97 protein-coding genes, 8 tRNA genes and 1 pseudogene (2 of these 106 running past the window's edge) are annotated in these 114670 nt (G+C 68.3%); 74 read left to right on the top strand and 32 right to left on the bottom strand.

Features of this window, described 5'->3' with window-relative positions; all coding sequences use genetic code 11:
• Positions 1–374, bottom strand: partial view of a ketopantoate reductase family protein gene (locus tag FB600_RS25335; RefSeq protein WP_164467544.1) — the 5' end (the start) only. Its footprint begins 628 nt before the window's first position; 374 of the gene's 1002 nt are visible here — the first part of the coding sequence; the start codon lies at positions 372–374; the stop codon falls past the left edge of the window.
• 155 nt (positions 375–529) lie between these two features.
• Here FB600_RS25335 and FB600_RS25330 point away from each other — a divergent pair, with 155 nt between their 5' ends.
• A complete protein-coding gene (locus tag FB600_RS25330) occupies positions 530–1405 on the top strand; it encodes a fumarate hydratase (RefSeq protein WP_013698572.1) in 876 nt (291 codons plus the stop codon).
• On the top strand, positions 1405–2013 hold the full coding sequence (locus FB600_RS25325) for a fumarate hydratase C-terminal domain-containing protein (RefSeq protein ID WP_145757529.1): 609 nt from the start codon (positions 1405–1407) through the stop codon (positions 2011–2013). Before FB600_RS25330 ends, FB600_RS25325 begins: the two co-directional genes overlap by 1 nt.
• A 37-nt stretch (positions 2014–2050) precedes the next feature.
• Here the strand turns inward: FB600_RS25325 and FB600_RS25320 are convergent, their stop codons facing one another.
• Positions 2051–2752, bottom strand: coding sequence for a response regulator transcription factor (locus FB600_RS25320; RefSeq protein ID WP_025102116.1), 702 nt, complete (start codon positions 2750–2752; stop codon positions 2051–2053).
• Between the two features lie 216 nt (positions 2753–2968).
• Positions 2969–3430 carry an H-NS family nucleoid-associated regulatory protein gene (locus FB600_RS25315; protein WP_227742958.1) on the bottom strand — a complete coding sequence of 154 codons (462 nt, stop codon included), beginning with the start codon at positions 3428–3430 and terminating at the stop codon, positions 2969–2971.
• 522 nt (positions 3431–3952) lie between these two features.
• Between FB600_RS25315 and FB600_RS25310 the strand changes: the two genes are divergently transcribed.
• The 3 genes from FB600_RS25310 (at position 3953) to FB600_RS25300 (ending at position 10197) form a co-directional block, all read left to right on the top strand.
• Positions 3953–7255 (top strand): hybrid sensor histidine kinase/response regulator, encoded by a 3303-nt coding sequence (locus FB600_RS25310; RefSeq protein WP_145757528.1) that lies wholly within the window; start codon positions 3953–3955, stop codon positions 7253–7255.
• Between the two features lie 411 nt (positions 7256–7666).
• Entirely contained in the window at positions 7667–9328 is a 1662-nt protein-coding gene (locus FB600_RS25305; RefSeq protein WP_145757527.1) for a YadA-like family protein, read from the top strand.
• Between the two features lie 179 nt (positions 9329–9507).
• Positions 9508–10197 carry a response regulator transcription factor gene (locus tag FB600_RS25300; protein ID WP_186020931.1) on the top strand — a complete coding sequence of 230 codons (690 nt, stop codon included), beginning with the start codon at positions 9508–9510 and terminating at the stop codon, positions 10195–10197.
• Between the two features lie 60 nt (positions 10198–10257).
• Here FB600_RS25300 and FB600_RS25295 read toward each other — a convergent pair whose 3' ends face one another.
• The 3 genes from FB600_RS25295 to FB600_RS25285 form a co-directional block, all read right to left on the bottom strand.
• On the bottom strand, positions 10258–10506 hold the full coding sequence (locus tag FB600_RS25295) for a hypothetical protein (protein WP_098153880.1): 249 nt from the start codon (positions 10504–10506) through the stop codon (positions 10258–10260).
• A complete protein-coding gene (locus FB600_RS25290; RefSeq protein WP_145757526.1) occupies positions 10503–11741 on the bottom strand; it encodes an MFS transporter in 1239 nt (412 codons plus the stop codon). Before FB600_RS25290 ends, FB600_RS25295 begins: the two co-directional genes overlap by 4 nt.
• A 250-nt stretch (positions 11742–11991) precedes the next feature.
• Complete coding sequence (locus FB600_RS25285) at positions 11992–12933, bottom strand: LysR substrate-binding domain-containing protein (protein ID WP_096748605.1); 942 nt, start codon at positions 12931–12933, stop codon at positions 11992–11994.
• Between the two features lie 132 nt (positions 12934–13065).
• Here FB600_RS25285 and FB600_RS25280 point away from each other — a divergent pair, with 132 nt between their 5' ends.
• A complete protein-coding gene (locus FB600_RS25280; protein ID WP_096748606.1) occupies positions 13066–14115 on the top strand; it encodes an alpha/beta fold hydrolase in 1050 nt (349 codons plus the stop codon).
• 186 nt (positions 14116–14301) lie between these two features.
• Here the strand turns inward: FB600_RS25280 and FB600_RS25275 are convergent, their stop codons facing one another.
• The gene (locus FB600_RS25275; RefSeq protein WP_096748607.1) at positions 14302–15141 is read right to left on the bottom strand and encodes an AraC family transcriptional regulator; all 840 of its coding nucleotides are present in this window, start codon (positions 15139–15141) and stop codon (positions 14302–14304) included.
• 109 nt (positions 15142–15250) lie between these two features.
• Here FB600_RS25275 and FB600_RS25270 point away from each other — a divergent pair, with 109 nt between their 5' ends.
• The 12 genes from FB600_RS25270 (at position 15251) to FB600_RS25215 (ending at position 29090) form a co-directional block, all read left to right on the top strand.
• Complete coding sequence (locus FB600_RS25270) at positions 15251–15682, top strand: hypothetical protein (RefSeq protein WP_036050805.1); 432 nt, start codon at positions 15251–15253, stop codon at positions 15680–15682.
• A gap of 289 nt (positions 15683–15971) precedes the next feature.
• The gene (locus tag FB600_RS25265) at positions 15972–16997 is read left to right on the top strand and encodes a porin (RefSeq protein ID WP_098153882.1); all 1026 of its coding nucleotides are present in this window, start codon (positions 15972–15974) and stop codon (positions 16995–16997) included.
• 206 nt (positions 16998–17203) lie between these two features.
• The gene (locus FB600_RS25260; RefSeq protein ID WP_098153883.1) at positions 17204–17932 is read left to right on the top strand and encodes a GntR family transcriptional regulator; all 729 of its coding nucleotides are present in this window, start codon (positions 17204–17206) and stop codon (positions 17930–17932) included.
• Positions 17932–18999: an ADP-ribosylglycohydrolase family protein gene (locus FB600_RS25255; RefSeq protein WP_098181810.1), complete on the top strand. Its 1068-nt coding sequence runs from the start codon at positions 17932–17934 to the stop codon at positions 18997–18999. The genes FB600_RS25260 and FB600_RS25255 overlap by 1 nt, the downstream gene beginning before the upstream one ends.
• A 53-nt stretch (positions 19000–19052) precedes the next feature.
• Positions 19053–20504, top strand: coding sequence for a purine-cytosine permease family protein (locus FB600_RS25250; RefSeq protein WP_098153885.1), 1452 nt, complete (start codon positions 19053–19055; stop codon positions 20502–20504).
• Positions 20501–21442 carry a PfkB family carbohydrate kinase gene (locus FB600_RS25245; RefSeq protein WP_096748612.1) on the top strand — a complete coding sequence of 314 codons (942 nt, stop codon included), beginning with the start codon at positions 20501–20503 and terminating at the stop codon, positions 21440–21442. The genes FB600_RS25250 and FB600_RS25245 overlap by 4 nt, the downstream gene beginning before the upstream one ends.
• A gap of 333 nt (positions 21443–21775) precedes the next feature.
• Positions 21776–22147: a hypothetical protein gene (locus FB600_RS25240; protein ID WP_096748613.1), complete on the top strand. Its 372-nt coding sequence runs from the start codon at positions 21776–21778 to the stop codon at positions 22145–22147.
• 228 nt (positions 22148–22375) lie between these two features.
• Positions 22376–24268, top strand: a complete 1893-nt coding sequence (locus FB600_RS25235; RefSeq protein ID WP_186051711.1) for an extracellular solute-binding protein — start codon at positions 22376–22378, stop codon at positions 24266–24268.
• A gap of 124 nt (positions 24269–24392) precedes the next feature.
• On the top strand, positions 24393–25433 hold the full coding sequence (locus tag FB600_RS25230; protein ID WP_096748614.1) for a microcin C ABC transporter permease YejB: 1041 nt from the start codon (positions 24393–24395) through the stop codon (positions 25431–25433).
• Between the two features lies 1 nt (position 25434).
• Positions 25435–26532, top strand: a complete 1098-nt coding sequence (locus FB600_RS25225) for an ABC transporter permease (RefSeq protein WP_013698556.1) — start codon at positions 25435–25437, stop codon at positions 26530–26532.
• Positions 26529–28286: an ABC transporter ATP-binding protein gene (locus tag FB600_RS25220; RefSeq protein WP_244107731.1), complete on the top strand. Its 1758-nt coding sequence runs from the start codon at positions 26529–26531 to the stop codon at positions 28284–28286. The genes FB600_RS25225 and FB600_RS25220 overlap by 4 nt, the downstream gene beginning before the upstream one ends.
• Before the next feature lie 114 nt (positions 28287–28400).
• A complete protein-coding gene (locus FB600_RS25215) occupies positions 28401–29090 on the top strand; it encodes a C40 family peptidase (protein ID WP_013698554.1) in 690 nt (229 codons plus the stop codon).
• 209 nt (positions 29091–29299) lie between these two features.
• On the opposite strand, the gene FB600_RS25210 is transcribed toward FB600_RS25215, so the two are convergent.
• Positions 29300–30238: a patatin-like phospholipase family protein gene (locus FB600_RS25210; protein ID WP_036039842.1), complete on the bottom strand. Its 939-nt coding sequence runs from the start codon at positions 30236–30238 to the stop codon at positions 29300–29302.
• Between the two features lie 415 nt (positions 30239–30653).
• Here FB600_RS25210 and gltX point away from each other — a divergent pair, with 415 nt between their 5' ends.
• The 10 genes from gltX to FB600_RS25160 all read left to right on the top strand — a co-directional run bounded on the left by gltX (position 30654) and on the right by FB600_RS25160 (position 34065).
• Positions 30654–32054, top strand: coding sequence for a glutamate--tRNA ligase (gltX, locus tag FB600_RS25205; protein ID WP_096748615.1), 1401 nt, complete (start codon positions 30654–30656; stop codon positions 32052–32054).
• A 140-nt stretch (positions 32055–32194) separates the two neighbouring features.
• Positions 32195–32270: transfer RNA gene (locus FB600_RS25200), tRNA-Ala, on the top strand.
• 157 nt (positions 32271–32427) lie between these two features.
• Positions 32428–32503: transfer RNA gene (locus tag FB600_RS25195), tRNA-Glu, on the top strand.
• Positions 32504–32580: 77 nt separating this feature from the next.
• Positions 32581–32657: transfer RNA gene (locus FB600_RS25190), tRNA-Asp, on the top strand.
• A 79-nt stretch (positions 32658–32736) separates the two neighbouring features.
• Positions 32737–32812: transfer RNA gene (locus tag FB600_RS25185), tRNA-Glu, on the top strand.
• 77 nt (positions 32813–32889) lie between these two features.
• Positions 32890–32966 (top strand) — tRNA-Asp (locus FB600_RS25180).
• Between the two features lie 103 nt (positions 32967–33069).
• Positions 33070–33145, top strand: a tRNA-Ala gene (locus tag FB600_RS25175).
• Positions 33146–33181: 36 nt separating this feature from the next.
• Positions 33182–33257: transfer RNA gene (locus FB600_RS25170), tRNA-Glu, on the top strand.
• 77 nt (positions 33258–33334) lie between these two features.
• Positions 33335–33411: transfer RNA gene (locus tag FB600_RS25165), tRNA-Asp, on the top strand.
• 186 nt (positions 33412–33597) lie between these two features.
• Positions 33598–34065: a GNAT family N-acetyltransferase gene (locus tag FB600_RS25160; RefSeq protein WP_036050823.1), complete on the top strand. Its 468-nt coding sequence runs from the start codon at positions 33598–33600 to the stop codon at positions 34063–34065.
• Here the strand turns inward: FB600_RS25160 and FB600_RS25155 are convergent.
• On the bottom strand, positions 34058–34999 hold the full coding sequence (locus tag FB600_RS25155) for an AraC family transcriptional regulator (RefSeq protein WP_046580745.1): 942 nt from the start codon (positions 34997–34999) through the stop codon (positions 34058–34060). The two genes, FB600_RS25160 and FB600_RS25155, sit on opposite strands and share 8 nt — an antisense overlap.
• Before the next feature lie 280 nt (positions 35000–35279).
• On the opposite strand from FB600_RS25155, the gene FB600_RS25150 reads away from it, so the two are divergent.
• On the top strand, positions 35280–35708 hold the full coding sequence (locus FB600_RS25150) for a gamma-glutamylcyclotransferase (RefSeq protein WP_036050827.1): 429 nt from the start codon (positions 35280–35282) through the stop codon (positions 35706–35708).
• 127 nt (positions 35709–35835) lie between these two features.
• Here the strand turns inward: FB600_RS25150 and aceB are convergent, their stop codons facing one another.
• Together aceB and FB600_RS25140 are read right to left on the bottom strand one after the other, a co-directional pair.
• Positions 35836–37428 carry a malate synthase A gene (gene aceB, locus FB600_RS25145; RefSeq protein WP_046580740.1) on the bottom strand — a complete coding sequence of 531 codons (1593 nt, stop codon included), beginning with the start codon at positions 37426–37428 and terminating at the stop codon, positions 35836–35838.
• Between the two features lie 104 nt (positions 37429–37532).
• Positions 37533–38276, bottom strand: coding sequence for a haloacid dehalogenase type II (locus tag FB600_RS25140; RefSeq protein WP_017920954.1), 744 nt, complete (start codon positions 38274–38276; stop codon positions 37533–37535).
• A 136-nt stretch (positions 38277–38412) separates the two neighbouring features.
• On the opposite strand from FB600_RS25140, the gene FB600_RS25135 reads away from it, so the two are divergent.
• A complete protein-coding gene (locus FB600_RS25135) occupies positions 38413–39315 on the top strand; it encodes a LysR family transcriptional regulator (RefSeq protein ID WP_103690255.1) in 903 nt (300 codons plus the stop codon).
• A 216-nt stretch (positions 39316–39531) separates the two neighbouring features.
• Positions 39532–39969 (top strand): universal stress protein, encoded by a 438-nt coding sequence (locus FB600_RS25130; RefSeq protein WP_025099312.1) that lies wholly within the window; start codon positions 39532–39534, stop codon positions 39967–39969.
• Positions 39970–40217: 248 nt separating this feature from the next.
• On the opposite strand, the gene aceA is transcribed toward FB600_RS25130, so the two are convergent.
• The 3 genes from aceA to FB600_RS25115 all read right to left on the bottom strand — a co-directional run bounded on the left by aceA (position 40218) and on the right by FB600_RS25115 (position 44256).
• A complete protein-coding gene (gene aceA / locus FB600_RS25125) occupies positions 40218–41525 on the bottom strand; it encodes an isocitrate lyase (protein ID WP_013698544.1) in 1308 nt (435 codons plus the stop codon).
• A 373-nt stretch (positions 41526–41898) separates the two neighbouring features.
• A complete protein-coding gene (locus FB600_RS25120) occupies positions 41899–43473 on the bottom strand; it encodes a DEAD/DEAH box helicase (RefSeq protein WP_013698542.1) in 1575 nt (524 codons plus the stop codon).
• Positions 43474–43986: 513 nt separating this feature from the next.
• On the bottom strand, positions 43987–44256 hold the full coding sequence (locus FB600_RS25115; protein ID WP_096748620.1) for an acyl-CoA-binding protein: 270 nt from the start codon (positions 44254–44256) through the stop codon (positions 43987–43989).
• Positions 44257–44416: 160 nt separating this feature from the next.
• Between FB600_RS25115 and tsaB the strand changes: the two genes are divergently transcribed.
• Genes tsaB through FB600_RS25095 form a run of 4 tightly spaced genes read left to right on the top strand, consistent with a single transcriptional unit; the run spans position 44417 to position 47691 of the window.
• The gene (gene tsaB, locus FB600_RS25110) at positions 44417–45193 is read left to right on the top strand and encodes a tRNA (adenosine(37)-N6)-threonylcarbamoyltransferase complex dimerization subunit type 1 TsaB (RefSeq protein ID WP_096748621.1); all 777 of its coding nucleotides are present in this window, start codon (positions 44417–44419) and stop codon (positions 45191–45193) included.
• Complete coding sequence (gene rimI / locus FB600_RS25105) at positions 45190–45687, top strand: ribosomal protein S18-alanine N-acetyltransferase (RefSeq protein ID WP_096748622.1); 498 nt, start codon at positions 45190–45192, stop codon at positions 45685–45687. The genes tsaB and rimI overlap by 4 nt, the downstream gene beginning before the upstream one ends.
• The gene (locus FB600_RS25100; RefSeq protein WP_145757525.1) at positions 45674–46738 is read left to right on the top strand and encodes a uracil-DNA glycosylase family protein; all 1065 of its coding nucleotides are present in this window, start codon (positions 45674–45676) and stop codon (positions 46736–46738) included. Before rimI ends, FB600_RS25100 begins: the two co-directional genes overlap by 14 nt.
• On the top strand, positions 46735–47691 hold the full coding sequence (locus tag FB600_RS25095; protein ID WP_096748624.1) for a DUF1853 family protein: 957 nt from the start codon (positions 46735–46737) through the stop codon (positions 47689–47691). Before FB600_RS25100 ends, FB600_RS25095 begins: the two co-directional genes overlap by 4 nt.
• A gap of 78 nt (positions 47692–47769) precedes the next feature.
• Here FB600_RS25095 and thiD read toward each other — a convergent pair whose 3' ends face one another.
• Both thiD and lplT read right to left on the bottom strand, forming a co-directional pair.
• Positions 47770–48582, bottom strand: a complete 813-nt coding sequence (gene thiD / locus FB600_RS25090; RefSeq protein ID WP_145757524.1) for a bifunctional hydroxymethylpyrimidine kinase/phosphomethylpyrimidine kinase — start codon at positions 48580–48582, stop codon at positions 47770–47772.
• A gap of 100 nt (positions 48583–48682) precedes the next feature.
• The gene (gene lplT, locus FB600_RS25085; protein WP_060003371.1) at positions 48683–49990 is read right to left on the bottom strand and encodes a lysophospholipid transporter LplT; all 1308 of its coding nucleotides are present in this window, start codon (positions 49988–49990) and stop codon (positions 48683–48685) included.
• A gap of 211 nt (positions 49991–50201) precedes the next feature.
• On the opposite strand from lplT, the gene alr reads away from it, so the two are divergent.
• The 3 genes from alr to FB600_RS25070 all read left to right on the top strand — a co-directional run bounded on the left by alr (position 50202) and on the right by FB600_RS25070 (position 53054).
• Positions 50202–51272 carry an alanine racemase gene (gene alr / locus FB600_RS25080; protein WP_013698534.1) on the top strand — a complete coding sequence of 357 codons (1071 nt, stop codon included), beginning with the start codon at positions 50202–50204 and terminating at the stop codon, positions 51270–51272.
• A 10-nt stretch (positions 51273–51282) separates the two neighbouring features.
• On the top strand, positions 51283–52659 hold the full coding sequence (gene radA, locus FB600_RS25075) for a DNA repair protein RadA (protein ID WP_036050846.1): 1377 nt from the start codon (positions 51283–51285) through the stop codon (positions 52657–52659).
• Between the two features lie 131 nt (positions 52660–52790).
• Complete coding sequence (locus tag FB600_RS25070) at positions 52791–53054, top strand: DUF2866 domain-containing protein (RefSeq protein WP_013698532.1); 264 nt, start codon at positions 52791–52793, stop codon at positions 53052–53054.
• 139 nt (positions 53055–53193) lie between these two features.
• Here the strand turns inward: FB600_RS25070 and FB600_RS25065 are convergent, their stop codons facing one another.
• Positions 53194–55119 carry an ATP-binding cassette domain-containing protein gene (locus tag FB600_RS25065; protein ID WP_145757523.1) on the bottom strand — a complete coding sequence of 642 codons (1926 nt, stop codon included), beginning with the start codon at positions 55117–55119 and terminating at the stop codon, positions 53194–53196.
• A gap of 190 nt (positions 55120–55309) precedes the next feature.
• On the opposite strand from FB600_RS25065, the gene FB600_RS25060 reads away from it, so the two are divergent.
• Positions 55310–55795 carry a glutathione peroxidase gene (locus FB600_RS25060; protein ID WP_013698530.1) on the top strand — a complete coding sequence of 162 codons (486 nt, stop codon included), beginning with the start codon at positions 55310–55312 and terminating at the stop codon, positions 55793–55795.
• A 31-nt stretch (positions 55796–55826) separates the two neighbouring features.
• On the opposite strand, the gene cls is transcribed toward FB600_RS25060, so the two are convergent.
• The 6 genes from cls to dapC all read right to left on the bottom strand — a co-directional run bounded on the left by cls (position 55827) and on the right by dapC (position 62082).
• A complete protein-coding gene (cls, locus tag FB600_RS25055; RefSeq protein WP_096748630.1) occupies positions 55827–57266 on the bottom strand; it encodes a cardiolipin synthase in 1440 nt (479 codons plus the stop codon).
• A gap of 157 nt (positions 57267–57423) precedes the next feature.
• Entirely contained in the window at positions 57424–58362 is a 939-nt protein-coding gene (gene prmB, locus FB600_RS25050) for a 50S ribosomal protein L3 N(5)-glutamine methyltransferase (protein WP_025099323.1), read from the bottom strand.
• 11 nt (positions 58363–58373) lie between these two features.
• On the bottom strand, positions 58374–59513 hold the full coding sequence (dapE, locus tag FB600_RS25045; RefSeq protein ID WP_013698527.1) for a succinyl-diaminopimelate desuccinylase: 1140 nt from the start codon (positions 59511–59513) through the stop codon (positions 58374–58376).
• Between the two features lie 100 nt (positions 59514–59613).
• A complete protein-coding gene (locus FB600_RS25040) occupies positions 59614–59970 on the bottom strand; it encodes an arsenate reductase (RefSeq protein ID WP_013698526.1) in 357 nt (118 codons plus the stop codon).
• A complete protein-coding gene (dapD, locus tag FB600_RS25035) occupies positions 59970–60797 on the bottom strand; it encodes a 2,3,4,5-tetrahydropyridine-2,6-dicarboxylate N-succinyltransferase (protein ID WP_096748632.1) in 828 nt (275 codons plus the stop codon). The genes FB600_RS25040 and dapD overlap by 1 nt, the downstream gene beginning before the upstream one ends.
• A gap of 58 nt (positions 60798–60855) precedes the next feature.
• Positions 60856–62082, bottom strand: a complete 1227-nt coding sequence (gene dapC, locus FB600_RS25030) for a succinyldiaminopimelate transaminase (RefSeq protein ID WP_145757522.1) — start codon at positions 62080–62082, stop codon at positions 60856–60858.
• A gap of 418 nt (positions 62083–62500) precedes the next feature.
• Here dapC and FB600_RS25025 point away from each other — a divergent pair, with 418 nt between their 5' ends.
• The 5 genes from FB600_RS25025 to def all read left to right on the top strand — a co-directional run bounded on the left by FB600_RS25025 (position 62501) and on the right by def (position 71218).
• Positions 62501–63445 (top strand): DMT family transporter, encoded by a 945-nt coding sequence (locus FB600_RS25025; protein ID WP_105821437.1) that lies wholly within the window; start codon positions 62501–62503, stop codon positions 63443–63445.
• A 127-nt stretch (positions 63446–63572) separates the two neighbouring features.
• A complete protein-coding gene (smc, locus tag FB600_RS25020; protein WP_145757521.1) occupies positions 63573–67091 on the top strand; it encodes a chromosome segregation protein SMC in 3519 nt (1172 codons plus the stop codon).
• A 56-nt stretch (positions 67092–67147) separates the two neighbouring features.
• On the top strand, positions 67148–68479 hold the full coding sequence (locus FB600_RS25015; RefSeq protein WP_098153893.1) for a cell division protein ZipA C-terminal FtsZ-binding domain-containing protein: 1332 nt from the start codon (positions 67148–67150) through the stop codon (positions 68477–68479).
• A gap of 133 nt (positions 68480–68612) precedes the next feature.
• Positions 68613–70688, top strand: a complete 2076-nt coding sequence (gene ligA, locus FB600_RS25010; protein WP_096748635.1) for an NAD-dependent DNA ligase LigA — start codon at positions 68613–68615, stop codon at positions 70686–70688.
• Positions 70685–71218 carry a peptide deformylase gene (gene def, locus FB600_RS25005; RefSeq protein WP_013698519.1) on the top strand — a complete coding sequence of 178 codons (534 nt, stop codon included), beginning with the start codon at positions 70685–70687 and terminating at the stop codon, positions 71216–71218. The genes ligA and def overlap by 4 nt, the downstream gene beginning before the upstream one ends.
• Positions 71219–71329: 111 nt before the next feature.
• Here def and FB600_RS25000 read toward each other — a convergent pair whose 3' ends face one another.
• From FB600_RS25000 to map, 3 genes and pseudogenes are all read right to left on the bottom strand, one after another.
• Positions 71330–73222, bottom strand: a complete 1893-nt coding sequence (locus tag FB600_RS25000; protein WP_409995240.1) for a pseudouridine synthase — start codon at positions 73220–73222, stop codon at positions 71330–71332.
• 217 nt (positions 73223–73439) lie between these two features.
• Positions 73440–76016, bottom strand: a complete 2577-nt coding sequence (locus tag FB600_RS24995) for a [protein-PII] uridylyltransferase (RefSeq protein ID WP_017920472.1) — start codon at positions 76014–76016, stop codon at positions 73440–73442.
• A gap of 159 nt (positions 76017–76175) precedes the next feature.
• Positions 76176–76997 (bottom strand): annotated as a pseudogene (gene map / locus FB600_RS24990) (type I methionyl aminopeptidase); the annotation flags it as partial.
• Positions 76998–77456: 459 nt separating this feature from the next.
• Here map and rpsB point away from each other — a divergent pair.
• From rpsB to FB600_RS24910, 16 genes are all read left to right on the top strand, one after another.
• Entirely contained in the window at positions 77457–78197 is a 741-nt protein-coding gene (rpsB, locus tag FB600_RS24985) for a 30S ribosomal protein S2 (protein ID WP_013698515.1), read from the top strand.
• Positions 78198–78367: 170 nt separating this feature from the next.
• The gene (gene tsf / locus FB600_RS24980; protein ID WP_096750560.1) at positions 78368–79249 is read left to right on the top strand and encodes a translation elongation factor Ts; all 882 of its coding nucleotides are present in this window, start codon (positions 78368–78370) and stop codon (positions 79247–79249) included.
• Positions 79250–79418: 169 nt separating this feature from the next.
• The gene (pyrH, locus tag FB600_RS24975; RefSeq protein ID WP_025096629.1) at positions 79419–80132 is read left to right on the top strand and encodes a UMP kinase; all 714 of its coding nucleotides are present in this window, start codon (positions 79419–79421) and stop codon (positions 80130–80132) included.
• 85 nt (positions 80133–80217) lie between these two features.
• Complete coding sequence (frr, locus tag FB600_RS24970) at positions 80218–80778, top strand: ribosome recycling factor (RefSeq protein ID WP_013698512.1); 561 nt, start codon at positions 80218–80220, stop codon at positions 80776–80778.
• A 50-nt stretch (positions 80779–80828) separates the two neighbouring features.
• A complete protein-coding gene (gene uppS / locus FB600_RS24965; protein WP_013698511.1) occupies positions 80829–81611 on the top strand; it encodes a polyprenyl diphosphate synthase in 783 nt (260 codons plus the stop codon).
• Entirely contained in the window at positions 81605–82426 is an 822-nt protein-coding gene (locus tag FB600_RS24960; RefSeq protein ID WP_145757519.1) for a phosphatidate cytidylyltransferase, read from the top strand. The genes uppS and FB600_RS24960 overlap by 7 nt, the downstream gene beginning before the upstream one ends.
• A gap of 16 nt (positions 82427–82442) precedes the next feature.
• Positions 82443–83639: a 1-deoxy-D-xylulose-5-phosphate reductoisomerase gene (locus tag FB600_RS24955; protein WP_098153898.1), complete on the top strand. Its 1197-nt coding sequence runs from the start codon at positions 82443–82445 to the stop codon at positions 83637–83639.
• Between the two features lie 13 nt (positions 83640–83652).
• Complete coding sequence (gene rseP, locus FB600_RS24950; protein WP_096748638.1) at positions 83653–85035, top strand: RIP metalloprotease RseP; 1383 nt, start codon at positions 83653–83655, stop codon at positions 85033–85035.
• A 67-nt stretch (positions 85036–85102) separates the two neighbouring features.
• A complete protein-coding gene (bamA, locus tag FB600_RS24945; RefSeq protein ID WP_096748639.1) occupies positions 85103–87409 on the top strand; it encodes an outer membrane protein assembly factor BamA in 2307 nt (768 codons plus the stop codon).
• Between the two features lie 67 nt (positions 87410–87476).
• Positions 87477–87980, top strand: coding sequence for an OmpH family outer membrane protein (locus tag FB600_RS24940; RefSeq protein ID WP_029949180.1), 504 nt, complete (start codon positions 87477–87479; stop codon positions 87978–87980).
• Between the two features lie 10 nt (positions 87981–87990).
• Positions 87991–89076 (top strand): UDP-3-O-(3-hydroxymyristoyl)glucosamine N-acyltransferase, encoded by a 1086-nt coding sequence (gene lpxD, locus FB600_RS24935; RefSeq protein WP_145757518.1) that lies wholly within the window; start codon positions 87991–87993, stop codon positions 89074–89076.
• Between the two features lie 132 nt (positions 89077–89208).
• Positions 89209–89676, top strand: coding sequence for a 3-hydroxyacyl-ACP dehydratase FabZ (gene fabZ / locus FB600_RS24930; protein WP_013698504.1), 468 nt, complete (start codon positions 89209–89211; stop codon positions 89674–89676).
• Between the two features lie 53 nt (positions 89677–89729).
• Complete coding sequence (lpxA, locus tag FB600_RS24925; RefSeq protein WP_036039774.1) at positions 89730–90536, top strand: acyl-ACP--UDP-N-acetylglucosamine O-acyltransferase; 807 nt, start codon at positions 89730–89732, stop codon at positions 90534–90536.
• A gap of 4 nt (positions 90537–90540) precedes the next feature.
• Positions 90541–91710 (top strand): lipid-A-disaccharide synthase, encoded by a 1170-nt coding sequence (gene lpxB, locus FB600_RS24920; protein WP_096748640.1) that lies wholly within the window; start codon positions 90541–90543, stop codon positions 91708–91710.
• On the top strand, positions 91707–92360 hold the full coding sequence (gene rnhB, locus FB600_RS24915; RefSeq protein WP_186020922.1) for a ribonuclease HII: 654 nt from the start codon (positions 91707–91709) through the stop codon (positions 92358–92360). Before lpxB ends, rnhB begins: the two co-directional genes overlap by 4 nt.
• Positions 92357–93139, top strand: a complete 783-nt coding sequence (locus FB600_RS24910) for a TrmH family RNA methyltransferase (protein ID WP_096748641.1) — start codon at positions 92357–92359, stop codon at positions 93137–93139. Before rnhB ends, FB600_RS24910 begins: the two co-directional genes overlap by 4 nt.
• Positions 93140–93219: 80 nt before the next feature.
• Here FB600_RS24910 and FB600_RS24905 read toward each other — a convergent pair whose 3' ends face one another.
• A complete protein-coding gene (locus FB600_RS24905) occupies positions 93220–94035 on the bottom strand; it encodes a pyruvate, water dikinase regulatory protein (RefSeq protein ID WP_013698499.1) in 816 nt (271 codons plus the stop codon).
• 426 nt (positions 94036–94461) lie between these two features.
• Here FB600_RS24905 and ppsA point away from each other — a divergent pair, with 426 nt between their 5' ends.
• The 3 genes from ppsA to FB600_RS24890 all read left to right on the top strand — a co-directional run bounded on the left by ppsA (position 94462) and on the right by FB600_RS24890 (position 98395).
• A complete protein-coding gene (ppsA, locus tag FB600_RS24900) occupies positions 94462–96864 on the top strand; it encodes a phosphoenolpyruvate synthase (protein WP_096748642.1) in 2403 nt (800 codons plus the stop codon).
• A 111-nt stretch (positions 96865–96975) separates the two neighbouring features.
• Entirely contained in the window at positions 96976–97410 is a 435-nt protein-coding gene (locus FB600_RS24895) for an NfeD family protein (protein ID WP_096748643.1), read from the top strand.
• Between the two features lie 49 nt (positions 97411–97459).
• Entirely contained in the window at positions 97460–98395 is a 936-nt protein-coding gene (locus FB600_RS24890; protein WP_096748644.1) for an SPFH domain-containing protein, read from the top strand.
• A gap of 126 nt (positions 98396–98521) precedes the next feature.
• Here the strand turns inward: FB600_RS24890 and smpB are convergent, their stop codons facing one another.
• Entirely contained in the window at positions 98522–98974 is a 453-nt protein-coding gene (smpB, locus tag FB600_RS24885) for an SsrA-binding protein SmpB (protein ID WP_013698495.1), read from the bottom strand.
• Positions 98975–99068: 94 nt separating this feature from the next.
• On the opposite strand from smpB, the gene FB600_RS24880 reads away from it, so the two are divergent.
• Both FB600_RS24880 and FB600_RS24875 read left to right on the top strand, forming a co-directional pair.
• Complete coding sequence (locus tag FB600_RS24880) at positions 99069–99506, top strand: type II toxin-antitoxin system RatA family toxin (protein WP_013698494.1); 438 nt, start codon at positions 99069–99071, stop codon at positions 99504–99506.
• 2 nt (positions 99507–99508) lie between these two features.
• Positions 99509–99832, top strand: a complete 324-nt coding sequence (locus FB600_RS24875; RefSeq protein ID WP_025096643.1) for an RnfH family protein — start codon at positions 99509–99511, stop codon at positions 99830–99832.
• A 172-nt stretch (positions 99833–100004) separates the two neighbouring features.
• Here FB600_RS24875 and FB600_RS24870 read toward each other — a convergent pair whose 3' ends face one another.
• Positions 100005–101000: a DMT family transporter gene (locus FB600_RS24870; protein WP_096750562.1), complete on the bottom strand. Its 996-nt coding sequence runs from the start codon at positions 100998–101000 to the stop codon at positions 100005–100007.
• A gap of 387 nt (positions 101001–101387) precedes the next feature.
• Here FB600_RS24870 and guaB point away from each other — a divergent pair, with 387 nt between their 5' ends.
• The 5 genes from guaB (at position 101388) to FB600_RS24845 (ending at position 109055) form a co-directional block, all read left to right on the top strand.
• Entirely contained in the window at positions 101388–102848 is a 1461-nt protein-coding gene (gene guaB, locus FB600_RS24865; protein ID WP_013698491.1) for an IMP dehydrogenase, read from the top strand.
• 6 nt (positions 102849–102854) lie between these two features.
• Complete coding sequence (locus FB600_RS24860) at positions 102855–103517, top strand: hypothetical protein (RefSeq protein WP_096748646.1); 663 nt, start codon at positions 102855–102857, stop codon at positions 103515–103517.
• 136 nt (positions 103518–103653) lie between these two features.
• The gene (gene guaA, locus FB600_RS24855) at positions 103654–105273 is read left to right on the top strand and encodes a glutamine-hydrolyzing GMP synthase (RefSeq protein WP_017919223.1); all 1620 of its coding nucleotides are present in this window, start codon (positions 103654–103656) and stop codon (positions 105271–105273) included.
• A 255-nt stretch (positions 105274–105528) separates the two neighbouring features.
• Positions 105529–108288, top strand: coding sequence for an AAA domain-containing protein (locus FB600_RS24850; RefSeq protein WP_145757517.1), 2760 nt, complete (start codon positions 105529–105531; stop codon positions 108286–108288).
• A complete protein-coding gene (locus FB600_RS24845; RefSeq protein WP_145757516.1) occupies positions 108285–109055 on the top strand; it encodes a DUF72 domain-containing protein in 771 nt (256 codons plus the stop codon). The genes FB600_RS24850 and FB600_RS24845 overlap by 4 nt, the downstream gene beginning before the upstream one ends.
• Here the strand turns inward: FB600_RS24845 and FB600_RS24840 are convergent.
• Entirely contained in the window at positions 109052–110533 is a 1482-nt protein-coding gene (locus FB600_RS24840; protein ID WP_145757515.1) for a UdgX family uracil-DNA binding protein, read from the bottom strand. The genes FB600_RS24845 and FB600_RS24840 overlap by 4 nt on opposite strands.
• A 9-nt stretch (positions 110534–110542) precedes the next feature.
• On the bottom strand, positions 110543–111754 hold the full coding sequence (locus FB600_RS24835; RefSeq protein ID WP_145757514.1) for a putative DNA modification/repair radical SAM protein: 1212 nt from the start codon (positions 111752–111754) through the stop codon (positions 110543–110545).
• Between the two features lie 349 nt (positions 111755–112103).
• Here FB600_RS24835 and FB600_RS24830 point away from each other — a divergent pair, with 349 nt between their 5' ends.
• The 4 genes from FB600_RS24830 (at position 112104) to FB600_RS24815 (ending at position 114212) form a co-directional block, all read left to right on the top strand.
• Positions 112104–112736: a hypothetical protein gene (locus FB600_RS24830; protein WP_046579844.1), complete on the top strand. Its 633-nt coding sequence runs from the start codon at positions 112104–112106 to the stop codon at positions 112734–112736.
• A 74-nt stretch (positions 112737–112810) separates the two neighbouring features.
• Positions 112811–113146 carry a RebB family R body protein gene (locus tag FB600_RS24825; protein WP_025096650.1) on the top strand — a complete coding sequence of 112 codons (336 nt, stop codon included), beginning with the start codon at positions 112811–112813 and terminating at the stop codon, positions 113144–113146.
• Between the two features lie 190 nt (positions 113147–113336).
• Positions 113337–113708 (top strand): RebB family R body protein, encoded by a 372-nt coding sequence (locus FB600_RS24820; protein WP_025096651.1) that lies wholly within the window; start codon positions 113337–113339, stop codon positions 113706–113708.
• A gap of 180 nt (positions 113709–113888) precedes the next feature.
• Positions 113889–114212 (top strand): RebB family R body protein, encoded by a 324-nt coding sequence (locus tag FB600_RS24815; RefSeq protein WP_145757513.1) that lies wholly within the window; start codon positions 113889–113891, stop codon positions 114210–114212.
• A gap of 81 nt (positions 114213–114293) precedes the next feature.
• Here the strand turns inward: FB600_RS24815 and FB600_RS24810 are convergent, their stop codons facing one another.
• On the bottom strand, positions 114294–114670 hold the final stretch of the coding sequence (locus FB600_RS24810; protein WP_244102680.1) for a Crp/Fnr family transcriptional regulator. It continues 508 nt past the right edge of the window; the window shows 377 of its 885 coding nt (coding positions 509–885); its start codon lies off the right edge, out of view; the stop codon is at positions 114294–114296.

Here is a 114670-nt window from a genome sequence, read left to right as displayed (position 1 = left end):
TGGCCCGGCACCAGGCAGAACCACCAGGGCAGGCCGTTGCCGACCGGCAGCACCACGCTTTGCGCATCGAGCAGCGGCGCGAGCGAGGCGGCCAGGCCCGGCAGCGACTGCGACTTCAGCGCGATCACCACCAGCTCCTGCGCTCCGATGTCCTCGGCTCGGGCATGGGCCTCGACCGGCACCCGCTGCTCGGGCGCATCGGGGCTCTGGTAGCGCAGGCCGTCGCGGCGCAGCGCCTCGAGCGTGGCGCCGCGCGCCAGCAGCGAGACGCGATGGCCGGCGAGCGCGAGCCGGGCCGCGAAGTGGCCGCCGATCGCGCCGGCGCCGACGATGGCGATGCGGCGCGAAGGGCTGGCGGAGCGGGTGGCAGGCATCTTGAAAGCATCCATGGCGTGAGGGTTCGCGCATTGTCGCCGCGCGGCGGTGTGCGTCGAGCACTTTATGCCTGTTTTTCTCCTGGCGGAATCCTCCGCCGCGACGTGCGCGTCGAATCCGGCACGCGCGTCCTCCCGAAGAAGGAACCATGACCATGGCGATCGACAGCGCGACCCTCAGGCGGGTCACCGCGCAACTCTACGAACGCTCGCTGAAGACGATCCCCGACGATACGCGCGCCTTCCTGGCCGACGCGGCCGAACGCGAGACCAGCCCGACCGGCCGCGCCACGCTGCGGATCCTGGTGGAGAGCGCCGACGGCGCGCGCCGCGACGATTCGCTGGTGTGCAGCGATGTGGGGATTCCCACCTACAGCGTGAAGATCGGCACGCGCGTGCGTTTCGACGGCCCGGTGCGCGCCGCGATCCGCGACGGCTTCGCCGACCTGGCGGCCTCGATCTCGCCGCCGATCCTGAAGATGGTGACCAACCCGCTCACGCACGAGCGCGGCCATGCCGGCAAGGACATGCCGATCGTCAGCTTCGACGTGATCGACGATGCCGAGCACGTCGACATCGTCTGCTCGCCCAAGGCGATGGGCACCGGCCGCTGGGAGGCGATCGAGGCCTTCGTCTACCCGAGCCACGCGCAGATCGAGCGCTTCGTGCTCGACACCATGCTGCGCGCGGGCTCGCAGCCCTGCCTGCCGCTGGTGATCGGGGTCGGCATCGGCGGCACCTTCGATTACGCGGCGCGCCTGGCCAAGGAGCAGATGATGCGGCCGTTCGGGCGCGCCAACCCGGAGCCGATGCTGGCCGCGATGGAGCGGCGCCTGCTCGACGCGGTCAACGCGATGGGCTTCGGGCCGATGGGCACCGGCGGCGACACCACGGCGATGGCGGTGCATATCGACTACGCCGCCAGCCACGGCTTCGTGCCGGTGGCGGTCTGCTTCAACTGCTGGATCAACCGACGCACGGCCGCGCGGATTCATGGCGACGGCCGCGTCGAATTCCTGGAGGGCGCGTGATGAGCCGCCTGCATGAACTGAAACTGCCGCTGGCGGCCGGGCCGGTGCGGGCGCTGCAACTCGGCGACATGGTGCGGCTGTCCGGCGAGATCACGGTCAGCATCGGCCTGCCGACCCACAAGCGGCTGGCCGCGGCGATCGAGCGCGGCGCCGAGCTGCCGCTCGACCTGCGCGGCGGGGCCTTCTTCCACCTGAGCACCTATGTGAACGAGACGCCGCACGGCCCCGAGGCGCTCTACCTGAACCCGAGCACCAGCACGCGCTACGACGCCTGGATGCCCACCCTGATCCGCGGGCTCGGCCTGCGGCTGGTGGGCGGCAAGGGCGGGCTCGACGCGGCCAGCGCGGCCGCGCTGCGCGAATGCGGCTGCGCCTACCTGTCGTTTCCGGGCGGCGGGCTGAACCTGCTGTCGCGTTCGCTGCGTCGCGTGGTGGCGCAGCACTGGACCGAGTACATCTCGCAGTTCCGCTTGCTGACGCTGGAGGTGGAGCAGCTCGGGCCGGCCACGGTCGCGATCGACGCGCACGGCAACAGCCTGTATCAGCAACTGCACGAGCGCGCGACCCAGCGTATGCCGGAGATCGCGCGGCGGCTCGGGCATCCCTGAGGCGGTGGCACCGCGCCTCGCGGCGTCTGGGCCGCGATCAGGCCTCGGGCGCGGGTTGCAGGCGCTCGCCGAGATCGAGGAAGCGGATGATGAGATCGGCATCGTTGTCCACTTCCATCTTCCTCATGGCCGAACCCTTCTGGGTGCTGATGGTCTTCACGCTGCGGCCGGTCTGTCGCGCGATCTCGCTGATCTGCATGCCGCGCGCGAACAGGCGCACCACCTCGTATTCGCGCTTGCTCAGCATCACCATGCGACGGCGGCCGCTGGCCGAGGCGAGCTGCATGTCGGCCAGCCGCAGCGCCTGCGCGATGGCCGCGTCGAGGTACTGCTCGCCGCGCTCGATGGCGCGCAGGATCTCGGGCAGCTTCGAGAGCGCCGGGGTCGACTTGCTGAGGAAACCGGCCACGCCCATCGAGATCAGGCGACGCACCAGGATGATGTCGTCGTGCATGGTCAGCATGAGGATCTTCAGGTGCGGGAAGTCGTGCCGCAGGCGCTCGATCATCTGGATGCCGTCGTGCGCGCGCGTATCGCCGAACTCGTAGTCGCTGATCAGGATGTCGCAAGCCCGCGATTCCAGCGCCTGCTCGAGCGCATCGACGTCGGTGACCGATTCGACCACCTCGATGTCGGGCGTTCCCTCCAGCAGCTTCAGGATGCCGGCGACCACGATCGGGTGGTCGTCGGCCACGATCACCTTGATCTCACTTCGAAGGGACTGCGCTTCCATGGTCATGGCGGTTCGTGGTGGCGCGTATCGTGTCGACAGCGACGACGACGGCGCGCGGCTGGTTGAAGGATTCGCGATGAGGTTGGCCCGGGCCCGAACGACATCCCCGCGCATGGAAAACCTGGAACACGGCATGAGGCGGCTCGATGGAGAATCGAAGGCCCTGCCGAGCCGGTTTCCGGGTCGGTGCCGGCAAGTCGCGCCGGCCGACCGGGGCTGCCGCTATCGTCCGAGCGGCTCCGGCGCGACGGCACCGGACACTGTCGCGCCGTCCGCGTTGGCGGGCAGCAGGTACAGGGAAAAATCCTTGTCGCGAATCCAGTCGGGCGGGCGGCCCCGGCCGGTCCAGGTGGCGCCGCTGGCTGGATTGTAGTACTTCGCCCGGCGCCTGGCGGTGCAGGGCGGCGGCATCAGTTGTTCCGGACGGAAACCGAATTCGATGATGCATTCGCGTAATTCCTGCAGCACGCGCTCGGCATGTTCGCGCCGGATTTTATCGAGTTCCTGTCGAAGCGAGGCCGTGCTTTTCTGATATTCCTGATAACTCTTCATGGTCTGTCGATTTCGATAGGACTTCAATCGAAACATCGCCGATTGGCCGGCGTGGATGCGATTCGCGGGCCGGGGCGGCCCCGGAATCGAGTGCAATGTAGCAAGAATTCCTAATCGATAAAAGCGATTCATTTATAGGATTGTTCCTATTTTTAAAATCAGCTCGTTTCGATTATGTTCGGTGTGTGCTGTTTGGTGGAGTTGCGTGTATTTTTATATTCGCCATCACCGGATTTCATTTCGTCGGGCCGGCCTCCTGGCCGGCGTGCTGCGATGCACATGAGCCGGTCGCGAGGCGGGACGCGCCGACTGGCGAGGCTGGGGCGAGGCGGTGCCAATTCCGGTGGTGCTGCGCCGCAACACCGGACGATCTGGAGGAGGCAGCCACCATGGCGATCGGCCCGCGTCCGGGCGCCGGCCGCGGGCATTTGCGCCGCGATCCATCCATGTCATGCTCCGGGATTGCACGGCGACTCGCTCGCAGCGATGCTCGGGGACGTGTTCCATGAATCGCGCCCGGCGCCCGGCGCGGAAACCGGTTCGGATTGCAGAACGACGTGCTGCGCCGACCCACACCGAGGTGGCGAGCGGCGCCTCGCGCGGCGTCGCCCGGGCGGCATGTCGGTCCGACGGATCCAGGATGGAAAGACGAACATGGTCGGCGTCATCAAGCGACATATCAGGCGGTTCGGCCGTATCACGATAGGACGGCTGCATGCCCGCGATCCCGAGGACTTTCCCTCGCTGATCCTCCATACCGGCGGTGTCCTGCTGACGCTCGCGATCCTGGGCGGGGCCTATGCGGTAGCCCGGTTCGGCCTGCAGGCATACATGGCCCAGCAGGCGGCGAGGTTCGACGTTCAGGCCGATGCCGTCAACCACATCTTTCATCGCATGGGCGGCGTCTACAACCGCTCGGCCGAGTTCTACGCGGCCCTGCAGGCGGCCGAAGCCCGGCATCGCGATGCCTTCCATGACGGCCGTGCCTACGACCGGGGCGTCGGCTACCTCGCCCCGGATTGCCCGATGAACCTCTACGTGGCGGCGCCGGTGGGCGACCCGCCCGACCTGGCCTGCTCGTCGCCCTTGTCGCGGATCGCGCTCGACTGGATTCATCGCTGTCCGAACTGCCTGCGCGAGGGCACGATGATCTTCGACGTGGCGGGGCGCTACCTCGCCGTGATGCGTGAGGACCGGCAACCGGTGCAGTACGCCGCCGCCGCCTTGATCGGGCAGAAGACCCAGGCCGCGCGCGCCGCGCTGGCGGCCGCGCGCGAACGGGGCAGCCGCGGCGACGGCGGCATCTGGCTCGCGCCGCGCTTCGATGCGCGGGAACAAGGCCACGTGGTCGAGTACGTGAAGGCGTTCCGGCTGCCGAACGGCGAGCCCACGGTGCTGGTCCGGCCGGCCGTGCTGGAGGACTTCGTCAAGGAGGTGATGTCGATCGAGACCTTGCAGTCGACCGCGCTGGTCCATCCCGATGGCATCGTCGATTTCAGCCAGGGCCAGCCCGACGCCGCGCCGCGCGAGCCGGCGCGCGCCGGGCTGCGGCCGGCCGCCGGGGACCGGCGCACGATCCTCTGGCGGGACTTCGCGCTCGACTTGCGCCGCCAGGGGCCGGCCCCGGACTGGGTGTGGGTGAATCGGGTCGATCGGACCCAGGTGCTCGGCGATCTCTGGCGCCCGGCGCTGGACCTCGGAGCGGGCTTCGCGGGCCTGCTCGCCGCGCTCTGGGCGATGATCGTGTGGTTCGACCTGCGCATCCTCGCGCCGGTCAAGCGCCGCGCGCGTCGCGGGCGCGACAGCGCGGCCTTCGAGCAGACCATGGCCAATTCGCTGCGGATCGGCTTCGCGGCCTTCCATCCGGCCACGCGCCGCTTCGTGATCCGCAATACCCTGGCCGGCGAACTGTTCGATGCGCAGGCCAACCAGGCCGCGCTGGCCGGCCTGTTCGAGCGTGCCGCGGCGCACGATTTCGAGGCCGAGCCGCGGCTGGCCGTCGATCTCGAGCTCGACGGCCAGGCCGGCCCGCGCCACTACGAGTTCGCCCTGCGCGCGACCCGCTACGGCGATGCCGAGATCGTGCTGCTGGCGATCTACGACGTCAGCTCGCGCCATCAGACCGAGGCCCTGCTGCAGGACGCGAAGCTCAGCGCCGAGGCCGCCAATCGCGCCAAGGGCGATTTCCTCGCCATCATGAGCCACGAGATCAGGACGCCCCTGCACGGCGCGCTGTCCAATCTCGAGTTGATCTCCCTCGACGCCGACGATCCGGACCTGCGCAAGCGGGTGGACATCGTCTCGCGCGGCTTCACCTCCCTGATGGCCCTGCTCGACAACGCGCTGGATTTCTCCAAGCTCGACGCGCAGCTGTTCCGGCCGAAGCGCTCGAGCTTCAGCCTGCGCGGCCTGGTGGAGCAGGTGCTGCTGTCGGCGCGGCCGTCGGTGGGCGCGCATCCGGTGCGCATCAACTACGCGGTGGCCGACCTCGGCGCGCAGGCGATCGGCGACGAGCACCTGCTGCGCCAGGTCATCCTCAACCTGCTGCACAACGCGCTGAAATTCACGCATCGCGGGTGCGTCAGCGTGCAGTGCCGGCGCGGCGGCGGGCTGGAAGGCGGCGAGTGCCTCACGATCGAGGTCGCGGACACGGGCGAGGGGATTCCCGCCGAGGATCTCGATCGCATCTTCGCCCCCTATGTGCAGAGCCCGTCCTCGCGCAACGCGATGGTGCGCGGCACCGGCCTGGGCCTCGCCTTGTGCGCGAAGATCTGCGAACTGCTCGGCGGGCGCATCGAGGTTCGCAGCGAGTTGCGGGCCGGCACCACCTTCACGCTGCGCCTGCCGATCGACTGGGAGCGCCAGCCGGCGCGAGCCTATGACTGGCCGGTTTCGGACGGGCGCAAGGTGTTCGTCCTGCTGGAGCGCGAGGATGCCCCCAACGACCTGGTCGAGGTGCTGCGCGTGGCCGGCTGGCAGGTCGAGGTGGGCGCCGCGGCGGCGCTGTCCGCCGCGGCGGCGCACGAGCCGCTCGCCCTGCGCGTGCTGATGGCGCGCGAACTCGCGGCGATCCGGCATGCCGCGCCGGTGGACCTGGTGGTGGCCGACGATGGACCGTTGCGGCCGGACTGCCGCGGCGATCGCTATGTGGTGTCGTCCTATTCGCTGGATGCGATCCGCGCGGCCTGGCAGGTGCTGCTGGGCGAATTCGGCCAGGCGGCCGCCGACGACGTGCCGCGCCTGCTCGCACGCGAGTATCTGCACGAGGCGCGGGTGCTGGTGATCGACGACGACGCGGTCTGCCGGCAACTGCTGCGCCGGCAACTGGCCGTGCTCGGCATCGAGCAGGTGGACGAGGCGGCGGACGGCGACGCCGCGCTGGCATGCGCCGGCGCGGCCCGCCACGCACTGATCCTGACCGACCTGAACATGCCGCGCCTCGATGGGCCGCGCCTGATTGAAGCGCTGGCGCGCGCGGCCGTCGACACCCCCATTATCCTGACCACCGCCGACGTGAGCTGGGAGCGCACGCTCGGCGCGGCCGGCGAGCGGCTCGCCGATGTCCTGATGAAGCCCTGGTCGCTCGATGCCCTGCGCGACGCGCTCGCGTTCGTGTTTCCGGTGGCCGAGCCGCCGGCCGAGGCTCGCGAGGGGCGGCTCGACGAGGCGCTCGCATCGATGCTCGCGCAGGGCCTGCCGAGGGACTGGACTGCCGCGCGCGACGCATTCGCGGCAGGCGACCGGCAGCAGCTCCGGCGCGCCCTGCACAAGATGGCCGGCTCGCTGCTGTTCTTCAGCCAGGATCCTCTGGGGCAGGCCCTGCAGGCGCTGTCCCGGCGCTGCCTCGAGATGCCGGTCGAGACGCTGTCGGCTGAGATGGCCGCGCTGGAGCCGATGGTCGGGGCGGCCATCGCGCGTCATGCGGGGCGAGGGGGCAACCCACTGCGCCGAAACTGACGCGACGCGTGGGCGATCGGCACGGCGGCGTGACGGCCGCGGCCTGGCGTGCGAGCTCCGTGTCGCCAGGCTGCCGGCATCATGGCTCCAGTTTTGCGAGAGCGGCGGGGGGCCGCCATCGCTCGCGGATTCATCCATGGTCCGCGACGGCGCGACGGCGGATCGGTCCTCTTCACCGTTTCCCGGATCGCGTCTAGGACGGTTCCTATATCGCAAATAGGGCGTTGACGATTCGTATCGTGGTGGATCTGAACTAACTTCGATCGACGTCGCGGTCGGGCATGACATCGGTTTCGGCATCCATGCCGCGATTGATCCGAAAGACTCGCGCCGGGTATGACGTCGAGGCGATGGCTTTCTCTGCCTATGACGACGTCGAGGTTTCCAATATGAGACTGGGGGAGAGACGACATGGACAAGCACGATTCCGGAAAATGGCGGCAAGCCGCCCCGCCGCCGTCATTTCGCGGGCAGCTTGATGCGGCGACGCGAGCGCAAGCCGGCCATGCAGCGTGGCCATGGTCGGTAGGGTCCGGCCGAAGCCGTACTGTGGAGGCTGTCCTTGCGTGCTTCGTGCTGCTCGGCATCGAGTCGCTGGGTACCGCGGGCGCCGCCGGCAGGCAGGGCGAGGCAATCTGCAAATTCATCACGCGCGGCCAACCTGACGAATCATTCGACCTGAGCGGTATTCTCTCCTGCGTTTGCCGTGATGCCTGCAACCCTGGCCAGGCCCGGCTGAATCCGCGTCAGGCCACGAAGCCGGGCGATCCGCCAAGCCAGGGCGTGGATCTGTCGCTGAACGAGTCGATCATGGCCGATGGACGATCGGCATCGAGCTCGATCGTCCAACGCGCGACGCAGGCGTCGCTGCTTCCCGGGACGGAGGAACTTGCACGGGCGTCGGGCGAGACCGGTTCCCGGTCGGTCGCCTCAGGCCAGCTCGACAGCCGGGTATCGACGCTTCAGAGCCGCTTGTCGACCGGGCTGGCCTCGGCATCCCGCGAGGCGGGCGTTGTCGTGAACGGCGTGCGCGTGAACGAGCGGGATCTCGCCCTGCTTTCCACCGCGACCTCCACGCAACTGGACGCGATGACGGCGGAGATGAGTGAGCTGTCGTCGGTGGATGAGATTCACGCCAAGCGTATCGACACGGTCTCCCGACAGCTCGATTCGACCGACGTGCAGCTTCGCGCGTTGGCCGAGCGCATGTCGCCGCTGATGCGCGCGAATGACGAGGCACGACGTAATGGCAACGTCGTCGTCGCAACGGCGGCGGGAGGCGGCGAAGGTCGCATGATCGAGACACGGGGACCCGGCACGGACGCGGTGAGGCGGTCGCGAATCGACCCGGCCGGCTGCACCCTGGCCAACGGTTTCGATGCGACGGCCACCGGGCTATGCGCCGCCGCCGGGACGATCGCGGGGCGCGACGGCGCGCGCGAGAGCCGCCGCGCCGATGGCGCGACCGCCTACGGCGCCTATGCGCGGGCAAGGGAGCACCACGCCACGGCGCTCGGATTCCGCGCCCTGGCCGCGCGCGACGGTGCCGTCGCGATCGGCTATCAGGCCGGCGCGCTGGGCGGCCAGGCTGCCGCGCTCGGAGACGGGGCGCGCGCCGACGGCGATCGCTCGGTGGCGCTCGGTGCGTCCGCGCTCGCCACGGGGCGGGGCGCGGTGGCGCTGGGCGCGGGGTCGATCGCCGATCGCGATGCGACGGTCTCGATCGGCTCGCCCGGCCGCGAGCGCCGTCTCGTCAACCTCGCGCCAGGCGTTGCTCCCGGCGATGCCGTAAACCTGTCGCAACTCGCCACGCTCGGGCGTTCGCTCGAGGACGTCGCGCGTCGCGCCTACACGGGCGTGGCGATGAGCATGGCGATGTCCGGCCTCTACCTGCCGAGCCTGAATCCGGGCGAGGTGGCGGCCGGGGTCGGCGTCGGTGGCTTCTCGGGCTACCGCGCGATCGCCCTGAACCTGAAGGGGCTGGCCGGCAACGGGCGATTGGGCTGGGGCGCCGGCGTATCGACCACCGGCCGCCTGACGGGATTCAACTTCGGCGCAGGTTGGAAGTGGTAGCGCGCTCGGGCGCCAACATCACGCGATGATTTCCGGCAAGGTCCGACGGTGCCACGTCGGCCTGCCGCGATTGCCCGGTGCGCGATTCGACGGCCAGGCCGCTCGGGCGCTTCGATTTCCCGCGGCGGCCCGCCTCGACGTGCCGGCCGTCGCGCATGCCATTCACTGGAGACAATGTCATGAAACAGCAGGATCGCGATTCCGCCGGAACCATTCGCGTCGTGGTGGCCGACGACCATCCCGTCGTGATGGTGGGCATCACCAGGATCCTCGACCACGAGGCCGACATCACCGTGACGGCCAGCGCCTGTGATCCGGCGATGCTCGGCACGGTCCTCGCCAGGTCGTCCTGCGACGTGCTGATCTGCGATTACGCCTTCGACCAGACCGGCGCCTTCGACGGGCTGCCGCTCATCGAATGCATCAAGCGCAGCCATCCCGAGCTCAGGATCCTGATGCTGACCATGCACGACGACCCGGCCCTGGTGCGCAAGCTGTTCGGGATCGGCGTGCGCGGTTTCCTGTGCAAGGCGAACGCGACCTTCTCGCGGCTCGCCGCCGCGGTGCGCACCGTCGCGGCCGACCAGATGTACATCGATCCCGAGGTGGCGGTGGCCTTGTCCGGCGCGCAGCTCGGTTTCCTGTCGAAGCAGGGCGAGGGGAGGCGCGCGACGCTGACCAAGCGCGAGTACGAGGTGGTGCGGATGATCTCGCGCGGCATGCGGGTCAGCGAGATCGCGCGCCAGGTGTGCCGCAGCGTGAAGACCGTCAGCACCCAGAAGGCGTCGGCCATGAAGAAGCTGGCGGTGCGCAACGATATCGAGCTGGTGGTGCAGTTCAGGGGCCTGGAGCCGGGCAACCAGGCCTAGCCGGGCGGGCCTCGATTCGGCGAGTTCCGCGCGCGGCGCGCGAGGCCTTCTTGGCCCGCCTCATCCGCACAGGGAAAAGCCCGTCAGCAGGGCGAGCATCGACGAGGGCGTGAGCCAGGCCGCGAAGGTGACGGCCAGCAGCGCGGCCGCCAGCAGGCCCAGCAGCACGCCGCGCAGCGAGGGCCGCCCGGGCAGCCCGAGGCGGGCCGCGCCGTGCCTCGCCTGCCGGGCGGGGCCGGGCGAGACCTCATGGTCCGCCCGAGTCGCGCTCGTCGCCCAGGCGGCGCGGGGATCGTGGCGCGGCTTCATACCGGCTGCGCGGCGGGGACCGGGCTCGACAGGCGCGGCACGCTGCGGTCGTTGATCGGCAGGTGCAGCAGGCCGGCGGCCACGCCGAGCGCCATCGAGCCGTACCAGAGCGGCAGGTAGGAGTGCGTGGCGTCGTAGACGACGCCGCCGAGCCAGACGCCGAAGAAGCTGCCGAGCTGGTGGCCGAAGAACACGAAGCCGAACAGCGTCGCGATATAGCGCACGCCGAACACCTGCGAGACCAGGCCGTTGGTGAGCGGCACCGTGCCGAGCCAGATCAGGCCGGCGACGAAGGAGAACAGGTAGAGGCTGGTGGGCGTGAGCGGCAGCAGGATGAACAGCGCCATCGAGATCGCGCGCGTGAAGTAGATGCCGGCCAGCAGGTACTTGCGCCGCCAGATGCCGCCGGCATAACCGCACAGGAAGGTGCCGAGCGTGTTGGCCAGGGCGATGGTGGCCAGCGCGATGCTGGCCTGACGCGCGCTCATGCCGCGATCGAGCAGGTAGGCCGGCATGTGCGCGGCGATGAAGGCGAGCTGGAAGCCGCAGGCGAAGAAGCCGATGTTGAGCAGCCAGAAGCCGCGATGCGTGAGCGCCTCGCGTACCGCGGCGCGCATCGTCTGGTGGCTGCCGCCCTCGGCGCCGCGCGCCGGCGGCCGGTCGCGCAGCCAGGCCGCGAGCGGCGCGGTGGCCAGCATCACGGCGGCCAGCACGAAGCTGGCACGCACCCAGCCGATCGAGTCGATCATGCCCTGCGCGAGCGGCACCATCACGAACTGGCCGAGGCCGCCGATGGTGCCGGCCATGCCGAGCGCCCAGCCGCGATGCTCGGCCGGGAACAGCCGCGAGAGCGCGCCGTATACGGCCCCGAAGGCGGTGCCCGACAGCGCGATGCCGACCATCAGGCCGGTGCCGAGCGTGTAGACGCCGGGCGTGGCCGCCAGCGCCATCACCACCAGGCCGAGCGCGTAGAGCACGGCGCCGGCGAAGATCACGCGCGCCGAGCCGTAGCGGTCGGCGATCATGCCGGTGAAGGGCTGGGCGATGCCCCACAGCAGGTTCTGCAGCGCCAGCGCGAGGCCGAAGGTCTCGCGGCTCCAGCCGTGATCGAGCGTGACCGGCATCAGGAACAGGCCCTGCACGTTGCGCACGCCCAGCGCGCCGCCCATCACGATGCCGCCCATGATCACCAGCAGCCAGCGGTGGCGCCAGGCCTCCTCGGAACGAATCTGCATAGGTTTCCTTCTCATGTCGCGCGGCACGCGTCGCGAGTGCGACGCCAGCCGTCGCGGGCCGCCGGGCCTCAATTAAGCGCCTGGCGGGAGCGTGCATCAAGTGAGAATGCGGCACGCTTCGCATGCGCGAGCCGCATGAAACGGGTCGCATGCGTTGCGCATCGATGCAGGCGCCGGGCGGGAGGGAGCCAGCAGCCCGGCGATCCGCCGTATCGACATGCCTGGGCGGCCGACGGCCTCCAAGTGCGAATCAGCGCGCCTCCTGCTCGTCGAACTCCAGCTTGCGCGCGGGTTCGACCCCGGTGGCGGCCAGGATCCAGTCGATCACCGCGCGCACGTCCTCGCGCGGCTCGGGATCGACCTGGTGCAGCCAGTAGGCGTAGCCGGTGGCGCGATGCGAGTCGGACTCGCCGATCGCGGCGAGCCGGCCGTCGGCCAGCAGCGGCGCGACCAGGGCCACGCGTCCCAGCGCGATGCCGCGCCCGGCCAGCGCGGCCTGGATCACTTGGTCGTATTGATTGAAGCGCAGCACGCCGCGCCGCTGCGCGGCCTCCAGGCCGAGCGCGCCGAGATGATCGGCCCATTGCAGCAGCGGGCGGCGCGGGCCGTCGAATTCGAGCAGCGCGTGGCGCGCCAGCGTGTCGGCATCCAGCGCGGTGACGCCCAGCGAGGGATGCGCCACCGGCACGATGGTCTCGTCGAACAGCCGCACCGAGCTGGCCGGCGCGTGGTCGGCCGCCGCGTAGCGGATCGCCAGGTCGATGCCCTCGGCGCGCAGGTCGAGCAGCTTGTCGGTGGCGGCCACCCGCAGGTCGACGCCGGGATGCGCCTGCTGCAACTCGCCGAGCCGCGGCAGCAGCCACAGGCCCGCCACGCCGATGCTGGCGGTGATGGTCACGGGCTGGGGCGCCTTGGGATGGGTCAGGGCCTCCACGCTGTCCTGCAACTGGCGCACGGCTTCGTCGGCGACGCGGAACAGGCGCTCGCCCTCGGGCGTAAACGAGATCGAGCGGTAGCCGCGGTGGAACAGGCGCGTGCCGAGCGCCTCCTCGAGTGCATTCACCTGGCGGCTCACGGCCGATTGCGTGAGGCACAGGTCCTGGGCGGCGAGCGTGATGCTCATGCGCCGGCCGACGGCCACGTAACCGCGCAGGAGATCGAGCGAGGGGAGTTTGATGAGCGGGACTGTCATGCGCGAGCCTCATGCGATCAATGCAAGAAGATTGATTGAGTCGAGCGGGGCGGTCAAGTGCAATAGCGCTCGGAGCCTGCCCTGCGATCAAGCGGAATGGGCATGGCATGCGCCGTGGGTATGTGAGGGAACATGGCTGATACGACTGGAAAGACGCGCGACATGGACCACGCGGCCGACGCCGGGCCCGAGCCGGTCACCATCGTCGCCGGGGACGGTTATCCGATCGGCGGCTTCGTCTGGCGTCAGGCCGCGCCGCCCGATCCGCTCGCGCCGCGCCCGGTGGTGGTGGTCAACGCGGCCACCTCGGTGCGCTGCCGCTACTACTTCCGCTTCGCGGCCTGGCTGCATCGCCACGGCTGCGATGCGATCGTCTACGACTATCGCGGCATCGGCGAATCGCGCCCGCCGGTGCTGGCGCGGTTCGAGGCGAGCTGGCTCGACTGGGGCGAGCGCGATGCCGAGGCGGTGCTGCGTTACGCCTCGACGGCCTTTCCCGGCCAGCCGATCGACGTGGTCGCGCACAGCATCGGCGGGGTCGCGCTGGGCCTGGCGCCCTCGAACCACCTGGTGCGCCGCGTCTTCACGATGGGCGCGCAATACGCGCACTGGCGCGATTACGCGCCGCGCAGCCGGGTATCGATGCTGTGGAAGTGGCACCTGGTGATGCCGCTGGTGAGCGCGCTGTGCGGTTATTTCCCGGCGCGGCGGCTCGGCTGGATGGAGGACACGCCGCGCGGCGTGGCGCTGTCCTGGAGCCGCAGCCGCGCCGAGTTCGAGCACACCTACCGGCGCGCGCCGATCCGGCGCGGCGAGCGCGAACGCCACGCGCTGGTGCAGCGCTTCGCGGCCCTGCGCGCGCCGATCCTGGCGCTCAGCGTGAGCGACGACCCGTTCGGCACGGTCGCCGCGATCGAGCGGCTGCTGCGCTACTTCACCCGCAGCCGCGTCACCCATCTGCGCCTGAACCCTGAGCAGGTGGGCGAAACCGCGATCGGCCATTTCGCCTTCTTCCACAGCCGCTTCGAGGGCAGGCTCTGGCCGATGGTGCTGGACTGGCTCCTGAGCGGCCGGATCGCGGATGAGGTGCCGGGGCGCATCGTCTCCGAGCGCGAGGCGGCCGAGGCCGGCGGCAGCGAGGACGAGCCCGGCGCGATCGAGCAGGAGGCGGTGCTGCTCTAGCGCGGGCTCCACGGTTTCGTCGCGTGCGCGATGCTTGGCAGATCCCGCACGCGCCGCGCGCCGCGCGCGAGGATCGCGCGCGGCCCTTTTTCTTCCTGGCTGCTTGCCCGCGGTGGGCGAGGCTGCCGCTGCGCGCTGCGCCGGCTTCGTCCCTGGCGGCGCGCCGCCGCCAGCGCCAGCCCGAACTCAGCCTTCGCGCCGACGCGCGAAGTAATGTGCGGGCGAATCGCCGAACGCGCGCCGGAACATCGCGATGAAATTGCTCGGCGTGGCGTAGCCGAGCGCATCGGCCACGTTGGCGACCGGTGCGCCGCCGGCCAGGCGCTCCAGCGCCAGCGTCAGGCGCGCCTGCTGCCGCCACTGCGCGAAGCTGGTGCCGGTCTCGGCCTGGAACAGGCGGCTCAGCGTGCGCGCCGACAAGCCGCCCCATTGCGCCCAGTCCTCCAGCGTGCGGCCCTCGTGCGGCTGCGCGAGGATTCGCCGGGCGATCTTCAGCAGGCGCCGGTCGGCCGGCATCGGCAGGTGCAGCGGTTCGTGCGGCGCGCGGCGGATCTCGTCGAGCAGCACGCGGCTGATGCGCGTTTGCTCGGCGCTCAGCGTGTCGCGCCCGTACCAGCTCACGGCGCGGCGCACCAGGGCCGCCATCAGCTCGGTGGTCGCGATCACGCAGGGTTCGGCCGGCAGGGTGCGGCTCGCCGCGGGCGCGATCGCCACGCTCCAGCCGCTCAGCGCGCCGCTGATGCTGACCTTGTGCGGCACCCCGGGCGGAATCCAGCCGGCCCGGTGCGGCGGCAGCAGCCAGGAGCCGTGCGGGGTGCGCACGTGCACGCAGCCGCTCTCGATGCAGAACACCTGGCCGCGCCGGTGCTGGTGCCAGTCGATCTCGCGCGTGCCGAGGCGATAGGCGTGCGGCCCGTGGCGCTCGCCGCCGGGCAGGGCGATCAGGATCGGGCCGTCGAGCCGCTCGATGGCGTCGTGGCGTATCGAGTTGCCGTCGGGCGGGGAAGAAGCCGGGTTGGCGGTCATGGCCGGAATTCATTATTTTTTGACCAAACGACATTATCAGCTTTATCCGCCGCCGGCCAACAATGCTCCTCGTGTGGTTGCCAAACCCGAATTCGATGGAGCGTTCACCATGACTACCCGAACCACCAGCACCCCGGCGCTGCGCATCTTCGACCTGCGCGAATTTCCCTTTGTCCTGATGCGCAACGAGACGATCGAGGACGGTTACGCGGCGCGCTGGGAGGACGAGATGCAGACCCTGTTGCGGATCGGCATGCCGTTCGTGATGATCTTCCCGGCCGGCCGCCCGGAGGAGGGGCACGAGGACCGCAAGCAGCGCGGCCTCTGGCTCAAGCAGAATCGCGAGGCACTGGCCGCGATCTGCCGCGCGCTGATCTCGATCGAGCCGGAGCCGCTCGAGCGCGAGGCCGCGCTCGAGCGCGCGCCGGGCATCGAGCGGGCCTTCGGGGTGCCGGTGGAGGTGGCCGCCACGCTCGACGAGGCGCGCCGGATCGCCTTGAATCGCATGACCGGCGCCGCCGAGGGCTCGCTGGTAGTCTGATCCCGCGCTTGCTCGGGCGGTTCGAATCGCCGGCGCGCGCGCGCCGGCGGTTTCCCGCCTGATCCGTTTCGTTCTCCCGCCTTCCTTTCCCCGCAATTTCCCGCCTCGTCGCCTGCCAGGGTTCCGCTTTCCTCCGAGGAAAGCGGGGCGGGCCCCTGCGGTTTTCCCCTAGCGATGCCTGCTTGACTTGTTCAAATTGGAACCTTAATTTTGCGCCTGTTCCTACATGTACTTTTTAGAGGAACAGGCCGGTCGAAACGACCGCATCCCATCCGACCAGGGTTCCACGATGTCCTTCCGTCTGTCGCGTCTGACGTTCGCGCTCGCCGCCGGCCTGCTGCCGCTCGTCGCCCATGCCGATTCGAGCGTCACGCTGTACGGCATCATCGACGAGTTCTTCCAGTACGTGAACACCGGCAATGGCTACACCGCGGCGATCGGTTCGTCGGGGCAGTGGGCCAGCCGGATCGGGCTGCGCGGCCACGAGGACATCGGCGGCGGCAACTACGTCAGCTTCGACCTGCAGAACGGCTTCAACCCGAACGACGGCAGCTTCGCCACGCCGGGCTCGATGTTCAGCCGCCAGGCCTGGGTCGGGCTGGGCGGCAACTGGGGCGAGGTGCACGTGGGCCGCCAGAACTCGCCGCTGTTCAACGACCAGGGCGGGCTCGACGCGTTTGGCGCGGCCACCCAGGCTTCCGGTTTCAGCAACATGGAAACCTACGCGGTGCGCACCAGCAATACGGCCTCCTACACGTCGCCCTCGCTGTCGGGGCTGCAGTTCAGCGTCTATGTCGGCTTCGGCGACGCGGGCGGGCTGCGCTCGGGCGGCGCCAGCTACCAGGCCGACGTGACCTACGCGCGCGGCCCGTTCTCGGCGATCGCGGCGGCCCAGGCGGTGCGCAGCGCCGACAACGGCACGCTCGACCGCACCGCCGAGGTGGGCGCCGGCTACCAGATCGGCAAGACCACCGTTTATCTCGGCTGGAGCGGCGCGAAGTGGGCCGACATCGGCCTCGACGTGAATATCTACGGCATCTCGGCGCTCTACCAGGTGACGCCCGCGCAGGCCTTGTCGCTGGGCGGCACCTACCTGCACGACGAGACGGGACAGGGCGCCAACGCCCGGCAGATCGCCGCGCTCTACACCTACACGTTCTCCAAGCGCACCTCGCTGTACGGCGCACTGTCCTTCCTGCAGAACCGCGGCGACGCCTCGTACCGGCTGGCCGGCTCGGCCAACGCGGGCCTGCCGCTGGCCTATCCGGGCGCGGACGCGCGCGGCTTCCAGCTCGGCATGGTGCATCGCTTCTGAGCCCGCCGCCCGAGTTTTCCCGATCCCTTCATCGATCGCTTCAGCGAGTGAGCCGAGCTTCCGTCATCACCATGCGTCCGTCCCGATCCACCTTCCGGCGCCGCCCGTCGTCAAACCTGTGCATACTTGTACCTTTTGCGACGCGCGAACGGCTTTCCGCTACCGGAAACCGGGGCCGCGCGGCACTTGCTGACAGGAGACAGAAGATGGTGCGTAAATCGGCCAGGACGTCCGAAGTCGGGCGTTCCAAGGCACACCGGGTGGCGGCGGAGCTCGAGCGGGACATCCTGAGCGGGCGGCTGCCCTATGGCCAGCAGCTCGAGAGCGAGAGCGAGCTGGTCGAGCGTTTCGCGGTGAGCCGCAACACGGTCCGCAAGGGCCTCGACCTGCTCACCAGCAGCGGCCTGATCACGCGGCGCGGCGGGATCGGCTCCTTCGTGACCTTCCACGGCCAGGCCATCGACGGCTCGCTGGGCTGGACCACCGCGCTGGAGCGCGCCGGCGGCAGCGCACAGACCAGGCTGCTGCAGATCGCGATCATCGACGACGAGGCGCTGGCGGCCGAGCTGGGCCTGGCCGTCGCGCGCTTCGTGGCGATCGACCGGATGCGCGTGATCGGCGACACGGCCGCGCATATCTCGTTGGAACGCAGCCGCCTGCCGTTCTCCGACGAACTGGCCGCGCTGCCGCTCGAAGGGCTGGTGGGCGGCTCGCTGAACCGCACGCTGGCCGAGCACGGCATGGTGGCCGACCACGGCGAGCAATGGGCCGAGGTGGTCGGCCTGGAGGCCGAGGACGCGCGGCTGCTCAAGCGCCGCGCCGGCACGCCCTTCCTGCGCTCGCGGCGCCTCACGCGCGACCGCGAGAACCGCGTGATCGAGTACGTGGTGAGCCTGCTCGACCCTGCCCACTTTGCCCTGCACCTGGAATTCTGATGTCGATCGACCGTACTGATTCGTTTCCTCACGCCGACCAGGCCGATGCCGCGCGCCTGGACCGCGCGCGCGGCGCCTTCTACGGCCTCGCGCTGGGCGATGCCTTCGGCATGCCGACCCAGGCCCTGAGTCGCGAGACGATCCGCGAACGCTTCGGCCGCGTCACGGGCCTGCTCGACGCGGGCCCCGACCAGCCGATCGCGCCGAACATGCGCGCCGGCGCGATCACCGACGACACCGAGCAGGCGGTGCTGGTGGCGCAGTTGCTGGTGGACGGGCAGGGTGCGATCGCGCCGCTCGAGTTCGCGCGGCGCCTGATCGCCTGGGAAGCGGACATGAAGGCGCGCGGCTCGCTGGACCTGCTCGGCCCCTCCACGCGGCGGGCCACGCAGGCCATCGTCGACGGCGAGGACGTCTCGCTGGCGGGCCGCTTCGGCACCACCAACGGCGCCGCGATGCGCGTCACGCCGGTGGGCATCGCCACCTCGCTGGCCGATCCCGAGGCCTTCGTGGAGGCGGTGGTCGGTTCCTGCCTGGTGACCCATCACACCACGCTCGGCATCGCCAGCGCGGCCGCGGTGGCGGCCGTCGTGTCGGCCGGCATCGAGGGCGCCTCGCTGGGCGAGGCGCTGGAGGCCGGCGAACGTTTCGCCGAGCTCGGCCAGACGCGCGGCAACTGGATCGCCGGCGCGCGCATCGGCGCGCGGCTGCGCTGGGTGGCGGGCGAGAGCGCCGCGCGCAGCGGCGAGGCGCTGGCCGACTGGCTGTACGAAGTGGTCGGCACCTCGGTGGCCTCGCAGGAATCGGTGGTGGCGGCCTTCGCGCTGGCCCACGACGCGCGACGCCACGGCACCGCGATCGAGGCCTCGCTGGCCAGCGCGGCCAGCCTCGGCGGCGACACCGACACCATCGCCGCGATGCTCGGCGCGATGCTCGGCGCCTGCGCCGGCTACCGGGCACTGCCCCAGTCACTCGTCGAGACCGTGCGCCGCGTCAGCGCGCTCGATCTCGATGCGCTCAGCGCGCAACTGCTCGCCTTGCGCGGCGCACGGGGCCCGCGCGGCTAGCGCGAGCCCCGCGCATCCCGCGCGTTCCCCACCCAGCTTCAGGAGACAGACAGATGGCTTCGTCCCGCAACCCCGCGCACGCCGGCAAGATCGAGGCGCGCGGCATCGAACCGGTACCCGACGACGAGTGTCGCGGCCATCCGCTGCAACTGTTCTGGGTCTGGTTCGCCGCCAACATCAGCATCCTGGCGCTGCCGCTGGGCGCCACCCTGGTGGCCTTCCAGCACCTGGCGATCTGGCAGGCGATGCTGGTGGCGGTGGTCGGCGCGGCCGGCTCGTTCGCGCTGGTCGGGGTGATCTCGATCGCCGGGCGGCGCGGCCATGCGCCGAGCCTGACGCTCTCGCGCGCGGTGTTCGGCGTGCGCGGCAACATCGGGCCGACCATCGTCTCGCTGCTCTCGCGGCTCGGCTGGGAAACCGTCAACACCACCACCGGCGCCTACGTGCTGCTCTCGCTGTTCTCGATCGTGTTCGGCGGCTCGGCCGAGGCCAAGGCGCATCCGCTGCTCACGCTGCTGTTCATCGCGATCTTCGTGGCGGCCACCCTGGTGGTGTCGGGCCTCGGCCATGCCACCCTGCTGGTGATCCAGAAGTGGTCGACCTGGATCTTCGGCGCGCTGAACCTGGTGGTGGCCGGCTTCCTGGCCCAGGCGATCGACTGGCACGCGGTGTTCGCGGCGGCCCCGGCGCCGGCCAGCGCGGTGATCATCGGCATCGGCACCATCGCGGGCGGCACCGGCATCGGCTGGGCCAACGCCGGCGCGGACATGTCGCGCTACCAGGCGCGCGAGGTGAAGGCCGGCTCGCTGGTCGCCTCGGCCGCGTTCGGCGCGGGCATCCCGCTGATCCTGCTGATCACGCTCGGCGCGCTGCTCGCGGTGGGCAACGACAAGCTCGCCTCGGCCACCGACCCGATCGCCGCGATCCGCGATCTGCTGCCCCACTGGATGGCGATTCCCTACCTGATCGCCGCCTTCGGCGGGCTGCTGCTGTCGAACTACCTGTCGGTCTATTCGGCCGGGCTCACCACGCTCACGCTGGGCCTGAAGGTCAAGCGCGTGCAGGCGGTGGTGGTCGACGTCGTGGTGATCTCCACCGGCTCGATCTACTTCATGCTGATCGAGGGCAGCTTCTACGGCCCCTTCATCGGTTTCATCTCGCTGCTGGCGGTGCCGATCACGGCCTGGGTCGGCATCTTCATCGTCGACCTGGCCGGCCGCGACGGCTACCGGCCCGAGGCCCTGCTCGACGTCAGCCCGGCCAGCGCCTACTGGTATCGTGGCGGCGTGCAATGGCGCGCGTTCGGCGCCTGGGCGCTGGCCATCGTGCTGGGCTTCAGCTTCCTGTCGATCGGCGGCGAGCACGGCTTCCACGGGCCCTTCGCCGGCAGCTGGCTGGGCCGCAACGGCCTGGGCTGGATCGTCACCTTCATCGTCGCGGGCGGCCTCTATGCGCTGCTCGGCGGCGCGCGGCGCAATCGTGGTCTGCAGGAGCGTATGTCATGAGTCTGGCAGTTCCCCGTCTGATTCATACGGGACAGGTATTGGTGGACCTGATCATGCGCGTGGGCGCGCTGCCGCCGCCCGGCGGCGACGTGCTGGCTTCCGAGGCGCGCTTCGAGGTGGGCGGCGGTTTCAACGTGATCGCGGCCGCGCGGCGCAGCGGCATGGCCTGCGTCTATGCCGGCGGCCACGGCACCGGGCGCTTCGGCGAGCTGGCGCGCCAGGCGCTGGCCGCCGAGGGCGCCGAGCTGGCCGCGCCGCGCGTGCTCGATCGCGATACCGGCATCTGCGTGGCGATCGTCGACGCCAGCACCGAGCGCACCTTCGTCACCCATCTCGGCGCCGAGGCGGTGCTGGAGCGTGACGTGCTCGACGCGCTGGCGGTGACGCCGCGCGACATCGTCTATGTGACGGGCTACGGCTTGTGCGTGCCCGACAAGGGCGCGCTGCTGGCGGACTGGCTCGAGACGCTGCCCGAATCGGTGGTGGTGGCCTTCGATCCCGGCCCGCTGGTCGACAGCATCGAGTCGGCGCTGCTCTCGCGCGTGATGCGGCGCACGCGGATCTGGACCGGCAACCGCGAGGAGGCGCTGCGCCACACCGGCCGCGCGAGCGTCGAGGCGGCGCTGGACGAGCTCGCCGCGCGGCTGCCGGCCGGCGCGCTGGCGATCGTGCGCGATGCCGAGCAGGGCTGCGTGGTGTCGATCGACGGCGTGCCCGCGCGGGTGGCGGCCTTCGAGGTCGAGGCGATCGACAGCAACGGCGCCGGCGACGCGCATACCGGCGTGCTGCTCGCCGCGCTCGCCGAGGGCCATGCGCCGCTGGTCGCGGCGCGGCGCGCGAATGCGGCGGCCGCGCTGGCGGTCACGCGCTTCGGGCCGGCCACCGCGCCGACGCGCGAGGAGATCGACGCGCTGCTCGACGGCGCCTGGTTGCGCTGAGTCGCGCTGAGTCGCGCGCCGGGCCACACTGAATGACCATCGCGCCGGCTTTGCGCCGGCTTTGCGCCGGCGCCCCCGGCGCGCGTTCGCACGCTCGCCGCTACAATACGCGCGCCGTCTATGGCGCTCGACACCCCCCGCGATCCTCCATCGACCCGCATCCTCGCGCATTCGCCGCCCCGGCCGGGGCCGGGTCCGGCGAAATGTAACAAGACGTTAGGGATGCGCATGTCACGCGATGCCGCGCATCAGTTCTTACAAAGTGGAAATATGCGGGCGGGGCCCGAGTCGCTATAGTCGAATCACTCAATGAAACCACCGGAAGGGGACTCCATGAAAAGCTTGCGTGTTGCTTCGCTCGTGACCGGTCTGGCTGCGCTGTTCGTGTCGGGCGCGGCAATGGCGGGCGTCAGTGTCGGCATCAACCTCGGCGCTCCGGCCTATGTCGCACCGGCACCCGTCTATGCGCCGCCGCCGCCCGTCTACTATCAGCCGGCGCCCGTTTATGCGCCGCCGCCCGCGATCGTGATCGGCTGGCACGGTGACCGCTACTGGGATGGCCGCCGCTACTGGGGCCGCGACGAGTGGTATCGCCATCACGGCGGCGGCTGGCGCGGCGGCCCGGGCTGGCATGGCGGCGGCCCCGGCTGGCACGGCGGCCCCGGCTGGCACGGCGGCCACGATGGCCCGGGCTGGCGTCATTGAACGATCGCCGGGCCGCGGCCTGGTGCAAGGCGCTTCTATGGAGAGGTTTGCCGAGCCGTCGAGCTGCCCGCTGATGACAAACCGCCCTCGCGAGGGCGGTTTTCTTTTGCGCGCCCGACGACGCAACGGGCAGGGCGCCCCGGCCCGGCACGGCGAATGCCCCACCTGGCGGAGCGGACTCGGTAGAATGCGCGACACCGCCAACGAACCACGAGCGATTCCGCCTTCATGCCGATTCCGTCGTTCCGGGCCGCCGCGCTCAGCCGCGCCCCGCGTGCCGCCATCGCCGCCTTGCTGGCCGTGTTCGCCGTGGCGGCCGCGCCTTGCGCCCATGCCGTCTATGCGATCGCGCAATACGGCGAGCCGAAGTATCCGCCCGGCTTCAAGCATTTCGACTACGTGAACCCGGACGCGCCCAAGGGCGGCACCCTGGTGCTGGCCAATCCGAACCGGCTCACCACCTTCGACAAGTTCAACCCCTTCACGCTGCGCGGCAACCCCGCGCCCGGCATCGGCCTGCTGTTCGAGAGCCTGATGACGGGCAGCGCCGACGAGCCGGCCAGCGTCTATGGCCTGCTGGCCGACGACGTGGCGATCGCCCCGGACCGGCTCTCGGCCACCTTCCATCTCAATGCGCGCGCGCGCTTCTCGAACGGCGACCCGGTCACGGCCGACGACGTGAAGTATTCGTTCGACACGCTCAAGAGCCCGCAGGCCGCGCCTCAGTACGCGGCCTATTTCGCCGAGATCAAGCGCGCGGTGGTGGTCGACGCGGCCACCATCCGCTTCGAGTTCGCGCGCGCGGACCGCGAGCTGCCGCTCACCGCCGGCGCGATTCCCGTGTTCTCGCGCAAGTGGGGCGCCAGGCCCGACGGCAGCCACGTGGCGTTCGACCAGTTGGCCTTCGAGCCGCCGATCGGCAGCGGCCCCTACCTGATCGAGCGCTACGACACCGGCCGCAACATCACCTACCGGCGCGATCCGCATTACTGGGGCGCCGACCTGCCGGTGCGGGTGGGCACCAACAATTTCGCGCATATCGTCTACAAGCTCTACGGCGACGGGGTGGCGCGCCTGGAGGCCTTCAAGGCCGGCGAATACGACGTGCTGGTCGAGTACATCGCGCGCAACTGGGTGCGGCGCGACATCGGCAAGCGCTTCGACAACGGCGAGCTGATCAAGCACGAGTTCCGCCAGCACAACGGCGCGGGCATGCAGGGTTTCATGATGAACCTGCGCCGGCCGCTGTTCCAGGACGTGCGCGTGCGCCAGGCGCTGGACCTGGCCTTCGACTTCGAATGGCTGAACCGCCAGTTGTTCTACGGCGGCTACACGCGCCTGAACAGCTATTTCGCCGATACCGAGCTGCAGGCCACCGGCACGCCGGGCGAGGGCGAGCTGGCGATCCTGGAACCGTTGCGCAAGCAACTGGATCCGGCCGTGTTCGGGCCGATGCCCGAGCAGCCCTCGACCAATCCGCCGGGTTCGCTGCGCGCCAACCTGCTCCAGGCGCGCGCGCTGCTGGCCCAGGCCGGCTGGACCTATCGCGACGGCGCGCTGCGCAACGCGCGCGGCGAGCCGTTCCGCTTCGAGATCCTCGACGATTCGGGCGGCTCGATGGAGCCGGTGGCGGCCGTCTACCAGCGCAATCTCGCCAAGCTCGGCATCGAGGCGCGCTTTCGCACCGCCGACTTCGCCCTGCTGCAGAAGCGCCTCGACGCCTTCGACTACGACATGACCACGATCCGCTACCCGGGCGTGCAGGTGCCGGGCAGCGAGCAGGTGCTGCGCTACGCCAGCCGCTACGCCGACCAGACCGGCTCGGACAACCTGATCGGCCTGAAATCGCCGGCCGTCGACACGATCCTGAAGACCCTGGTGCAGGCGCAGACGCGCGAGCAACTGCTCGACGCCACCCACGCGCTCGACCGCGTGCTGATGCACGGCTACTATGCCGTGCCGCAGTGGTACAGCACCATGCACCGGGTCGCCTACCAGCGACGGCTGGCCTATCCCGCGACGCTGCCGCTGTACTATTCGGCGGAGGACTGGGTGGTGTCGATGTGGTGGGAGAAACCCGCCGCGAATGCCGCGAATGCCGCCTCGGCGGCGGGGCACTGAGCCGTGGGCATGCATCCGGCCGGCTCGCCTCGCCATCGCGCCACCCTTCGCGCACGGCCCGCGCGGCCGTCGCGCCCGTTGTTTCCCTAACCGCGCCGCGCGCGCCGCCTGGTCGATCCCGCCTATGTGGAGCTACATCCTCAAACGTCTGCTGCTGATGATCCCGACCCTGCTCGGCGTGCTGACCATCACCTTCGCGGTGATCCAGTTCGTGCCGGGCGGCCCGGTCGAACAGGCGATGCAGGAACTGCGCCGCGGCGCCGAGCAGGGCCACGTGCCGTTCGGCATGCGCGCCTACTCGGGCGTGGACCCGCAGCAGCTCGCCCAGCTCAAGGCGCTGTACGGCTTCGACAAGCCGCCCATCGAGCGCTACGGCCTGATGCTGGAACGCTTCGCGCATTTCGACCTGGGCCAGAGCTACTTCCATCACCAGAGCGTCTGGTCGCTGGTGGTCTCGAAGCTGCCGGTGTCGATCAGCATCGGCATCTGGACCTTCCTGCTGACCTACCTGATCTCGGTGCCGCTGGGCATCGCCAAGGCGGTCTACAACGGCACGCCCTTCGACGTGGCCTCGAGCCTGGCGGTGCTGGTCGGCTACGCGATCCCCGGCTTCGTGCTCGGCGTGCTGCTGCTGGTGCTGTTCGGCGGCGGCTCGTTCTGGCAGTTGTTCCCGCTGCGCGGCCTGACCTCGGACAACTTCGCCCAGCTGAGCCTGGCCGCCAAGATCACCGACTACCTCTGGCACCTGGTGCTGCCGATCACGGCCTCGGTGGTGGGCAGCTTCGCGGTGATCACCATGCTCACCAAGAACGCCTTCCTCGACGAGATCCGCAAGCAGTACGTGCTGACCGCGCGCGCCAAGGGCCTGTCGGAGCGGCGCGTGCTCTGGAAGCACGTGTTCCGCAACGCGCTGCTGCCGCTGATCGTGGGCTTCCCGGCCGCCTTCATCGGCGCCTTCTTCTCGGGCAGCCTGCTGATCGAGACGCTGTTCTCGCTCGACGGCCTGGGCCTGCTGTCCTACGAGTCGGTGATCCGCCGCGACTACCCGGTGGTGCTCGGCACGCTCTACCTGTTCACGCTGATCGGCCTGGTCACCAAGCTGGTGTCCGATCTCTGCTACGTCTGGGTCGACCCCCGGATCCAATTCGACCAACTGGAGCGCTGAGTTGAGCCGAACCGCCGTTTCCTCCCGCGTCGACGCCGCCCGCGCGCGCGTCTCGCCGTCTCCCGCGCGCCGCGTCTGGCAGCGCTTTCGCCGCCAGCGCCTGGGCTACTGGAGCTTCGTGGTGTTCCTGGTCGCCTTCGCGATCAGCCTGGCCGCGCCGCTGTGGTCCAACGACAAGCCGCTGGTGGTGCGCTACGACGGCCACTGGTACTTCCCGATCGCCAGGGACTATGCCGAAACCACCTTCGGCGGCGACTTCCCGACCCCGGCCGACTACCTCGACCCTTACGTGCGCAAGCGGATCGACGCGCCGGGCAACTTCGCGATCTATCCGCCGAACCGCTATTCCTACACGACGCTGAACTATTTCTCGGCGCTGCCGAACCCGGCACCGCCCTCGCGCGACAACTGGCTGGGCACCGACGCGCAAGGGCGCGACCTGCTCGCGCGGCTGGTCTACGGCTTCTGCGTGTCGGTCGAGTTCGCGCTGGTGCTGACCCTGATCGGCACCGTGCTGGGGATCCTGGCCGGCGCGGTGCAGGGCTTCTACGGCGGGCGCATCGACATCGTCGGGCAGCGCCTGATCGAGATCTGGAGCTCGATGCCCGAGCTCTACCTGCTGATCATCTTCGCCTCGATCTTCGAGCCCAGCTTCCTGCTGCTGATCGTGCTGCTCTCGCTGTTCGGCTGGATCGGCCTGGCCGACTACGTGCGCGCCGAGTTCCTGCGCAACCGCACCCAGGACTACGTGCGCGCCGCGCGCGCGATGGGCCTGTCGAACTGGCAGATCATCTGGCGCCACGTGCTGCCCAACAGCCTCACGCCCGTCATCACCTTCCTGCCGTTTCGCATGAGCGGCTCGATCCTGGCGCTGACCAGCCTCGACTTCCTCGGCCTGGGCGTGCCGCCGCCCACGCCGAGCCTGGGCGAGCTGCTTTCGCAGGGCAAGGCCAATCTCGACGCCTGGTGGATCTCGCTGGCGACCTTCATCGTGCTGGTGTTCACGCTGCTGCTGCTGACCTTCATGGGCGATGCGCTGCGCAACGCGCTCGATTCGCGCGTGGCCGATACCTCGCGCGCGGCCGGAGGTGCGCGATGAAGCCGGCGCTGGGAGCGAAGCGCCCGGTGCTGCAGGCGCAGGCGGATCAACCGGAACGAGCGGGCCTGACAGGCCCGGGGAGCGCCCCGCAAGCGCCGGGGCAGGGCGCGGGTGCAAGCGATCGGGCCGGCGGCGCGGCGGCGCCGGGCGAGCCGCTGCTGTCGATCGAACACCTGCGCGTGAGCTTCGGCGACACGCTGGCCGTCGACGACGTCTCGCTGACGATCGGCCGCGGCGAGCGCGTGGCCCTGGTGGGCGAGTCGGGCTCCGGCAAGAGCGTGACCGCGCTGGCGATCCTGCGCCTGCTGCGCGACGCCGAGCAGGGCGGGCGCATCCGCTTCGACGGACGCGAGCTCGGCGCGGCCAGCGAGCGCGCCATGCGCGGCCTGCGCGGCGCGCAGATCGCGATGATCTTCCAGGAGCCGATGACGGCGCTCAATCCGCTCTACACGGTAGGCGACCAGATCGTCGAGACCATCGTGCTGCACGATGGGGTTTCCAGGCGCGAGGCGCGCGCGCGTGCCATCGCGCTGCTGGGGCGCACCGGCATCGCCGAGCCCGAGCGGCGCGTCGACAGCTATCCGCACCAGCTTTCCGGCGGCCAGCGCCAGCGCGCCATGATCGCGATGGCGCTGGCCTGCCGGCCGCGCCTGTTGCTGGCCGACGAGCCGACCACCGCGCTCGACGTGACGATCCGCGCGCAGATCGTCGAGCTGCTGCTGGACCTGCAGCGCGACGCCGAGCTCACGCGCGGCATGTCGATCCTGCTGATCACGCACGACCTGAACCTGGTGCGCCGCTTCGCGCAGCGCGTGGCGGTGATGGAGAAGGGCAGGCTGGTGGAGAGCGGCGAGGTGGAGCGGATCTTCGCCGAGCCCGAGCATCCCTACACGCGCAAGCTGCTGAACAGCCGGCCGCAGCGCACCGCCGCGCCGGTGCTGCCGATCGCGCCGGTGATGCTCGACGCGCGCGAGGTGACGGTCGGCTTTCGGCAGAAGTTGCCGGGCCTGGCGGGGTGGTTCCGCAGCGGGCGCTTCACGGCGGTGAAACAGGTCAGCGTGTCGGTGCGGCAGGGCGAGACGCTCGGGGTGGTGGGCGAATCGGGCTCGGGCAAGTCGACCCTGGCGATGGCCCTGCTCGGCCTGCAGCGCATCGAGGCCGGCCGGATCGAATTCGACGGCCGCCCGCTGGCGAGCTGGCGCGGCGCCGACGCGCGGCGCCTGCGCGCGCGCATGCAGGTGGTGTTCCAGGATCCGTTCGGCTCGCTCTCGCCGCGCCATACCATCGAGCGCATCGTCGGCGAGGGGCTGGCCCTGCACCGGCCCGAGCTGTCCGCCGAGGCGTTGCGCGAGCGCGTGACGGCGGTGCTGCGCGAGGTCGGGCTCGATCGCACGGTGCTGCATCGCTACCCGCACGAGTTCTCGGGCGGCCAGCGCCAGCGCATCGCGATCGCCCGCGCGCTGGTGCTGGAGCCCAGCATCCTGGTGCTCGACGAGCCCACCAGCGCGCTCGACGTGTCGATCCAGCAGCAGGTGCTGAAGCTGCTCGCCAACCTGCAGCGCAAGTACAACCTCGGCTACGTGTTCATCAGCCACGACCTGGAAGTGATCGGCGCGATGGCGCACCGGGTGGCGGTGATGCAGGGCGGGGAAATCGTCGAGAGCGGGGAAGTCGGTAAAATTTTCACGCAACCGTCACATCCGTATACGCGCAAACTCCTGGCCGCGGTCGGCCAGCCGGGGCTGCCCCAATGATGTGCAGATATTGATTGAATTTTTCAATTCATTTTGACAAACAAATACCGTCTGGCTAGTATCGACCGAAATTTCCGGCAATCACCTGATTTTTAAGCACAAAATTACCGACCGATGCAGCACCGCTCCCTCACCCAGGTATGTACGCGCGCCGTCGCCGGGCTGTTTGTCGGCGTCCTGATTGCTGCGGCTCCCGGCGCGTTCGCCGACGAAGCCGGCAGTTTTAATCAGAATGTCGCATTCTCGACCCAGTCCGGGTCGAATTCCTCCACCCAGAATCCGCAAGCCAGCGCCCCGGCAGCCAGCACGGGCGGCGCCAAGTCGTTCCTCTCCGGCATGGCCGGCAAGGCCGGCGACGTGGTGGTCGGCGCGCTGAACATGATCGGCGTGCGCTACCGCTGGGGCGGCAATTCCCCCGATTCGGGTCTCGATTGCAGCGGCTTCGTGCGCTACGTGTTCCAGGACACGCTCGGCATGTCGCTGCCGCGCCGCGCCGAGGAAATGAGCCGCGTCGGCGAGAAGGTCCGCATGAGCGAGCTCAAGCCGGGCGACCTGGTGTTCTTTAACACCATGCGCCGCACCTTCTCGCACGTGGGCATCTATATCGGCGACAACAAGTTCGTGCACTCGCCCTCGACGGGCAGCACGATCCGCGTCGACGATCTCGACAGCAGCTACTGGGAAAAGCGCTTCACCGGCGCGCGCCGGCTCGAGTCGGAATTCCCGACCAAGCCCGACGACCTGCGCCAGCGCGTGAGCGCGACGATCGGCGGCAACGCGGCGGATTTCACGCCGGGCAACTGATCGCCTCACCGCGGCAGGCAAGCATGGCCGACCCCGGCTTCCGCAAGGAGCCGGGGTTTTTGCTTTGGGGCTTCCGAAAGGGGATGGCGGCGGGCCGGGCGGGGTGAGCGCCGCGTGCCGGGCCGCGAGGCGCCCTGGAGGGCGCTGGTGGCGGCAGGCGAGGTCCGAGGCGAGGTCCGAGGCGGCCCGGGGCGCCCCGACAGGCGCCCTCAGGCGCTCGCGCGTGCCTGCGCGGCCGCCAGCTTGCCCTGCAGCTCCGGCATGATCTTCGCGGCCGCTTCCTCGCCGGCCAGGATCGCCGCGTTGCGCTGCGTGAAGTCGCTCGCGCTCATCGCCGCCAGGTTCGGGCGGATCACCACGTCGGCGTACTTGTCGAGCTCGTAGGCCTTGATGGTCTGGCCCATGATCGTGAAGGTCTGCAGCAGCAGCTCGATCGGGTTGCCGGTGGCGGCGCCCTCGGGGCGCGCCGAGATGTCGACGGCGATCACGAAGTCGGCGCCCATCTTGCGCGCGAACGAGGCCGGCACCGGGCTCACCAGGCCGCCGTCGACGTACTCGCGGCTGCCGATGCGCACCGGCTCGAACACCGAGGGCACGCTGCTCGAGGCGCGCACCGCCAGGCCCGTGTTGCCGCGCTGGAACAGGATCGGCTGGCCGCTCTGCAGGTCGGTGGCGACGATGCCCAGCGGACGCGTCATCTTCTCGATCGGCCGGTTGTTGAGCGTCTTGTTGATGTAGTTCTGCAGCGCCACGCCCATCAGCAGGCCGCGCGAGCGCCAGGGCAGGGCCCAGTCGCTGATCGAGGCCTCGTCCATGGTGAGCGCCAGCTTGTTGAGGTCGAAGGCGTTCAGCCCCGAGGCGTACAGCGAGCCGACCACCGAACCCGCGCTGGTGCCGGCCACCAGGTCGATCGGGATGCTGCGTGCCTCCAGCGCCTTGAGCACGCCGATATGCGCGAAGCCGCGCGCGGCACCGCCGCCCAGCGCGATGCCGACCTTCAGCGGCCGGCGCGGTTGGGTGGCCGCCACCGGCGGCGGGGGCGTCTTGCCGGCATCGGACTTGCCGCCGAACGAGGTGCACGCGGCCAGCGACGCGGACATCGCGGCCAGGGAAAACTGGCGACGGGACAGGCGGGGGGACGACGACATCGGGGCTTTCTCCGGCAGACTGGGGCGGCCGCGCGCGAGGGCGCGGCGAAGGGCGAGGCGGCGCGTGCCGAGCGGGCGCGCGGGCGGCCTTGCGCGCGGCGGACCTGCCGCGGCGCGCACATCATAAAGCAAGCGGCCGGGCGGCGGCACAAGCGGGCGGCGAAGACGCGCGAAGCTTGTGCGAAGGGGCCCGGGGCGGGGCCGCGAGCGCCTGTCATGTCGCACGGCGGGCCTGCGTGCAGGGCGCCGCGGCCTGGCCGAACGGCCGGGGGCATGCCCGGAAGCGCGTCGTCGGCGGTTATAATTCCCGATCTTTCTTCCCGCCGCCGACCGCGTCCGGCCGTATCGCCCGCCGCGCGCCGTCGCCGCGTCGTTTGCCATCCGGGCCGCGCGAGCGGCCATCGAGTTACCGTCCATGACCCGTCCTGTCCGTACCCGCTTCGCTCCGAGCCCGACCGGCTTCATCCACCTCGGCAACATCCGTTCGGCCCTCTATCCCTGGGCCTTCGCGCGCAGCACCCAGGGCGCCTTCGTGCTGCGCATCGAGGACACGGATCTCGAACGTTCGTCGGAGGCTTCGGTCGACGCGATCCTCGAGGGCATGAAGTGGCTCGATCTCGATTTCGACGAGGGCCCGTTCTACCAGATGCAGCGCATGGACCGCTATCGCGAGGTGCTCGCGCAGATGCTCGAGAAGGGCCTGGTCTATCCCTGCTACATGTCGACCGAGGAGCTGGATGCGCTGCGCGAGCGCCAGCGCGAGGCCGGCGAGAAGCCGCGCTACGACGGCACCTGGCGCCCGGAGCCGGGCAAGGTGCTGCCCGAGCCGCCGGCCGGCGTGCAGCCGGTGCTGCGCTTTCGCAATCCGCTGACGGGCTCGGTGGTGTGGGACGACGCGGTGAAGGGCAGGATCGAGATCTCCAACGAGGAGCTCGACGACCTGGTGATCGCGCGTCCCGACGGCACGCCGACCTACAACTTCTGCGTGGTGGTGGACGACCTCGACATGCGGATCACCCACGTGATCCGCGGTGACGACCACGTCAACAACACGCCGCGCCAGATCAACATCCTGCGCGCGCTGGGCGGCGAGGTGCCGGTCTACGCGCACCTGCCGACCGTGCTGAACGAGCAGGGCGAGAAGATGAGCAAGCGCCACGGCGCGATGAGCGTGATGGGCTATCGCGACGCGGGCTACCTGCCCGAGGCGGTGCTCAACTACCTGGCGCGGCTGGGCTGGTCGCACGGTGATGCCGAGATCTTCTCGCGCGAGCAGTTCGTGTCCTGGTTCGACCTCGAGCACCTGGGCAAGTCGCCGGCGCAGTATGACCACAACAAGCTCAACTGGCTCAACAACCACTACATCAAGGAAGCCGACAACGCACGCCTGGCCGAACTGGCCAAGCCCTTCTTCGCCGCGCTCGGCATCGACGAGGCGACGCTCGCGAACGGCGCGGACCTGCCCGCGGTGATCGGCCTGATGAAGGATCGCGCTTCCACCGTGAAGGAGATCGTCGACGGCGCGGCGATGTTCTATCGCGTGCCGACGCCGGATGCGGAAGAACTCGCGCAGCGCGTCACCGATGCGGTCAAGCCGGCGCTCGCGGGTCTTGCCGAGGCGTTGAAGACGGCCGAGTGGAGCAAGGAAGGCATCGCGGCCGCGCTGAAGGCCACCCTCGCCGAGCATGGCCTGAAGATGCCGCAACTGGCGATGCCGGTGCGCCTGCTGGTGGTGGGCACCACGCATACGCCCTCGCTCGACGCGGTGCTTGCCCTGCTGGATCGAAATGTCGTAATCTCGCGCCTCGCTGTTTGAGGTGAGGGAGCGCCTCGGAGCGGGCCGGTATTTCCGGCCGGCTTTCGAGGGAGTCGCGGGATGAAAATTTTTGCGATTCCGATAAAAAGGGTATTTACAAACTCTGGGGTGCTCTCTATAATCTCGTTTCTGTTCTGCAAGGGGGTATAGCTCAGCTGGGAGAGCGCTTGCATGGCATGCAAGAGGTCAGCGGTTCGATCCCGCTTACCTCCACCAACAGAACGGTTTTTGCAGTGGTCTGGTTGAAGTGTCGGCGGTGAAGCGGTTTGAAAAAAATCCTTCACAAATCGCTGAAAACCAGTAAGAATCTCGGTCTTTGCTGGATGCGCAAAACAGCAAGGGCCAGCAGCAAGACAGAGTCTGAGAAGATTTTGTCCCCTTCGTCTAGAGGCCTAGGACATCACCCTTTCACGGTGAGTACAGGGGTTCGAATCCCCTAGGGGACGCCAGTCATCGCGTCGTGCCCGATTGGTGCGAAGCAGGCAGGCCGAGCGCGATCAGCGCAGGTTTGTCGTGACGAATGTGTGGAGCGGTAGTTCAGTTGGTTAGAATACCGGCCTGTCACGCCGGGGGTCGCGGGTTCGAGTCCCGTCCGCTCCGCCACCAAACGCAAAGCCCGTTCGGCTGTTCGATGAACGGGCTTTATCGTTAAAGGTGCAAGCAGTAGAAGTCGCAGTACGCAGTCCCCTTCGTCTAGAGGCCTAGGACATCACCCTTTCACGGTGAGTACAGGGGTTCGAATCCCCTAGGGGACGCCAAGATTCGGCGTCGTTCGAGATTCGATCGATGTGCCGGCGGGAATCGACCAACGCCTGCCGGTGAGCTGTAAAAGACTGGAGCGGTAGTTCAGTTGGTTAGAATACCGGCCTGTCACGCCGGGGGTCGCGGGTTCGAGTCCCGTCCGCTCCGCCAGATACGCAAGGCCCGTTCGGCTGACATTTGAACGGGCTTTATTGTTGAAGGGCAAGGGTAGTAAAGGGGTTGGCAGTCAGCAGCTCCTGCGTTCATGGTGCAAGGGGGTATAGCTCAGCTGGGAGAGCGCTTGCATGGCATGCAAGAGGTCAGCGGTTCGATCCCGCTTACCTCCACCATCCGAACGTTGAGGTAATGAGTCGTAGCGGTACGCAGTCCCCTTCGTCTAGAGGCCTAGGACATCACCCTTTCACGGTGAGTACAGGGGTTCGAATCCCCTAGGGGACGCCAAGATTCGGCGTCGTTCGAGATTCGATCGATGTGCCGGCAGGAATTAACCGACGCCTGCCGGTGAGCTGTAAAAGACTGGAGCGGTAGTTCAGTCGGTTAGAATACCGGCCTGTCACGCCGGGGGTCGCGGGTTCGAGTCCCGTCCGCTCCGCCAGATATGCAAAGCCCGTTCAGGCATTCCTGAACGGGCTTTTTGCTTTTCATAGGCTTTGCCGGCCTTCGTCTTCGGCGGTGTCCCGCCCGGGGTTTCGTCTTCTTCTCGCCGTCATCGGGCAATTCGCCATTGCATCGGCCGCGCGCTGCGCTATCGTGACGAGGATCCGGGATTTTCCTCGACGCCATGCTCGATCCCACCGACCTGAGACTGCTGTTCCAGCTCCGCCCGGCCGAGGCGGACGACTTCGAGTTCGCCGAAGCGCTCACGCACGCCAACATGGGCGACTACTATCGCCGCCATGGCCTGCAGTGGCGCGCTGACCTGTTCTACCTGAGCTGGTGCGAATCGGAGAACTTCATCCTCGAGCGCGATGGCGAGCGCGTCGGCGTGATGCGGATCACGGAGGAGGGCGACTCGCTGCATATCCGCGACGTGCAGATCCGCGACGGCCATCGCGGCCTCGGCGCCGGCAGCTACCTGCTCGACACCGCGCATCGCTGGGCGCAGGCGCGCGGCCTGCGCGAGACGCAGTTGCGCGTGTTCGTCGACAATCCCGCCGCCAAGCTCTACCTGCGCATGGGCTACCGGCTCGCCGGGCCGCGACTCGCGCAGCTCGGCTCGATCCGGCACATGGTGCGGCTGGTCAACTGAGCTTGCGCGGGGCTTCGGCGCGCTGCGTGCCGGGCGCGGCGACTGTTTCGGAGAACGTCGTCGCGGCCGCATCGGCGGCGGCCGCGGCTTCGCTGGCCGCGGCCGGATCGTCAGGGTCGGCCGTCGGAGCACCGGCATCGCCGAGCATGAAGGCGCGCGGGCTCTTGCCGAAGGCGCGCCGGAACATCGCCGAGAACGCGCTCTGGCTCTGGTAGCCGAGCTCCTGGGCCACATGCGACATCGGCCGTCCCTGGTTCAGCAGCGGAATCGCGCGCGCCAGCAGCGCCTGCTGCTGCCATTGCGTGAAGCTCACCCCCAGTTCCTGGCGAAACAGCCGCGCGATGGTGCGCGTGCTCGCGCCCACGCTGGCGGCCCAGTGATCGAGCGATTCGGCCTGGGCCGGATGCGCGAGCACGGCCTCGCACAGTGCGCGCAGGCGCTTCTCGGACGGCATCGGCACGGCCAGCGGCAGCGGCTCGCTGCGCGTCAGCTCGTCGAGGATCAGGGCGGTGAGCAGGCGCTCGCGCGTCTGCGCCAGGGTGCGCACGTCGAGCGCGGTGATCAGCTCGCGCAGCAGGCCCGAGACTTCCACCACGCGGCAATCGTCGAGGCCGCCGGGCAGCGCCGTCTCGTCGATGTAGAGCGTGCGCAGGAAGGCATCCTCGACCACCACGATCTCGTGCGCCACGCGCGGCGGCACCCAGATCGCGCGCGAGGGCGGCACCATCCAGGTGGTGCCGGCCGTGGTCACGCGCAGCACGCCGCGCGAGGCGTAGGCGAGCTGCCCCCAGGCATGCGTGTGCTGCGGGATGCGCGTGCTGGCCGCCATCGGGCGCGGACGCACGCGCAAGGGGTGCTCGGGCGTCGGCGCGAATTCGGGCGGGATGTCGATCGTGATCGGCGCGGAGAGGGAGAGGGCAGGGGCGGGTTTCATCGGACGCGCGGCGGCTGGACCAAGCGATATTGTATGAGCGGCGGCGCCTTGCCGCTGCCGCGCGGGTCGCGGCGCCGGCAGCGCGCTGTCCCGGTTTTGCCGGCCGCATGCGATTCAATGCGAGGCAGGGGGTGACAGCGCGGCCCGGCTGCGCGATGATCGCCTCGCGCCGGAAACTCGCGGCGGTCACGGCGGTCGACGTCGGGATGTGCCCCCGGTATGCGCCCCGGCGCCCGCGCCCGCTCGTTACCGCGATGCCTCGACAGGAGAAGGAATCAGGATGCGCCACGTATTCGTCTACGGCACGCTGCGTGCCGGCGAGATCAACGACATCGGCCGCGCCGCCGCGCGGCATGGCATCGGCGCGCCGCGGCTGCTCGGTTCGGCCACGCTGCGCGGCCGGCTCTACGACTTCGGCGATTATCCGGGCATGGTGCCCGGCGCGGGCGAGGATCACGTGCACGGCGACGTCTACGCGATCGACGAGCGTCTGGTGCCGGTGCTCGACGAGATCGAGGAGGTCTATCCCGGCGTCGACGGCCTGTTCCTGTCGCGGCAGGTCACGGTCGAACTGGCCGGCCGGCGCTACGACTGCCTCTATTACCCGGTGGGCGAGCATTCGGTGGCCGAGCGGCCGCGCATCGCCTCGGGCGACTGGGTGGCCCACCGGCTCGCGCGCCAGATGCCGGCCGAGCTGCAAGCCGGCTGAGACGGCCCCTTCGCGGGCCCACCGCGGCCAATAGGAAAACGGGCGTGCCGTTCGACAAACATCGAACGGCACGCCCGTTTTTCGTTCCGGTGCGGGCCGGTTGTCGCCGGTCCGCGTCACGCCAGGCTCAGATCTCCTCGTAGAGCGGCAGCGTCAGGAATTCGGTGAAGGATTCCGAGGTGGACATGCTCTCGAAGATCGCGGCGGCGCGCTCATAGGGCTGGGTATCGCCCGCCACCACCTGCTTGACCTTGTCGAGCTCGACCTTCGCGTACTCGCGCACCATCTCGGCCGTGACCTTGCGGCCGTCGTCGAGCACGCCCTTCGGCGAGCGGATCCATTGCCAGACCTGCGAGCGCGAGATCTCGGCGGTGGCCGCATCCTCCATCAGGTTGTGGATCGGCACGCAGCCGTTGCCGGCCAGCCAGGAGCCCAGGTAGTGGATCCCGACGTTGATGTTGTTGCGCAGGCCCGCCTCGGTGATCGGCGCTTCCGGCTGGAAGTCGAGCAGGTTGCGGCCTTCGATCTGCACGTCGTCGCGCTGCTTGTCGATCTGGTTCGGGCGATCGCCCAGCACCTTGACGAATTCCTCCATCGCGATCGGCACCAGGCCCGGGTGCGCGACCCAGCCGCCGTCGTAACCGTCGCCGGCATCGCGCGCCTTGTCCGAGCGCACGCCGCCCATCGCCTTGTCGTTCGCTTCCGGATCGTTCTTGATCGGGATCAGCGCGCTCATGCCGCCGATCGCCGGCGCGCTGCGCTTGTGGCAGGTCTTCAGCAGCAGCAGCGCGTAGGCGCGCATGAAGGGCACCGTCATGGTGATCTTCGAGCGGTCGGCCAGGCAGAACTCGCGGTCGTTCTTGAACTTCTTGATGGCCGAGAAGATGTAGTCCCAGCGGCCGGCGTTGAGGCCCGAGCTGTGCTCGCGCAGCTCGTACAGGATCTCGTCCATCTCGAAGGCGGCCAGGATGGTCTCGATCAGCACGGTGGCGCGGATCGTGCCGCGCGGCACGCCGATCGCCTCCTGGGCGGTCACGAAGATGTCGTTCCAGAGGCGCGCCTCCAAGTGGCTTTCCATCTTCGGCAGGTAGAAGTAGGGGCCCGAGCCGCGCGAGAGCAGTTCCTTCGCGTTGTGGAACAGGTAGAGCGCGAAGTCGAACACGCCGCCCGAGACGCGCTGGCCGTCCACCGTGACGTGCTTCTCGTCGAGGTGCCAGCCGCGCGGGCGCACGATCAGCGTGGCCACGCGCTCGTTGAGCCGGTACGACTTGCCGTTCTGCTCCAGCGAGATGGTCTTGCGCACCGCGTCGAACAGGTTGATCTGGCCGTCGAGCTGGTTGGTCCACACCGGCGCGTTCGAATCCTCGAAGTCCGTCATGTAGGAGTCCGCGCCGGAGTTCAGCGCGTTGATGATCATCTTGCGCTCGACCGGCCCGGTGATCTCGACGCGGCGGCATTGCAGGTCGGCCGGCAGCGGCGCGACCTTCCAGTCGCCGTCGCGGACCGCCTGGGTGTCCGCGAGGAAGTCCGGGCGCTCGCCGGCGTCCAGGCGCCGCGTGCGCTCGGCGCGCAGCTTCAGCAGTTCCTGGCGGCGCGGCTCGAAGGCACGGTGCAGCCGGGCGACGAGTTCGAGCGCCTCGGGCGTCAGGATCGCGTCGTAGCCGGGGCGGATCTCGCCCGTGATCGCCATGCCTTGCGGCAGCTTCAGCGTGGTCGTCATGTGTTTCTCCTTGGTCGGTCAGTGCGAATTGCGTAAAGCGAATTGCGGAAAACGGATTACGAGAATCGAGATGCGCGAGGCGAAATCGACAACGGAAAACGACGTCAGGCGCCCGGGCCGGGGCGTGACGGCGGGGTGGCGGCGCCGGCCACGAAGGCCAGCAGGTCATCCATGCGCGCGCCGGTGCCGGCCGGCGCGACGCCGAGTTCCTCGCGCGGCGCGCCGCCGCGGTTCAGCCAGAAGGTGGTGTAGCCGAACCAGCCGGCGCCGGCTGCGTCCCAGCCGTTCGAGGAGACGAACAGGATCTCGCGCGGCGCCGCGCCGAAGGCCTCGGTGCCGAGCCGGTAGGCGGCCGCGGCCGGCTTGTAGGCGCGCACCGTTTCCACCGACAGCACGCGGTCGAACAGGCCTGCCATGCCGGCGCTCTTCACGGCGATGTCGAGCATGCGCGAATCGCCGTTCGAGAGGATCGCCAGGCGCGGCGCGCCGGGCAGCTCGCGCAGCCGGCGCAGGGCCGGCACGGTATCGGGATAGGTGGACAGGCAGGCGTATTCGTCCATCAGCCGCTTCTCGGCGGCCGCGCCGAGTTCGAGGCCGAGCGAGCGGCCGGCATGGCGCAGCGCGTCGAGCGTGATGTCCCAGAACGGGCGGTAACGCGCCCCCTCGGGATCGGACAGCGTGCGCAACTGGGTGTATTCGATCTGCTTGCGGCGCCACAGCTGGGACAGGGCATCGCCGCGCCCCGGAAACAGTTGCTCGGCCGCGGCGACCACCGCGTGCACGTCGAACAGCGTGCCGTAGGCGTCGAACAGGATGGCTTTGGGGGAGAGTGTCGTTATGGCCGACATAGCCGTGCGCTCCAGGTAGAGGTCGGAATCGATTCTATTCGTGATTCGGGAGGTTGGAAAAGACGCTTTCCATCACTTGATCTTTTACTTTTACCAACCTAATCTGGCCGGCATCATCGATTTCCCCGCGTGAGACATGGACCGCTTCAAGCAGATCGAGACCTTTATCGCGGTGGCCGGCAAGGGCAGCCTGTCGGCCGCCGCCCATGCCGAGGGCGTGGCGCCCGCCATCATCGGCCGGCGGCTCGACGCGCTGGAGGAGCGGCTCGGCGTGAAGCTGCTGTTGCGCACCACCCGCAAGCTGACCCTGACCTTCGAGGGCTCGGCCTTCCTGGAGGACTGCCAGCGCATCGTGCACGACATGCAGAACGCCGAGGCCAGCGTCTCGGCCGGCGGCGTGAAGGCCAGCGGGCACCTGCGCGTGTCGGGGCCGGCCGGCTTCGGGCGCCGCCATGTCGCGCCGCTGGTGCCGGCCTTCACCGCGGCGCATCCCGACGTGACGATCACGCTCGATCTGTCCGATCGCATGGTCGACCTCGTCAACGAGGGGTTCGACTGCGCGGTGCGGCTGGGCGAGCTGCCCGATTCCTCGCTGGTCTCGCTGAAGCTGGGCGAGAACCGGCGCGTGTGCGTCGCCGCGCCCGCCTACCTGGCGCGCGCCGGCACGCCGCGCACGCTGGAGGAACTGGCGCGCCACCACTGCCTCGCGCTGGCCGCGAACGCCAACCAGCAGCGCGGCTGGGCCTTCCAGCAGGACGGGCAGATCGTCTCGATCCGCGTGGCCGGCCCGATGGAATGCTCGGACGGCGCGGTGCTGCACGAGTGGTGCCTCGAGGGCCATGGCCTGGCCTGGCGTTCCTGGTGGGAGGTGGGCGCCGATATCGCGGCCGGGCGCCTGGTGAGCGTGCTCGACGAGTTCGCCGCGCCGCCGATCGGGATCCACGCGGTGTTCCCGCAGCGCCGGCATCTGCCCTTGCGCGTGCGCTTGTTCCTCGACTTTCTCAAGCACACCTACGAGCGGCCCGGTTACTGGGGTTGAGGGGCGTGCAAGGCGCGATGCCGCCGAATCCGGGGTTGGATCGGGGACTAAATCCAAAGCGCGGCGCCTGTCGATGCCCCGCGTTTCCGATATCAGGACGAACCCTCTGCCACGGCGGCGCGGCCGCCACCGCGACCTACAATCCATCGGATGGAGGCCGCCACGGCGCCCCCGCGGGTCGTGCGGGCTGCCGCGGCTTGATCGACGGAGGGCGCCATGTTCAAGCACATCCTGGTTCCGACCGACGGGTCCGAGTTGTCGCGCAAGGCGATCGACGGCGCGATCGATCTCGCGCAGACGGTCGGCGCGCGCGTGACCGCCTATGCGTGTCTGCCGCAATATCCGTATTCCCCGTTCGCGGCCGAGGCGATGGTCGAGCCGCCGGCCGAATTCCGCGAGCGCAGCGAACGCGAGGCGCACGCGCATCTGGAGGAAGTCGAGGGCTGCGCGCGTCGCGCCGGCGTCGCCTGCGACAGTTGCACCAGCCTGCATCCGTCGCCCTACCTCGGCATCATCGAGGCGGCGGAGCGCGGCGGCTGCGACGTGATCTTCATGGCCTCGCACGGCCGACGCGGGCTCGGCAGCCTGCTGATCGGCAGCGAGACGCAGCGCGTGCTCACGCATACGAAAATCCCGGTGATCGTCTATCGGTGACGGGCGCCCCGGCAAGCCGGGCTGCCCCTGAATGAAAGACCGCGCGCCAGGGCCGGCGCGCGGTTCGTAACGGCCTGGCGATACCGTGCCCGGTGTCGCCGGTGCCGGGCGCGTGCATGGCACGCCCGGCTTGTGGTCTGTCGCGGCGCGGTGGACCGCGCCTTTGTCGTCATCGCTCCCTGATCGCTGCCCGGGCGGGGCGGGACGAATCGTCCGGCCCCGCCTTCCTGCTGAACACGAAAACCGGCTCAGGCGACCTTCTTGCCGTCGAAGAACTGTTCGTCCTCGGTCGAGCCGTGCAGCGCCGTGGTCGAGGCTTCGCGCTCGACCGTCTGGGTCACCGCGTCGAAGTAGCCGGTGCCCACCTCGCGTTGGTGCTTGACGGCCGTGAAGCCCTTGTCGGCGGCGGCGAACTCGGCCTGCTGCAGCTCCACGAAGGCGCTCATCTGGGTGCGGGCATAACCGTGCGCGAGGTTGAACATCGAGTAGTTCAGCGAGTGGAAGCCGGCCAGCGTGATGAACTGGAACTTGTAGCCCATCGCGCCGAGCTCCTTCTGGAACTTGGCGATGGTCGCGTCGTCGAGGTTCTTCTTCCAGTTGAAGGACGGCGAGCAGTTGTACGAGAGCATCTTGCCCGGGAACTGCTTGTGGATCGCCTCGGCGAACTTCTTCGCGTACTCGAGATCGGGCTTGCCGGTTTCGCACCAGACCAGGTCGGCGTAGGGCGCATAGGCCAGGCCGCGCGAGATCGCCTGCTCGATGCCGGGGCGCGTGCGGAAGAAGCCTTCGACGGTGCGCTCGCCGGTCAGGAAAGGCTTGTCGTTCTCGTCGATGTCGGACGTGATCAGGTCGGCGGCTTCCGCGTCGGTGCGCGCGATCAGCACGGTCGGCACGCCCATCACGTCGGCGGCCAGGCGCGCGGCGCTGAGCTTGGCGACGTTCTCGCGGGTCGGCACCAGCACCTTGCCGCCCATGTGGCCGCACTTCTTGACCGAGGCGAGCTGGTCCTCGAAGTGCACGCCCGAGGCGCCGGCCTCGATCATCGCCTTCATCAGCTCGAATGCATTGAGCACGCCGCCGAAACCGGCTTCCGCATCGGCCACGATCGGCGCGAAGTAGTCGACGTAGCCTTCCTCGCCGGGGTTCTTGCCTTCCGACCACTGGATCTGGTCGGCGCGCGTGAGCGTGTTGTTGATGCGCTTGACCACCAGCGGCACCGAGTTGGCCGGGTAGAGCGACTGGTCGGGGTACATCTCGCCGGCCACGTTGGCGTCGCCCGCCACCTGCCAGCCCGACAGGTAGATGGCCTTGAGGCCCGCCTTGACCTGCTGCATGGCCTGGTTGCCGGTCAGCGCGCCGAGCGCGTTGACGAAGGGCTCCTCGTTGATGAGGCTCCAGAGCTTTTCCGCGCCGCGCTGGGCGATGGTGTGCTGGACCTCGATCGAGCCGCGCAGGCGGATCACGTCCTCGGCGGTGTAGCCGCGCTTGATGCCCTTCCAGCGCGGATCGCTTTCCCACTTCTGCTGCAGTGCCTTGGCCTGTTGTTGACGCGACATGATGAGTCTCCTTGAGAACATGAATCGGTGAGGGATACGAGTCCTGGGTTCGCGATCGGGAGGCAGGCGGTGCATCCGGCGCTTCGTTTCGTGAACTCTTGTATAAGAGTCTAGGGAAGCGTCCGGCGCGGCGACAGCGGCTTTGGTGGGCTCCTCTAAAATATTTACTTGTTTTTAATCAATGGCTTGAATGAGTCGTTTCGCGATGAGAAACGTCTTTTTCCATCTCGCAATCCCCCGGCTTGTGCCACGCAGCATGATTTTTTACGAGACAAAAAAATTTTCCGCATCGTGAAATGTCAACGGCGGGCGAAAAAAAACCGGTGCCGAAGCACCGGTTTTGTCTTGCCTGGGGCGCGCGAGGCGCCCGGGCTCAGGCTGCCGAGCCGCGACGCGGGCCGCGCGGGGCGTCGCTGCGACGGTTGCCGCCGTAGCCGCCTTCGCGGTTGCCGCCGCCGTTCGAGGGCTTGCCGCTCCAGCCGCCGCCATTGCCGCTGCCGTAGCTGCGGCCGCCTTCGCGATTGCCGCCGCCGTAGCCGCCTTCACGGCTGCCGCCCGGCTTGCCGCCGAAACGGCGACCGCCGTTGCCGCCGCCCGGACGGCCACGGCTCGGGCCGTTGCGCGGGGGAGCCTTGCGCGGCTCGAAGCCTTCGATCACGTTGACCGGCAGCGGCGAACGCACGAAGCGCTCGATGCGCTTGAGGGCGCCCTGTTCGGCGTGGTGCACCAGGCTCACCGCGATACCCGAGCGGCCCGCGCGGCCGGTACGGCCGATGCGGTGCACGTAGTCCTCGGCGAACTTCGGCAGGTCGTAGTTGAAAACGTGCGTGATGCCGGGGATGTCGATCCCGCGCGCGGCCACGTCGGTGGCCACCAGCACGCGCACGCGGCGCTCGCGCAGCGCGCGGATGGTGCGATTGCGCGCGCCTTGCGGCAGGTCGCCGTGCAGCGCGGCCGATTCGAACCCGGCATCGGCCAGGCGGCCGGCCAGTTGGTCGGCGTCGATCTTGGTGGCGGTGAAGATGATCGCCTGATCCAGCGCGTCGTCGCGCAGCAGGTGGTCGAGCAGGCGATCCTTGTGGTCGCGGTCGTCGACGTAGTGGACCGTCTGGGCGATGTTGGTGCGCGCCTCCATCTTCTGGACGATCTCGATGCGCTCCGGATCCTTCAGCAGGCGGCTGGTCAGCGAGCCGATCTTGCCGTCCAGGGTGGCCGAGAACAGCATGGTCTGGCGCGAGGCCGGGGTGGCCGCGACGATGGTCTCGATGTCGTCGATGAAGCCCATGTCGAGCATGCGGTCGGCTTCGTCGAGCACCAGCATCTTCAGCTCGGACAGGTCGATGCGGCCGCGCTCGAGGTGGTCGAGCAGGCGGCCCGGCGTGGCGACCAGGATTTCCGGGTTCTTCGCCAGCAGCATCAGTTGCTGGCCATAGGCCACGCCGCCGAGGATGCTGACCGTGCGCAGGCGGCGCAGGTGCTTGCCGTAGGTCGAGGCGGCGGTGGTGACCTGCATCGCCAGTTCACGCGTGGGGGTCAGCACCAGCAGGCCCGGGCGGGCCACCGGCTGCGGGCGACGCTGGCGGCGGTCGGCCGATTGCGGCTCGCGCGGCGCGCGCGGTTGTTGCGCCTGGGTCTTCTGCAGCTGCGCGAATCGCTCGATCGCGGGCAGCATGAAGGCGGCCGTCTTGCCGGAGCCGGTCGGGCTCGACACCAGGAGGTCGCGGCCCGCGATGCCGGCGGGGATCGCGCGCTGCTGGACCGGGGTCGGCTTCACGTAGCCGGCGGCCTCCAGGGCGGAGACGATCTCCGGCGACAGCCCGAGCGACGCGAAGCTCGGTTCGCCGTCGTCGGGCTGCGCAGCCTCGATGGGCGCGGCAGCGGCGTCGGTCAGACCGAGTGCCTGGTCGGCAATCGCGTTGAGCGGGCTTTGGGGTTGGCTCGAAGTCATATCAATCCTTGAAACACGGTGGGTGAAACGTCGGCGCCAATCGTGCATGCCCAAGTCGACAATGCATCGAGCAAATCGGGAACGTGACAGACGTCCGCGTTCGAGGAACGCAGACTCACTCACGGGTGCGTTAGAAGCTGTTTCGGGTGCGGCACGCGGCGGAAATCCGGAAGTCGGAATTCGCCGAACACGCCGCCAGCCTGATACTTTGATGGCCGCGAAGGGCCCAGAGAGGCAGGAGGGGACAGGTTCTAAACTGGATTGGAGCGAAACGTACGAGGCGTCAAAACGGGGCTGGATGACCAGCCCATACGTGACGCGAAGCGGATTATAGAGGGATTTGCTGCAGCGCGCCACTGCTATCGTGGCGTATTTGTGAAATGCCGGCGCGATGCCGGCGAATTCGATACGTTTCGTTACACGTTTGTCCCGCTTCGGCGGCGGTTCGGCAGCCGCCCGGGGCCACGGGCAAGGCGGCACCAGCCGCGAGGCGGCGGGCGCCGGCGACGCACCTCAGGAGGCGGCGCCGCTCTTCAGGTCCTCGACCAGTTGCACGTACTGCTGCTGGGCCTCTTCCTGCGAAGTACCCTTCAGCGCGGCCCAGGCGTCGTACTTGTACTTGCCGACGATGTCGGTGAAGCCGGGCTTCTCGCCGTTGACATCGCCTTCGCTGCCTTGCTTGTACAGCGCGTACAGACGCAGCAGGGTCATGTTGCCGGGCTTCTCGCTCAGTTGCTTGACGTCCACCAGCGCTTGCTCGAACTGGGCTTGGATATCGCTCATCGGGTGTCTCCGAGGGGTTTTCAGGTCGGCAGATGGTAGCAAGCCGCGCCGCCGGGCGGGTCGAGCGATCCTTCCAAACCGGCTGGCCGCCGCCCTGGCCGATCGTGATGTGCCGGCCGCCGGTTTCGAAACGCCCGTGCCGGCGGGGTGCCGCATTACAATGTCGGCCATGACGCAAACCGTGCTCCTCGCCATCGATACCTCGACCGAATTCTGCTCGGTCGCCCTGATCGCCGCCTCCGACGCGGCGCCTGCCTCCACCGCCCCGCGCATCTGGTTCCGCCACGACGAGACGGGCGCCGTCTCCAGCACGCGCGTGCTGCCTGCCGTGCGCGAACTGCTCGACGAGGCCGGCTTCACGCTGGCCGATTGCAACGCGATCGCCTTCGGCGCGGGCCCGGGCTCGTTCACGGGCCTGCGCACCGCGACCGGCGTGGCGCAGGGCCTGGCTTTCGGCCGCGGCCTGCCGGTGGTGCCGATCGGCACGCTGGCCGCCTGTGCCGAGCACGCGCGGCTCAACGCGCTGGCCGCTGGCGCACCGGCGCCGACGCGCGTGCTGGCCGCGCTCGACGCGCGCATGGACGAGGTCTACTGGGCCGACTATGCCTGGGACGAAGCCGCCGGCGATTGGCGCACGCTGCAGCCGGCCGCGCTCGACGCGCCGGGCCTGCTCGCCGCGCCTGCCGAACCCTTTACGCTGGCCGGCAACGCGGCCGCGGCCTTCGGCGAACGCCTGCCGCTGGCGGCGCTGGCCGCCCATGTCGACGGCGCGGCGCTGCCGCACGCGGTGCCGGTCGCGCAGCTCGCGCTGCGCGCGTTTCGCGCCGGCCGCGTGGTGCCGGCCGACCAGGCCGCGCCCGAATACGTGCGCAACAAGGTCGCGCAGACCACCGCCGAGCGGCTCGCCGAGCGTGCCGCCCGGGAGAGCGGCCGATGAGCGGCGTGCTGATGACCGACCGTTATCTGGCGCCGATGACGGACGCCGACCTCGACGAGGTGGTCGAGATCGAGAAGGCCGCCTATGAATTCCCGTGGTCGCGCGGCAACTTCGAGGATTCGCTGCGCAACGGCTATTTCGGCGTCTGCATGCGGCACGTGACGGGCACCCTGGTCGGCTATTGCGTGCTGATGCCGGTGGTCGACGAGATGCACCTGCTCAATCTGTGCGTGGCGCCCGCCGCGCAGCATGCCGGCTGCGGGCTCGCGCTGCTGCGCGAGGCGACGCGCATCGCGCGCGCCGAGCGGCTCGACGGCATGCTGCTCGAGGTGCGACCGTCCAATCCGCGCGCGATCCGGCTCTACGAACGCTTCGGCTTCGAGGTGGTCGGACGCCGCAAGAACTATTACCCGGCGAAGCACCGCACGCGCGAGGACGCGATCGTGATGCGGCTGCCGCTCGATATTCAGGGAGGCACGCATGAGCTGGCTTGACTCGGCGCTCGACGAGATGGGGCTCGGGCCGCGCTGGGTGCGGCGCGGGCAGGGGACGGCGCCGGCCGCGGCAGGCGAGGGCGAGGTGCAGGCCGGCGCCGCCGTGGCGGCGCGCCCGGAGGCGGTCGGCGATCGGCCCATCCTGGCCGGCTCGCCGATGGCGAGCGCCGATGAGAGGCTGCCTCAGGCGGCCGCGCGCGAGGAGCGCGCCGCGCCCGGGCTCGTCAGCGAGCCGCTTCGCCCGGCGCCCGGCGCGAAGCGTCCTTCCGATTCCGCCGTGTCCGACATGGTTGCGCGCGCACCCGATGCGGCGCCGGCCGCTCGCGGCGAGCCGCCCGCGCCCGCCATGAAGGCGCCGGCCGAGGAAGCCCCGCCGTTCGACGATCCGTCCTGGTTCGACCTCGCACCCGCACCCGACGCGCCGCCGCCTGGCCTTGCGCCGCTGCCCTCGGCGCCGCCGGCCGCGGCGCTCGCTTCGGTCGCCGATCTCGGCTGGGACGAACTCGAGGCACGCGTGGCCGACTGCCAGCGCTGCCGGCTCTGCGAGAAGCGCACCCAGACCGTGTTCGGGGTCGGCGATCGCGAGGCCGACTGGATGCTGGTCGGCGAGGCGCCGGGCGAGAACGAGGACAAGCAGGGCGAGCCCTTCGTCGGCCAGGCCGGCAAGCTGCTCGACAGCATGCTGCATGCGCTCTCGCTGGAGCGCAGCAACAACGTCTACATCGCCAACGTGATCAAGTGCCGCCCGCCCGGCAACCGCAATCCCGAGCCCGACGAGGTCGCGCGCTGCGAGCCCTACCTGCAGCGGCAGGTCGCGCTGGTCAAGCCGAAGCTGATCGTGGCGCTGGGCCGCTTCGCCGCGCAGACGCTGCTGAAGTCCGACGGCAGCATCGCCTCGATGCGCGGGCGCGTCCATCAGTACGAGGGCGTGCCGGTGATCGTCTCCTACCATCCCGCCTACCTGCTGCGCAGCCTGCCGGACAAGTCGAAGGCCTGGGCCGATCTGTGCCTGGCCCGCGATACCTTCGGCAAGGCCACGGGCGGCGCATGACCGACGCCGCGCGGTCCGCACCGTGGGTGGGGGGGCTGCGCGACGCGGCGGTGCGCGATCTGGGCTGGCTGCTGGCCAGCGCCGACCTGCTCGCCGCCTCCGCCGAGGCACCGCTCGCGCGGCCCTGGGCGGATCGCGAGGAAGCCGCGCGCGTGCTGGCCTGGCTGGCCGCGCTCGACGCCGACCCGGCGCCGCTGCGGCAGGCCGTGGAAGCGGCGCGGCCCACCCGCCTGGGCCGGTATGCCGAAACCCTGCTGGCCTTCTTCGCCGCGCATGCGCCGCGCTGGCGCCTGGTCGCCGCCAACCTGCCGGTGCGCGTGAGCGGGCGCACGCTCGGCGAATGCGATTTCCTGCTGGTGTCCCCGCAAGGCGAGCGGCTGCACTGGGAACTGGCCGTCAAGTGCTACCTGTGCGCGGCCACGGCCGGCGAGGCGGCGTTGAGCGACTATGTCGGGCCCAACCTGGCCGATCGTTTCGACCTGAAGTACCGGCGCCTGGTCGACCACCAACTGCCGCTCACCGAACGCGAGGAATTCGCCTTCACCGGGCAGGCCGGCCCCTGGGCCGCGAGCATGTTCGTGAAGGGCTGGCTGTTCTATCGCGACGGCGCGCAGCCGTTGGCGCCGGCCGCGCTCGACGCGGCGCATTCGCGTGGCTTCTGGGCCGCGCGCGGCGACTGGCCGGCGCTGATCGCGCGCCAGCCGGCCGGCACGCGCTGGGTGGTGCTGCCGCGGCTGGCCTGGCTCGCGCCGCGTCGGCTCGAGGCGGGCGACCCGCTGCAGCCGGTCGAGGCGCCGGCGCTGTTCGAGGCGGTCCTGGCACGCGAGGCGCCGTCGCTGGTGGCGGCCCTGACGCAAGGCGAGGACGGCGCCTGGCACGAGATCTCGCGCGGCTTCCTGGTCGACGACGCGTGGCCGTCGCGAGCCTTGGCCTTCGCCGGCGCGGGACGATAAAAAACGCCGCGATCGACGCGGCGTTTTTTTGATTCGGCCGATCGCGGCAGCGACCATCGCCAAGCGGGCCCCGGCCGCTCACCACCACCGATGGAAATGATGGACCGGCCCGACGCCGTGCCCGACCTCGAGCCGCGTGCTGGCGGCGATCGCCTTGGCCAGATAGTGCTTGGCGTCGATCACCGCGTCGGCCAGCCCGGCGCGTTGCGGGCGCAGCGCGGCGATCGCGGCCGACAGCGTGCAGCCGGTGCCGTGCGTATGGCGCACGGGGATCCGCGCGCCGTCGATGCGCAATTCGCCCTCGGCGCGGATCAGCCAGTCGGGGCTTTGCGCCGCGTCGGGCAGGTGGCCGCCCTTCATCAGCACCGCGCGCGCGCCGCGAGCCAGCAGCGCGCGGCCCTGCTCGACCATCCGCGCCTCGTCGGCGGCTTCCTCGCAGCCGAGCAGGGCGGCGGCCTCGGGCAGGTTCGGCGTGACCAGGTCGGCCAGCGGCAGCAGCCTGTCGCGCAGCGCGGCCACCGCCTCGGGCGCCAGCAGCGCGTGGCGGCTCTTGGAGATCATCACCGTGTCGAGCACCACGAAGGGCGGCGCGTGGCGCGCGAGCGCCGCGGCCACCGCCTCGACGATGGCCGCGTTGGCGAGCATGCCGATCTTCACCGCGTCGATGCGGATGTCCTCGAACACGGCGTCGAGCTGGGCCGTCACGAAGGCCGCCTCGGGCGCGTGCACGGCGCTCACGCCGCGGGTGTTCTGCGCGGTCAGCGCGGTGATCGCGCTGGCGCCGTAGGCGCCCAGCGCGGAGAAGGCCTTCAGGTCGGCCTGGATGCCGGCGCCGCCGCCGGAATCGGAGCCGGCGATGGTCAGGGCGTGCGGGATCGGGGAGAGGGTCATCGCGTCGGGGCCGGCCGGGCCGGCATGGCGGAGGGAGCGGCGATCGCGGCCGCCCCGGCGCGCGGCGGGTGCCGCCGCGCGAGGCGCCGCATCCGGGAATTCAGTGCCGGCTCTCGCCGATCAGCGCGACCGAGTCGAACTGGCGCTGGTTGGCGAGATGGCGGCGCATCACCAGCCACATGGTCAGGCAGACGAAGGTGCCGAACAGCACGATCACCACGCCGACCGGCACGTCGAGCCAGACCAGCACGGCGTACAGGCAGAGCATCACCAGCACCGACAGGTTCTCGTTGAAGTTCTGCACCGCGATCGAGTGGCCGGCCGACATCAGCACGTGGCCGCGATGCTGGAGCAGGGCGTTCATCGGCACCACGAAGAAGCCCGACAGCGCGCCGACCAGCATCAGGAACAGGTAGGCGACCACCAGGTAGCCGGGCACGTGCATGCGCCCGACATGCAGCACCCAATGATGGGGCAGCAGGTCGCGCGTGTAGAAGGCCATCATCATCACGGCCACGCCCATCATGATGCCGACCGGCAGCACCTTCAGCGATTTCTTGAGCGGGATCTTGCTGGCCGCGGCCATCGCGCCGCCGGCCACGCCCAGCGCCACCACCGCCTGCAGGATCGCGCCCTCGGACAGCGACATGCCGAGCGAGACCTCGGCCCACTTCAGCACGATGAACTGCAGGGTCGCGCCGGCGCCCCAGAACAGGGTGGTGACGGCCAGCGAGATCTGGCCGAGCTTGTCGCGCCAGAGCACCACGAAGCAGTCGGCGAAATCGGTGACCAGGCGCCAGGGGCCGTGCTGCTGCTGCGGGTAGCGCGCGCCGGTATCGGGGATGCGCAGGTTGAACAGCGCGGCGACCACGTAGATCGCCATGATCACCAGCATCGCGGCCTCGGCCGGGGTGTTGATGGCCGCCGGCGTGTAGGCGATCACGTGGGCGGCGATGTGCGGGCTGATCAGCGCGCCGCCCAGCACGGTGCCGAGGATGATCGAGCTGACCGTGGTGCCCTCGATCCAGCCGTTGGCGGCCACCAGCCGGTCGGGCGGCAGCAGCTCGGTGAGGATGCCGTACTTGGCGGGGGAATACGCGGCGGCGCCGAAGCCGACGATGCCGTAGGCGATCAGCGGATGGGCGCCGAACAGCATGATCAGGCAGCCGATCACCTTGATCGAGTTGGTGATGAACATCACGCGGCCCTTGGGCCGGGAATCAGCGAAGGCGCCGACGAAGGCGGCCAGTACCACGTAGGACAGGACGAAGAACAGCTTGAGCAGCGGAATCATCCAGTTCGGCGCGTGCAGATCTTTCAGCAGGGCGATGGCGGCGATGAGAAGCGCACTGTCGGCCAGCGAAGAGAAAAACTGCGCGGCCATGATCGAGTAAAAACCTTTTTTCATCTGAAGCGATGCTTTCCTCGCTGCGGCTCGGCCGCAGGGGCCGTGCAATCGGACTATCCCGTGCAAAATAGGTTGTGCGCACGGCTTTATATCATGAAAATACGGCAAATCCGACTAGCAAGAATCCCCGATCGTTCCGGCTTTGTCGCGGCACCGAGCCCACAAGGTGCGGTAAGCTGCTGATTCGCCTGCGTGTTTATGAAATTTCCTTATGCCGCGCCCGATTTCCGCCACGATTCACACCGCCGCACTTGTTAACAATCTCGCGGCCGCGCGCCGCTTCGCCCCCCGCTCGAAGGTCTGGGCGGTGGTCAAGGCCAATGCCTACGGGCATGGCCTGGCGCGCGCGTTCCCGGGCCTGAGGAGCACCGACGGCTTCGGCCTGCTCGACCTCGAGGAGGCGGTGAAGCTGCGCGAGCTGGGCTGGGCGGGGCCGATCCTGCTGCTCGAAGGCTTCTTCCGCTCGACCGACGTCGACGTGATCGACCGCTACAGCCTGACCACCACGGTCCACAACGACGATCAGCTGCGCATGCTCGAGACGGCCCGCCTGTCCAAGCCGATCAACATCCAGCTCAAGATGAACAGCGGCATGAACCGGCTCGGCTACGCGCCGGACAAGTATCGTGCCGCCTGGGAGCGCGCCCGCACCTGCCCGGGCATCGGCCAGATCACCCTGATGACGCATTTCGCCGACGCCGACGGCGAACGCGGCGTGGCCGACCAGATGGCGGCCTTCGAGCGCGGCGCCGAGGGCATCGCCGGCGCGCGCAGCCTGGCCAATTCGGCCGCCGTGATGTGGCATCCCGACACCCATGGCGACTGGGTCCGCCCCGGCATCCTGCTGTACGGCGCCTCGCCCTCGGGGCGCGCCGCCGATATCGCCGGCGCCGGCCTGCAGGCCGCCATGACGCTCGGCTCCGAGCTGATCGCGGTGCAGAACATCGCCAAGGGCCAGGCGGTCGGCTACGGCGGCGCCTTCGTCGCGCCGGCGCAGATGCGCATCGGCGTGGTGGCCTGCGGTTACGCCGACGGTTATCCGCGCATCGCCCCGGAAGGCACGCCGATCGTGGTCGACGGCGTGCGCACGCGGATCGTCGGCCGGGTCTCGATGGACATGATCACGGTCGACCTCACGCCGGTGCCGGGCGCCGGCATCGGCGCGCGCGTCGAGCTGTGGGGCCAGGCGCTGCCGATCGACGACGTCGCCGCGTCGTGCTCGACGGTCGGCTACGAGCTGATGTGCGCGATCGCATCGCGCGTGCCCGTGCGCGCGGAATAAGGGCGGGCTCGTGGCGAAACAGAAAACGGTCTATATCTGCACCGAATGCGGCGGCCAGTCGCTGAAATGGCAGGGCCAGTGCCCGTCCTGCCATGCCTGGAACACGCTGGTCGAATCGGCCGCCGAAACCCCTTCGCAGCACCGCTTCCAGGCGCTCGCCAAGAGCGCGCCGGTGCAGCGCCTGGCCGATATCGACGCGGCCGACGTGCCGCGCTTTTCCACCGGCATCGGCGAGTTCGACCGCGTGCTCGGCGGCGGCCTGGTGGCCGGCGGCGTGGTGCTGATCGGCGGCGACCCCGGCATCGGCAAATCCACCCTGTTGCTGCAGTCGCTGGCCCAGCTGGCCAGCCAGCGCCGCGCGCTCTATATCAGCGGCGAGGAATCGGCCGCCCAGATCGCCCTGCGCGCCCAGCGCCTGGCCCTGCTCGATCACGGCGGCGACGCCGCCGATCTCAAGCTGCTGGCGGAAATCCAGCTCGAGAAGATCCAGGCCACGATCGCCGCCGAGCGGCCCGACGTGGCCGTGATCGACTCGATCCAGACCGTCTATTCGGAAGCGCTCACCTCGGCGCCCGGCTCGGTGGCCCAGGTGCGCGAATGCGCGGCCCAGCTCACGCGCATCGCCAAGCAGTCGGGCACCGCGATCATCATGGTCGGCCACGTCACCAAGGAGGGCGCGCTGGCGGGCCCGCGCGTGCTGGAGCACATCGTTGACACGGTGCTGTACTTCGAAGGCGACACGCATTCTTCCTACCGGCTGGTGCGCGCCTTCAAGAACCGCTTCGGCGCGGTCAACGAGCTCGGGGTGTTCGCGATGACCGAGCGCGGCCTGCGCGGCGTGTCCAACCCGTCCGCGCTGTTCCTCTCGCAGCACGAGGAGGTGGTGCCGGGTTCCTGCGTGCTGGTCACGCAGGAGGGCTCGCGGCCGCTGCTGGTGGAGGTGCAGGCGCTGGTCGACACCGCCAACGTGCCGAATCCGCGGCGCCTGGCGGTGGGCCTGGAGCAGAACCGGCTGGCCATGCTGCTGGCCGTGCTGCACCGCCATGCGGGCATCGCCTGCTTCGACCAGGACGTGTTCCTGAACGCGGTGGGGGGCGTCAAGATTACCGAGCCGGCCGCCGACCTGGCGGTGCTGCTGGCGATCCATTCGTCGATGCGTAACAAAGCGTTGCCGAAGGGCCTGGTGGTGTTCGGCGAGGTCGGGCTGGCCGGCGAGATCCGGCCTTCGCCGCGCGGCCAGGAGCGTCTGCGCGAGGCGGCCAAGCTGGGTTTCACGATGGCGCTGATTCCCAAGGCCAATGCGCCCAAGCAGCCGATCGAGGGCCTCACCGTGATGGCCGTCGAGCGCATCGAGCAGGCCATCGACCGCGTGCGCGGCCTCGAATGAGGGCCCGCCGGGCCGCTCGCGCACGGTAACTCCATGTAACGTTTCAGGGCGCGGCTGTAACTCGTCGCGCGGGTGTTTTCCCCTATGCTTGGCCGCAATGCGTCCCGCAGGTGTGAAAGGAAGGACCCACCTTGAAACCGTCCCAGCAAGCCATCGACCAGCGCCTCTACAACCTGCGCGGCTGCCGCGTCTCGGAGCCGATCCGGCCACCCTTCGGGGGCGGCTGCCGGATCGTCGAGTGGGTCGACGACGAGGGGAGGATCGCGCGGCGCGTGGTGGCCGAGCACGTGACCGAGGCCGAGGTGGCCGCCACGATTCGCCAGCCGCTCGCCGGCCGCCGCTACCTGATGCACGACGACGAGCAGATGCCGCGCGAGACCCTGCCGCGGCGTTGAGGGCAGGGCGCCGCGCCCGCCGGTGGCGCGGCCGGGATGCTTCGGTATCCGATCGATCGGCGCGGCTGCGGGCGCGACGCGGGCCGCATGCGCCACGTTCGTCATATCGGCCGGGGCGTCCACCGTGGTCGCGCGGCCTTCAGCCGATCTGCTCGAGCTGTTCCTGCACGTCGAGCCAGTCGAGCTCGAGCGCTTCGAGCCGGCCGCTCACCTCGCCGAGCTTGCGGATCGCCTCGGTCAGCTCGCTCTTCTTCTCGGCCGCGTAGCTGCCGGGGTCGGCCACGAAGCCGTCGAGCCGCGCCTTCTCGGCGTTGAGCGCCTCCATTTCCTTCTCGAGCTTGTTGATCCGCGATTGCAGCGGCTTTTTCAGCTGCGACAGACGCTGGCGCGCCTCGGCTTCCTGGCGCTTCTGGTCGCGGCGGTTGGCGCCGCCGGCGCCGTCGGCCGAGGCTTCGCCGCGTGCCGCCGCGCGCTGCTCGGCCGCGTGCTGCAGCAGCCAGTCGCGATAGTCGTCGAGATCGCCGTCGAAGGGCTGGATGCGGTGCCGGGTGACCAGCATGAACTGGTCGGTGGTGGCGCGCAGCAGGTGCCGGTCGTGCGAGACCAGGATCAGGGTGCCGTCGAACTGCGCGAGCGCCATGGTCAGCGCGTCGCGCGTTTCGAGGTCGAGGTGGTTGGTCGGCTCGTCGAGCAGCAGCAGGTTCGGCTTGAGCCAGATGATCAGCGCCAGCGCCAGGCGCGCCTTCTCGCCGCCGGAGAACGGCGCGATCGGCGAGGAGGCCATGTCGCCCGAGAAATTGAAACCGCCGAGGAAGTCGCGCAGCTCCTGCTCGCGCGTGTCGGGCGCGAGGCGCGCCAGGTGCGCGAGCGGCGAATCGTCGGGGCGCAGCGTCTCCAGTTGATGCTGGGCGAAATAGCCGATCGTCAGGCCCTTGCCGCCGCGCACCTCGCCCGCCAGCGGCGCGAGCGTGCCGGCCAGGGTCTTGATCAGGGTCGACTTGCCCTGGCCGTTGGCACCGAGCAGGCCGATGCGCTGGCCGTTCTGGATCGACAGCGTGACGCGCTCGACGATCGGCAGCGCGCCGCCGTCCTCGCCCCGGTAGCCGCATTGCACGTCCTCCATCACCAGCATCGGATTGGGTGCCGAATCGGGCGTGCGGAACTCGAAGCTGAAGGCCGAGGCCGCGTGGGTGGGCGCGAGACGCTCCATCTTCTCGAGCGCCTTGACGCGGCTTTGCGCCTGCTTGGCCTTGGAGGCCTTGGCCTTGAAGCGGTCGATGAAGCTCTGCAGGTGCTCGATGGTCTTCTGCTGCTTCTCGTAGGCGCTCTGCTGCAGCGCAAGGTGCTGCGCGCGCAGCACCTCGAACTGCGTGTAGTTGCCGCCGTAGCGCTTCACCTGGCGGTTCTCCAGGTGCAGCGTGACGTTGCAGATCGCATCGAGGAACTCGCGGTCGTGCGAGATCACCACCAGGGTGCCGGCGTAGCGGTGCAGCCAGTCCTCCAGCCAGACGATCGCGTCGAGATCCAGGTGGTTGGTGGGTTCGTCGAGCAGCAGCAGGTCGGAGCGGCACATCAGCGCCTGCGCGAGATTCAGGCGCATGCGCCAGCCGCCCGAGAAATTGGCGACGCTCTCGCGGGTCTGCGCCAGCGTGAAGCCGAGCCCGAGCAGCAGCGCCTCGGCGCGCGCCGGCGCGGTGTAGCCGTCGGCGTCGGCGAACGCCACGTGCGCCTCGGCCTCGGCCGCGCCGTCATGCGCGGCGGCCGCCGCGGCGATGCGCGCCTCGATGCGGCGCAGCGCGACGTCGCCGTCGAGCGTGTAGTCGAGCGCGTTGCGATCGACCGCCGGGGTTTCCTGCGAGACGTGCGCGATCTGCCAGGACGGCGGCATCGAGACGTCGCCGCCGTCGGCATGCAGCTCGCCGCGCAGCACCGAGAACAGGGTGGACTTGCCCGCGCCGTTCGCGCCGACGAGGCCGGCCTTCTCGCCGGGGTTGAGGGCGAAGGTGGTGCCCTCGAACAGCGGCTTGGTACCGCGCGAGAGGCTGAACTGGTTGAAACGGATCACGACGGGAAGGGCTGGAGAAAACCGCTATTCTAGACTGCCCGCCGGGCGCGGGGGCCGCCGCGCCCTTGAGGCGGCGCCGGGGGGCTGTCCGTTCGGACGATTCACGCGCCGCGCCGGTTTCGCATAGACTGCCGCGATGGCGTCGAGCACGCCCGATCCAATCCACCGAAACCGAGCCTGGGAGCAAGCCATGTCGACCGATACCGTCTATTCATTCAACGCGAAAGCGCTCGGCGGCGAGGACGTGTCGCTCGATAGCTATCGCGACCGCGTCCTGCTGATCGTCAATACCGCCAGCGAATGCGGGTTCACGCCGCAGTACGCGGGCCTGCAGCAACTGCACGAGCGCTTCGGCAGCCGCGGCCTGGCGGTGCTGGGCTTTCCCTGCAACCAGTTCGGCGGCCAGGAGCCCGGTGACGCGGCGCAGATCGGCGCGTTCTGCGAGCAGCGCTTCGGCGTCAGCTTCCCGCTGTTCGAGAAGATCGACGTGAAGGGCGAGCAGGCGCATCCGCTGTTCCGCTGGCTGACCGAGGAGGCGCCGGGCCTGCTCGGCACCAAGGCGATCAAGTGGAACTTCACCAAGTTCCTGGTCGGCCGCGACGGCAAGGTGGTCAAGCGCTACGCGCCGCAGACCAAGCCCGAGGAGATCGCCGCCGATATCGAGGCGCTGCTCTGATCATCGTGCCGCGGCGCTTCGCGCGCCGCGTTCAGAGGATCGGCGCGAACAGCCGCGCCACGTGCATCAGCACGCGCCGCCAGGCGCCGGCGCGCCGCACCTCGCCCAGGTCGACCTCGTCGGCCGCGGCGAAATCCTGGCTCAGCATCGCGTCGACGTCGGCCGCGAAACCGGCGTCGACGGTCAGCACCATGATCTCGAAGTTCAGGCGGAACGAGCGGTTGTCGAGGTTCGCGCTGCCCACCGCGGCGGCCGAGCCGTCGATCAGCACCACCTTCTGGTGCAGGAAACCCTGGCGGTAGCGGAAGATCCGCACGCCGGCGTCGATCAGGTCGCGCGCGTAGAGCTTCGAGGCCTCGAACACCACGTAGTGGTCGCGCCGGCTCGGGATCAGGATGCGCACGTCCACGCCGCGCATCACCGCCAGCTTCAGCGCCGCGATCACCGCCTCGTCGGGCACCAGGTAGGGCGTGGTGATCCAGAGCCGCTCGCGCGCGGCGTGGATCGCCTCGACGAAGAACAGCGAGCCGGTCTCCTGCTTGTCGGCGGGGCCCATCGGCACCACCAGGCAGTGCATGTCCTCCTCGTCCAGCGGCGCCGGAGGCGGCGAGTCGACCGGCAGCGACTGCGTGGCCCAGTGCCAGTCCTCGGCGAACACATAGCGGATATTGGCCACCACCGGCCCGCGCAGCTCGATGTGGGTGTCGCGCCAGGGCGAGAGCCGCGGGTTCGCGCCCAGGTATTCGACGCCCACGTTGTGGCCGCCCACGAAGGCACGCTCGCCGTCCACCACCACGATCTTGCGGTGGTTGCGGAAGTTCAGCTGGAAGCGGTTGACGAACTGCTGGTTGGTCGCGAACGGATGGACCTCGACGCCGCCGGCGCGCAGCGCGTTCACGTAGCGATGCGGCAGGTCGAAGCTGCCGATGCTGTCGTAGAGCAGGTAGCAGCGCACGCCGCGCCCGGCGCAGGCGATCAGCGCGTCGCGCAGCATGTCGCCGAGCGTGTCGTCGCGCACGATGAAGAATTGCACGATCACGCAGTGGCGCGCGGCCTCGATCGCGCCGAGGATCGCCGCGAAGGTCGCCTCGCCGTTCACCAGCAGCCGAACCGCGTTGCCGCCCACGAAGGGCATCCCGCCCAGGTGGGTCAGCGCGCGCACCGGCGCCAGGCCCAGCGCGTCGGCCGGCACGCCCAGCGAGCTGCCGTGCGTGTCCCAGCTGGAGGGGCGCGAGCGCGTGCGCAGCGCGGCCGTCTCGCTGCGGCGCGCGTCGACATAGCCCGAGAACTTGCTGCGGCCGAGGAACAGGTAGGGGATCAGCGTCAGGTAGGGCATCGCGGTCAGCGAGACCGCCCAGGCGATCGCGCCCTGCGAGGTGCGGGTATTGAGGATCGCGTGGCAGGCCGCGATCACCCCGAGGATGTGGGCGATCGCGATGAGGGTGCCGAGATGGAGCCAGTCGAGTTGCATCGGTGCTTGGAGTTCCGGGTGGTGCGTGGCGGCGGGTTTGCCGCGTGACGCATCTTGGCGATCGACCCGAGCGGCCCGCGATACGGCGGCAGGCTCGCCCGGGCCGTTCGGCTGGTCCCCCGGGCCGCCGTGCCGGGCCGGGGGACCAGCGCGGGATTCAGGCCGCGTGCGGCAGGTCGGCGGCGTGGATCAGGAACACGCAGTCGTCGCCGGCGCTGGTCGGCAGCCAGATCAGGTCCAGGCCGCCGAAGGCCGCCTCGACGTTGTGACGCTCGTTGCCGATTTCCACCACCAGCACGCCGTCCTCCTTGAGCCACTTCTTCGCCTCGCGCAGGATGCGGCGCACGATGTCCATGCCGTCGTCGCCGCCGGCCAGCGCCATTTCGGGCTCGTGGCGGTATTCGTCGGGCAGCGCGGCCATCGAGTCGGCGTTCACGTAGGGCGGATTGCTCAGGATCACGTCGTAGCGCAGCTCCGGGTCGGCGAGCCGCTCGGTGGGCAGCGGCGCGTAGAGATCGCCGTGATGCAGTGCGATGCGATGGTCGAGCCCGTAGTCGCTGATGTTGATCTCGGCGACTTCCAGCGCGTCTTCCGACAGGTCCACCGCGTCGATCTCGGCATGCGGGAAGGCCTCGGCGGCGAGCACCGCCAGGCAGCCCGAGCCGGTGCAGAGCTCGAGCACCGCGCCCACCTGTTCCGGGTCGGCCACGTAGGGCTGCAGGCCGTCGTCGAGCAGCTCGCCGATGAAGGAGCGCGGCACGATCACGCGTTCGTCGACGTAGAAGCGATGGCCGTGCATCCAGGCCTCGTTGGTCAGGTAGGCGGCCGGCAGGCGCTCCTCGACGCGCCGCTCGAGCTGGGCGAGCACCGCCTCGATCTCCTCGGGCAGCAGGCGCGCGTCGAGGAAGGGGTCGAGCGTGTCGAGCGGCAGGTGCAGCGTGTGCAGCACCAGGTAGACGGCCTCGTCGTAGGCGTTCTCCGAGCCGTGGCCGAACGTCAGGCCGGCGGCGGAAAAGCGCGAGACGCCGTAGCGGATCAGGTCGCGGGGCGTGCCGAACACGGCGGCGGGCGTGGCAGGGGTGGCGGGCGTGGTCATGGCGGCCTCCGTCAGGCGATCAGTTGTTCGAGCACGCGGCGGTAGACGTTCTTCAGCGGATCGATGAAGCGCAGCTCGACGTGCTCGTCGATCTTGTGGATCGAGGCGTTGGGCGGCCCGAACTCGATCACCTGCGGGCAGATCCGCGCGATGAAGCGGCCGTCCGAGGTGCCGCCGGTGGTCGACAGCTCGGTCTCGACGCCGGTTTCGTCGTGGATCGCCTTCGCCAGCGCGATCGAGAGGTCGCCGCGCGGCGTGAGGAACGGCAGGCCGCTGATCGACCACTTCAGCTCGTAGTCGAAGCCGTGCTTGTCGAGGATCGCGTGGACCCGCGCCTGCAGGCCCTCCACCGTGCTGGCGGTCGAGAAGCGGAAGTTGAACAGCAGGGTGACGTGGCCCGGGATCACGTTGGTCGCGCCGGTGCCGCCGTGCAGGTTCGAGACCTGCCAGGTGGTGGGCGGGAAGTATTCGTTGCCCTCGTCCCAGCGCTCGGCGGCGAGCTCGGCCAGCGCCGGCGCGAGCAGGTGGATCGGGTTCCTGGCCAGGTGCGGGTAGGCGATATGCCCCTGCACGCCCTTGACGATCAGTTCGCCCGACATCGAGCCGCGCCGGCCGTTCTTGACCATGTCGCCGAGCGTGGCCGAGGAGGTCGGCTCGCCGACGATGCAGTAGTCGAGGCGTTCGCCGCGCTCGCCGAGCGCCTCCACCACCTTGACGGTGCCGTCGGTGGCCGGGCCTTCCTCGTCGCTGGTGATCAGCATCGCGATCGAGCCGCGGTGCCGCGGATGCGCGGCCACGAATTCCTCGCTGGCCACCACGAAGCCGGCCAGCGAGGTCTTCATGTCGGCCGCGCCGCGGCCGTACAGCTTGCCGTCGCGATGCGCGGGGATGAAGGGCGGCGAGGTCCATTGCTCGAGCGGGCCGGTCGGCACCACGTCGGTGTGGCCCGCGAACGCGAGCAGCTTGCCGTCGCGGCCCTCGGTGCCGCGCTTGACGGCCCACAGGTTGGTCACGCCGTGCGAGGCGATGGTTTCGCACTCGAAGCCGATCGCCGCGAGGCGCTCGATCATGATCTGCTGGCAGTGTTGATCGTCGGGCGTCACGGACGGGCGCGCGATCAACTGTTCGGTAAGGGCTAGGGTGGCTGACATGGTTCGGACCACTTTCGATGAAAAATGCCGGCGCGACGGCCGGCAGGTCGGGGCGCGCAAGCCGCGTGGCCGGCGCGCCCGGTGCTTCGTGATGCGTGCCTCAGGCGGCGAACAGCGCGGCGTACTGGTCGGAGACGAAGCCGACCGCCTTCACGCGGCCGTCGACCTCCACCACCGGCCGCTTGATCACCGAGGGCTTGTCGAGCATCAGCGCGATCGCGCCGGCCTCGGTCTCCGCACTCGCCTTGACCTCGTCGGGCAGGGCGCGCCAGGTGGTGCCGCGGCGGTTGACGAGGGTCTCCAGCGGCACGTCCTTCAGCCAGCCCTTCACGATGGCGGCGGTCAGGCCCGCCTTCTTGAAGTCGTGGAAGTCGAACGCGACGCCGTGTTCGTCCAGCCACACGCGGGCCTTCTTCACGGTGTCGCAGTTCGGGATGCCGTAGACGACGGTCGTCATCAGTCGCCTCGCAGCAGTTCGTTCAGGCCGACCTTGGCGCGCGTCTTGGCGTCGACCTTCTTGACGATCACGGCGCAGTACAGGCTGTGCGAGCCGTCCTTCGAGGGCAGGTTGCCGGCCACCACCACCGAGCCGGCGGGGATGCGGCCGTAGCTGATCTCGCCCGTCTCGCGGTCATAGATCTTGGTGCTCTGGCCGAGGTAGACGCCCATCGAGATCACCGAGTTCTCCTCGACGATCACGCCTTCCACCACTTCCGAGCGCGCGCCGATGAAGCAGTTGTCCTCGATGATGACCGGGTTGGCCTGCAGCGGTTCGAGCACGCCGCCGATGCCGACGCCGCCCGACAGGTGGACGTTCTTGCCGATCTGCGCGCAGGAGCCGACGGTGGCCCAGGTGTCGACCATGGTGCCTTCGTCGACGTAGGCGCCGATGTTGGTGTACGAGGGCATCAGCACCACGTTCTTCGCGATGAAGGCGCCGCGGCGCGCGACGGCCGGCGGCACCACGCGGAAGCCGCCCGCGGCGAAGTCTTCCGCCGTGTAGTTGGCGAACTTCGAGGGCACCTTGTCGAAGAACTGCGAGTAGCCGCCGGCGGCCATCGGCGCGTTGTCTTCCAGGCGGAACGACAGCAGCACGGCCTTCTTCAGCCACTGGTGCACGATCCATTCGCCGTTCTGCTTCTCGGCGACGCGCAGCGAACCGCGGTCGAGTTGCTCGATGGCGTGCGCGACGGCCTCGCGGACCTCGGCGGGCGCGGCCTTGGGCGAGAGCTCGGCACGGTTTTCCCAGGCGGTATCGATGATTTGCTGAAGTTGTTGCGACATGTTGGTTGCTTCGCTGGAAGTTGGAAGAGGAATCGGGACGGTCAATACGGGAGCGGGCTCAGCGAGCCTGGCTGGCGAGAGCGCGGCAGAACTCGACGATGCGCCGGGCGCCTTCGAGGCATTCGGCGCTTTCGGCGACCAGCGCGATCCGCACGAAATCGCGGCCCGGATTCGTGCCGTGCGCGTCGCGCGCGAGATACGAGCCGGGCAGAACCGTCACATTATAGTCGGCGTGGAGACGCCGGGCGAACTCGGTATCCGACAGGCCGGTGCGCGCCACGTTCGCCCACAGGTAGAAGGCCGCGTCGGGCAGCGCCACGTCGAGCACCTCGGCCAGCAGCGGCGTGACGGCCGCGAATTTTTGCGCATAGAGTGCGCGGTTCTCGCGCACATGTTCCTCGTCGCCCCAGGCCGCGATGCTGGCCTGCTGCCAGACCGGCGAGAGCGCGGCGCCGTGGTAGGTGCGGTACAGCAGGAAGCGCTTGAGGATCGCGGCGTCGCCGGCCACGAAGCCCGAGCGCATGCCCGGCACGTTGGAGCGCTTGGACAGGCTCGACAGCATCACCAGCCGCTCGAAGCTGCGGCCGAGGCGGCGCGCCGCGTCCAGGCCGCCCAGCGGCGGCGCGGCTTCGTCGAAATAGATCTCCGAATAGCATTCGTCGGAGGCGATCACGAAGCCGTGGCGGTCCGACAGCGCGAACAGCTCGCGCCAGTCCTCCAGCGTGAGCACCGCGCCGGTCGGGTTGCCCGGCGAGCAGACGAACAGCAGCTGGGTGCGGGCCCAGACCTCGTCGGGCACGCTCGAATAATCGGGGGCGAAATTGCGCGCCGGATCGCTGTTGACGAACACCGGCTCGGCGCCCGCCAGCAGGGCCGCGCCCTCGTAGATTTGATAGAACGGATTCGGACAGAGTACGATCGCTGACTTGCCGTCGGCGCGCGGCGTGGCGTCGATCACGGCTTGCGCGAGCGAGAACAGCGCCTCGCGCGAGCCCGAGACGGGCAGCACCTGGCTGGCCGCATCGACGGATTCGATGTCGTAGCGGCGCTCGACCCAGCGCGCGATCGTCGTGCGCAACGCGTCCGAGCCCGCCGTGGCCGGGTACGAGGCCAGGCCGTCGAGCGAGGCCACCACCGCGTCGCGGATCAGCGCCGGCGTCGCATGCTTGGGCTCGCCGATGCCGAAGCTGATCGGGGCGTGCGCGGCGGACGGCTTGACGTCCTTGAACAGCGCGCGGAGCTTTTCGAACGGATAGGGCTGGAGCGTATCGAGTCGTGGATTCACGGGCTTGGGCTTCGGAGGCGGTTGGGGCCCGTCGGGGACGGGCTGGAACGAATCGGGCGGCGGCGCGGCGGCCGAGGGCCGGGCGACCGGCGGCGCGGGATGCGCGTCGCCTGGCTGGCGGGGCGCGAGGCGCACGCCGCGGGCCGGCCTGGTGGGCCGGAGCGGTCGATTATAGCTTGCCGCCGCGCGCCTTTCGGGCGGGCGGCGCGGTGCCGGGGCCGGATCGGCGCGATGGCTGGCGGGATCGATAACCGGAAGCGCCGGCAACCGGGCGGCCCGATAACCAGGAGGGACAATAACCGGGCGGCTCGATGACTCGCCGCGCCGATGGTCAGGTGGGCCGGCGGGCAGCAGCGCTGACCACGGGCCGCGCGCCGCGAGACGGTGCAACAACGCAAACGAGGGCAGGTGGGCGGAAATGAAGGGACATGAACGGTCGGCGCTGCCGACCCTGGCGATCCTGGTGGGCGCGTCGGTCTGGGGGCTGGTCTGGTATCCGCTGCGGATGCTGGCCGGGCTCGGCCTGACGGGCACCGCGGCCAGCGCGCTGACCTGCTTCTGCGCCTGCCTGTTCGTGGTGGTCTGGCGCCGCCGCGCGCTCGCCACGCTGCGCTGGCACTGGCTGCTGGCCGCGCTCGGGGTGGCCGCCGGCATCACCAACCTGGGCTTCGTCTGGGGCACGATCCACGGCGAGGTGCTGCGCGTGATGCTGCTGTTCTACCTGACCCCGGCCTGGACCGCGATCTATTCCCATTTCCTGCTGCGCGAGCGCCTGACCTGGGCCAGCGCCGCGCTGGCGGCGCTGTCGATCACCGGCGCCATGCTGATGCTCTGGTCGCCGCGCCTGGGCCTGCCGCTGCCCTCGAACCCGGCCGAATGGGCGGGGCTGGCCGCCGGCCTGAGCTTCGCGATGAGCAACGTGCTGGTGGTGCGGATCTCGCGCGACCTGCCGGAGCTCAAGCCCGAGATGCGCACCGCCACGCTGTTCGCGGGCGGCGCGGCCTTCGGGCTGGCGGCGATGTTCGTGGAAGGCGTGCCGCCGCTGCCCGCGCCGCATGCCGTGACGCTGGCGCTGCTGCTGGCCGCCGCGATCGGCGTGGTCACCGCGCTCAACAACCTGCTGGTTCAATACGGGCTTGCCCGGGTACCGGCCAATCGCGCCTCGATCATCATGCTGTTCGAGATCGTCGTCACCGCGCTGTCGGCGTGGCTGTTCGCCGACGAGCTGCCGGGCGCGCGCGAGTGGCTCGGCGGCGCCTGCATCGTGCTCGCCACGCTGCTGTCGAGCCGCGTGCACAAGGCTCCGACCCAGGCGCCGGCCGGCGACGCCGATCGCCGGGACGAGGCCCGCGCGATGGTATGATGGACCCGCTTCACGGGGCGGTCCGGCACATGGCCGGGGCCCTTTGTCCGAATTCCGGGACGGGCGGCGCGAGCGATGCGCCGCCGGTTGCCGTCCGTTTCAATCCATATTCAATACCGATACCGACGTGCGACTGAGCTCGATCAAACTCGCAGGCTTCAAATCCTTCGTCGATCCCACGCATTTCCAGGTTCCGGGCCAGCTCGTCGGCGTGGTCGGACCGAACGGTTGCGGCAAGTCCAACATCATCGATGCCGTGCGCTGGGTGCTCGGCGAATCGCGCGCCTCCGAGCTGCGCGGCGAGTCGATGCAGGACGTGATCTTCAACGGCTCCACCACGCGCAAGCCCGGCAGCCGGGCCAGCGTCGAGCTGATCTTCGATAACTCCGACGGCCGCGCCGCCGGCCAGTGGGGCCAGTACGGCGAGATCGCGGTCAAGCGCGTGCTCACGCGCGACGGCACCTCCAGCTACTACATCAACAATCTTCCGGCGCGCCGCCGCGACATCCAGGACATCTTCCTCGGCACCGGCCTCGGGCCGCGCGCCTACGCGATCATCGGGCAGGGCATGATCGCGCGGATCATCGAGGCCAAGCCCGAGGAGCTGCGCGTGTTCCTGGAGGAAGCCGCCGGCGTGTCGAAGTACAAGGAGCGCCGCCGCGAGACCGAGAACCGCCTGCACGACACGCGTGAGAACCTGACGCGCGTCGAGGACATCGTGCGCGAACTCGGTGCCAACCTCGAGAAGCTCGAGGCGCAGGCGGTGGTGGCCACCAAGTACAAGGAACTGCTGGCCGACGGCGAGGAAAAGCAGCGCCTGCTGTGGCTGCTGCGCAAGAGCGAGGCGCAGGGCGAGCAGCAGAAGCAGCAGCGCGCCATCGAGCAGGCCCAGATCGACCTGGAGGCGCAGACCGCGAAGTTGCGCGAGGTCGAGGCGCAGCTCGAGACGCTGCGGGTGGCCCATTACGCGGCCAGCGACGCGATGCAGGGCGCCCAGGGTTCGCTCTACGAGGCGAATGCCGAGGTCAGCCGGCTCGAGGCCGAGATCAAGTTCATCGTCGAGTCGCGCAACCGCGTGCAGGCGCAGATCGCCGCGCTGACGGCCCAGCGCGAGCAGTGGCAGGCGCAGGCGCAGAAGGCGCAGGACGATCTCGAGGAGGCCGAGGAAGCGCGCGCGATGGCCGACGAGAAGGCCGCGATGGCCGAGGACGAGGCGGCCGCCAAGCACGACGCGCTGCCGGCGCTGGAATCGCGCTGGCGCGATGCGCAGGCGCAGCTCAACGACGAGCGTGGCCGGATCGCCCAGACCGAGCAGTCGCTGAAGCTGGAGGCCGCGCACCAGCGCAACGCCGACCAGCAACTGATGCAGTTGCAGCAGCGCCACGAGCGCCTGAAGTCGGAGGCGGGCGGGCTCGACGCGCCCGACGAGGCGCAGCTCGAGGAGCAGCGCATGCAGTTGGCCGAGCAGGAGGAGGTCCTGCACGACGCGCAGGCGCGCCTGGCCGATGCCCAGGAAACGCTGCCGCGGCTCGACGCCGAGCGCCGCGTCGCGCAGGAGCGCGTGCAGGCCGAAAGCGCCCAGATCCACCAGCTCGAGGCGCGCCTGGCCGCGCTCAAGCAACTGCAGGAAAACGTCCAGACCGAGGGCAAGATCCAGCCCTGGCTCGACAAGCACGAGCTCGGCGCGCTGCCGCGTCTCTGGAAGAAGCTGCATGTCGAGCCGGGCTGGGAAAACGCCCTGGAGGCGGTGCTGCGCGAGCGGCTGGCCGCGCTGGAAATCTCCAATCTCGACTGGGTCAAGGCCTTCGCGACCGACGCGCCGCCCGCCAAGCTGGCCTTCTTCTCGCCGCCGCCGGCGGGCGAGCCGCTGGCCACGCCGGACGGCATGCGCGCGGTGCTGTCGCTGGTGCGCATCGACGATGCCGGCTTGCGCGCCGTGCTCAACGACTGGCTCGGCTCGGTGTTCGTGGCCGACGACCTGGCCCAGGCGCTGGCCGCGCGCGCGCAACTGCCGGCCGGCGGCGCCTACGTGGTGAAGGCCGGTCACCTGGTGACGCGCTCGGGCGTGCAGCTCTACGCGGCCGATTCCGAGCAGGCCGGCATGCTGGCGCGCCAGCAGGAGATCGAGAACCTCGGGCGCCAGGTGCGCGCGCAGGCGCTGCTCGCCGACGAGGCGAAGACGGCCTCGATCCGCGCCGAGGCGGCCCACACGCAGGCCGCGCAGGCGCTCGGCGAGGTGCGGGCCCAGGTCGAGCGCGCCCAGCAGCGCGTGCACGCGCTGCAGATGGAAGTGCTGAAGCTGGCGCAGGCGCACGAGCGCTACACGCAGCGCAGCACGCAGATCCGCGAGGAACTCGAGGAGATCGGCGCGCAGATCGACGAGCAGCGCGCGCTGCGGGCCGAATCCGAGGCGAACTTCGAACGCTACGACGGCGAGCTGGCCGAGCTGCAGGCGAAGTTCGAGGACAACCAGCTCGCCTTCGAGGCGCTCGACGAGGAACTGAGCAACGCTCGCCAGCAGGCCCGCGATCTCGAACGCGCGGCCAACGACGCGCGCTTCGCGGCGCGCAATTCGGCCAACCGCATCGACGAGCTCAAGCGCAGCATCCAGGTCGCGCACGACCAGATCGAGCGCGTCGCCGCCTCGCTGGAGGATGCCCGCGCCGAACTCGAGACCATCAACGAGCAGACCGCCCACACCGGCCTGCAGGACGCGCTGGAAATCCGCTCGGCCAAGGAGCAGGCGCTGGGCGCCGCGCGACTCGAGCTCGACGACCTGACCGCCAAGCTGCGCGTGCTCGACGAGTCGCGCCTGGCCGCCGAGCGTGCCCAGCAGCCGCTGCGCGATCGCATCACCGAGCTGCAACTGAAGGAGCAGGCCGCGCGCCTGTCGGCCGAGCAGTTCAGCGAGCAACTGGCCGCGGCCGGCGTCGACGAGGCGGCCCTGCTGCCCAAGCTGACGCCGGAGCTGCGGCCCTCCTACCTGCAGGGCGAGGTCACGCGCATCAACAACGCGATCGCCGCGCTCGGCCCGGTCAACATGGCCGCGCTCGAGGAACTGGCGGCCGCCAGCGAGCGCAAGATCTTCCTCGACGCGCAATCGGCCGACCTGCTGGCCGCGATCACCACGCTCGAGGACGCGATCCACAAGATCGACCAGGAAACCCGCACCTTGCTGCAGGGCACCTTCGACCAGGTCAACCATCACTTCAGCGACCTGTTCCCGAAGCTGTTCGGCGGCGGCCAGGCCAAGCTGATCATGACCGGCGACGAGATCCTCGATGCCGGCGTGCAGGTGATGGCGCAGCCGCCGGGCAAGAAGAACGCGACCATCCACCTGCTGTCGGGCGGCGAGAAGGCGCTGACCGCCACCGCCCTGGTGTTCGCGATGTTCCAGCTCAACCCCGCGCCGTTCTGCCTGCTCGACGAGGTGGACGCGCCGCTCGACGACGCCAATACCGAGCGTTTCGCGAACCTGGTGCGCGCCATGTCGAGCAAGACGCAGTTCCTGTTCATCTCGCACAACAAGATCGCGATGGAAATGGCGCAGCAGCTGATCGGCGTGACCATGCAGGAGCAGGGCGTGTCGCGGATCGTGGCGGTCGACATGGAAACGGCCGCCGGTTTTGCCCAGAATATTGGCTGAATGCGCGCGCCGCCTCGAAGCGGCGCGCCGGAAAAAGAATTCCTGATGGAGCATGCATGGACGAGTTGACACTCGGGTTGATTGGCGTAGGCGTGGTGGTGGTTGGCGGCATCGTGGTCTACAACGCCTGGCAGGGCGCCAAGGTGCGCCGCCGGATGCCGCGGCCGATGCCGCCCGAGGCCGCCGATACGCTGGCGCGCCAGGAGCGCGACGAGGATGCGCCCTTCATCGAGCCGGTGCGGCAGCCTTCGCCGGCGCCCGCGGCGGCGCGGCGCGAGCCGACGGTGGCGGCGCCGGCCTCGGCCGCCGATCACGAGGCCCGCGTCGAGCCGACTTTCGGCGGCGCGCCGGAAACCGCGGCCGCCCCGGGCGCTCCGGCCGATACGCCGGCCGACCTGCAGGCCGATGAAACGCTCACCGCCGCCGGCGAGGGCGCGGATCACGCAGCCGGCCAGGCCGAGTCCGCCGAAGCCGGCGCCGCGGCGCAGCCTGCCACCGCGGCAACCGCCGTGCCGATCGACGACGGCGAGCCGGTGCTGCCGGCCGCCACCACGATCTCCTCGGCACCGCCCACCATCGTCGATCGCCGCATCGACTGCATCGTGCCGATCCGGCTCGGCGCGTCGCTGCCCGGCGAGCGCATCCTGCCGGCCGCGCAGCGACTGCGCCGCGCCGGCAGCAAGCCGGTCCACATCGAGGGCAAGCCCGAGGGCGGCGGCAACTGGGAGCTGCTGCAGAACGGCGTGCGCTACGAGGAACTGCGCGCGGCCGCGCAATTGGCGAACCGCAACGGCCCGCTCAACGAGCTCGAATTCTCCGAATTCGTCTCGGGCGTCGGCCAGTTCGCCGACGCGATCGACGGCGCGCCCGAATTTCCCGACATGCTGGAGACGGTCTCGATGGCGCGCGAGCTCGACGGCTTCGCCGCGCAATGCGACGCGCAACTGTCGATCAACGTGATGTCGGACGGCGCGCCCTGGTCGGCCAACTACGTGCAGGCGGTGGCCTCGCAGGACGGCCTGCTGCTGTCGCGCGACGGCACGCGCTTCGTCAAGCTCGACGCGAAGCAGAACCCGGTGTTCATGCTGCAGTTCGGCGACACCAACTTCCTGCGCGACGACCTGACCTACAAGGGCGGGAACATGATCACCCTGGTGCTCGACGTGCCGGTGGCCGACGAGGACATCCTGCCCTTCAAGCTGATGTGCGACTACGCGAAGTCGCTCTCCGACCGGATCGGCGCGCGGGTAGTCGACGATTCGCGCCGGCCGCTGCCCGAATCCACCCTGGTGGCGATCGAGCAGCAACTGATGAAGCTCTATGCGAAGCTCGAGGAAGCCGGCATCCCGGCCGGCTCGCCCGTCACGCGGCGCCTGTTCAGCCAGTAAGCCGAAGCCGGCCCCCGGGGCGCGGGTTTTCCCATCCCGGCGGCAGGCGATCCGGTGCTTGCAGGAAGGTGCGCAAGCGCGCGCCGCCTGAGATAATCCTGCCTTGATTGTCACCAGAGCAAGTGCCGCCAGCATGGCCCGATCCCCAGTTGAACCGCCAGCCAGCCAGCCGTCCGAACGGGCGGCCTGGCTGCGCAATGAACTCGAGCGCGCGAATCACGCCTATTACGTGCTCGACCAGCCCGACCTGCCCGACGCCGAATACGACCGGCTGTTCCGCGAGCTGCAGCAAATCGAGGCCGAGCATCCCGACCTGATCACGCCCGATTCGCCGACCCAGCGCGTGGGCGGCGAGGCCGCCACCGGCTTCACCCCGGTGGTGCACGACGCGCCGATGCTGTCGCTGAACAATGGTTTCTCCGACGAGGACATCGCCGCCTTCGACAAGCGCGTGGCCGATGCGCTCGACAAGGCGCCGGCCGACCTGGCCGGCACCGCCACCGATCCGGTCGAATACGCCTGCGAGCTCAAGTTCGACGGCCTGGCGATCTCGCTGCGCTACGAACATGGCCGCTTCGTGCAGGCCGCCACGCGCGGCGACGGCACCACCGGCGAGGACGTCACCGAGAACGTGCGCACCATCCGCTCGATCCCGCTGACGCTGAAGGGCAAGAACCCGCCGGCCCTGCTCGACGTGCGCGGCGAGGTGCTGATGTACAAGCGCGATTTCGCGCGCCTGAACCAGCGCCAGCGCGAGGCCGAGCAGCGCGAGTTCGCCAATCCGCGCAACGCGGCGGCCGGCAGCCTGCGCCAGCTCGATTCGAAGATCACCGCGCAGCGGCCGCTGTCCTTCTTCGCCTACGGCATCGGCGTGCTCGAGGGCGCGGCCATGCCCGACACGCACAGCGGCCTGCTCGACTGGTACGCCGGCTTCGGGCTGCCGGTCAATCGCGAGCGCGCGGTGGTGAAGGGTGCCGAGGGGCTGCTGGCCTTCTTCCACAAGGTCGGCGAGCAGCGCGAGGCGCTGCCCTACGACATCGATGGCGTGGTCTACAAGGTCAACCGGCGCGACGAGCAGGAGCGGCTCGGTTTCGTCTCGCGCGCGCCGCGCTTCGCGCTGGCCCACAAGTTCCCGGCCCAGGAGGCGCTCACCCGGCTGCTGGCGATCGAGGTGCAGGTCGGCCGCACCGGCGCGATCACGCCGGTGGCGCGGCTCGAGCCGGTGTTCGTGGGCGGCGCGACGGTGACCAACGCGACCCTGCACAACGAGGACGAGGTGCGCCGCAAGGACATCCGGATCGGCGACACCGTGATCGTGCGGCGCGCCGGCGACGTGATTCCCGAGGTGGTGTCGGCCCTGCTCGACCGGCGCCCGGCCGACGCGGCCGAATTCGTGATGCCGACCGAATGCCCGGTCTGCGGCTCGCGCATCGAGCGGCTGCCCGAGGAGGCGATCGCGCGCTGCACGGGCGGGCTGTTCTGCCCGGCGCAGCGCAAGCAGGCGCTGTGGCACTTCGCACAGCGCCGCGCGCTCGACATCGATGGCCTCGGCGAGAAGATCATCGACCAGCTGGTCGAGCAGAACCTGGTGCGCACGCCGGCCGACCTGTTCCACCTCGGTTTCGCGACGCTGGCGGCGCTCGACCGCTTCGCCGACAAGTCCGCGCAGAACCTGCTCGACTCGCTGGAGAAGGCGCGCCACACCACGCTCGGCCGCTTCATCTACGCGCTGGGGATCCGCCACGTCGGCGAATCGACGGCCAAGGACCTGGCCAAGCACTTCGGCTCGCTGCAGCCGATCATGGACGCCACCACCGAGCAACTGCTCGAAGTCAACGACGTCGGCCCGGTGGTGGCCGAGTCGCTGCACCAGTTCTTCGCCGAAGAGCACAATCGCACCGTGATCGCGCAACTGCGCGAGAAGGTCGACTGGCCGGAGGGACCGCCCGCGCCGCGCGAGCCGCAGGGCGCGCTGGCCGGCAAGACCGTGGTGCTGACGGGCACGCTGCCGACGCTGGGCCGCGACGAGGCGAAGGCGCTGCTCGAGGCCGCCGGCGCCAAGGTGACGGGCTCGGTGTCGAAGAAGACCGATTACGTGGTCGCCGGTGCCGAGGCGGGCAGCAAGCTCGCCAAGGCCGAGGAACTCGGCATCCCCGTGCTCGACGAGGACGGGATGCATCTACTGCTCAAGGGAGAACTGCCATCATGATTCGCGAGATCCTCAGGATGGGCGACCCGCGCCTGCTCGAAGTCGCGAAGCCGGTCGAGGCTTTCGATACGCCGGAACTGCACGAGCTGGTCGCCGACATGTTCGAGACCATGCACCACGCCAACGGCGCGGGGCTGGCCGCGCCGCAGATCGGCGTGGGCCTGCAACTGATCATCTTCGGTTTCGGCAACAACGCGCGCTACCCGGACGCGCCGCCGGTGCCGGAGACGGTGCTGATCAATCCGAGCGTGGAATACCTGCCGCCGGACATGGAGGAGGGCTGGGAAGGCTGCCTGTCGGTGCCGGGCATGCGCGGCGTGGTGAGCCGCTACAGCAAGGTCCACTACTCGGGCTTCGACCAGTACGGCAAGCGCATCGACCGCATCGCCGAGGGCTTCCATGCGCGCGTGGTCCAGCACGAATACGACCACCTGATCGGCAAGCTCTATCCGATGCGGATCACCGACTTCTCGAAGTTCGGCTTCGCCGAGGTGCTGTTCCCCGGGCTCGATCCGAACGCGGACGACTGAGCGTCCGCTGCAATGAAAACGGCGCCGGGAACCCTCGCGGGTTCGCCGGCGCCGTATCTTTTGCGCGGGCCGCACGCCGGGCCGTTCAGGCGGCCGTTCGTGCTGCCGCGATCAGAAGTTCTCGTCGGGCGACAGGTAGCGCCACTCGCCTTGCGGCAGCGCACCCAGCATCACGTGGCCCATCCGCACGCGCTTCAGGCCGATCACCTCCAGCCCGACCAGCTCGCACATGCGACGGATCTGGCGCTTCTTGCCCTCGCGCAGCACGAAACGCAACTGCTCGCCGTTCTGCCAGCTCACCATCGCGGGCTTGAGCGGCGCGCCGTCGAGTTCCAGGCCGTGGCGCAGCTTGGCCAGCGACTCGGCCGGGAAATGCTGGTCGATGTCGGTCAGGCGCTCGCCGAAGCGCACGCGCACCAGGTATTCCTTGTCGATGTCGGATTGCTCGCCGATCAGCTGCTTGGCGATGCGGCCGTCCTGCGTCAGCACCAGCAGGCCGGTCGAGTCGATGTCGAGGCGGCCTGCCGGCGCCAGCGTGCGCAGGTGCTGCGGCGAGAAACGCAGCGCGGAATGATCGCCGCTCCAGTGATTCTCGCGCGTGATCAGGGTGACGGCCGGCTCGTAGCCGTCCTCGGCCTGGCCCGATACGTAGCCGACCGGCTTGTGCAGCAGGATCGTCACCTGGGCGGCCTGGGCAGCCTGGGCGCGCTGGTCGATCTCGATGTTCTGCTCCGGGCGCACCTTGGTGCCGAGCGTGTCGATCCGCTCGCCGTCGACCAGCACCCAGCCCTTCTCGATCCATTCGTCGGCCTCGCGGCGCGAGCAGAGGCCGAGCTCGGACATCCGCTTCGAGAGACGGACCATGCCGGTTTCGTCGGCGTCATCGAAGGATGCAGCGCGCGACTTGACGGGCTGGGCGACCTTCAGGCGCGAGGGGGCGGCGCGTTCGGCGGCGTCGCGCACGGGGCGGGCGCCGCCGCGGGCGGGACGATCGCCGCTATCACGGGCAGGGCGGCCTTCGCCACGGAACGAACCGCGATCGCCATCGCGAGCGAGGCGTGCCGGGCGATCGCCATCGCGGGAGAAGCGGGCGCCATCGCGCGGCGGCCGTTCACCATCGCGCGTGGGGCGGCCTTCGCCACGGAACGAACCGCGCTCGCCATCGCGAGCGGGGCGCGCCGGGCGATCCCCGTCGCGGGAGAAGCGAGCGCCGTCACGCGGCGGCCGTTCACCATCGCGCGTGGGGCGGCCTTCGCCGCGGAACGAACCGCGCTCGCCATCGCGAGCGGGGCGTGCCGGACGATCGCCATCGCGGGAGAAGCGCGCGCCGTCACGCGGGGGGCGTTCACCATCACGGGCAGGGCGGCCTTCGCCACGGAACGAGCCGCGCTCGCCGTCGCGAGCGGGGCGCGCCGGGCGATCGCCATCGCGGGAGAAGCGTGCGCCGTCACGCGGTAGCCGTTCACCATCACGGGCAGGGCGGCCTTCGCCGCGGAACGAACCGCGCTCGCCATCGCGAGCGGGGCGCGCCGGACGATCCCCGTCGCGGGAGAAGCGAGCGCCGTCACGCGGTGGCCGTTCACCATCACGTGCAGGGCGGCCTTCGCCGCGGAACGAGCCACGTTCGCCATCGCGAGCGGGGCGCGCCGGACGATCGCCATCACGAGAGAAACGCGCGCCGTCACGCGGCGGGCGGTCGCCGCCTTCTCGAGCAGGGCGGCCTTCGCCACGGAACGAACCGCGCTCGCCATCGCGAGCGGGGCGTGCCGGACGATCACCATCACGGGAGAAACGCGCGCCGTCGCGCGGGGGACGATCACCGCCGGTGCGAGCAGGGCGGTCTTCGCCGCGGAACGAACCGCGCTCGCCATCGCGAGCGGGGCGCGCCGGACGATCCCCGTCGCGGGAGAAGCGAGCGCCGTCACGCGCCGGGCGATCGCCGCCCTCGCGCGGCGGCCGGCCGAAGCCGCCGCGCTCGCCGTCACGCGGCGCACGCGGTTTCACCGCGCCGGCGCCGGCCGGCTTGGCCGCGCGCGGCGCCGCCGACTTCGCGCCGGCCGGCCGCTTGGCGGACGGTTTCGGTTTCGTCGCGGGATCGAGCGGCGCGGGGCGCGTCGGTTTGCGGCCGGCCAGGCTGCCTGAGCGGACCGGGGCGCGGGACGGCGATGCCGGGCGGGGATTCTTGATTGTCAGTTTGGTGCGCATAAACGCTGGATTTCACTCAGGCTGCGATCGCGCGCAGCAATTCAGTTTCGACCTGGATCTGCAAACGGTTGTCGGACAGGCCGGCGCCGTCGAGCAGGAACACGTCCTCGACGCGCTCGCCGAGCGTATTGATCCGCGCCGCATGGACGCCGACCCGGTGCTCGGCCAGCACGCGCGCGATCGAATAGAGAAGGCCCGGCCGGTCGTTGGCGGACACGGACAGGATGTAGTACTGACCACGCTCGTCGGCGCGCAGGTCGACGCGGGGCGTGATCGGGAAGGTGCGCGACAGGCGCGACAGGCGGCCCTTCGACGGTTCGGGCAGCGGCGCCGGGCTGGACAGCCGGTCGGCGAGCTGCTGTTCGACGAGGTTGGCGATATCGCGATACTGCACGTCGTGCTCGGAGCGCGTGACGATGAAATTGTCGAGCGCGTAGCCGTGGCGGGTGGTGCTGATGCGCGCATCGAGCACCGACAGGCCGTTGCGGTCGAAGTAGGCGCAGATGCCCGCGAACAGGTCCGAACGGTCCTTGACGTAGACCAGCACCTGCAGCGCGTCGCCCACCGGCGAGGGTCGCGCACGCACGATCGCCGTCTCGGCATGCACGTGCCGGTACAGCACGCGGGTCTGCCAGGCGATGTCGGCCGCATCGTGGCGCAGGAAGTAGCCGACGTCGAGCTGGTCCCACAGCGGCTGGTGCACGTCGTCGGGCACGGTCTCCAGCCGCAGCAGCGCGAGCGCCTCGTCGCGGCGCGTCTGCAGCTCGGAATGCGTGTCGGGCCGCGCGCCGCCGAGCACCGCGCTGGTGGCGCGGTACAGGTCCTCCAGCAGCTTGCCCTTCCAGGTGTTCCAGACCTTCGGGCTGGTGCCGCGGATATCGGCCACGGTCAGCAGGTAGAGCGCGGTCAGCCAGCGCTCGTTGCCGACCAGGCCGGCAAAGCGCTTGACCACCTCGGGATCGCTGATGTCCTGCTTCTGCGCGACCTGGCTCATGGTCAGGTGATGCTCGACCAGCCAGACCACCAGCGCGGCATCGTCGCCGGTGATGCCGTGCTCGCGGCAGAAGCGCCGCGCGTCGGCCATGCCGAGCTTGGAGTGGTCGCCGCCGCGGCCCTTGGCGATGTCGTGGAACAGCGCCGCCACGTAGAGCACCCAGGGGCGCTCGAAGTTCGCGATCAGCTGGCTGCAGAACGGATATTCGTGCGCGTGCTCGGCCACCGCGAAGCGGCGGATATTGCGCAGCACCATCAGGATGTGCTGGTCGACCGTGTACACGTGGTAGAGATCGTGCTGCATCTGCCCGACGATGCGGCGGAAGTTGAGCAGGTAGCGGCCCAGCACGCTGGTCTGGTTCAGCAGCCGGAACGCATGCGTGATGCCTTCGTTCTGCTGCAGGATCTTCATGAAGGTCTCGCGGTTGCGCGGATCGCGGCGCCAGGCGCCGTTCATCACGTCGCGCGAGTTGTAGAGCGCGCGCAGCGTGCGCGCCGACAAGCCCTTCACGCCGCGGGTGGTCTCGTAGAGCAGGAAGGCCTCGAGGATCGCGTCGGGATGCTGCTCGAACACGTCGTCGGAGACGGTCTCCAGCATGCCCTGCTTCTCGACGAAGCGGCCCGGCGACAACACCCGCGTGATGCCGCTGGTGGCCGGGAACAATTGCGCCTCGATGTTCTGGATCAGGATCGTGGCGAGCTGGGTGACGGCCTTGGCGGCCCAGTAGTAGCGGCGCATCAGCTGTTCGCTGGCGCGCTTGGCCGGGGTCGGCACGTAGCCGAAGCTCTCGGCCGCCTGGGTCTGCAGGTCGAACACCAGGATGTCCTGGCGGCGCCCGGTGATCACGTGCAGGCGTGCGCGCAGCGCCTTCAGGAAGGCCTCGTTGCGGCGCAGCTCGCGCGCCTCGCGCGCGCTGATCAGCCCGCGCGTGTCGAGCTCGCGCCAACTCTTGCCGAAGCCGGCCGCGCGGGCGATCCAGAGGATCGTCTGCAGGTCGCGCAGGCCGCCCGGGCTTTCCTTCACATTCGGCTCGAGGCTGTAGGGCGTGTCCTGGAACTTGGCGTGGCGCTGACGCATCTCCAGCACCTTGGCCTGGAAGAAGGCGCGCGGGTCGAGCGCCTCGCGATAGCGCGCCACCGCGCGCTTGAACAGCGTCAGGCTGCCGGTGATGCGGCGCGCCTCCAGCAGGGAGGTCTGCACCGTGACGTCCTGCGCGGCCTCGTCGATGCACTCGCCGACCGTGCGCACGCTGCTGCCGATCTCGAGCCCGAGATCCCAGGCCATGCCGATGAAGCGCTCGATGCGCGCGTCGAACTCGCCGCCGTGCGCATCGGGTAGCAGCACCAGGATGTCGACGTCCGAATGCGGCGAGAGCTCGCCGCGCCCGAAGCCGCCGACGGCGACCAGGGCCAGCGAGCCGGGCAGGTCGCAATCGGTCCAGAGCTGGCGCAGCGCTTCGTCGGTGGCCCGCGAGAGCGCGCGCATCAGCGCCTCGACCTGGGTCGCGGCGCGAAAGCGCGCGATCAGCTCGGCCTTGATGGCGCGGAATTCGGCCTTGTGCGACGGCGCTTCGGTGGCGGTGAGGGCAGGAACGCTCATGAGTGGCGGGGCGGGTGTGACGGGTGAACCGGGGCGCGCTGGCGTGGGCCCGGCCAGTGGCGGGCGACTCGCGCCGGCGCGCGGGACGAATCGGGTCGGGCAAGCCGGGTCAGACCAACGGCAAGGCGGGCGCGGCGAGCCGCGCCCGGTAATCGATCCTCAGGCCGCCACCGCGTCGAGCGCGGGGCGGGCCGGCGTGCCGGCCGAGACGGTCAGCACCTCGTGGCCGGTCGGCGTGACCAGCACGGTATGTTCCCACTGCGCCGACAGGCTGCGGTCGCGCGTCTTCACGGTCCACTGGTCCGGCATGGTGCGGATGTCGCGCTTGCCGGCGTTGATCATCGGCTCGATCGTGAAGATCATGCCGGGCACCAGCTCGATGCCGGTGCCGGGGCGGCCGTAGTGCACCACCTGCGGATCCTCGTGGAACACCGTGCCGATGCCGTGCCCGCAGTATTCGCGCACCACGCTGTAGCCGCGCCCCTCGGCGTGCTTCTGGATGGCGTGGCCGATATCGCCCAGGTGCGCGCCCGGCCTGACCTGCTCGATGCCGAGCCACATGCATTCGTAGGTGGTCTGGATCAGGCGCTTGGCGAGGATCGAACCCTCGCCGACCAGGAACATCCGGCTGGTATCGCCGAAATAGCCGTTCTTGATCACGGTGATGTCGATATTGAGCGCGTCGCCGTTCTTGAGCACCTTGTCGCCGGGAATGCCGTGGCAGATCACGTCGTTGACCGAGGTGCAGATCGCCTTCGGATAGGGCGGGTAGCCGGGCGGCTGGTAGTTCAGCGGCGCCGGCACGGTGCCCTGCACGTTGGTCATGTACTCGTGGCAGAGCCGGTCGATCTCGCCGGTGGTGGTGCCCGCGACGACGAACGGCGTGATGTAGTCGAGCACCTCGCTCGCCAGCCGGCAGGCGACGCGCATCTGCTCGATATCGTGTTCGGTCTTGATCGTGATGGCCATGAGTCTTGCCTGCGAGGAATGCGTGGAATTGCGGGATTATCGCACCTTCTGGAGGTGGTCGCAGCCCTTGTTGGGCTTGTCCGGCTTGGGTTTCGCGGTGGTGCGGGGATTCCGGGGCGTCGCTCGGGGCTGGGGCGCCGGCGACGGAATCGGTGCCTGAACGTCGTCGATCCCGAGTGGGCGGGCTGGCCGGTCCGCAGGGTTTCCCCGAATGGCGATCCCGGCAGCAAAGTATTGGGCAAACACATGGGTGGCTTGAGAGCGGTCATTCTGGCGTGCTATACTCGCTGGCTAAGTCGGGCTCCACTTTCAATTCATGCGATGCAGCATGGGAGAGCGGGGCCTGGCTGACCGGTACGCGCGGTTGTTCGCACGTGCCGAATCGCAAGCCGGCGCACCCTGGGTGTCGCGTGCCATTCGCCGCGATACGGCAGCCGGCTTAAGACCCAACCCTAGCGGAGAATCACTCTCATGGCAGTCACGATGCGCCAAATGCTGGAAGCCGGTGTCCACTTCGGTCACCAAACGCGCTTCTGGAACCCGAAGATGGCCCCGTTCATTTTCGGTCATCGCAACAAGATTCACATCATCAACCTCGAAAAGACGCTGCCGATGTTCACGGACGCACAGAAGTACGTGCGCCAGCTGTCGGCAAATCGGGGCACGATCCTGTTCGTCGGCACCAAGCGTCAGTCGCGCGACACGATCGCTCAGGAAGCGCAGCGCGCCGGCATGCCGTTCGTCAACGCGCGCTGGCTCGGCGGCATGCTGACCAACTTCAAGACGCTGAAGGTATCGATCAAGCGCCTGAAGGACATGGAAGCGGCCGTCGAATCGGGTGAAACCGAGAAGATGAGCAAGAAGGAAGCGCTGCTGTTCGAACGCGAAATCGCCAAGCTGCAGAAGTCGATCGGCGGCGTGAAGGACATGGGCGGCATTCCGGACGCGATCTTCGTGGTCGACGTCGGCTACCACAAGATTGCCATCACCGAAGCGAACAAGCTGGGCGTGCCGGTCATCGCCGTGGTCGATACGAACCACTCGCCGGAAGGCGTGGACTACGTGATCCCGGGTAACGACGACTCGAGCAAGGCTGTCGCGCTGTACGCCGAAGGCGTGGCCGACGCGATCCTCGAAGGCCGTGCCAACGCGGTCAACGAAGTGGTCCAGGCGGTGCGCGGCGACGACGAGTACGTCGAAGAGAACGCGTAACCGGTCCCGAGCCGGCGCAAAAAGGGGGCTCTCAACAGGCCCCCTTTTTTTAAGTCGCGTTGCCGGGGCGAGCATCGGGAGCCGCGGCATCCGATGCGAATCGCCGGAAACGAATCCCCGCCGCCCATGTCGAAGGGCGGCGTCGTGAATACAGACCCAAGGAGCGAATGATGGCGGCAATTACCGCAAGCATGGTGGCAGAACTGCGCGCGAAGACCGACGCGCCGATGATGGAATGCAAGAAGGCGCTGACGGAAGCCGACGGCGACCTGGGCAAGGCCGAGGAACTGCTGCGCGTGAAGCTCGGCAACAAGGCCAGCAAGGCAGCATCGCGCGTGACGGCCGAGGGCGTGGTCTCGTCCTTCGTCGGCAACGGCGCCGGCGCCCTGGTCGAGCTGAACTGCGAAACCGACTTCGTCGCCAAGAACGACGACTTCCTGGCCTTCGCCAAGACCGTCGCGGAACTCGTCGCGACCCAGAACCCGGCTGACGTGGCTGCCCTGTCGGCCCTGCCGCTGGACGGCAAGACGGTCGACGAAGTGCGTCTGGCCCTGGTCGGCAAGATCGGCGAAAACATCTCGATCCGCCGCTTCGTGCGCTTCGAGACCGCCAACCAGATCGCCACCTACCTGCACGGCAGCCGCATCGGCGTGATCGTCGAGTACACCGGCGCGGACGAGCAGGTCGGCAAGGACGTCGCGATGCACGTCGCGGCCATGAAGCCGGTTTCGCTGTCGGCCGACGAAGTGCCGGCCGAGCTGATCGAGAAGGAACGCCGCGTGGCCGAGCAGAAGGCCGCCGAATCGGGCAAGCCGGCCGAGATCGTCGCCAAGATGGTCGACGGCAGCGTCCAGAAGTACCTGAAGGAAGTCTCGCTGCTGAACCAGCCGTTCGTGAAGAACGACAAGCAGACGATCGAACAGATGCTCAAGGCAGCCAATGCTGCAGTGCAAAAGTTCTCGTTGTTCGTGGTCGGCGAAGGCATCGAGAAGCGCCAGGACGACTTCGCGGCCGAAGTGGCGGCGCAAGTCGCGGCAGCCAAGCAGCAGTAAGCCGTATCGCAGCATCGTTGGACCCGCGGCGGGCGCCCGCTCCGCCGCGCTTCGGCAGCGCCGCGGATTGGCGCCCGGTTTCCGGGCGGCAATTTGGCGGCGCTTGCCCGAATCAGTATTTCGCCCCTACAGTTCGTGCTTGTCATCCTCTCGTCGCTTGGAAGCCCCTATGCCCAATGCCTATAAACGCGTCCTCCTCAAACTTTCCGGCGAAGCGCTGATGGGCGACGATGCCTTCGGCATCAATCGCGCGACGATCGAGCGGATGGTGGCGGACGTCGCCGAGGTGGTGCGCCTCGGCACGCAGCTGGCCGTCGTGATCGGCGGCGGCAACATCTTCCGCGGCGTGGCGGGTGGCGCGGCCGGCATGGACCGCGCCACGGCCGACTACATGGGGATGCTGGCGACGATGATGAACGCGCTGGCGCTGCAGGACGCGATGCGCCACGCCGGCATCGAGGCGCGCGTGCAGTCGGCGCTGCGCATGGACCAGGTGGTGGAGCCGTACATCCGGCCCCGCGCGATCCGCCAGCTCGAGGAAGGCCGCGTGGTGATCTTCGCGGCCGGTACCGGCAACCCGTTCTTCACGACCGACACGGCCGCCGCGCTGCGCGGCTCGGAAGTGGGCGCGGAAGTGGTGCTGAAGGCCACCAAGGTGGACGGCGTCTACACCGCCGATCCGAAGAAGGATCCGTCGGCCACGCGCTACACCTCGATCAGCTTCGACGAGGCGATCGGCCGCAATCTGCAGGTGATGGACGCCACCGCCTTCGCGCTGTGCCGCGACCAGAAGCTGCCGATCCGGGTGTTCTCGATCAACAAGCCCGGTGCGCTCAAGCGTATCGTGCAGGGCGAGGACGAGGGTACGCTTGTCCACGTGTAAACTCACGCCGATACAGGCCTGGCATGACGCCGCGGCGGGATGCCGGCCTGTGTCGTTTTGAAGGTTCGAAGGTTCGGAGGTTGAAATGAGTCACGCTGAAGTGAAGAAGGGCGTCGAGCAGAAGATGCAACGCTCGATCGAAGCGTTCAAGAACGATCTGGCAAAGATCCGTACCGGCCGCGCGCATACCGGCCTGCTCGATCACGTGCAGGTCGACTACTACGGCTCGATGGTGCCGATCTCGCAGGTCGCCAACCTGACGCTGGCCGATGCGCGCACGATCAGCGTGCAGCCCTGGGAAAAGCCGATGGTGGCGAAGGTCGAGAAGGCCATCCGCGAATCGGACCTGGGGCTGAACCCGGCAACCTCGGGCGACGCCATCCGCGTGCCGATGCCGGCGCTGACGGAAGAGCGCCGCCGCGAGCTGGCCAAGGTGGTCAAGAGCGAAGCCGAGACGGCCAAGGTGGCGGTACGCAACCTGCGTCGCGATGCCAACGAGCAGCTCAAGAAGCTGGTCAAGGACAAGGAAATCTCGGAAGACGACGAGCGCCGCGCCAGCGACGACGTCCAGAAGCTGACGGACAAGTACGTCGCCGAGATCGACAAGCTCGCGCAGACCAAAGAAGCCGAGATCATGACGGTCTGACGCGCGATGCGCGCGTCGCACTTTTTCCCTCGGTTACTGTCTCAGCGGCCATGACTTATACCAGCTCTACCGTTCGCGTGCCCGACGTCGCCGCCGTGCCACGTCATATCGCGATCATCATGGACGGCAACGGCCGTTGGGCCACCGAGCGCCGGCTGCCGCGCGTCGCGGGGCATACCCGCGGCGTCGACGCGGTGCGCTCGGTCGTGGAAGGGTGCGCGCGCGCCGGCGTCGAATACCTGACGCTGTTCGCCTTCAGCTCCGAGAACTGGCGCAGGCCGAACGACGAGGTGTCGTTCCTGATGCGCCTGTTCATCACCGCGCTCGAGCGCGAGGTCGGCAAGCTGCATGCGAACGGCATCCGCCTGCGCGTGGTCGGCGAGCTCGATCGCTTCGAACCCCGCATCCGCGAACTGATCCGCCGCGCGGAAACCAAGACCGCGCGCAATACGCGCCTGACGCTGACCATCGCTGCGAACTACGGCGGCCGCTGGGACATCCTGCAGGCCACCAAGAAGCTGATCGCCGAGGCAGTGCGCGAGGGGCGCGAGGTCGAGGTCGACGAAACCGCCTTCGCGCAGCACCTGGCGATGGCTTACGCGCCCGAGCCGGACCTGTTCATCCGCACCGGCGGCGAGCAGCGCGTCAGCAATTTCCTGCTCTGGCAGCTCGCCTACACCGAATTCTATTTCACGGGCAAGTTCTGGCCCGATTTCGACGCCGCCGCGCTCGCCGATGCGCTGGCGTCGTACACCGATCGCGAACGCCGGTTCGGCCGGACGAGCGCGCAGCTCGAACCCCAGTCCCAGGACGTCGACTCCCTTTCATGCTGAAGACCCGTGTCATCACGGCGGTCGTGCTGCTGGCCATCCTGCTGCCGGTGACGCTGTTCGCGCCGCTCCCGGCATTCGGCGCGCTGATCGCCCTCGTGCTGGTATTCGCCGCCTGGGAATGGGCGCGCCTGCTCAAGCTCGGCGCGGCCGGCTCGGTAGTCTACGCGCTGGTGGCCGCGCTGGTGCTGGCCGCCAGCATGGGCCTGGGCGTCGGTTTCGCCCCCTCGCGCCCGCTGGTCGAGGCGGCCGGCGTGTTCTGGCTGCTGGCCGGCCCGTTCGCGCTGTGGCGCAAGCCCACGCTGGCCGCCGGCGCCTGGAAACCCTTCCTGCTGGCGGCGGGCCTGCTGGTCTTCGCGGCCTGCTGGCACGCCGTGGTGGCCGCGCGCGCGGCCGGCATCCCCTTCGTGCTGTCGATGCTGCTGGTCGTCTGGCTGGCCGATATAGGCGCATACTTCGCGGGCAAGGCTTTCGGCAGGCACAAGCTGGCCCCGTCGGTGAGCCCGGGCAAGACCTGGGAGGGCGCGGCGGGCGGCTGGCTGGCGGTGATGATCGTCGCGGGCCTGGCGATCGGCCTGCACGCGTTCGAGCCGACCCTGTTTTCAGCGCTCGCGCAGCGCTTCGGCGCGCCTGGCGCGTTCGCGGCACTGAGCCTGCTGGTCGCCTACAGCGTGATTGGCGACCTGTTCGAGTCCCTGCTCAAGCGGCAGGCCGGCGTGAAGGATTCGAGCGGACTGCTGCCGGGCCACGGCGGCGTGCTCGACCGGGTCGACGCGCTGCTGCCGGTGCTGCCGCTCGCGGTGCTGCTGCTCGGTTAATCACTAGATCTTCATCATGCAAAAACGCCTGACTATCCTGGGCTCGACGGGCTCGATCGGAGACAGCACGCTCGACGTCGTCGCGCGTCACCCGGACCGCTTCTCGATCTATGCGCTGAGCGCGCACCGCAACGGCGACAAGCTCGTCGAGCAGTGCCTGAAGTTCCGGCCCGAAGTGGCCGTGGTCGGCTCGGCGGAAACCGCCGCCGCGGTCGAGGCCAAGCTGCGCGCGGCCGGTTGCCGTACCCAGGTCGCCCACGGCCCGGACGCGCTGGTCGAGATCGCCCGGGCCGACGGCTGCGATACGGTGGTCGCCGCGATCGTTGGCGCCGCCGGCCTGGCCTCGAGCCTGGCCGCCGCGCGCGCCGGCAAGCGCATCCTGCTTGCCAACAAGGAATCGCTGGTGATGTCGGGCTCGATCTTCATGGACGCGGTGCGCGACCATGGTGCGATCCTGCTGCCGGTCGACAGCGAGCACAACGCGATCTTCCAGTGCATGCCGCGCGACATCGCCGAGCACGGCGGCATCGCCAAGATCATCGTGACCGCCTCGGGCGGCCCGTTCCGCACCCGCGAGCCGGCCACCCTGGTCGACGTCACGCCGGACGAGGCCTGCAAGCACCCGAACTGGTCGATGGGCCGCAAGATCTCGGTGGATTCGGCCACCATGATGAACAAGGGCCTGGAGGTGATCGAGGCGCACTGGATCTTCGGCTTGCCGAGCCAGCGCATCGAGGTGCTGATCCATCCGCAGAGCGTGATCCATTCGCTGGTCTCGTACAAGGACGGCTCGGTGCTCGCGCAACTGGGCAACCCCGACATGCGCACGCCGATCGCGCATGCGCTGGCCTTCCCGGAGCGCGTCGATGCCGGCGTCGCCCAGCTCGACCTGGCCCAGGTCGCCACCCTGAACTTCGAGAAGCCTGACTTCCAGCGCTTCCCCTGCCTGGCCCTGGCGATCCAGGCGCTCGATGCGGGCGGGGTGGCCAGCACGGTGCTCAACGCCGCCAATGAGCTGGCAGTGGAGGCCTTCCTGGAGCGCCGGATCGGCTTCATGGATATCGCGAGCACGGTCGATGCGGTGCTCAATCATCTGATGAATCGCGAGCCGGACGGTCTCGACGACGTGCTGGCGGCCGATGCCGAGGCGCGCCGCGAGGCCGCCGCGGTGATCGCGAAACTGCCTGTTCCGCGCGCGGAGCGCGTAGCCTGAGCGAGAGGGGCGCATGAACGTGCTGATCGAGCTGGTAGCGTTTGCAGTGGCGATCGGCGTGCTGGTCGTCGTCCACGAATACGGGCATTACAGCATCGCGCGCCTGTGCGGCGTGAAGGTGCTGCGTTTCTCGATCGGCTTCGGCACGGTGCTGATGCGGCACACCAGTCGTCGCACCGGCACCGAATGGACGCTGTCGGCGCTGCCGCTGGGCGGCTACGTGAAGATGCTCGACGAGCGCGATCCGGGCCCCGGGGGCATCGCGCCGGCCGACCTGCCCCAGGCCTTCAACCGCCAGTCGGTGTGGAAGCGCATCGCGATCGTCGCGGCCGGGCCGATCGCCAACTTCCTGCTCGCGATCCTGCTGTTCTCCACGGTGTTCGCCACCGGCGTGACCGAGCCGGCGGCGGTGGTCGCGGCGCCGGCCGCCGACACGGTGGCCGCGCGCGCCGGCTTCGACGGCGGCGAAACCATCGTCTCGATCCGCGACGCGCAGGGCGGCGCGGCCGAGCCGGTGCGCTCCTGGTCGGACCTGCGCTGGAAGCTGCTCGGCGCGACCATCGACCATCGCCAGGTGATCCTGGGCGGCCGCACCGGCGGGGCGACCTACGATTTCCGCGTCGACCTGAGCGGCTTCGACCAACGCTCGGCCGACGACGACTACATGTCGAAGCTCGGCTTCGAGCCCGGCGGCGGGGCGCTGTCGATCTCGGCGGTCACGCCGGGCAGCGCGGCCGAGCAGGCCGGGCTGCAGCCGGGCGACCGCATCGTTGCGCTCGACGGCAAGCCGGTGATCGGCTCGGGCCGCTTCATCGACACCATCAAGTCGCATGCGGGCCGTCCGCTCGCGCTGCGGATCTCGCGCGGCGGCGTCGAGCGCACGCTGAGCATCGTGCCGCATGCCGAGCGCGATGCCACGCCCGGCGCGAACGGCGCGCAGGTCGGCCGGATCGGCGCGGCGCTGGCGATGCACACGCCCACCGTGGACGTGCGCTACGGCCTGCTCGAGAGCGCCGAGCTGGGCGTGCGCCGTACCTGGGGCATTTCGGTGTACTCGCTGAAGATGTTCGGGCGGATGCTGACCGGGGAGGCGTCGCTGAAGAACCTGTCGGGGCCGGTGACGATCGCCGACTACGCAGGCAAGAGCGCGCGGCTCGGATTATCAGCCTTCCTGTCCTTTCTGGCGCTGGTCAGCATCAGTCTCGGTGTGCTGAACTTGCTGCCGATTCCGGTTTTGGATGGGGGGCATCTGTTATATTATCTGGTTGAAGCCGCGACCGGGAAGGCCGTTTCGGAGCGCTGGCAACTGATTCTGCAAAGAGCGGGGTTGATCTGCATCGTCGCGCTGTCGGCGATCGCGCTGTTCAACGATCTGTCTCGTTTAATCCATTCTTGAAGCGTCGGGCGATGGCTGCGAGGGCCGTCGCCGGATCTGATGCAAGCTTAAATACTGGGGATGCACGTTGTTCAAACCTCATCGCTTCGTACCCAAGACTGTAGCCGCCGCGGCGCTCGCCGTGCACGGACTCGCAGCCCACGCGACGTCGCCGTTCGTCGTGCAGGATATCAAGATCGAGGGCTTGCAGCGTGTCGAAGCCGGTTCCGTGTTCGCCTACCTGCCGATCAAGCAGGGCGACACCTTCACGGACGACAAGGCATCCGAAGCAATCCGCGCGCTCTACGCGACGGGCTTCTTCAATGACGTGAAGATCGCCACCGAAGGCAACGTGGTGATCGTGCAGGTGCAGGAGCGTCCGGCGATCTCGTCGATCGACTTCACCGGCATCAAGGAATTCGACAAGGACAACCTGACCAAGGCGCTGCGCGCGGTCGGCCTGTCGCAAGGCCGCTACTACGACAAGTCGCTGGTCGACAAGGCCGAGCAGGAACTGAAGCGCCAGTACCTCACGCGCGGCTACTACGCCGCCGAGGTCACCACTACCGTCACGCCGGTCGACGCCAATCGCGTCTCGATCCTGTTCTCGGTGGCCGAAGGCCCGAGCGCCAAGATCCGCCAGATCAACTTCATCGGCAACAAGACCTTCAGCACCAGCACGCTGCGCAACGAGATGCAGCTGTCGACGCCGAACTGGTTCTCCTGGTACACCAAGAACGACCTGTACTCGAAGGAAAAGCTCACCGGCGACCTGGAAAACGTCCGTTCGTACTATCTGAATCGCGGCTACCTCGAATTCAACATCGATTCGACCCAGGTCTCGATCTCTCCCGACAAGAAGGACATGTACCTGACGCTCACCCTGCACGAAGGTGAGCCGTACACGATCTCGAGCATCCAGCTGTCGGGCAACCTGCTGGATCGCCAGGCCGAGCTGCAGAAGCTGGTCAAGATCAAGGCCGGCGAGCGGTTCTCGGCCGAGAAGCTGCAGGCCACCACCAAGGCGATCGTCGACAAGCTCGGCGAATACGGCTACGCCTTCGCGACCGTCAACGCCCAGCCGAACATCGACCAGGCCTCGCACAAGGTGGCCTTGACGCTGGTGGTCGATCCGAGCCGCCGCGTCTACGTGCGCCGCATCAACGTGGTCGGCAATACCCGCACGCGCGACGAGGTGGTGCGCCGTGAAATGCGCCAACTCGAGAGCTCGTGGTTCGATTCGAGCCGCCTCGCGCTGTCCAAGGATCGCGTCAACCGCCTGGGCTACTTCACCGACGTGGACGTCACCACGGTGCCGGTGGAAGGCACCAGCGACCAGGTCGACGTGAACGTGAAGGTCACCGAGAAGCCGACCGGCGCGATCACGCTGGGCGCGGGTTTCTCCTCGACCGACAAGGTGGTGCTGTCGGCCGGTATCTCGCAGGACAACGTGTTCGGTTCCGGCACCAGCCTGTCGGTGAACGTCAACACGGCGCGCAGCTACCGCACGCTGACGGTCACGCAGGTCGACCCGTATTTCACGGTGGACGGCATCAAGCGGATCACCGACGTGTTCTACCGCACCTACCAGCCGCTGTACTACTCGACCAATTCGAGCTTCCGGATCATCACGGCCGGCGGTGACATGAAGTTCGGCATTCCGTTCTCGGAAGTCGACACGGTGTTCTTCGGCGTGGGCTTCGAGCAGAACCGCCTCGATGTCGACGCGGATACGCCGCAGAGCTACCAGGATTACGTGCAGCAGTTCGGCCGCGTGTCGAACTCGGTGCCGCTGACCATCGGCTGGTCGCGCGACGCGCGTGACAGCGCGCTGATCCCGAGCCGCGGCTACTTCACCCAGGCCAATGCCGAATACGGCGCGCCGGTGGACAAGATCCAGTACTACAAGATGGACGTGCAGGCGCAGTACTACTACTCGTTCGCGCGCGGCTTCATCCTGGGCCTGAACTTCCAGGGCGGCTACGGCAACGGTATCGGCAATGCCTACCCGATCTTCAAGAACTACTACGCGGGCGGTATCGGCTCGGTGCGTGGCTATGAACCGAGCTCGCTCGGCCCGCGCGACTCGAAGACCAACGATCCGATCGGCGGTTCGAAGATGGTGGTCGGCAACATCGAGCTGACCTTCCCGCTGCCGGGCACCGGCTACGACCGTACGCTGCGCGTGTTCACATTCTTCGACGGCGGTAACGTCTGGGGCAACGCGCCGGGCGGCACCAGCACCGGCGCGAACGGCCTGCGCTACGGCTACGGCGTGGGTCTGGCCTGGATCTCGCCGATCGGCCCGCTCAAGCTGAGCCTCGGTTTCCCGCTGCAGAAGCACGAAGGCGACCAGTACCAGAAATTCCAGTTCCAGATCGGGACCGCGTTCTGATCGGAACCGCAACACCAAACGCATCGAGAGGGTAATTTTGCTAACCGGTAAGTTTTCGAAACGAGTGATGTGCGCGTTGGCGCTGTCCGCCGCGCTCGGCGCGACGGCCGCCCAGGCACAGGACGTCGCTCGGATCGCGGCGGTCAATTCCGACCGGATCCTCCGCGAGTCCGCGCCGGCCAAGGCCGCGCAGACCAAACTCGAAGCCGAGTTCGCGAAGCGCGACAAGGACCTGCAGGACATGGCCGCGCGCCTCAAGTCGATGTCGGATTCGCTCGACAAGAACGGCCAGTCGCTGTCGGCCGCCGATCGTGCGCAAAAGCAGCGCGACCTGGCCCAGCTCGACACCGACTTCCAGCGCAAGCAGCGCGAGTTCCGCGAGGACCTCAACCAGCGCCGCAACGAGGAGCTCGCCGCGGTGCTGGACAAGGCCAACAAGGTGATCAAGCAGATCGCCGAGCAGCAGAACTACGACCTGATCGTGCAGGAAGCGGTGTATGTCAGCCCGCGCATCGATATCACCGACAAGGTGCTGAAGGCGCTGGCCTCGCCCACCGGTTCGCTGAACTGAGGGAGCGCGCATGGCATTGACGCTAGACGAACTCGCCAAACGATTCGGCGGGGATATCGCCGGGGATCCGCAGTGCCAGGTTGGCGGCCTCGCGCCGCTGGACCAGGCCGGCCCGAATCAGCTCGCCTTCCTCGCCAATCCCAAGTACCTGTCCCAGGTCGAGACCACCCGCGCCGGCGCCGTGCTGATCGCGCCGCGCGACCTGGAGAAGCTCGGCGCGGCCGCCGAGGGCCGCAACTTCATCCTCACCCCGAATCCCTACGCCTATTTCGCGCGCGTCGCGCAGATGTTCATCGACCTGGCCGCGCCCAGGCGGCCTTCGGGCGTGCATCCTAGCGCGACCGTCGATCCTTCGGCGCAGGTCGCGGCCAGCGCCGTGATCGGCCCGAACGTGACGGTCGAGGCCGGCGCGGTGATCGGCGAGGGCGTGCGCCTGGACGCCAACGTGTTCGTGGGCGCCGGCACGAAGATCGGCGAAGGCTCCCGCCTGTACCCGAACGTGGTCGTCTATCACGGCTGCGATATCGGCGTGCGCGCGATCGTGCATTCGGGCGCCGTGATCGGCTCCGACGGCTTCGGCTTCGCCCCCGACTTCGTCGGCGAGGGCGAGGCGCGTACCGGCACCTGGGTCAAGATTCCGCAGGTCGGCGGCGTGAAGATCGGCCCCGACGTCGAGATCGGCGCGAACACCACGATCGATCGCGGCGCGATGGCCGATACGGTCATCGAGGAGTGCGTGAAGATCGACAACCTGGTGCAGATCGCCCACAACTGCCGGATCGGCGCCTATACCGTGATCGCCGGTTGCGCCGGCATCGCGGGCAGCACCAACATCGGCCGCCATTGCATGATCGGCGGCGCGGTCGGCGTCGCCGGCCACGTCACGCTCGGCGACTACGTGATCGTCACGGCGCAGTCGGGCGTGTCGAAGTCGCTGCCGAAGGCCGGCATGTACACGAGCGCGTTCCCGGCCGTCGAGCACGGCGACTGGAACCGCAGCGCGGCGCTCGTGCGCAATCTCGACAAGCTGCGCGACCGCATCCGTTCGCTCGAGACCGCGCTGGCCGCGCGCAACGACGGACCCGCGCAGGACTGAAGGTCGAATCGGGCGCGACGGGCGGCTGAGGCCAGCAGCCCGCGCGCGAGTCAGAGAGGGCCGCGCCGCCTGGGGCGGCCCCTATCAGCATTTGCAGTCACCACCGCGCAGCATTGCGTGAGACGAACCATCATGAGCATCGAACAAATCAATTTCGACATCCACAAGATCCTCACGCTGCTGCCGCATCGTTATCCGATTCTGCTCGTCGACCGCGTGCTCGAACTCACCCCGCACGAAAGCATCAAAGCCCTGAAGAACGTGACCATCAACGAGCCGTTCTTCCAGGGGCATTTCCCGCAGCGCCCGGTGATGCCGGGCGTGCTGATCATCGAGGCGCTGGCGCAGGCCGCGGCGCTCTTGACCTTCAGCGAGGAACAGCCGAAGGATCCGGGCAAGTCGCTGTACTACTTCGTCGGCATCGACGGCGCGCGCTTCAAGCGCGTGGTCGAGCCGGGCGACCAGTTGATCCTGAACGTGAAGTTCGAGCGCTACATCCGCGGCATCTGGAAGTTCAAGGCGACCGCCGAGGTCGACGGCAAGGTGGCCGCCGAGGCCGAACTGATGTGCACGGTGAAGTCGGCTGACGCCGCGCCCTGAGCGCCGCGCGCCATCACCACCGAGGCAGGACTGACCAAGAGAGGCAACCGCGCATGAGCAGGATCCATTCCACGGCCGTGATCGAGCCGGGCGCGCAGATCGACGAGAGCGTCGAGATCGGCCCGTACGCGATCGTCGGCCCGCACGTCACGATCGGCGCGCGCACCACCATCGGTTCGCACAGCGTGATCGAGGGACACACCACGATCGGCGAGGACAATCGCATCGGCCATTACGCGTCGGTCGGCGGCCGTCCGCAGGACATGAAGTACAAGGACGAGCCCACCCGGCTCGTGATCGGCGATCGCAACACGATCCGCGAATTCACCACGATCCACACCGGCACCGTGCAGGACGCCGGCGTGACCACGCTTGGCGACGACAACTGGATCATGGCCTATGTCCACATCGGCCACGACTGCCGGGTCGGCAATCACGTGATCCTGTCGAGCAACGCGCAGATGGCGGGGCACGTCGAGATCGGCGACTGGGCCATCGTCGGCGGCATGTCGGGCGTGCACCAGTTCGTGCGGATCGGCGCGCACTCGATGCTGGGTGGCGCCTCGGCGCTGGTCCAGGACGTGCCGCCGTTCGTGATCTCGGCCGGCAACAAGGCCGTGCCGCATGGCATCAACGTCGAGGGCCTGCGTCGCCGCGGCTTCTCGGCCGAGGCGATCAGCGTGCTGCGCAGCGCCTACCGCGTGGTCTACAAGAGCGGCAAGACGCTCGACGAGGCCAAGGCGGAGCTGCGCGAGATGGTCGAGGCGGGCGCGCAAGACGGGAAGGGCGGTGATGGCGTGGCCGAGCTCCAGCAGTTCCTCGCCTTCATCGACGCCTCGCAACGCGGCATCATCCGCTGACGCGATGGCGCTGACCTCGACTCCGCTGCGGCTCGCGCTGGTTGCCGGCGAGCCGTCGGGCGATCTGCTCGGCGCCTCGCTGCTGGGCGGGCTGAATGCGCGCCTGCCCGGTTCGGCGCATTACTACGGCATCGGCGGGCCGCGCATGATCGCCGCCGGCTTCGACTCGCACTGGCCGATGGACCGGCTGACCGTGCGCGGCTATGTCGAGGCGCTCAAGGAAATCCCCGGCATCCTGCGCATCCGCGGCGAGCTGAAACGGCAATTGCTGGCCGAGCGGCCCGACGTGTTCGTCGGCATCGACGCGCCCGACTTCAATTTCGGCGTCGAGCACGCGCTGCGCGAAGCCGGCATCCCGACCGTGCATTTCGTCTGCCCCTCGATCTGGGCCTGGCGCGGCGGCCGGATCAAGAAGATCGTCAAGTCGGTCGACCACATGCTGTGCCTGTTCCCGTTCGAACCGGCCCTGCTCGAGAAATCGGGCCTGGCCTCGACCTACGTGGGACATCCGCTGGCCGACGACATCCCGCTCGAACCCGATACGCGCGGCGCGCGCATCGCCCTCGGCCTGCCCGAGAACGGACCCGTGATCGCGGTGCTGCCGGGTAGCCGGCGTTCCGAGATCGGGCTGATCGGGCCGACCTTCTTCGCGGCGATGGCGCTGATGCACAAGCGCGAGCCCGGCGTGCGCTTCGTGATGCCGGCTGCCACGCCGGCGTTGCGCGAGCTGCTGCAGCCGCTGGTGGATGCCCATCCGCAGTTGCCGCTGACGCTGACCGAAGGCCGCTCGCAGGTGGCCATGACGGCCGCCGACGCGATTCTCGTCAAGAGCGGCACCGTCACGCTGGAAGCCGCGCTGCTGAAGAAGCCGATGGTGATCTCGTACAAGGTGCCCTGGCTGACCGGGCAGGTGATGCGCCGCCAGGGTTATCTGCCCTATGTCGGCCTGCCGAACATCCTGGCCGGACGTTTCGTGGTGCCCGAGCTGCTGCAGCATTTCGCGACGCCCGAGGCGCTGGCCGACGCGACGCTCACGCAGCTGCGCGACGAAGCGAACCGCCGCACGCTGACCGAGATCTTCACCGAGATGCACCTGTCGCTGCGGCAGAACACGGCGGCGCGCGCCGCCGAGGCCATCGAGCGCGTGGTGGCGAGCCGGAAGCCGCGCGCATGAAGGCCGTCCGCACGCCGCGCGGCGCGGCGGCAACCGTGATCGCGATCGACCAGCCGGGCTTCGACTTCGACGCGCCGGGCGAGATCGTCTGCGGCGTCGACGAAGCCGGGCGCGGGCCGCTGGCCGGCCCGGTGGTGGCGGCCGCGGTGATCCTCGATCCGGCACGGCCGATCCTCGGTCTCGACGATTCCAAGGCGCTCAGCGCGAAGAAGCGCGAGCTTCTCTATCACGAGATCGTCGCGCATTCGCGCGCCTGGTGCGTCGCCTCGGCCAGCGTCGAGGAAATCGACACGCTCAACATCCTCCACGCGACCATGCTGGCGATGCGCCGTGCCGTGGAAGGCCTGTCGCTGCTGCCGACGCTGGCCAAGATCGACGGCAACCGCTGCCCGACGCTCGGCATCCGCAGCGAGGCGATCATCGGTGGCGATGCGCTGGTGCCGAGCATCTCGGCCGCCTCGATCATCGCCAAGGTCACGCGCGACCGCCTGCTGGTGGACCTGCACGCGAACTTCCCGCATTACGGCTTCGACGTCCACGCCGGCTACGGCACGCCCAAGCACCTGGCCGCGCTGCGCGAGCACGGCCCCTGCGAGCATCATCGGCGCTCCTTCGCGCCGGTGCGCGAAGCGCTCCGAATCGAACGATGAAACTGATTACCTCGCGCGACAACCCGCTCTACAAACGCCTCAAGGCGCTGGCGGGCTCGACGCAGCAGCAACGCCGCGGCGCCCAGGCGCTGCTCGAAGGTCTCCATCTCGCCTCGGCCTATCTCGATGCGCGCGGCCAGCCCGAACTCTGCGTGGTCACCGACGGCGCGCTCTCGCATGACGAGACGCAGGCGATCGTGGCGCGCGTCGAGCCGCAGCGCGTGGTGTCCCTGCCCGATGCGCTGTTCGGCCAGTTGTCGAGCGTGGTCAACGGCATCGGCATGCTGCTGCTGGTCGAGCGGCCGGCCGCCGAGCTGCCGCCGCGCGTCGCGCGCACGGCCGTGGTGCTCGACGGCGTGCAGGATGCCGGCAATGTCGGCTCGATCCTGCGCAGCGCGGCCGCGGCCGGCGTGAGCCAGGTGTTCTGCATGCGCGGCACCGCCTATGCCTGGTCCTCGAAGGTGCTGCGCTCGGGCATGGGCGCGCATTTCCTGCTCGATATCCATGAAGACGTCGAGGCCGAGGCGCTGATCCCGCGCCTGGACGTGCCGGTCGCGCTGACCGATTCGCACGGCGCGCAGGCGATCGACGACTGCGACCTGAAGGGGCCGGTGGCCTGGGTATTCGGCAACGAAGGGGCGGGCGTGTCGGCTGCCTGGCGCGAGGCGGCGCGCTTGCGCGTGACGATCCCGCAGCCCGGCGGCATGGAGTCGCTGAACGTGGCGGCCGCGGCGGCGGTCTGCCTGTTCGAGCAGTGCCGGCAGCAACGCAAGCGTTGATGCGCTGAACGGGAAGGCCGGAAGGGAATCACCAAGACGGCGGCGCGATGCGAATCGCGTCGCCGCTTTCTTATGCGCGCTCAGTAGGAGAGCCGATCGAGCTTGATTTCCTGCAGGATGGTGGTGGCGATTTCCTCGATCGACTTGTGCGTCGACGACAGCCAACTGATCCCTTCGCGGCGCATCATCGCCTCGGCCTCGTTGATCTCGTAGCGGCAGTTCTCGGGCGAGGCGTACTTGCTGCCCGGGCGCCGCTCGTTGCGGATCTCGGACAACCGCTGCGGGTCGATCGACAGCCCGAACAGCTTTTCGCGATGCTTGGAGAGCTCGCCCGGCAGCTTGCCGCGCTCGAAATCCTCGGGGATCAGCGGATAGTTCGCCGCCTTCACGCCGTACTGCATCGCCAGGTAGAGGCTGGTCGGCGTCTTGCCGCTGCGCGACACGCCCACCAGGATCACGTCGGCCTCGGCCAGGTTGCGGTCGGACTGGCCGTCGTCGTGCGCGAGCGAGAAGTTGATGGCCTCGATCCGTGTCTTGTATTCCTCGGTATCGGCGTTCTGGTGGCCGCGGCCCATCGCATGGGTCGACTTCAGTTGCAGTTCCTGCTCGAGCGGCTCGACGAAGCGCTGGAACATGTCGAGCACCAGCGCGTTCGAGCGCTTGACGATTTCATTGGACTCGCTGTCGACCAGGGTGGTGAACACGATCGGCCGGCGGCCCTCGAGCTGCGCCGCGTCGTTGATCTTCTGCACCGTCAGGTAGGCCTTGTCAGGCGAGTCGACGAAGGGCACGCGCACGTGCCGGAATTTCTGGTCGAACTGGGACAGGATCGAATGCGCGAAGGTTTCGGCGGTGATCCCGGTGCCGTCGGAGACGATGAAAACGGTAGGAAGCATGAAGAATCGGGGCAGACGTGCGTGGCGCGGTGGCGGCCTCGAGCGGGCCGGAAGCGGCCATTCTAGCAGGGCGTCCGCGCCGCGCCTGCGCCCCGGCGCGGCCTCGCCGGCCGGCTTCGAGGCGGTGATCGACGCTGGTTCGTCACAGTGGCGGGCCGGCAGGGTAGAATAGCGGCCAACCTGTTGGATAAGCCGTTGCGAAAAGACGTCATGTTCCCGTCTTTTTTACCGAGACTGGCTTGAGTTCCCGGCAAATAGGGCGATTTGTCTGCTATTTCGTCTTTCTGCCGGGATTTTTACAAGCTGCGCCGGTGATGGCGACTGCTTATCCAACAGGTCGTGCGATGCGCGCCACCGCTTCTTACAGGCGGCCGCGCCCGAGCCCAATCGCCCGATCGTGAATTTTTTTCACACTTAGGGGCTTGTATGACTAACGCAGCAAACGTCGCAAAGGACCAGGCGTATGTAATCCCGTTCGAGCAGTTGCGGATGACCGATGTCGAGATCGTCGGGGGCAAGAATGCTTCCCTTGGCGAGATGATCAGCCAGCTTTCCGAGGCTGGCGTTCGCGTACCCACGGGTTTCGCGACCACGGCGCTGGCTTTCCGCGACTTCCTCGCCCACAACGATCTCACCGAACGCATCGCGAAACGCCTCGAGTCGCTCGATATCGACGACGTGAAGGCGCTCGCCGTCGCGGGCGCGGAGATCCGCAAGTGGATCGTCGACGCGCCGCTGCAGCCGCGTCTCGAAGCCGAAATCCGTGAACAGTTCGTGGTGCTCTGCCAGAGCTCGCCCGAGGAACTGTCGTTCGCGGTCCGCTCCTCGGCCACCGCGGAAGACCTTCCCGACGCTTCGTTCGCCGGCCAGCAGGAGTCCTACCTCAACGTGGTGGGCATCGAGGACGTGCTCGACCGCATGAAGCACGTGTTCGCCTCGCTCTACAACGATCGCGCCATTTCCTATCGCGTCCACAAGGGCTTCACGCACGCCGAGGTCGCGCTGTCGGCCGGCGTGCAGCGCATGGTCCGCTCCGACGTGGGCGCGGCCGGCGTGATGTTCACGATCGACACCGAATCGGGCTTCAAGGACGCGGTGTTCGTCACCTCGAGCTACGGCCTGGGCGAGACCGTGGTGCAGGGCGCCGTGAATCCGGACGAGTTCTACGTCTTCAAGACCACGCTCGCGCAGGACAAGTACCCGATCATCCGCCGCTCGATCGGCTCCAAGCTGATCAAGATGGAGTTCACGCAGCCGGGCGAGCCGGGCCGCGTCAAGACGGTCGACGTGCCGGGCGAGCAGCGCAACCGTTACTCGATCACCGACGAGGATGTGATCGAGCTGGCGCGTTACGCCGTGATCATCGAGAAGCACTACCAGCGCCCGATGGACATCGAGTGGGGCAAGGACGGCCGCGACGGCAAGATCTTCATCCTGCAGGCGCGCCCGGAAACCGTGAAGAGCCAGGCCAGCGGCAAGGCCGAGCAGCGCTTCAAGCTCAAGGGGCAGTCGCAGGTGCTGGCCACCGGCCGCGCGATCGGCCAGAAGATCGGCGCCGGCCCGGTGCGCGTGATCCAGGATCCGTCCGAGATGGAACGTGTGCAGCCCGGCGACGTGCTGGTGGCCGACATGACCGACCCGAACTGGGAACCGGTGATGAAGCGCGCCTCGGCGATCGTCACGAATCGCGGCGGACGGACCTGCCACGCGGCGATCATCGCGCGCGAGCTGGGCGTGCCGGCCGTGGTCGGCTGCGGCGACGCCACCGAGATTCTCAAGGACGGTGCGCTGGTCACGGTGTCCTGCGCCGAGGGCGACGAAGGCAAGATCTACGACGGCCTGCTCGAAACCGAGGTGACCGAGGTTCAGCGCGGCGAACTGCCGTCGATCCCGGTCAAGATCATGATGAACGTGGGCAACCCGCAGCTCGCCTTCGACTTCTCGCAGTTGCCGAACGCCGGTGTCGGCCTGGCGCGCCTGGAGTTCATCATCAACAACAACATCGGCGTGCACCCGAAGGCGATCCTCGAGTACCCGAACATCGATTCGGACCTCAAGAAGGCGGTCGAGAGCGTCGCGCGCGGCCATGCCTCGCCGCGTGCGTTCTACGTCGACAAGCTGACCGAGGGTATCGCCACGATCGGCGCGGCCTTCTATCCGAAGCCCGTGATCGTGCGCCTGTCCGACTTCAAGTCGAACGAGTACAAGAAGCTGATCGGCGGTTCGCGCTACGAGCCGGACGAGGAAAACCCGATGCTGGGCTTCCGCGGCGCCTCGCGCTACATCGCCGACGACTTCGCCCAGGCCTTCGAGATGGAATGCCTCGCGCTCAAGCGCGTGCGCGACGAGATGGGCCTGACCAACGTCGAGATCATGGTGCCCTTCGTGCGTACCGTGAAGCAGGCGGAGCGCGTGGTCGGCCTGCTGGCCAAGTACGGCCTGAAGCGCGGCGAGAACGGCCTGCGCCTGATCATGATGTGCGAGGTGCCCTCGAACGCGATCCTGGCCGAGCAGTTCCTGGAGCACTTCGACGGCTTCTCGATCGGCTCGAACGACCTGACCCAGCTCACGCTGGGCCTGGACCGCGACTCGGGCATGGAGCTGCTGGCGGTGGACTTCGACGAGCGCGACCCGGCCGTCAAGTTCATGCTCAAGCGCGCGATCGACACCTGCCGCAAGCTCGACAAGTACGTCGGCATCTGCGGCCAGGGCCCGTCCGATCACCCGGACTTCGCGCAATGGCTGACCGAGGAAGGCATCCTGTCGATCTCGCTGAACCCCGACACGGTGATCGACACCTGGCAGGCGCTGGCCAACACGCAGAAGTAAGCCGTCGTTGAGATCGGTGGCGCGACATCGTCGCCGCTCACCGATTCGGGCACGTCTCTGTGCTATAAACACCCCGGTAGCTACCGGGGTGTTTTCGTTTGGGAGATCGCGATGCTGTCAGGCCAACTGATCTGGTGGATCGGCGTGGGAGTGCTGGTGGTCGCCGAGCTGATGACGGGCACGTTCTACCTGCTGATGGTGGCGATCGGCTTCGTCGCCGGCGGCCTGGTGCATCTGGCGGGCGGCGCGCCGCATGCGCAGCTCGCCGCGGCCGCGGTGGTCGCGGTAGCCCTGCTGGTGGTGCTGCGGCGCTCGCGCCTGGGCAGCCGGCAAAAGCGCGACGCCTCGGCCAATCCCGATATCAATCTCGACATCGGCGCGACGCTGACGGTCGAGCATTGGCAGGACGGCCGGGCCCGCGTGTCGTATCGCGGGGCCGACTGGGATGTCGAACTCGCCGCCGGCGAGCGCGACGATGCGCAGCTTTACGAGGTGCGCGCATTACGGGGAAATTGTCTGGTCGTGGTCGCGAAGTCCCGGGGCTGAGAGCCGGGTGCGATACTTCGATCTGCCAACAAAACAAGGAGGCTGGTTCATGGATGCGCTGATTTTCTGGGCGGTATTGCTCGTCATCGTGTTCGTCGTGCTGTCGAAGACGGTCAAGATCGTGCCGCAACAACATGCCTGGGTGCTGGAGCGCTTCGGCCGCTACCACGCCACGCTGTCGCCGGGCCTCAACATCGTGCTGCCCTTCGTCGACCGTATCGCCTACCGGCACGTGCTGAAGGAAATCCCGCTCGACGTGCCGAGCCAGATCTGCATCACGCGCGACAACACGCAGCTGCAGGTGGACGGCGTGCTGTACTTCCAGGTGACCGATCCGATGAAGGCGTCCTACGGATCCAGCAACTTCATCCTGGCGATCACGCAGCTCTCGCAGACCATGCTGCGTTCGGTGATCGGCAAGCTCGAACTCGACAAGACCTTCGAGGAGCGCGACTTCATCAACCACAGCATCGTCTCGGCGCTCGACGAGGCGGCCTCGAACTGGGGCGTCAAGGTGCTGCGCTACGAGATCAAGGACTTGACGCCGCCCAAGGAGATTCTCCACGCGATGCAGGCCCAGATCACGGCCGAGCGCGAGAAGCGCGCCCTGATCGCCGCCTCGGAAGGGCGCAAGCAGGAGCAGATCAATATCGCGGTGGGCGCGCGCGAATCGGCGATCCAGAAGTCGGAAGGTGAGCGCCAGGCCGCCATCAACCAGGCGCAGGGCGAGGCCGCCGCGATCCTGGCGGTGGCCGAGGCCAATGCGCAGGCGATCCAGAAGATCGCGCAGGCGATCCAGTCGCAGGGCGGCATGGATGCCGTGAACCTGAAGGTGGCCGAGCAGTACGTGAGCGCTTTCGGCAATCTCGCCAAGCAGGGCAATACGCTGATCGTGCCGTCGAACCTGTCCGACCTGAGCACGGCGATTGCTTCGGCGCTCAGCATCGTCAAGCGCGGCGGCGCGACGCCGGCTCCCAAGGTTTAAGCCGCGGCGCCTGCCGGCGGTAATTCGGGCGGCCTCGGCCGCCCGATTCGTCTGATCCAAGAAAATGGCCCGCATGCGCGGGCCATTTGTCGTTGCGGGGCTGATGGAGCGGGTGGCGCGGGGCGTTCAGCTGCGGGCGCCGTCGCGCATGATGCGCGCCTTCTCGCGTTCCCAGTCGCGCTTTTTCTCGGTTTCGCGCTTGTCGTGCAGCTTCTTGCCCTTGGCCAGGCCGATCTCGCATTTGACGCGGCCGCCCTTGTAGTGGAAGTTCAGCGGCACCAGCGTGTAGCCGCGCTGCTCGACCTTGCCGATCAGCTTCTTGATCTCCTCACGGTGCAGCAGTAATTTGCGCGTGCGTACCGGATCGGGCTTGATGTGGGTCGAAGCCTCGGGCAGCGGGCTGATGTGGGTGCCGATCAGGAAGATCTCGGCGTTCTTGACGATCACATAGCCTTCCTTGATCTGGCCGCGGCCGGCGCGCAGGGCCTTGACCTCCCATCCCTCCAGCACGAGCCCGGCTTCGTAGCGTTCCTCGATGTGGTAATCGAAGAATGCCTTTCTGTTGTCTATGATGCTCATGAAAGGAATTGGCCAACTCGTTTAAAATCGCGATTTTAGCAAAGCGGGGCGCAGTTGGCCCGGCTCGGCCCCCACTCTTGATGCCGCGAGATTTATGGCAGATGTCCACAAAACCGTATTGATCCGCCATTCGGCGGAACAGATGTTCGACCTCGTGACCGACGTGGCCGACTACCCGAACTTCCTGCCCTGGTGCGGCGGCATCGAGATCCGGCGTCAGGACGAGACCGGCATGGAGGCGCGGATCGACATCAACTTCAAGGGCATCCGGCAGCACTTCGCGACCCGCAACACCCAGGAGCGGCCGCACCGGATCGACATGGAGTTCGCCGACGGCCCGTTCAAGAAGTTCACGGGCTACTGGCGCTTCACGCCGCTGCGCGCCGATGCCTGCAAGATCGAGTTCGCGCTGCACTACGAATTCACCAGCGTGATCCTCGAAAAGATCATCGGCCCGGTGTTCAGCCATATCGCCAACACCTTCGTCGATTCGTTCGTGAAGCGCGCGGACCAGCGCTACGGCAAGGGCTGATCATGCTGCGTGTCCAGGTGTGTTACGCGCTTTCGTCCTGCCAGACGCTGCTCGACGTGGAATTGCCGGACAGCGCCACGGTGCGCGACGCGATCGAGGCGAGCGGGATCGTCGGGCTGCATCCCGACATCGACATCTCGGTGGCCAAGACGGGCGTGTTCGGCAAGCTCGCGCCGCTCGACGCGCCGCTGCACGAGGGCGATCGCGTCGAGATCTACCGGCCGCTGATCGTCGACCCGAAGGCGGCGCGCCAGCGCCGCGTCGACAAGACCCGCCGCGAAGGCTCGGTCGAGGGCCGCAAGTGGCTGCCCAAGGATTCGCGCTGAGCTGAGCTGAGCGACGCGCGCGCCTTGGGCACGACGCACGGTGGCCGCGCGGCGTTTGGCGACTGCGCGGCGCGATCCCGTCCGGCGGGAGCCGGTTCGCGCATGGGCGCGGCACCGTCCTTCCGCCGCCATCATCCTGTCCCGATTTCTTGACCTGGCTGCCGCCGGCGTTTTAATGCGCCGGCCGGCGTGCTACGTCCGGCTGCTGCTCCAGATCCGGGCTGCCCGGACCGGCCGGCGGCGGCGCGGTATCGCCATGCTGGCGCACCGCGCCATAAACGCCGGCCAGCAGCAGCGCCAGCGCGGCGATTTCCAGCCCGCGCGGCAGGCGCGCCTCGAACACGAAGCCATACAGCATCGCGAAGACCGTCTCGAACACGATCAACTGGCCCGTCAGCGTGAGCGGCAAGCGCTTGGAGGCCGCATTCCACAGACCATTGCCGAGCCAGGACGCGCCGATCGCCAGGCCGAGATTGAGCAGCCAGAACAGCGGCCAGCCGCCCGCGGCGGGCATCGAGACGCTGCCGGCCGGCAGCACGGCCAGCACCAGCCAGGCCAGCGCGCCGACCAGCCCCGTCACGATCCCCCACAGCGCCGACCATTCGTTGCCGTCGAAATGATGATGGCGCCGCAGGTAGCGCGCGTTCGCCACCGCGTACCAGGTCCAGCTCGCCAGCGCGCCGGTGGCGCAGGCGATGCCGGCCAGCTTGTCGAAGGCGGAGGTGGCCTGGGCCGCGCTCGAGGTGAACAGGTCGATATTGATCGCGGCGATGCCGGCGGCGACCAGGGCGAGCGGCAGCGCGAGCCGGCGCAGCGGCACCGCGTCGGCGTCGCGCAGGCCGGCGAAGGTGACCGTGACGGGCAGCACGCCGACGATCAGCGAGGTGGGGGCGATGCCGATCAGGTGCACGGCGCTGGACAGCAGCATGTAGTAGCCGAGGTTGCCGACGATCGCGAGCTGCACCAGGGCGACCAGGTCGGCGCGCGTGAGCCGGGCCAGCAGCGAGCGCGCCGTTGGCAGCGCCACCAGCGCCGAAACCAGCCCGTACATGGTGTAGCGCCCGGCGCTGAGCACCAGCGGCGAGATATCGGCCAGCAGCCTGGGCACCAGGAACACCATGCCCCACAGGGCGCCGGCCAGAACGCCGTACAGGACTCCGCGCTGCATCATCACTTCCTTCCTTGTCTTGCCGAATCGGCTGAAATCAGAACGAGGCGCATCGTAGCTGCCGGGCAGGGCCTCTGTCTTGTCGAATCCTGCATACCGGGGCGGGCCGGGCGGCAGAAACTCTATGCAGATACATCAATACCCTTAGGCGACGACGGGTTTTTCGGGCCTCGTTTCGGCCCTTTGCGGCCGACTGTTTCGGTGCCGAACCTGCGGAATGTCCTGGATTTTCGTATCCGAACATCGCGGCCCGGCGGCGAAATCCGGACGAACGCGCGGCGAAGCCGAAAGCGAACGCACGGCCGGAAAGGCGCTAAGCCGTTGTTCGTGTTGTGAAAATTCGCCGCGTATCGCGTATAATTCGGCTTTGCGCCCATAGGATCTGCCATGCGTCTTATCCAAAAAGCACTCACGTTCGATGACGTGCTCCTCGTCCCGGCGTTCTCCGACGTCCTGCCGCGCGACACCAGCCTCAAGACCCAACTCACCCGCAACATCGCTCTGAACATGCCGCTCGTGTCCGCCGCCATGGACACGGTGACGGAAGGCCGTCTCGCCATCGCGATGGCGCAGCAGGGCGGCGTCGGCATCGTCCACAAGAACCTCACGCCCGCCGAACAGGCGCGCGAAGTCGCCAAGGTCAAGCGTTTCGAGTCCGGCGTGGTGCGCGACCCGATCACCGTGCCGCCGTCGATGAAGGTTCGCGACGTGATCGCGCTGTCGCGCCAGCATGGCATTTCCGGTTTCCCGGTGGTGGAAGGCGCGCAACTGGTGGGCATCGTCACCAACCGCGACCTGCGCTTCGAAAGCCGTCTCGACGAGCCGGTCAAGTCGATCATGACGCCGCGCGAGCGCCTGGTCACCGTCAAGGAAGGCACGCCGCTGGCCGAGGCCAAGGCGCTGATGCACAGCCACCGCCTGGAGCGCGTGCTGGTCGTCAACGATACCTTCGAGTTGCGCGGCCTGATGACGGTGAAGGACATCACCAAGCAGACCGAGCACCCGGATGCCTGCAAGGACGAGCACGGCAAGCTGCGCGTGGGCGCGGCCGTCGGCGTCGGCGCCGACAATGAAGAGCGCGTCGAACTGCTGGTGCAGGCCGGCGTCGACGTGATCGTGGTCGACACGGCGCACGGCCACAGCAAGGGCGTGCTCGAGCGCGTGCGCTGGGTCAAGCAGAACTTCCCGCGGGTCGAGGTGATCGGCGGCAATATCGCCACCGCCGCTGCCGCCAAGGCGCTGGTCGAGTACGGCGCGGACGCGGTCAAGGTCGGCATTGGCCCGGGTTCGATCTGCACCACGCGGATCGTGGCCGGCGTGGGCGTGCCGCAGATCAGCGCGATCGCCAATGTCTCCGAAGCGCTGCGCGGCTCGGGCGTGCCCTGCATCGCCGACGGCGGCGTGCGCTTCTCGGGCGACGTGTCGAAGGCCCTGGCCGCCGGCGCGAATGCCGTGATGATGGGCAGCATGCTGGCCGGCACCGAGGAAGCGCCGGGCGACGTGTTCCTGTACCAGGGCCGCCAGTACAAGTCGTATCGCGGCATGGGCTCGGTCGGCGCGATGAAGGACGGCGCCGCCGATCGCTACTTCCAGGACAACTCCGCGAACATCGACAAGCTGGTGCCGGAAGGCATCGAAGGCCGTGTCGCCTACAAGGGTTCGGTCAACGCGATCCTGTTCCAGCTGGTGGGCGGTGTGCGCGCCAGCATGGGCTATTGCGGTTGCCGCACCATCGCCGAGCTGCACGACAAGGCCGAGTTCGTCCAGATCACGGCGGCCGGCATGCGCGAATCGCACGTCCATGACGTGCAGATCACCAAGGAAGCCCCCAACTACCACGTGGACTGATCGCCGATGAAGCCATTGCTGCGCGTCGTACTCGTCATCGATGCCCTGCTGCTGCTCGCAGGTGGCCTGCTGTTCGTGCTGACGCCCTGGAAGGGGCTGTACGACGCGCTGCAACTGGTGCCGGTCGATCCGGCGATGGTCGGCCAGGCCTTCGGCATCGCGCTGCTCGGGCTGGCCTGGCTGTCCTTCCACGCGTCCGTCAACGGCGGCATGACCTCCGGCGTCGCGCGCGCCGTCGGCCATGTGAACTGGCTGATCGGCGTGCTGATGGTGGTCTGGCTGATCGGCCTGCATCGGCCCGAGCTGACCGCCTTCGGGCAGCTCGTGTCGGTGGTCACCGCGGTGGTGCTGTTCGTGATCGGGCTGGGCGGCGTGAGGCTGTCCTCGGCGGTGCGTCGGCGCGAGCGGGTGCAAGTGGTCGAGGCCAAGGCTTCGGCGGCGCAGCCCGCGCCGGTGGTGGTGCCGCCGCAGCCGCATCCGGCGCCGCTCGAACCCGCCGCCACGCGCGTGGAGCCGGGCATCGGTACCAAGCCGGTGGTTCAGTCCGGCAGCATCGACGCGGCGCCTTCGTATGCGCCGCCGGCCGCGCCTGGCGCCGCCACGGATTCCCGCCTGCACGGCTCGTCCGGCAGCTCGACGGGCCGCGGCGATCCGCCGGTTCACGGTTGATCTCGCTGCGCCGCCCGGCGGCGTTCGCCGGGCCATTCGGGCCATTCGGGCATATTGCCCGGCCCGTTCCTGATTCAGATGCAGCGCCTCGCGCGCTGTTTTTCTTACCTGTTTGTTTTTCATCCCGTCCGCAGCCATGCACGACAAAATCCTGATTCTCGACTTCGGTTCGCAAGTCACCCAACTGATCGCGCGGCGCGTTCGCGAAGCCCACGTCTACTGCGAAATCCATCCGAACGACGTCACCGACGAATTCGTCCGCTCGTTCGCGCCGAAGGCCGTGATCCTGTCCGGCAGCCATGCCAGCACCTACGAGGATCAGCAACTGCGCGCGCCGCAGGCGGTCTGGGATCTCGGCGTGCCGGTGCTTGGCATCTGCTACGGGATGCAGACCATGGCAGTCCAGCTCGGCGGCAAGGTCGAGTGGAGCGACCACCGCGAATTCGGTTACGCGGAAGTGCGCGCGCACGGCCATACGCGCCTGCTGAACGGCATCGAGGACTTCGCCACGGCCGAAGGCCACGGCATGCTGAAGGTCTGGATGAGCCATGGCGACAAGGTCGGCGAGCTGCCGCCGGGCTTCAAGCTGATGGCCTCGACGCCGAGCTGCCCGATCGCGGCCATGGCCGACGAGGAGCGCGGTTATTACGCCGTGCAGTTCCACCCGGAAGTCACGCACACCGTGAAGGGCCGCCAGATTCTCGAGCGCTTCGTGCTCGAGATCGCCGGCGCGCAGCCCGACTGGGTGATGCGCGATCACATCGAGGAAGCCGTCGCGCTGATCCGCGAGCAGGTGGGCGACGAGGAAGTGATCCTCGGCCTGTCGGGCGGCGTCGATTCGAGCGTGGCCGCCGCGCTGATCCATCGTGCGATCGGCGACCAGCTGACCTGCGTGTTCGTCGACCACGGCCTGCTGCGCCTGAACGAAGGGCAGATGGTGCTCGACATGTTCCAGGGGCGCCTGCATGCGAAGGTGGTGCACGTCGATGCCTCGGAGCAGTTCCTCGGTCACCTGGCCGGCGTGACCGATCCGGAAGCGAAGCGCAAGATCATCGGCCGCGAGTTCGTCGAGGTGTTCCAGGCCGAGGCGAAGAAGCTGTCGAACGCGAAGTGGCTGGCGCAGGGCACGATCTATCCGGACGTGATCGAATCGGGCGGCGCGAAGACCAAGAAGGCGACCACCATCAAGAGCCACCACAACGTGGGCGGCCTGCCGGAGACGCTGGGGCTGAAGCTGCTGGAACCGTTGCGCGACCTGTTCAAGGACGAGGTGCGCGAGTTGGGCGTGGCGCTGGGGCTGCCGCCGGAGATGGTCTATCGCCATCCGTTCCCGGGCCCGGGCCTGGGCGTGCGGATCCTGGGCGAGGTGAAGCGCGAGTACGCGGAGCTGCTGCGTCGCGCCGATGCGATCTTCATCGAGGAACTGCGTTCGACGATCGCCAACGAGCAGGACGTGGCGGCGGGGATCTGCGAGGCTTCGCAGGTGGGCAAGTCCTGGTACGACCTCACGAGCCAGGCGTTCGCGGTGTTCCTGCCGGTGAAGTCGGTGGGCGTGATGGGCGACGGGCGTACCTACGATTACGTGGCCGCGCTGCGCGCGGTGCAGACCACCGACTTCATGACGGCGCATTGGGCGCATCTGCCTTATGCGTTGCTGGGGCGGGCTTCGAATCGAATCATCAATGAAGTGCGCGGGATCAATCGCGTGGTGTATGACGTGTCGGGGAAGCCGCCGGCGACAATCGAGTGGGAGTGAGCCGTGAGTTGAGACGTTGATCGTCTCATGCCTAAAAAGCAGTAGAAGGTATATAAGCCCGCGTAAATGCGGGCTTTTTCTTTTTTATATGGCGAGTCGGAGCATCTGTTGCCGCTGCAAATTTGGACGACGCAAGGTTTTCGACTCCTGAATGTATAAAATGATGGCAAGATAACTCCCCGTTGGAAAATAACGGCATTTGATAATCGTCGAGAGAACGAATTTGGATGTTGTTGGCGAACGAATAAGGGGCGTATGGTTTCTATCCATGTGGGCGGCGAGGACAAGACCGCGGAGATCAAAAGTTGGTCGATCCGGAATGATAAGAAAGACGGCTTGCAACTGAGGTGTCTCTACTTGAACAAGAGGCAGGAAACACATTCATTCAGTGACTGCCACATCTCCCCTGTTCGTGAGCTGGGAGAGACGTTGTTGATCAAGCCCGGTAGTGCGATCGTCACGCATGTTGTCAAGGTAACAATTTATGGCGAGCGGTATGCGGTCGTGCTCTATCCAGGTTCCGATCGGCCCTATCTCCATAAGATGGAGAGCATCAGCTTCATCGCGCCGACGGCGATGAAGGACGGGCCGATTTTTCATTATTTTATGGACGTAGCGAATGCCCGAGTGGATCGTGCGAATTCGGATAGTGATCGTAAAATCGCCGCTAACGTGGTCCGCCAATTAAAAAAACTGCCCGCCAGTGCGGATGCCGCCTTACATGCATATTGCACGGGACAGAACGGAGCGCTGGCAGCGGGCAAAGGCCTGATTTATCCATTCGGAGTGAACGAGAGCCAACTCGCGGCGGTCGAGCGGGCCTTCAACGCTCAGGTGAGCGTGATCGAAGGTCCGCCTGGAACCGGCAAGACCCAAACCATTCTCAACATCATCGCTAATGTTCTGCTGCGTGGGCAGACTGTGGCTGTGCTGTCCAACAACAATGCGGCCGTCGAAAACGTCTACGAGAAGCTGGAGAAGTGCAGCCTCGTCCATCTGGTCGCCAAACTCGGCAACCAGAATAACCGCGACGAGTTTTTCGCCAACCTGCCGCCTTGGCCATCGGGCGAGCCTGAGCCCGCGCCGACGCTGGACGAAATTCAAACCCTTCTGGCTGGTTTGAAGCAACATTTGCGCGATCACAATCGGGCGGCGCAACTGCAGGTCGAACTTGATGAACTGCAGGTCGAACGGCGTTACTTGCAGCAGTGGCAGGCAGACAGCGGGGTGCAGACTGCCACTGCTGCCTCGCTTGAAAAGTACGGACTATCGACGAGCAAGGGGGTGGACCTGATGGCCTACCTCGCTCATCTCGGCGAGCAGCGCATCCGCCTCAAGGATCGCATCGAGCTGTTGTTGAACTTCAGGATTTTTCGCACCAAGCCTCTCATCCAGGGGGATGCGCGTTTATCTGTTTTCCATGCCTTGCAAATGCGCTACTACGACAAGGCGCTGCATGACAAGGAAGTGGAGCTGCAGGCGTGTCGGGCATCGCTGGTACGCGGGAATTTCACAGTCTTGTTGGAGGAGTTGAAGACGGCGTCGATGCGTTATCTGAAGCAGCATCTGCATGGTTTGCCGCGGATTTCAGACGACTTCAGTACCTCGACTTATCTCAAGCAGTTCGATGCTTTCTTGAAGCGTTTCCCGATCCTGGGCAGTGGCACGCACTCCATCGTCAATTCGATCCCGCCAGGAACGATCCTCGACTACGTGATCATTGACGAAGCTTCATTACAGGACATAGTTCCGGGCATTCTGGCGCTGGGCTGTGCGAAGAATCTCATCGTGGTTGGCGACAACCGCCAGTTGGCGTATATACCCGTGAAGCTGGGTCTGCCGGCACCCGCCGACGCTTACGATTGCGAGCGCTACAGCCTGCTCGATTCGTGCATCGGCGTGTTCAAGGAAGCATTGCCCAGAACCCTGTTGAAGGAGCATTACCGCTGCCATCCCAGGATCATCCAATTCTGCAATCAGCAGTTTTACGACAACTTGCTGGTGCCCATGACCGAGGACAAGGGCGAAGCGCCGCTGCGTCTGGTGGTGACCGGCAAGGGCAACCACACTCGCCAGAACACCAACCTGCGGGAACTGGACTCCCTGCTCAAGCTGCTTGCTGAAGAGGGTGAGTCGGTCGGGCTGGACGACGACGGGCGCGGTTTCATCGCGCCGTTTCGCGCACAGGTCAACCTATCGGGCAAGCACTTGCCGGCAGATTTCGTCAAGGACACGGTGCACAAGTTCCAGGGTCGGGAGTGCGACGAGATCGTCTTTTCCACGGTGTTGGACAAGAAACGCTATAACCAGATGCGCGAGCGCCTGGATTTCGTCGATAACCCGAACATGATCAACGTGGCGGTGTCGCGGGCCAAGTGCCGTTTCACCCTGGTGACGGGCGATGACGTGTTCAATGGCAACAACGGCCACGTTGCAGCGCTGATGCGCTATATGACGTATTACGCGCAAGACGAGCACATCGTACGTGCGCCCGTGGTATCTGCCTTCGATCTACTGTACCGCGAGTATGACCAATCCCTGGCGCGCTTGAACGCCCGCCTGCAGTCCGACGATTCACGCTACAAATCCGAGCAGATCGCGGCTCAACTGCTGCGCGAGGCGCTGTCGGATCCGTCGTGCCGAGCGTTGATGTACCACGGCCAGGTCAAACTGGATCAAGTCGTATCGTCGAGCAATCCGGATTTGACGCAACGCGAGCGGGTTTTCATGGCGCGTGCCAGTTGCGATTTCGTCATTTATTTCAGGGTGGGCAAGACCCCACTGGGGGTGATCGAAGTCGATGGTGGCTCCCATGATCGACCCGATCAGGTGGCGCGGGACGCGTTGAAGAACAGCATCCTGGCGAAAAGCAGCATTCCCATCCTGCGTCTGCGCACCGTCGAGAGTCGCATCGAAGAGAGAATCACCGAGTTTATTGCCCAGTGGGCGACTCCCCCGCATGCTAGTCTGACCACCTCACGCGTCAATCCAGCCGATGCGCTCCCAACCCCATGACCTCCAGCCCGCGCTCCGCGACTCATTCGAACGCCTATCCGATCCATGTCGGATGTGCCGGATGGGCGCTGTCATCGCGGCTAGCCGAGCTATTTCCCACGCAAGGCACCCATCTGGAGCGTTACGCACGAGTTTTCTCCTCGGTGGAGATCAACTCCTCGTTCTATCGTCCTCATCAGCCGAAGACCTATGCGCGGTGGGCCGCGAGTGTACGCGACGAATTCCGGTTCTCGGTCAAGCTGCCACGTCGAATCTCGCATGAACTGAGGTTGCGCGACACCGACGCCGCCCTCGGCGAATTCCTGGCTCAGGTCGAGCCGCTGAAGGAAAAGCTGGGCTGCCTGTTGCTTCAATTGCCGCCCAGTCTGGCCTTGGACGAGGCCACGGCCCTCGGCTTTTTCTCGTTGCTGCGAAGCGGCACGGCAACCCCGGTGGTTTGCGAACCGCGCCATGCGAGCTGGTTCACCGAGGCGGGGGCGGCGATCATGAAACGTGCCGGGGTCGGCTGCGTGCGGGCGGACCCGCCGCCCGTCGCCGATATCGAGCCAAGGGGCGATTCACGCGTCCTGTACGTCCGCTTGCACGGTTCGCCGGAAATCTATCATTCGGCATACGACGAGCCGTTCATCGACGCCGTGGCGGCTCGGGCGATCGAGGCCAGCCGCTCCGGCTCCGAGGTCTGGTGCGTTTTCGACAATACCGCGCGCGGCGAGGCCATTCCCAATGCGTTGACGCTGACGGAGAAATTGGCGAAGGCAGGCGGTTAAGCGGAATCGTTCCGGACGGGACCATCGAGCGGCGCATCGGCATCCGCCATTTCGCGCGCAAGAACGAGTGCCCGGGTCATGTCGTCGAGCACCTTGTCGCGCGAGTTGTCATCCTGCTGGCGTAATGCGAACGACGGGTGATAGGTGGCGATGGCCCATCCACCATCGATCTCGAAAGGCGCATTCACGTAATCACGAAGCTTGGTTTTCCTGCGCAACAGCGCGGTGAGCGCCGTGGCACCGAGCGCCACGATCACGGCAGGTCGAACCGTGTCCAGTTCATGCTCGAGCCAGTGATGGCAGGCTTCGATTTCACGTTGCATCGGCGTTTTGTGCAAACGGCGCTTGCCGCGCGGCTCCCACTTGAAATGCTTCACTGCATTGGTCAGATAAACCTGGTCGCGCAACAGACCCGCGCGCTCGATGGCAAGGTCGAGCAGTTGTCCCGCCGGCCCGACGAACGGTTGTCCGCTCAGGTCTTCCTGATCGCCCGGTTGCTCGCCGATCAACATGATTCGAGCGCTGCGCGGCCCCGCGCTGCCTACCGCCTGCGTGGCGTTACGCCACAAGTCGCAACGTCGGCAAGCATCCAGCGAAGAGGCTTGCTCTCGAACCGGTTGCGCCACCTCGGCTTCGACGGCAATCGCCTTGCCGTTCAGCGTGCCGATACCGCTGGCTTGAGCGAGCCGCCGCGCACCGCTCCTGGCCTCGCTGATCATGCCGGGAATCAAACGGGCCTCGGGCAAGCCCTTCCAGAAACGTACCGGCATATGCTGCTCCAGCGCGTTTTCGTTCAGTCGCGCCGGGTTGAACGTGCTCCGGTAATACGCGATCCACAATGCCTCGGCTTCATCCTCGGTGTCATGACGATGATCGCCCGGCAACGCGCGCCGCGCGTCCAGATGCAACTGGCTGCCGTCCCAGAAGGCCGCGCCGCGAGGGGTGGTGATGAGCCACGAGGATCGACCCATGCGCTGCGCGAAATGTTTCGCCGCCCACTCGAGCACGTCGTGCTCGGGTTCGTACCATGCGAGGTATTCGGGAACGGCCTGGGCATCCGCCTGCTTGCGAAATCGCACATAGGCGATCATGTCGTGCTGCGCGCGGCGCACGCTCTTGGCCATGCGGTAAAGGCGTGAGCCGTCGGCATCGGCGGGCGATGCCGCCGAGCGATCGCCGTGATGCCAGCGCCACAGCACCTTGTACAAGAAGGCCCAGCGCTGGGGATCGCGAAACGATGCGGCGTCTCTCAGCAGCGCGGCGAATTCCTTCGACACCTGAACATCGGCCAGGCGAGGCGATATGGCGGCCGTGCCTGGCGAATCCGGTGCGTAGTCGATCAAGGCTTGCTGCTGCGGCATCTCGATAGCGTCCGCGAGACGCCAGTGGATCGACGCCGGCGGAAGGTCTTCCGCGAGTGCCGCGAGCGAGGCCGCGCGCCACGCGGCAAAGCGATCCTCGATCACGATGGTGCGCATCGGCCGTCCTCACAACAGCGCGAGTTGCACCGGCGGTGGCGCGAGTACGCGGCGCAGTGTCTGCGACGACGCATCATGCAGGGCGGCGCGATAATCCTGCGTCACCACGAACGGCCGGATCTTCTCCATCGGACAGCGCAGCCGCACCAGATCCTCGTAACGGACGCGACGCGTGCGCCGCAGCTCGACAATGCGTTTTGCGTTACGCATGCCGATGCCGGGCACGCGCGCGATCGCGCGAAGCGGCGCGCGGTTGAGGTCGACAGGAAACTGTTCGCGATGAGCGAGCGCCCAGGCGAGCTTCGGATCGATGTCAAGCGCCAGGTCCGCGCTGTTCCCGAACAGCTCGTCCGCATGGAAGCCGTAGCCACGCAGCAGAAAGTCGGCTTGATAAAGCCGATGTTCGCGCAGCAGCGGCGGCGCCTGCGCGGGCAAGGCGGACGGGCTGTCTGGAATGGGACTGAAGGCCGAGTAGTAAACGCGCTTGAGCTTGAACGAGCCGTAGAGCGATTCGGCCGTCTGCAGGATGGTGCGATCGTTCGTCTGGTCGGCCCCGACGATCATTTGCGTGCTTTGCCCGGCCGGCGTGAACGTCGGCGCTTTCGTCTCGGCCTGCGCCTCTTCCTGCGCGAGCCGGATCGATCCCATCGCCAGTTTGATGGTTCGCACGTTCTTTTCCGGCGCGAGGCGCGCGAGACTGCCGTCCGTCGGCAGTTCGATATTCACGCTCAGACGATCGGCATAGCGACCGGCTTTCGCGATGAGTTCCGGGTCCGCGTCCGGAATGGTCTTGAGATGCAGATAACCGCGGAACTGGTGGTCCTCCCGCAGCGACTGCGCCACGCGCACCAATTGTTCCATCGTGTAGTTGGACGAGCGGATGATGCCCGAACTCAGGAACAGGCCGTCGATATAGTTGCGCCGGTAGAAATCGAGCGTGAGATCGACGACTTCCTCGGGCGTGAAGCGCGCGCGGGGCACGTTGCTGGAGCGGCGGTTCACGCAGTACTGGCAGTCGTACAGGCAAAAGTTGGTGAGCAGGATCTTGAGGAGCGACACGCAGCGCCCGTCCGGCGTGAAGCTGTGGCAGATGCCCGCGCCGGTGCTGGCGCCGAGCCCGGAAATACCGCGCGAACCGCGCTTGGGTGCGCCGCTGCTGGCGCAGGAAGCGTCGTACTTCGCCGCGTCGGCCAACACCTCGAGCTTCTTTTGCAGTTCCACGTCGCCACCAATACTGTATATGCGTACAGTATTTTACGTGGGTGAATGACGAGCGCAAGCGAAAAATGAACGAGCTTTTGGGGCGGAATCATTGCCGTCGTGCAGCGTAAGCAGGACGGGGAAACGTGGCTGCATGACCGCAAGCCGCGCATGACTTTCCGGCCCGCACAGCCGGAAAACGCTCCCCTTGATTTCACGATCTCCCACACGATGCGTCCTTGCAACGGTCCCGCCGATTCCGGTGCGGCCCTCGCACGTCCATTTCCGGGAGAACACCATGCGATATCCACTGCAGCAAGCCGACCGAAATACGCCAGCGCCGCAAACGCACGTCGAGGAGGCCTGACCCATGAGCACCGAAGCCCTCGACCCCTTGCTGCGCCAGTTCGCGGAGAAGCGCCTGGGCCGCCCTCTCCAGCCGGGCGAAGAACACGCGCTGCTGGAGCTGTTGCCGAGCCGCCAGGGAAAGCCGGCAGCACCAACCTCCACCACACCTGCCACACAAGCCCCCACCGCCCACCCACCCTTGCAGCAACTGAAAACCCGCAAGGAAGCCCGCGAGCAGATCAAGCACTTCCTGCAACTGAACCAGCAGAAAGCCTACGAGAAGATGCAGGGCATCCTGCAGACGATCGACACGCAGAACGAGACGACGCTCGGCATGCTGGCCTCGGAACAGCAAAAAGTCTCCGGCGTGCTCGACGAGCACGAGCCGCCGGGCGACGCCCAGGCATCCTCCACTGGCGAGATCCAGGACAGCACCCGCCAGGCACTGGCGATGATCGGCGAACAACTGACGGGCCTGATCCGCCAGGAAATCGAATCGTGCTTCCGGCAATACGTCGATCCGCTCGCCAGACGGCTCGACGCGATAGGCGAGCTGCTGCAGGACATCGCAGCCATCCCATCCGAACCCGCCACGCCGGAAGCCGCCGCAACCATTCCGATTCACGACACCCCCGGCCCGGCGTCCATGGAGTAGCACACGGGCCACGCGGCTGACCTCAACCGCTCCCGCGGTGCGATTCCTCAACTACGCGACTCAAGGAGCAAAAAATGGCTGATACGTGTCAAGTGTGCCAGGTCAATCCTGCGATCACCGATGCCGTCACGCAGGTCAACGTCAAGGTGGTCGGCGAAGCGCCGGCCATGGCGATGGGCTCGCTGTACCAGGCCCAGAGCCATTCGCTGAGCATCCTGTTCGAGAACGCGGTGCAGCAGCAATCGCAGGCCGCGATCCAGTCGCAAACCTCGACCAACGTGGGGACGATGCAGCTCTACACGATCGGGCCGGAAAGCGCGGGCGCGGCCGCCACGGAAATCGGCGCGAACGGGATCATCTCCGTGCTGGCCGACGTGATCGCGATCGGCAAGGCGGTGGGCGGCCCGTAAGGCGTCGTCGCAGGGCCGCGGCCGGGCGGCGGCGAAAGCGGCGTGAGCCGCCGCCGCTTCCGCCGCGCCGCGGATTGGCAGCATGGCCGCCGGCGCCTGAACGGCGGGGCCGCGCGGTGTTCCGGAGCAAGCGACAGGACGGGCAGGGCCGATTCGATGCGGCGCCTGCTCGCGAACCAGGAGAAATACGATGGCAGCAAACGATGCAGGGACGGGCACCAACGACCCGAAGGACGCATGCAACTGCAAGGCGTGCTCGGTCAATTCCGCGATCACCGACGCGGTCACGCAGACCAACGTCAAGGTGGTGGGCGAAGCGCCCGCGATGGCCACGGGCTCGCTGTACCAGGCCCAGAGCCATTCGCTGAGCGTGTTGTTCGAGAACGCCGTGCAGCAGCAGTCGCAATCCGCGGTGCAACTGCCGACCTCGACGAACGTGGGCATCATGCAGCTCTACACGCTGGGGCCGGCGAGCGCCGGCGCCGCGGCGACCGAAATCGGCTCGAACGGCGTGCTTTCCGTTCTGGCTGATGTGCTGGCGCTCGGCAAGGCGCTGGCCTGACGCGTGATGCGGCGTCGGCGCCGGGCGGCGGATCGAGCTTCGCTGCTTGCCGCCCGGCGCGCGACGCCGCCTCGACGTCCGCGCCGCATCGACGAGGCCGCGCACCGCGTGTCGTGGCCCGTTCCACTCATGCCTTCGCCGTGACCGCGCCACCGCGGCGAGCAATCCAGGAGCAACACTATGACGGAGCAGGTTTCCCCCGCGATCACCGATGCAGTCACGCAAGCCAACGTCAAGGTAGTGGGCGAGGCGCCCGCCGTGGCCTTGGGCACGCTGATGCAGTCCAACAGCCATGCCTCGGCGATCCTGCTTCACAACGCGGTCCAGATGCAGGCCAACCAGGCCGCCTCCAACATGGCCGCCACGACGGTCGGCATCATGCAGCTGTACGCCAACTCCCCGGCCGCGGCGGCCAACGCGGCGCGCGCGGCCGACAACAATTTCGTCTCGCAACTGTCCGCAATCGCCCAGCTGATGAACGCCATCGGCCACTGGCGCGGCTGAGCGTCCTCACGCGTCGCGCCAGGCGGCGCGCGCCATTCTTCCCTGCCGCGGCACGGCACGCCCTGCGTGCTTGCCGAGGCCTCAATTGGCGTCGGCGATATTGCGCAGCCGCTCCGGCTTCTCGATCGTCACGCCGTGCTCGTGGAGCCGGATCAGGCCGTCGCGCTGCATCTTCTGCAGGCTGCTGTTCAGCCGCGGCCGGCTCACGTTGAGCATCGCGGCCAGGATGCTCTGGCTTTCCGGCAGCGCCACCTCGAGATCCTTCCCCTGCACGCGATTCAGCAGATGGCGCGCGAGCCTCGCCTCGAGCCGGTACAGGCACGCCGATTCGGTGAAATCGCTCAGTTGCTGGATATGCCGGCACAGCTGCTCGTAGATGCGCTCCATGAAATCCGCGTTGGCGCGCAAGGGCGCGAAGTGCTGGCGATGCAGCAGCGAAATGCGGCAGTCGTGGCTCA

Origin of the sequence: Burkholderia sp. SJZ089 (assembly GCF_007828315.1) — a bacterium.
Lineage (GTDB): Bacteria > Pseudomonadota > Gammaproteobacteria > Burkholderiales > Burkholderiaceae > Burkholderia > Burkholderia gladioli.
This window is presented reverse-complemented; position numbering and strand designations above follow the sequence as displayed.

Bases quoted from the DNA above. Each gene is read 5' to 3' on its own strand.
- FB600_RS25330 (WP_013698572.1), top strand. From the start codon at position 530: ATGGCGATCGACAGCGCGACCCTCAGGCGGGTCACCGCGCAACTCTAC.
- FB600_RS25325 (WP_145757529.1), top strand. From the start codon at position 1,405: ATGAGCCGCCTGCATGAACTGAAACTGCCGCTGGCGGCCGGGCCGGTG.
- FB600_RS25320 (WP_025102116.1), bottom strand. From the start codon at position 2,752: ATGACCATGGAAGCGCAGTCCCTTCGAAGTGAGATCAAGGTGATCGTG.
- FB600_RS25315 (WP_227742958.1), bottom strand. From the start codon at position 3,430: ATGAATCGCTTTTATCGATTAGGAATTCTTGCTACATTGCACTCGATT.
- FB600_RS25310 (WP_145757528.1), top strand. From the start codon at position 3,953: ATGGTCGGCGTCATCAAGCGACATATCAGGCGGTTCGGCCGTATCACG.
- FB600_RS25305 (WP_145757527.1), top strand. From the start codon at position 7,667: ATGGACAAGCACGATTCCGGAAAATGGCGGCAAGCCGCCCCGCCGCCG.
- FB600_RS25300 (WP_186020931.1), top strand. From the start codon at position 9,508: ATGAAACAGCAGGATCGCGATTCCGCCGGAACCATTCGCGTCGTGGTG.
- FB600_RS25295 (WP_098153880.1), bottom strand. From the start codon at position 10,506: ATGAAGCCGCGCCACGATCCCCGCGCCGCCTGGGCGACGAGCGCGACT.
- FB600_RS25290 (WP_145757526.1), bottom strand. From the start codon at position 11,741: ATGCAGATTCGTTCCGAGGAGGCCTGGCGCCACCGCTGGCTGCTGGTG.
- FB600_RS25285 (WP_096748605.1), bottom strand. From the start codon at position 12,933: ATGACAGTCCCGCTCATCAAACTCCCCTCGCTCGATCTCCTGCGCGGT.
- FB600_RS25280 (WP_096748606.1), top strand. From the start codon at position 13,066: ATGGCTGATACGACTGGAAAGACGCGCGACATGGACCACGCGGCCGAC.
- FB600_RS25275 (WP_096748607.1), bottom strand. From the start codon at position 15,141: ATGACCGCCAACCCGGCTTCTTCCCCGCCCGACGGCAACTCGATACGC.
- FB600_RS25270 (WP_036050805.1), top strand. From the start codon at position 15,251: ATGACTACCCGAACCACCAGCACCCCGGCGCTGCGCATCTTCGACCTG.
- FB600_RS25265 (WP_098153882.1), top strand. From the start codon at position 15,972: ATGTCCTTCCGTCTGTCGCGTCTGACGTTCGCGCTCGCCGCCGGCCTG.
- FB600_RS25260 (WP_098153883.1), top strand. From the start codon at position 17,204: ATGGTGCGTAAATCGGCCAGGACGTCCGAAGTCGGGCGTTCCAAGGCA.
- FB600_RS25255 (WP_098181810.1), top strand. From the start codon at position 17,932: ATGTCGATCGACCGTACTGATTCGTTTCCTCACGCCGACCAGGCCGAT.
- FB600_RS25250 (WP_098153885.1), top strand. From the start codon at position 19,053: ATGGCTTCGTCCCGCAACCCCGCGCACGCCGGCAAGATCGAGGCGCGC.
- FB600_RS25245 (WP_096748612.1), top strand. From the start codon at position 20,501: ATGAGTCTGGCAGTTCCCCGTCTGATTCATACGGGACAGGTATTGGTG.
- FB600_RS25240 (WP_096748613.1), top strand. From the start codon at position 21,776: ATGAAAAGCTTGCGTGTTGCTTCGCTCGTGACCGGTCTGGCTGCGCTG.
- FB600_RS25235 (WP_186051711.1), top strand. From the start codon at position 22,376: ATGCCGATTCCGTCGTTCCGGGCCGCCGCGCTCAGCCGCGCCCCGCGT.
- FB600_RS25230 (WP_096748614.1), top strand. From the start codon at position 24,393: ATGTGGAGCTACATCCTCAAACGTCTGCTGCTGATGATCCCGACCCTG.
- FB600_RS25220 (WP_244107731.1), top strand. From the start codon at position 26,529: ATGAAGCCGGCGCTGGGAGCGAAGCGCCCGGTGCTGCAGGCGCAGGCG.
- FB600_RS25215 (WP_013698554.1), top strand. From the start codon at position 28,401: ATGCAGCACCGCTCCCTCACCCAGGTATGTACGCGCGCCGTCGCCGGG.
- FB600_RS25210 (WP_036039842.1), bottom strand. From the start codon at position 30,238: ATGTCGTCGTCCCCCCGCCTGTCCCGTCGCCAGTTTTCCCTGGCCGCG.
- gltX (WP_096748615.1), top strand. From the start codon at position 30,654: ATGACCCGTCCTGTCCGTACCCGCTTCGCTCCGAGCCCGACCGGCTTC.
- FB600_RS25160 (WP_036050823.1), top strand. From the start codon at position 33,598: ATGCTCGATCCCACCGACCTGAGACTGCTGTTCCAGCTCCGCCCGGCC.
- FB600_RS25155 (WP_046580745.1), bottom strand. From the start codon at position 34,999: ATGAAACCCGCCCCTGCCCTCTCCCTCTCCGCGCCGATCACGATCGAC.
- FB600_RS25150 (WP_036050827.1), top strand. From the start codon at position 35,280: ATGCGCCACGTATTCGTCTACGGCACGCTGCGTGCCGGCGAGATCAAC.
- aceB (WP_046580740.1), bottom strand. From the start codon at position 37,428: ATGACGACCACGCTGAAGCTGCCGCAAGGCATGGCGATCACGGGCGAG.
- FB600_RS25140 (WP_017920954.1), bottom strand. From the start codon at position 38,276: ATGTCGGCCATAACGACACTCTCCCCCAAAGCCATCCTGTTCGACGCC.
- FB600_RS25135 (WP_103690255.1), top strand. From the start codon at position 38,413: ATGGACCGCTTCAAGCAGATCGAGACCTTTATCGCGGTGGCCGGCAAG.
- FB600_RS25130 (WP_025099312.1), top strand. From the start codon at position 39,532: ATGTTCAAGCACATCCTGGTTCCGACCGACGGGTCCGAGTTGTCGCGC.
- aceA (WP_013698544.1), bottom strand. From the start codon at position 41,525: ATGTCGCGTCAACAACAGGCCAAGGCACTGCAGCAGAAGTGGGAAAGC.
- FB600_RS25120 (WP_013698542.1), bottom strand. From the start codon at position 43,473: ATGACTTCGAGCCAACCCCAAAGCCCGCTCAACGCGATTGCCGACCAG.
- FB600_RS25115 (WP_096748620.1), bottom strand. From the start codon at position 44,256: ATGAGCGATATCCAAGCCCAGTTCGAGCAAGCGCTGGTGGACGTCAAG.
- tsaB (WP_096748621.1), top strand. From the start codon at position 44,417: ATGTCGGCCATGACGCAAACCGTGCTCCTCGCCATCGATACCTCGACC.
- rimI (WP_096748622.1), top strand. From the start codon at position 45,190: ATGAGCGGCGTGCTGATGACCGACCGTTATCTGGCGCCGATGACGGAC.
- FB600_RS25100 (WP_145757525.1), top strand. From the start codon at position 45,674: ATGAGCTGGCTTGACTCGGCGCTCGACGAGATGGGGCTCGGGCCGCGC.
- FB600_RS25095 (WP_096748624.1), top strand. From the start codon at position 46,735: ATGACCGACGCCGCGCGGTCCGCACCGTGGGTGGGGGGGCTGCGCGAC.
- thiD (WP_145757524.1), bottom strand. From the start codon at position 48,582: ATGACCCTCTCCCCGATCCCGCACGCCCTGACCATCGCCGGCTCCGAT.
- lplT (WP_060003371.1), bottom strand. From the start codon at position 49,990: ATGAAAAAAGGTTTTTACTCGATCATGGCCGCGCAGTTTTTCTCTTCG.
- alr (WP_013698534.1), top strand. From the start codon at position 50,202: ATGCCGCGCCCGATTTCCGCCACGATTCACACCGCCGCACTTGTTAAC.
- FB600_RS25060 (WP_013698530.1), top strand. From the start codon at position 55,310: ATGTCGACCGATACCGTCTATTCATTCAACGCGAAAGCGCTCGGCGGC.
- cls (WP_096748630.1), bottom strand. From the start codon at position 57,266: ATGCAACTCGACTGGCTCCATCTCGGCACCCTCATCGCGATCGCCCAC.
- prmB (WP_025099323.1), bottom strand. From the start codon at position 58,362: ATGACCACGCCCGCCACCCCTGCCACGCCCGCCGCCGTGTTCGGCACG.
- dapE (WP_013698527.1), bottom strand. From the start codon at position 59,513: ATGTCAGCCACCCTAGCCCTTACCGAACAGTTGATCGCGCGCCCGTCC.
- FB600_RS25040 (WP_013698526.1), bottom strand. From the start codon at position 59,970: ATGACGACCGTCGTCTACGGCATCCCGAACTGCGACACCGTGAAGAAG.
- dapD (WP_096748632.1), bottom strand. From the start codon at position 60,797: ATGTCGCAACAACTTCAGCAAATCATCGATACCGCCTGGGAAAACCGT.
- FB600_RS25025 (WP_105821437.1), top strand. From the start codon at position 62,501: ATGAAGGGACATGAACGGTCGGCGCTGCCGACCCTGGCGATCCTGGTG.
- FB600_RS25015 (WP_098153893.1), top strand. From the start codon at position 67,148: ATGGACGAGTTGACACTCGGGTTGATTGGCGTAGGCGTGGTGGTGGTT.
- ligA (WP_096748635.1), top strand. From the start codon at position 68,613: ATGGCCCGATCCCCAGTTGAACCGCCAGCCAGCCAGCCGTCCGAACGG.
- def (WP_013698519.1), top strand. From the start codon at position 70,685: ATGATTCGCGAGATCCTCAGGATGGGCGACCCGCGCCTGCTCGAAGTC.
- FB600_RS24995 (WP_017920472.1), bottom strand. From the start codon at position 76,016: ATGAGCGTTCCTGCCCTCACCGCCACCGAAGCGCCGTCGCACAAGGCC.
- rpsB (WP_013698515.1), top strand. From the start codon at position 77,457: ATGGCAGTCACGATGCGCCAAATGCTGGAAGCCGGTGTCCACTTCGGT.
- tsf (WP_096750560.1), top strand. From the start codon at position 78,368: ATGGCGGCAATTACCGCAAGCATGGTGGCAGAACTGCGCGCGAAGACC.
- pyrH (WP_025096629.1), top strand. From the start codon at position 79,419: ATGCCCAATGCCTATAAACGCGTCCTCCTCAAACTTTCCGGCGAAGCG.
- frr (WP_013698512.1), top strand. From the start codon at position 80,218: ATGAGTCACGCTGAAGTGAAGAAGGGCGTCGAGCAGAAGATGCAACGC.
- uppS (WP_013698511.1), top strand. From the start codon at position 80,829: ATGACTTATACCAGCTCTACCGTTCGCGTGCCCGACGTCGCCGCCGTG.
- FB600_RS24960 (WP_145757519.1), top strand. From the start codon at position 81,605: ATGCTGAAGACCCGTGTCATCACGGCGGTCGTGCTGCTGGCCATCCTG.
- FB600_RS24955 (WP_098153898.1), top strand. From the start codon at position 82,443: ATGCAAAAACGCCTGACTATCCTGGGCTCGACGGGCTCGATCGGAGAC.
- rseP (WP_096748638.1), top strand. From the start codon at position 83,653: ATGAACGTGCTGATCGAGCTGGTAGCGTTTGCAGTGGCGATCGGCGTG.
- FB600_RS24940 (WP_029949180.1), top strand. From the start codon at position 87,477: ATGTGCGCGTTGGCGCTGTCCGCCGCGCTCGGCGCGACGGCCGCCCAG.
- lpxD (WP_145757518.1), top strand. From the start codon at position 87,991: ATGGCATTGACGCTAGACGAACTCGCCAAACGATTCGGCGGGGATATC.
- fabZ (WP_013698504.1), top strand. From the start codon at position 89,209: ATGAGCATCGAACAAATCAATTTCGACATCCACAAGATCCTCACGCTG.
- lpxA (WP_036039774.1), top strand. From the start codon at position 89,730: ATGAGCAGGATCCATTCCACGGCCGTGATCGAGCCGGGCGCGCAGATC.
- lpxB (WP_096748640.1), top strand. From the start codon at position 90,541: ATGGCGCTGACCTCGACTCCGCTGCGGCTCGCGCTGGTTGCCGGCGAG.
- rnhB (WP_186020922.1), top strand. From the start codon at position 91,707: ATGAAGGCCGTCCGCACGCCGCGCGGCGCGGCGGCAACCGTGATCGCG.
- FB600_RS24910 (WP_096748641.1), top strand. From the start codon at position 92,357: ATGAAACTGATTACCTCGCGCGACAACCCGCTCTACAAACGCCTCAAG.
- FB600_RS24905 (WP_013698499.1), bottom strand. From the start codon at position 94,035: ATGCTTCCTACCGTTTTCATCGTCTCCGACGGCACCGGGATCACCGCC.
- ppsA (WP_096748642.1), top strand. From the start codon at position 94,462: ATGACTAACGCAGCAAACGTCGCAAAGGACCAGGCGTATGTAATCCCG.
- FB600_RS24895 (WP_096748643.1), top strand. From the start codon at position 96,976: ATGCTGTCAGGCCAACTGATCTGGTGGATCGGCGTGGGAGTGCTGGTG.
- FB600_RS24890 (WP_096748644.1), top strand. From the start codon at position 97,460: ATGGATGCGCTGATTTTCTGGGCGGTATTGCTCGTCATCGTGTTCGTC.
- smpB (WP_013698495.1), bottom strand. From the start codon at position 98,974: ATGAGCATCATAGACAACAGAAAGGCATTCTTCGATTACCACATCGAG.
- FB600_RS24880 (WP_013698494.1), top strand. From the start codon at position 99,069: ATGGCAGATGTCCACAAAACCGTATTGATCCGCCATTCGGCGGAACAG.
- FB600_RS24875 (WP_025096643.1), top strand. From the start codon at position 99,509: ATGCTGCGTGTCCAGGTGTGTTACGCGCTTTCGTCCTGCCAGACGCTG.
- FB600_RS24870 (WP_096750562.1), bottom strand. From the start codon at position 101,000: ATGCAGCGCGGAGTCCTGTACGGCGTTCTGGCCGGCGCCCTGTGGGGC.
- guaB (WP_013698491.1), top strand. From the start codon at position 101,388: ATGCGTCTTATCCAAAAAGCACTCACGTTCGATGACGTGCTCCTCGTC.
- FB600_RS24860 (WP_096748646.1), top strand. From the start codon at position 102,855: ATGAAGCCATTGCTGCGCGTCGTACTCGTCATCGATGCCCTGCTGCTG.
- guaA (WP_017919223.1), top strand. From the start codon at position 103,654: ATGCACGACAAAATCCTGATTCTCGACTTCGGTTCGCAAGTCACCCAA.
- FB600_RS24850 (WP_145757517.1), top strand. From the start codon at position 105,529: ATGGTTTCTATCCATGTGGGCGGCGAGGACAAGACCGCGGAGATCAAA.
- FB600_RS24845 (WP_145757516.1), top strand. From the start codon at position 108,285: ATGACCTCCAGCCCGCGCTCCGCGACTCATTCGAACGCCTATCCGATC.
- FB600_RS24840 (WP_145757515.1), bottom strand. From the start codon at position 110,533: ATGCGCACCATCGTGATCGAGGATCGCTTTGCCGCGTGGCGCGCGGCC.
- FB600_RS24830 (WP_046579844.1), top strand. From the start codon at position 112,104: ATGAGCACCGAAGCCCTCGACCCCTTGCTGCGCCAGTTCGCGGAGAAG.
- FB600_RS24825 (WP_025096650.1), top strand. From the start codon at position 112,811: ATGGCTGATACGTGTCAAGTGTGCCAGGTCAATCCTGCGATCACCGAT.
- FB600_RS24820 (WP_025096651.1), top strand. From the start codon at position 113,337: ATGGCAGCAAACGATGCAGGGACGGGCACCAACGACCCGAAGGACGCA.
- FB600_RS24815 (WP_145757513.1), top strand. From the start codon at position 113,889: ATGACGGAGCAGGTTTCCCCCGCGATCACCGATGCAGTCACGCAAGCC.